This is a genomic window from Brevibacterium sp. H602, from assembly GCF_051172395.1.
Lineage (GTDB): Bacteria > Actinomycetota > Actinomycetes > Actinomycetales > Brevibacteriaceae > Brevibacterium.
In genome coordinates this window covers 1-115,343 of record NZ_JBPIZD010000005.1, presented here as the reverse complement: position 1 = coordinate 115,343, position 115,343 = coordinate 1, and the positions used below count along the sequence as shown (strand labels likewise).

The 115,343-nt window shown below is 65.2% G+C and carries 99 protein-coding genes and 4 tRNA genes (1 of these 103 running past the window's edge); 60 read left to right on the top strand and 43 right to left on the bottom strand.

Translation table 11 applies throughout. The features are described 5' to 3' along the window. Positions 1 to 567 carry the 3' portion of a GntR family transcriptional regulator gene (locus ACSBQT_RS05555; RefSeq protein WP_167197760.1) on the top strand. Its footprint begins 72 nt before the window's first position, so only the last 567 of its 639 coding nucleotides appear in the window; the start codon falls outside the window, past its left edge; the stop codon is at positions 565 to 567. Between the two features lie 410 nt (positions 568 to 977). Here ACSBQT_RS05555 and ACSBQT_RS05550 read toward each other — a convergent pair whose 3' ends face one another. The 8 genes from ACSBQT_RS05550 to ACSBQT_RS05515 all read right to left on the bottom strand — a co-directional run bounded on the left by ACSBQT_RS05550 (position 978) and on the right by ACSBQT_RS05515 (position 9,859). Continuing rightward, positions 978 to 2,171: an alcohol dehydrogenase catalytic domain-containing protein gene (locus ACSBQT_RS05550; RefSeq protein ID WP_435001091.1), complete on the bottom strand. Its 1,194-nt coding sequence runs from the start codon at positions 2,169 to 2,171 to the stop codon at positions 978 to 980. Between the two features lie 444 nt (positions 2,172 to 2,615). Further along, positions 2,616 to 4,469 carry a Na+/H+ antiporter NhaA gene (gene nhaA, locus ACSBQT_RS05545; protein WP_410711107.1) on the bottom strand — a complete coding sequence of 618 codons (1,854 nt, stop codon included), beginning with the start codon at positions 4,467 to 4,469 and terminating at the stop codon, positions 2,616 to 2,618. 289 nt (positions 4,470 to 4,758) lie between these two features. Then, positions 4,759 to 4,831, bottom strand: a tRNA-Lys gene (locus tag ACSBQT_RS05540). A 150-nt stretch (positions 4,832 to 4,981) separates the two neighbouring features. After that, positions 4,982 to 5,302, bottom strand: coding sequence for a GroES family chaperonin (locus ACSBQT_RS05535; protein WP_039209700.1), 321 nt, complete (start codon positions 5,300 to 5,302; stop codon positions 4,982 to 4,984). Then, complete coding sequence (locus ACSBQT_RS05530; RefSeq protein ID WP_062862037.1) at positions 5,295 to 5,579, bottom strand: DUF3618 domain-containing protein; 285 nt, start codon at positions 5,577 to 5,579, stop codon at positions 5,295 to 5,297. Before ACSBQT_RS05530 ends, ACSBQT_RS05535 begins: the two co-directional genes overlap by 8 nt. 96 nt (positions 5,580 to 5,675) lie before the next feature. Next, the gene (locus tag ACSBQT_RS05525) at positions 5,676 to 6,398 is read right to left on the bottom strand and encodes an ASCH domain-containing protein (RefSeq protein WP_410711108.1); all 723 of its coding nucleotides are present in this window, start codon (positions 6,396 to 6,398) and stop codon (positions 5,676 to 5,678) included. Positions 6,399 to 6,404: 6 nt separating this feature from the next. Continuing rightward, positions 6,405 to 8,057 carry a hypothetical protein gene (locus ACSBQT_RS05520; RefSeq protein WP_435001063.1) on the bottom strand — a complete coding sequence of 551 codons (1,653 nt, stop codon included), beginning with the start codon at positions 8,055 to 8,057 and terminating at the stop codon, positions 6,405 to 6,407. A 131-nt stretch (positions 8,058 to 8,188) separates the two neighbouring features. Then, entirely contained in the window at positions 8,189 to 9,859 is a 1,671-nt protein-coding gene (locus tag ACSBQT_RS05515; RefSeq protein ID WP_410711110.1) for a hypothetical protein, read from the bottom strand. Between the two features lie 227 nt (positions 9,860 to 10,086). On the opposite strand from ACSBQT_RS05515, the gene ACSBQT_RS05510 reads away from it, so the two are divergent. The 4 genes from ACSBQT_RS05510 (at position 10,087) to ACSBQT_RS05495 (ending at position 14,546) form a co-directional block, all read left to right on the top strand. Beyond that, positions 10,087 to 10,159, top strand: a tRNA-His gene (locus tag ACSBQT_RS05510). Between the two features lie 138 nt (positions 10,160 to 10,297). Next, positions 10,298 to 11,143, top strand: coding sequence for a PfkB family carbohydrate kinase (locus ACSBQT_RS05505; RefSeq protein ID WP_410711111.1), 846 nt, complete (start codon positions 10,298 to 10,300; stop codon positions 11,141 to 11,143). A 109-nt stretch (positions 11,144 to 11,252) separates the two neighbouring features. After that, entirely contained in the window at positions 11,253 to 12,170 is a 918-nt protein-coding gene (locus ACSBQT_RS05500; protein ID WP_410711112.1) for a dihydrodipicolinate synthase family protein, read from the top strand. A 177-nt stretch (positions 12,171 to 12,347) separates the two neighbouring features. Beyond that, positions 12,348 to 14,546 (top strand): choice-of-anchor I family protein, encoded by a 2,199-nt coding sequence (locus ACSBQT_RS05495; protein WP_410711113.1) that lies wholly within the window; start codon positions 12,348 to 12,350, stop codon positions 14,544 to 14,546. Positions 14,547 to 14,635: 89 nt separating this feature from the next. Here ACSBQT_RS05495 and ACSBQT_RS05490 read toward each other — a convergent pair whose 3' ends face one another. Both ACSBQT_RS05490 and ACSBQT_RS05485 read right to left on the bottom strand, forming a co-directional pair. Further along, positions 14,636 to 15,451 carry a siderophore-interacting protein gene (locus ACSBQT_RS05490; protein ID WP_410711114.1) on the bottom strand — a complete coding sequence of 272 codons (816 nt, stop codon included), beginning with the start codon at positions 15,449 to 15,451 and terminating at the stop codon, positions 14,636 to 14,638. Between the two features lie 126 nt (positions 15,452 to 15,577). Next, the gene (locus ACSBQT_RS05485; RefSeq protein WP_410711115.1) at positions 15,578 to 16,909 is read right to left on the bottom strand and encodes a glutaminase; all 1,332 of its coding nucleotides are present in this window, start codon (positions 16,907 to 16,909) and stop codon (positions 15,578 to 15,580) included. A gap of 236 nt (positions 16,910 to 17,145) precedes the next feature. Between ACSBQT_RS05485 and ACSBQT_RS05480 the strand changes: the two genes are divergently transcribed. After that, complete coding sequence (locus tag ACSBQT_RS05480; protein WP_435001062.1) at positions 17,146 to 18,024, top strand: hypothetical protein; 879 nt, start codon at positions 17,146 to 17,148, stop codon at positions 18,022 to 18,024. Between the two features lie 83 nt (positions 18,025 to 18,107). Next, entirely contained in the window at positions 18,108 to 18,758 is a 651-nt protein-coding gene (locus ACSBQT_RS05475; RefSeq protein WP_435001061.1) for a hypothetical protein, read from the top strand. A gap of 139 nt (positions 18,759 to 18,897) precedes the next feature. Here the strand turns inward: ACSBQT_RS05475 and ACSBQT_RS05470 are convergent, their stop codons facing one another. From ACSBQT_RS05470 to ACSBQT_RS05435, 8 genes are all read right to left on the bottom strand, one after another. After that, a complete protein-coding gene (locus ACSBQT_RS05470) occupies positions 18,898 to 19,248 on the bottom strand; it encodes an antitoxin (protein WP_435001060.1) in 351 nt (116 codons plus the stop codon). Between the two features lie 139 nt (positions 19,249 to 19,387). Then, entirely contained in the window at positions 19,388 to 20,728 is a 1,341-nt protein-coding gene (nhaA, locus tag ACSBQT_RS05465; RefSeq protein WP_410711119.1) for a Na+/H+ antiporter NhaA, read from the bottom strand. A gap of 142 nt (positions 20,729 to 20,870) precedes the next feature. After that, positions 20,871 to 21,023, bottom strand: coding sequence for a hypothetical protein (locus ACSBQT_RS05460; protein WP_410711120.1), 153 nt, complete (start codon positions 21,021 to 21,023; stop codon positions 20,871 to 20,873). Positions 21,024 to 21,075: 52 nt separating this feature from the next. Beyond that, the gene (locus tag ACSBQT_RS05455; RefSeq protein ID WP_435001090.1) at positions 21,076 to 22,584 is read right to left on the bottom strand and encodes a SulP family inorganic anion transporter; all 1,509 of its coding nucleotides are present in this window, start codon (positions 22,582 to 22,584) and stop codon (positions 21,076 to 21,078) included. A gap of 78 nt (positions 22,585 to 22,662) precedes the next feature. Then, positions 22,663 to 23,397 (bottom strand): LmeA family phospholipid-binding protein, encoded by a 735-nt coding sequence (locus tag ACSBQT_RS05450; RefSeq protein WP_410711122.1) that lies wholly within the window; start codon positions 23,395 to 23,397, stop codon positions 22,663 to 22,665. Between the two features lie 91 nt (positions 23,398 to 23,488). After that, positions 23,489 to 24,211 carry a LutC/YkgG family protein gene (locus ACSBQT_RS05445; protein ID WP_410711123.1) on the bottom strand — a complete coding sequence of 241 codons (723 nt, stop codon included), beginning with the start codon at positions 24,209 to 24,211 and terminating at the stop codon, positions 23,489 to 23,491. Next, entirely contained in the window at positions 24,208 to 25,731 is a 1,524-nt protein-coding gene (locus ACSBQT_RS05440) for a lactate utilization protein B (RefSeq protein WP_410711124.1), read from the bottom strand. Before ACSBQT_RS05440 ends, ACSBQT_RS05445 begins: the two co-directional genes overlap by 4 nt. Continuing rightward, entirely contained in the window at positions 25,728 to 26,723 is a 996-nt protein-coding gene (locus ACSBQT_RS05435; protein WP_410711125.1) for a (Fe-S)-binding protein, read from the bottom strand. Before ACSBQT_RS05435 ends, ACSBQT_RS05440 begins: the two co-directional genes overlap by 4 nt. A gap of 309 nt (positions 26,724 to 27,032) precedes the next feature. On the opposite strand from ACSBQT_RS05435, the gene ACSBQT_RS05430 reads away from it, so the two are divergent. Further along, positions 27,033 to 27,953 (top strand): SCO6745 family protein, encoded by a 921-nt coding sequence (locus tag ACSBQT_RS05430; RefSeq protein ID WP_410711126.1) that lies wholly within the window; start codon positions 27,033 to 27,035, stop codon positions 27,951 to 27,953. A gap of 5 nt (positions 27,954 to 27,958) precedes the next feature. On the opposite strand, the gene orn is transcribed toward ACSBQT_RS05430, so the two are convergent. After that, positions 27,959 to 28,558, bottom strand: coding sequence for an oligoribonuclease (gene orn, locus ACSBQT_RS05425; RefSeq protein WP_410711350.1), 600 nt, complete (start codon positions 28,556 to 28,558; stop codon positions 27,959 to 27,961). A gap of 227 nt (positions 28,559 to 28,785) precedes the next feature. Here orn and ACSBQT_RS05420 point away from each other — a divergent pair, with 227 nt between their 5' ends. From ACSBQT_RS05420 to ACSBQT_RS05410, 3 genes are all read left to right on the top strand, one after another. Beyond that, positions 28,786 to 30,405: a hypothetical protein gene (locus ACSBQT_RS05420; RefSeq protein ID WP_410711127.1), complete on the top strand. Its 1,620-nt coding sequence runs from the start codon at positions 28,786 to 28,788 to the stop codon at positions 30,403 to 30,405. Between the two features lie 157 nt (positions 30,406 to 30,562). After that, a complete protein-coding gene (locus ACSBQT_RS05415; RefSeq protein ID WP_410711351.1) occupies positions 30,563 to 31,522 on the top strand; it encodes a tetratricopeptide repeat protein in 960 nt (319 codons plus the stop codon). Between the two features lie 167 nt (positions 31,523 to 31,689). After that, on the top strand, positions 31,690 to 33,351 hold the full coding sequence (locus tag ACSBQT_RS05410; protein WP_435001059.1) for a hypothetical protein: 1,662 nt from the start codon (positions 31,690 to 31,692) through the stop codon (positions 33,349 to 33,351). 104 nt (positions 33,352 to 33,455) lie between these two features. Here the strand turns inward: ACSBQT_RS05410 and ACSBQT_RS05405 are convergent, their stop codons facing one another. Next, positions 33,456 to 33,848 carry a hypothetical protein gene (locus tag ACSBQT_RS05405; RefSeq protein WP_264801833.1) on the bottom strand — a complete coding sequence of 131 codons (393 nt, stop codon included), beginning with the start codon at positions 33,846 to 33,848 and terminating at the stop codon, positions 33,456 to 33,458. Positions 33,849 to 33,961: 113 nt separating this feature from the next. Beyond that, entirely contained in the window at positions 33,962 to 34,312 is a 351-nt protein-coding gene (locus tag ACSBQT_RS05400; RefSeq protein WP_025778593.1) for a hypothetical protein, read from the bottom strand. 114 nt (positions 34,313 to 34,426) lie between these two features. On the opposite strand from ACSBQT_RS05400, the gene ACSBQT_RS05395 reads away from it, so the two are divergent. From ACSBQT_RS05395 to ACSBQT_RS05350, 10 genes are all read left to right on the top strand, one after another. Further along, positions 34,427 to 35,638 (top strand): cysteine desulfurase family protein, encoded by a 1,212-nt coding sequence (locus ACSBQT_RS05395; RefSeq protein ID WP_410711129.1) that lies wholly within the window; start codon positions 34,427 to 34,429, stop codon positions 35,636 to 35,638. Next, complete coding sequence (mnmA, locus tag ACSBQT_RS05390; protein WP_410711130.1) at positions 35,635 to 36,849, top strand: tRNA 2-thiouridine(34) synthase MnmA; 1,215 nt, start codon at positions 35,635 to 35,637, stop codon at positions 36,847 to 36,849. The genes ACSBQT_RS05395 and mnmA overlap by 4 nt, the downstream gene beginning before the upstream one ends. Before the next feature lie 66 nt (positions 36,850 to 36,915). After that, positions 36,916 to 38,952, top strand: coding sequence for a prolyl oligopeptidase family serine peptidase (locus tag ACSBQT_RS05385; RefSeq protein WP_435001058.1), 2,037 nt, complete (start codon positions 36,916 to 36,918; stop codon positions 38,950 to 38,952). Then, positions 38,945 to 40,033 carry a hypothetical protein gene (locus ACSBQT_RS05380; RefSeq protein ID WP_410711132.1) on the top strand — a complete coding sequence of 363 codons (1,089 nt, stop codon included), beginning with the start codon at positions 38,945 to 38,947 and terminating at the stop codon, positions 40,031 to 40,033. The genes ACSBQT_RS05385 and ACSBQT_RS05380 overlap by 8 nt, the downstream gene beginning before the upstream one ends. Then, complete coding sequence (ligA, locus tag ACSBQT_RS05375) at positions 40,030 to 42,258, top strand: NAD-dependent DNA ligase LigA (RefSeq protein WP_410711133.1); 2,229 nt, start codon at positions 40,030 to 40,032, stop codon at positions 42,256 to 42,258. Before ACSBQT_RS05380 ends, ligA begins: the two co-directional genes overlap by 4 nt. Positions 42,259 to 42,427: 169 nt before the next feature. Next, positions 42,428 to 42,895 (top strand): hypothetical protein, encoded by a 468-nt coding sequence (locus ACSBQT_RS05370; RefSeq protein ID WP_410711134.1) that lies wholly within the window; start codon positions 42,428 to 42,430, stop codon positions 42,893 to 42,895. 81 nt (positions 42,896 to 42,976) lie between these two features. Then, positions 42,977 to 43,282 carry an Asp-tRNA(Asn)/Glu-tRNA(Gln) amidotransferase subunit GatC gene (gatC, locus tag ACSBQT_RS05365; RefSeq protein ID WP_410711135.1) on the top strand — a complete coding sequence of 102 codons (306 nt, stop codon included), beginning with the start codon at positions 42,977 to 42,979 and terminating at the stop codon, positions 43,280 to 43,282. Position 43,283: 1 nt separating this feature from the next. After that, positions 43,284 to 44,786, top strand: a complete 1,503-nt coding sequence (gatA, locus tag ACSBQT_RS05360) for an Asp-tRNA(Asn)/Glu-tRNA(Gln) amidotransferase subunit GatA (protein ID WP_410711136.1) — start codon at positions 43,284 to 43,286, stop codon at positions 44,784 to 44,786. Beyond that, positions 44,783 to 46,264 (top strand): Asp-tRNA(Asn)/Glu-tRNA(Gln) amidotransferase subunit GatB, encoded by a 1,482-nt coding sequence (gatB, locus tag ACSBQT_RS05355; RefSeq protein WP_410711137.1) that lies wholly within the window; start codon positions 44,783 to 44,785, stop codon positions 46,262 to 46,264. Before gatA ends, gatB begins: the two co-directional genes overlap by 4 nt. Before the next feature lie 212 nt (positions 46,265 to 46,476). Then, positions 46,477 to 47,511, top strand: a complete 1,035-nt coding sequence (locus ACSBQT_RS05350) for a hypothetical protein (RefSeq protein WP_367647470.1) — start codon at positions 46,477 to 46,479, stop codon at positions 47,509 to 47,511. Between the two features lie 13 nt (positions 47,512 to 47,524). On the opposite strand, the gene def is transcribed toward ACSBQT_RS05350, so the two are convergent. Further along, positions 47,525 to 48,097 carry a peptide deformylase gene (gene def, locus ACSBQT_RS05345; RefSeq protein ID WP_172171172.1) on the bottom strand — a complete coding sequence of 191 codons (573 nt, stop codon included), beginning with the start codon at positions 48,095 to 48,097 and terminating at the stop codon, positions 47,525 to 47,527. A gap of 382 nt (positions 48,098 to 48,479) precedes the next feature. Here def and cysK point away from each other — a divergent pair, with 382 nt between their 5' ends. The 8 genes from cysK (at position 48,480) to ACSBQT_RS05305 (ending at position 56,901) form a co-directional block, all read left to right on the top strand. After that, positions 48,480 to 49,406: a cysteine synthase A gene (gene cysK, locus ACSBQT_RS05340; RefSeq protein ID WP_410711138.1), complete on the top strand. Its 927-nt coding sequence runs from the start codon at positions 48,480 to 48,482 to the stop codon at positions 49,404 to 49,406. 147 nt (positions 49,407 to 49,553) lie between these two features. After that, positions 49,554 to 50,228 carry a serine O-acetyltransferase EpsC gene (gene epsC / locus ACSBQT_RS05335; RefSeq protein ID WP_410711139.1) on the top strand — a complete coding sequence of 225 codons (675 nt, stop codon included), beginning with the start codon at positions 49,554 to 49,556 and terminating at the stop codon, positions 50,226 to 50,228. Positions 50,229 to 50,520: 292 nt separating this feature from the next. Beyond that, positions 50,521 to 51,711 carry an LLM class flavin-dependent oxidoreductase gene (locus tag ACSBQT_RS05330; protein ID WP_435001056.1) on the top strand — a complete coding sequence of 397 codons (1,191 nt, stop codon included), beginning with the start codon at positions 50,521 to 50,523 and terminating at the stop codon, positions 51,709 to 51,711. After that, complete coding sequence (locus ACSBQT_RS05325; protein WP_410711141.1) at positions 51,708 to 52,421, top strand: NAD(P)H-dependent oxidoreductase; 714 nt, start codon at positions 51,708 to 51,710, stop codon at positions 52,419 to 52,421. Before ACSBQT_RS05330 ends, ACSBQT_RS05325 begins: the two co-directional genes overlap by 4 nt. A 1-nt stretch (position 52,422) precedes the next feature. After that, entirely contained in the window at positions 52,423 to 52,887 is a 465-nt protein-coding gene (locus tag ACSBQT_RS05320) for a MarR family winged helix-turn-helix transcriptional regulator (protein WP_410711142.1), read from the top strand. A 90-nt stretch (positions 52,888 to 52,977) separates the two neighbouring features. Further along, positions 52,978 to 53,922 carry a 2-hydroxyacid dehydrogenase gene (locus ACSBQT_RS05315; RefSeq protein WP_410711143.1) on the top strand — a complete coding sequence of 315 codons (945 nt, stop codon included), beginning with the start codon at positions 52,978 to 52,980 and terminating at the stop codon, positions 53,920 to 53,922. Positions 53,923 to 54,088: 166 nt separating this feature from the next. Then, the gene (ilvD, locus tag ACSBQT_RS05310; protein ID WP_410711144.1) at positions 54,089 to 55,801 is read left to right on the top strand and encodes a dihydroxy-acid dehydratase; all 1,713 of its coding nucleotides are present in this window, start codon (positions 54,089 to 54,091) and stop codon (positions 55,799 to 55,801) included. Between the two features lie 158 nt (positions 55,802 to 55,959). Further along, positions 55,960 to 56,901, top strand: coding sequence for a D-2-hydroxyacid dehydrogenase family protein (locus ACSBQT_RS05305; RefSeq protein ID WP_410711145.1), 942 nt, complete (start codon positions 55,960 to 55,962; stop codon positions 56,899 to 56,901). Positions 56,902 to 56,943: 42 nt separating this feature from the next. Here ACSBQT_RS05305 and ACSBQT_RS05300 read toward each other — a convergent pair whose 3' ends face one another. The 3 genes from ACSBQT_RS05300 to ACSBQT_RS05290 all read right to left on the bottom strand — a co-directional run bounded on the left by ACSBQT_RS05300 (position 56,944) and on the right by ACSBQT_RS05290 (position 60,346). Beyond that, positions 56,944 to 57,921 (bottom strand): lactate/malate family dehydrogenase, encoded by a 978-nt coding sequence (locus ACSBQT_RS05300; protein ID WP_410711146.1) that lies wholly within the window; start codon positions 57,919 to 57,921, stop codon positions 56,944 to 56,946. Between the two features lie 39 nt (positions 57,922 to 57,960). After that, complete coding sequence (locus tag ACSBQT_RS05295) at positions 57,961 to 59,289, bottom strand: MFS transporter (protein WP_410711147.1); 1,329 nt, start codon at positions 59,287 to 59,289, stop codon at positions 57,961 to 57,963. Positions 59,290 to 59,452: 163 nt separating this feature from the next. Beyond that, positions 59,453 to 60,346: a LysR family transcriptional regulator gene (locus tag ACSBQT_RS05290; protein ID WP_410711148.1), complete on the bottom strand. Its 894-nt coding sequence runs from the start codon at positions 60,344 to 60,346 to the stop codon at positions 59,453 to 59,455. 158 nt (positions 60,347 to 60,504) lie between these two features. On the opposite strand from ACSBQT_RS05290, the gene ACSBQT_RS05285 reads away from it, so the two are divergent. Further along, positions 60,505 to 62,016: an aldehyde dehydrogenase family protein gene (locus ACSBQT_RS05285; RefSeq protein ID WP_410711149.1), complete on the top strand. Its 1,512-nt coding sequence runs from the start codon at positions 60,505 to 60,507 to the stop codon at positions 62,014 to 62,016. An 87-nt stretch (positions 62,017 to 62,103) separates the two neighbouring features. Next, entirely contained in the window at positions 62,104 to 63,732 is a 1,629-nt protein-coding gene (mdlC, locus tag ACSBQT_RS05280; protein WP_410711150.1) for a benzoylformate decarboxylase, read from the top strand. Positions 63,733 to 63,901: 169 nt separating this feature from the next. On the opposite strand, the gene ACSBQT_RS05275 is transcribed toward mdlC, so the two are convergent. Continuing rightward, positions 63,902 to 64,723, bottom strand: coding sequence for an aldo/keto reductase (locus tag ACSBQT_RS05275; protein ID WP_410711151.1), 822 nt, complete (start codon positions 64,721 to 64,723; stop codon positions 63,902 to 63,904). Positions 64,724 to 64,869: 146 nt separating this feature from the next. After that, a complete protein-coding gene (locus ACSBQT_RS05270; RefSeq protein ID WP_172171185.1) occupies positions 64,870 to 66,240 on the bottom strand; it encodes a PTS transporter subunit EIIC in 1,371 nt (456 codons plus the stop codon). On the opposite strand from ACSBQT_RS05270, the gene ACSBQT_RS05265 reads away from it, so the two are divergent. Both ACSBQT_RS05265 and ACSBQT_RS05260 read left to right on the top strand, forming a co-directional pair. Beyond that, complete coding sequence (locus tag ACSBQT_RS05265) at positions 66,228 to 66,590, top strand: glucose PTS transporter subunit EIIB (protein WP_435001053.1); 363 nt, start codon at positions 66,228 to 66,230, stop codon at positions 66,588 to 66,590. The genes ACSBQT_RS05270 and ACSBQT_RS05265 overlap by 13 nt on opposite strands. Positions 66,591 to 66,713: 123 nt before the next feature. After that, positions 66,714 to 67,166, top strand: a complete 453-nt coding sequence (locus ACSBQT_RS05260) for a PTS sugar transporter subunit IIA (protein WP_410711153.1) — start codon at positions 66,714 to 66,716, stop codon at positions 67,164 to 67,166. Positions 67,167 to 67,191: 25 nt separating this feature from the next. On the opposite strand, the gene ACSBQT_RS05255 is transcribed toward ACSBQT_RS05260, so the two are convergent. Next, complete coding sequence (locus ACSBQT_RS05255) at positions 67,192 to 67,710, bottom strand: adenine phosphoribosyltransferase (RefSeq protein ID WP_410711154.1); 519 nt, start codon at positions 67,708 to 67,710, stop codon at positions 67,192 to 67,194. 90 nt (positions 67,711 to 67,800) lie between these two features. Here ACSBQT_RS05255 and ACSBQT_RS05250 point away from each other — a divergent pair, with 90 nt between their 5' ends. After that, positions 67,801 to 68,415, top strand: a complete 615-nt coding sequence (locus ACSBQT_RS05250) for a protein-L-isoaspartate O-methyltransferase family protein (RefSeq protein WP_410711155.1) — start codon at positions 67,801 to 67,803, stop codon at positions 68,413 to 68,415. 2 nt (positions 68,416 to 68,417) lie between these two features. On the opposite strand, the gene ACSBQT_RS05245 is transcribed toward ACSBQT_RS05250, so the two are convergent. Further along, complete coding sequence (locus ACSBQT_RS05245) at positions 68,418 to 70,238, bottom strand: ABC transporter ATP-binding protein (protein WP_435001050.1); 1,821 nt, start codon at positions 70,236 to 70,238, stop codon at positions 68,418 to 68,420. Further along, the gene (locus ACSBQT_RS05240; protein WP_435001048.1) at positions 70,235 to 72,025 is read right to left on the bottom strand and encodes an ABC transporter ATP-binding protein; all 1,791 of its coding nucleotides are present in this window, start codon (positions 72,023 to 72,025) and stop codon (positions 70,235 to 70,237) included. The genes ACSBQT_RS05245 and ACSBQT_RS05240 overlap by 4 nt, the downstream gene beginning before the upstream one ends. Positions 72,026 to 72,396: 371 nt before the next feature. Here ACSBQT_RS05240 and ACSBQT_RS05235 point away from each other — a divergent pair, with 371 nt between their 5' ends. The 5 genes from ACSBQT_RS05235 (at position 72,397) to serA (ending at position 79,203) form a co-directional block, all read left to right on the top strand. After that, positions 72,397 to 74,331, top strand: coding sequence for an acetolactate synthase large subunit (locus ACSBQT_RS05235; RefSeq protein ID WP_410711158.1), 1,935 nt, complete (start codon positions 72,397 to 72,399; stop codon positions 74,329 to 74,331). Next, positions 74,328 to 74,843, top strand: coding sequence for an acetolactate synthase small subunit (gene ilvN, locus ACSBQT_RS05230; RefSeq protein ID WP_025779412.1), 516 nt, complete (start codon positions 74,328 to 74,330; stop codon positions 74,841 to 74,843). The genes ACSBQT_RS05235 and ilvN overlap by 4 nt, the downstream gene beginning before the upstream one ends. A 106-nt stretch (positions 74,844 to 74,949) precedes the next feature. Then, on the top strand, positions 74,950 to 75,981 hold the full coding sequence (gene ilvC, locus ACSBQT_RS05225; RefSeq protein ID WP_264799193.1) for a ketol-acid reductoisomerase: 1,032 nt from the start codon (positions 74,950 to 74,952) through the stop codon (positions 75,979 to 75,981). 209 nt (positions 75,982 to 76,190) lie between these two features. Beyond that, complete coding sequence (locus tag ACSBQT_RS05220; RefSeq protein WP_435001045.1) at positions 76,191 to 77,483, top strand: GNAT family N-acetyltransferase; 1,293 nt, start codon at positions 76,191 to 76,193, stop codon at positions 77,481 to 77,483. Between the two features lie 127 nt (positions 77,484 to 77,610). Beyond that, positions 77,611 to 79,203: a phosphoglycerate dehydrogenase gene (gene serA, locus ACSBQT_RS05215; protein ID WP_435001043.1), complete on the top strand. Its 1,593-nt coding sequence runs from the start codon at positions 77,611 to 77,613 to the stop codon at positions 79,201 to 79,203. Positions 79,204 to 79,225: 22 nt separating this feature from the next. Here the strand turns inward: serA and ACSBQT_RS05210 are convergent, their stop codons facing one another. Both ACSBQT_RS05210 and ACSBQT_RS05205 read right to left on the bottom strand, forming a co-directional pair. Then, a complete protein-coding gene (locus ACSBQT_RS05210; protein ID WP_435001042.1) occupies positions 79,226 to 79,927 on the bottom strand; it encodes a phosphatase PAP2 family protein in 702 nt (233 codons plus the stop codon). Then, positions 79,924 to 80,775 (bottom strand): HpcH/HpaI aldolase/citrate lyase family protein, encoded by an 852-nt coding sequence (locus ACSBQT_RS05205; RefSeq protein WP_410711161.1) that lies wholly within the window; start codon positions 80,773 to 80,775, stop codon positions 79,924 to 79,926. Before ACSBQT_RS05205 ends, ACSBQT_RS05210 begins: the two co-directional genes overlap by 4 nt. A 275-nt stretch (positions 80,776 to 81,050) precedes the next feature. Between ACSBQT_RS05205 and ACSBQT_RS05200 the strand changes: the two genes are divergently transcribed. Together ACSBQT_RS05200 and ACSBQT_RS05195 are read left to right on the top strand one after the other, a co-directional pair. Then, positions 81,051 to 82,088, top strand: a complete 1,038-nt coding sequence (locus ACSBQT_RS05200) for a 3-isopropylmalate dehydrogenase (protein WP_410711162.1) — start codon at positions 81,051 to 81,053, stop codon at positions 82,086 to 82,088. 178 nt (positions 82,089 to 82,266) lie between these two features. After that, complete coding sequence (locus tag ACSBQT_RS05195; protein WP_410711163.1) at positions 82,267 to 83,358, top strand: branched-chain amino acid aminotransferase; 1,092 nt, start codon at positions 82,267 to 82,269, stop codon at positions 83,356 to 83,358. 158 nt (positions 83,359 to 83,516) lie between these two features. On the opposite strand, the gene ACSBQT_RS05190 is transcribed toward ACSBQT_RS05195, so the two are convergent. Continuing rightward, positions 83,517 to 84,233 carry a hypothetical protein gene (locus tag ACSBQT_RS05190; protein ID WP_410711164.1) on the bottom strand — a complete coding sequence of 239 codons (717 nt, stop codon included), beginning with the start codon at positions 84,231 to 84,233 and terminating at the stop codon, positions 83,517 to 83,519. Positions 84,234 to 84,363: 130 nt separating this feature from the next. On the opposite strand from ACSBQT_RS05190, the gene ACSBQT_RS05185 reads away from it, so the two are divergent. From ACSBQT_RS05185 to ACSBQT_RS05145, 9 genes are all read left to right on the top strand, one after another. Then, complete coding sequence (locus ACSBQT_RS05185; RefSeq protein WP_435001040.1) at positions 84,364 to 85,800, top strand: MFS transporter; 1,437 nt, start codon at positions 84,364 to 84,366, stop codon at positions 85,798 to 85,800. 174 nt (positions 85,801 to 85,974) lie between these two features. Then, positions 85,975 to 87,546: a DUF222 domain-containing protein gene (locus tag ACSBQT_RS05180; RefSeq protein ID WP_410711166.1), complete on the top strand. Its 1,572-nt coding sequence runs from the start codon at positions 85,975 to 85,977 to the stop codon at positions 87,544 to 87,546. Positions 87,547 to 87,624: 78 nt separating this feature from the next. Beyond that, positions 87,625 to 88,287 (top strand): GNAT family N-acetyltransferase, encoded by a 663-nt coding sequence (locus ACSBQT_RS05175; protein WP_435001038.1) that lies wholly within the window; start codon positions 87,625 to 87,627, stop codon positions 88,285 to 88,287. A 74-nt stretch (positions 88,288 to 88,361) separates the two neighbouring features. Then, a complete protein-coding gene (locus tag ACSBQT_RS05170; RefSeq protein WP_435001037.1) occupies positions 88,362 to 90,569 on the top strand; it encodes a prolyl oligopeptidase family serine peptidase in 2,208 nt (735 codons plus the stop codon). 10 nt (positions 90,570 to 90,579) lie between these two features. Continuing rightward, complete coding sequence (locus tag ACSBQT_RS05165; RefSeq protein ID WP_410711169.1) at positions 90,580 to 91,659, top strand: lipoate--protein ligase family protein; 1,080 nt, start codon at positions 90,580 to 90,582, stop codon at positions 91,657 to 91,659. Then, entirely contained in the window at positions 91,638 to 92,483 is an 846-nt protein-coding gene (locus ACSBQT_RS05160; RefSeq protein ID WP_410711170.1) for a Type 1 glutamine amidotransferase-like domain-containing protein, read from the top strand. The genes ACSBQT_RS05165 and ACSBQT_RS05160 overlap by 22 nt, the downstream gene beginning before the upstream one ends. Positions 92,484 to 92,576: 93 nt before the next feature. Next, positions 92,577 to 93,362 carry an FAD-dependent thymidylate synthase gene (thyX, locus tag ACSBQT_RS05155; protein WP_062243820.1) on the top strand — a complete coding sequence of 262 codons (786 nt, stop codon included), beginning with the start codon at positions 92,577 to 92,579 and terminating at the stop codon, positions 93,360 to 93,362. Positions 93,363 to 93,481: 119 nt separating this feature from the next. Beyond that, on the top strand, positions 93,482 to 94,060 hold the full coding sequence (locus ACSBQT_RS05150) for a maltokinase N-terminal cap-like domain-containing protein (RefSeq protein WP_410711171.1): 579 nt from the start codon (positions 93,482 to 93,484) through the stop codon (positions 94,058 to 94,060). 80 nt (positions 94,061 to 94,140) lie between these two features. Beyond that, complete coding sequence (locus ACSBQT_RS05145; RefSeq protein WP_410711172.1) at positions 94,141 to 94,575, top strand: HIT family protein; 435 nt, start codon at positions 94,141 to 94,143, stop codon at positions 94,573 to 94,575. Between the two features lie 80 nt (positions 94,576 to 94,655). Here the strand turns inward: ACSBQT_RS05145 and ACSBQT_RS05140 are convergent, their stop codons facing one another. The 4 genes from ACSBQT_RS05140 to hrpB all read right to left on the bottom strand — a co-directional run bounded on the left by ACSBQT_RS05140 (position 94,656) and on the right by hrpB (position 99,530). Further along, complete coding sequence (locus ACSBQT_RS05140) at positions 94,656 to 95,012, bottom strand: zinc-binding dehydrogenase (protein WP_435001034.1); 357 nt, start codon at positions 95,010 to 95,012, stop codon at positions 94,656 to 94,658. A 26-nt stretch (positions 95,013 to 95,038) separates the two neighbouring features. Next, on the bottom strand, positions 95,039 to 95,710 hold the full coding sequence (locus tag ACSBQT_RS05135) for an alcohol dehydrogenase catalytic domain-containing protein (protein ID WP_435001033.1): 672 nt from the start codon (positions 95,708 to 95,710) through the stop codon (positions 95,039 to 95,041). Positions 95,711 to 95,839: 129 nt separating this feature from the next. Beyond that, positions 95,840 to 96,808, bottom strand: a complete 969-nt coding sequence (locus tag ACSBQT_RS05130) for a 3-methyladenine DNA glycosylase (RefSeq protein ID WP_410711174.1) — start codon at positions 96,806 to 96,808, stop codon at positions 95,840 to 95,842. 37 nt (positions 96,809 to 96,845) lie between these two features. Then, positions 96,846 to 99,530, bottom strand: a complete 2,685-nt coding sequence (gene hrpB / locus ACSBQT_RS05125; RefSeq protein ID WP_435001031.1) for an ATP-dependent helicase HrpB — start codon at positions 99,528 to 99,530, stop codon at positions 96,846 to 96,848. A 128-nt stretch (positions 99,531 to 99,658) separates the two neighbouring features. Here hrpB and ACSBQT_RS05120 point away from each other — a divergent pair, with 128 nt between their 5' ends. The 5 genes from ACSBQT_RS05120 to ACSBQT_RS05100 all read left to right on the top strand — a co-directional run bounded on the left by ACSBQT_RS05120 (position 99,659) and on the right by ACSBQT_RS05100 (position 103,672). Further along, positions 99,659 to 100,465 (top strand): fumarylacetoacetate hydrolase family protein, encoded by an 807-nt coding sequence (locus tag ACSBQT_RS05120; protein ID WP_101544555.1) that lies wholly within the window; start codon positions 99,659 to 99,661, stop codon positions 100,463 to 100,465. A 111-nt stretch (positions 100,466 to 100,576) separates the two neighbouring features. Continuing rightward, positions 100,577 to 102,043: a glutamate--tRNA ligase gene (gene gltX, locus ACSBQT_RS05115; protein WP_435001030.1), complete on the top strand. Its 1,467-nt coding sequence runs from the start codon at positions 100,577 to 100,579 to the stop codon at positions 102,041 to 102,043. Beyond that, the gene (locus ACSBQT_RS05110; protein ID WP_410711177.1) at positions 102,040 to 103,365 is read left to right on the top strand and encodes an alpha/beta fold hydrolase; all 1,326 of its coding nucleotides are present in this window, start codon (positions 102,040 to 102,042) and stop codon (positions 103,363 to 103,365) included. Before gltX ends, ACSBQT_RS05110 begins: the two co-directional genes overlap by 4 nt. 125 nt (positions 103,366 to 103,490) lie before the next feature. Further along, positions 103,491 to 103,562: transfer RNA gene (locus ACSBQT_RS05105), tRNA-Gln, on the top strand. A 37-nt stretch (positions 103,563 to 103,599) separates the two neighbouring features. Further along, a tRNA-Glu gene (locus ACSBQT_RS05100) sits at positions 103,600 to 103,672 on the top strand. Positions 103,673 to 103,835: 163 nt separating this feature from the next. Here the strand turns inward: ACSBQT_RS05100 and ACSBQT_RS05095 are convergent. After that, positions 103,836 to 104,597 carry a DUF4282 domain-containing protein gene (locus ACSBQT_RS05095; RefSeq protein WP_410711178.1) on the bottom strand — a complete coding sequence of 254 codons (762 nt, stop codon included), beginning with the start codon at positions 104,595 to 104,597 and terminating at the stop codon, positions 103,836 to 103,838. Positions 104,598 to 104,703: 106 nt separating this feature from the next. Next, positions 104,704 to 105,705: an aldose 1-epimerase family protein gene (locus ACSBQT_RS05090; protein ID WP_410711179.1), complete on the bottom strand. Its 1,002-nt coding sequence runs from the start codon at positions 105,703 to 105,705 to the stop codon at positions 104,704 to 104,706. A 119-nt stretch (positions 105,706 to 105,824) separates the two neighbouring features. On the opposite strand from ACSBQT_RS05090, the gene galT reads away from it, so the two are divergent. The 3 genes from galT (at position 105,825) to ACSBQT_RS05075 (ending at position 109,310) form a co-directional block, all read left to right on the top strand. Further along, positions 105,825 to 107,045: a galactose-1-phosphate uridylyltransferase gene (gene galT, locus ACSBQT_RS05085; protein ID WP_410711180.1), complete on the top strand. Its 1,221-nt coding sequence runs from the start codon at positions 105,825 to 105,827 to the stop codon at positions 107,043 to 107,045. Next, on the top strand, positions 107,042 to 108,301 hold the full coding sequence (gene galK / locus ACSBQT_RS05080) for a galactokinase (protein WP_410711181.1): 1,260 nt from the start codon (positions 107,042 to 107,044) through the stop codon (positions 108,299 to 108,301). Before galT ends, galK begins: the two co-directional genes overlap by 4 nt. A 133-nt stretch (positions 108,302 to 108,434) precedes the next feature. Beyond that, positions 108,435 to 109,310 carry an alpha/beta fold hydrolase gene (locus tag ACSBQT_RS05075; RefSeq protein WP_435001028.1) on the top strand — a complete coding sequence of 292 codons (876 nt, stop codon included), beginning with the start codon at positions 108,435 to 108,437 and terminating at the stop codon, positions 109,308 to 109,310. 24 nt (positions 109,311 to 109,334) lie between these two features. Here the strand turns inward: ACSBQT_RS05075 and ACSBQT_RS05070 are convergent, their stop codons facing one another. The 4 genes from ACSBQT_RS05070 to ACSBQT_RS05055 form a co-directional block, all read right to left on the bottom strand. Next, positions 109,335 to 109,628, bottom strand: a complete 294-nt coding sequence (locus ACSBQT_RS05070) for a hypothetical protein (RefSeq protein WP_410711183.1) — start codon at positions 109,626 to 109,628, stop codon at positions 109,335 to 109,337. A 17-nt stretch (positions 109,629 to 109,645) separates the two neighbouring features. After that, on the bottom strand, positions 109,646 to 111,343 hold the full coding sequence (locus tag ACSBQT_RS05065) for a sodium:solute symporter family protein (protein WP_410711184.1): 1,698 nt from the start codon (positions 111,341 to 111,343) through the stop codon (positions 109,646 to 109,648). A 149-nt stretch (positions 111,344 to 111,492) separates the two neighbouring features. Continuing rightward, on the bottom strand, positions 111,493 to 112,251 hold the full coding sequence (locus tag ACSBQT_RS05060; RefSeq protein ID WP_410711185.1) for a DeoR/GlpR family DNA-binding transcription regulator: 759 nt from the start codon (positions 112,249 to 112,251) through the stop codon (positions 111,493 to 111,495). Between the two features lie 29 nt (positions 112,252 to 112,280). Continuing rightward, positions 112,281 to 112,997, bottom strand: a complete 717-nt coding sequence (locus ACSBQT_RS05055; protein WP_025777351.1) for an IclR family transcriptional regulator — start codon at positions 112,995 to 112,997, stop codon at positions 112,281 to 112,283. 176 nt (positions 112,998 to 113,173) lie between these two features. On the opposite strand from ACSBQT_RS05055, the gene leuC reads away from it, so the two are divergent. Both leuC and leuD read left to right on the top strand, forming a co-directional pair. Then, entirely contained in the window at positions 113,174 to 114,658 is a 1,485-nt protein-coding gene (gene leuC / locus ACSBQT_RS05050; protein WP_410711186.1) for a 3-isopropylmalate dehydratase large subunit, read from the top strand. A 16-nt stretch (positions 114,659 to 114,674) separates the two neighbouring features. Then, a complete protein-coding gene (gene leuD, locus ACSBQT_RS05045; RefSeq protein WP_410711187.1) occupies positions 114,675 to 115,274 on the top strand; it encodes a 3-isopropylmalate dehydratase small subunit in 600 nt (199 codons plus the stop codon). The last annotated feature ends 69 nt before the right edge of the window (positions 115,275 to 115,343 follow it).

Here is a 115,343-nt window from a genome sequence, read left to right as displayed (position 1 = left end):
CGGCTGTCCGAAACCGCGCTGGCGAAGGAATTCGATGTTTCGCGCAATACTCTGCGTGAGGCGTTCCGGGTCCTCGGGGAGCAGGGCCTGGTCACGCATATCCCGCACCGAGGCGTCTCAGTGGCGTCACCGAGCACCGCCGATGTCGTCGACATCTACCGGGTGCGCCATCATGTCGAGTGCTCGGTGCTCGAGCACGCCCCGCGCAATCACCCGAACGCGGTGAGGATGGAGGCGGCCGTCGAGGCTGCCGAGAAGTTCGCAGCCGAAGAGAACTGGCTGGAAGTCGGCACGGCGAACATGGGGTTCCACAATGCAGTCGTCTCGCTGTCGGACAGCAGGCGGTTGATGCGCTCGTTTGCCAATGTGCTCGCCGAGCTGCGCCTGGCCTTCCTCAAGGTTGAGGTCCTCGACTTCCTCCATGCGCCCTTCATTGAGCGCAACCGCGAGGTGGTCGAGATCTATCGCTCTGATGGGCCGGGGGCCGCCGCTGCTAGGCTTGCCGTCTACCTCGGGGATTCGGAGAGACAGGTTCTCGGTGCCTATGCCCGCGCCGGTCAGGACTGAATTGGGAAGCTGAGGCTCTTGAGTGCTATCGAACCGGATTCGATGACACCTCGAGCTGCGAACAGCGGTCGTTCTGAGGAGTCAGCTTGGACGTGCCTTTGAGCTTAGATGAGAAGGGGCCGTTGGAGACACCAAGGTAAGCCTGCTTACGAGTGTGCTGCCAGTAGTCTGGATCATCACTCCTTGAGCTCTTCGGAGTTGACCAGCTGGCCGATTGAAATCTGGCGGGTGGCAGAGTTGGCTCGCTAAGGTCACGACACCACCTAGCTTCGCGCGAAGACGTGTCAACCGATGTGAAGACAGACTGATCGGACAGTTAGTGCAGTTCGGGTGCCACCAAAGGTGGCACCCGAACCCGTTCTCAGATGTCGTTGAATGAAGCTTGCAACCCTCCTGGAGGGTGGATCAGGTCAGGCTGAGATGAGCCCGTGCGGATCGATGATGAACTTGTCCGAAACACCCTTATCAAAGCTTGCGTAGGCGTCTGGAGCATCGTCGAGACTGATGATCTTCGTGTTGAGCATGTCGCTGAGGTACGGCATGCGGTCCCAGAGAATGGCCATCATCAACTCGCGGTTGTAGTGCATGATCGGTGCCTGGCCGCCCGAGATTCGAGGTGACTTGATCCATGCTTTGCCGAAGTCGAGTGGGAAAGTTCCTTCCTGCTCTGCTTTCGACTCTGCAAGCGGATCGGGTCCGTACACTCCGATGATGCCAGTAGCCCCGCCAGGTCGGGTAGCGTCCATGACTTGATTGATCGCGTGCGCGGGATCCATATCTCCGGCCTCACGACCGATTCCATGTGCTTCCGAGCCGACGTAGTCCACCGCACAATCCACCATGGGCTCGCCTAGAATAGCTTCGATCTGATCGGTCAGAGGAACATCCTCGTTGAGGTCAATGGTCTCGCAGCCGTTCTGTTTCATCAGATCGAGGCGGTCCTTGTGGTAGTCGCCGACAATGATGCATGACGCTCCGAGGAGGCGAGCTGCCGCTGCCCCGCACCGGCCGACAGGTCCTGCACCGGCAATATAGACTGTCGAGCCTGGCTTGGCGCCGGCCTCCATGAGTCCGTGGAATGCAGTGGGAAGAATGTCTGATAACAGGGCCAAGTCGCGGATCTTCTCCATGGCCTGGTCCTTGTCTGGGAAGCGGAGCAGCTGAAAGTCGGCATAGGGCACAAACAGGTATTCCGCCTGTCCACCTTGCCAATTGCCGAGGTTGAACCCGTAGGCTGCGCAGGGGCCATCTGGATTCGTAGTCTCGCAGACTTCCGTCCTGCGCGCCCGGCAATTGCGACACCGGCCGCAAGCGACATTGAACGGCACCGAGACGAGATCGCCTTCCTTGAGGAAAGTGACGTCGGATCCGAGCTCAACTACCTGGCCTGTCATTTCGTGTCCCATGACCATGCCTTGGGGCGCTGGGAAGGAGCCACGGAAGATGTGGAGGTCGCTTCCGCATATATTCGTAGCGACGATTTTCAAGATGACCCCGTGCGGTGCTTTTGCTCCGTCGGGCATCTCCAGTTTTGGGAAATCGAGATTTTCGACCTGCATGTCTTGCGGATTTGCGAACACTACTGCGCGATTGCCATCAGCCATTATTCTCGCATCCTTCCATAATTTTCCCATCCAGCTTTCTGCTGGAACTTGCATGCGAAAGCGTTTATTTTTCGCCTGCTGGTTCAGCCTAGTTGAATCGCCCCAGGGACAACAGAGGCAGGGAGATGGGAGGAAGGGGATTCTCTGTTGCCAGTGAAATACACCGACGAGTTCAAGGATCGTGCCGTCGAGCGCGTCGTCCGTGCCGAGGCCGATCTGGACGTCGCAAACGGGGCAAACACGCAATACGTGGTCGTGGCCTGGTGCAACAAGACCCGACTGCACCCAGCGACAGGGTGCCGCCCGCCACTCGAGGTCCATTCGGAGTGGATCAACCAGTCCGCGACAGAACCCGCGGCTGCCAAGGAGACCAGAATAGGAGCCTCTGTGAAACCCGCGGGTTGACAGGCCTCGGTAGTAGTCGCCGACCCCCTCACCATCCTTTCAGCTGGATACCTCCTGGGTACGTGTGCCGCGCCTCCTCGCTTCGAGCGCCGCAGTCAACGTCCGGGCGTCATAGTCGCCCAACAGGCGCCGACCTTCGACAAAGAACGTTGGGGTGGCATGAGCACCGCTGGCCTCGGCACTCACGAGGTCGCGGTTGACTCGTTGCGCGACATCCTCGCTGTCCATGTCTTGGATGAAGCGATCGACGTTCAGCCCGAGCTCTTCCGCATAGGCAAGGAGATGCTCCCGCTCGAGCGCGTCCTGGTGTGTGAATACGAAATCGAGCCATCGCCAGAACTCGCCTTGGTTTGCAGCTGCTTCAGACGCTTTTGCAGCCAATGGCCCGTGTGGGTGGTGGGGAAGATGTCGCACTACGTAACGAAGATCGTCGCCGAATTGCGCGCGCAGGTCCTCCCAGGAGCCAGTGGCGTGTGCACAGTACTCGCACTCGAAGTCGATATATTCGACCAGTGTCAGCTTGGCGTCCTGCGGGCCGCGAATGTGATCGACTTCGGGATCGACCGTAGGATCGAGCACCATCGGCAGATCTGCAGTCTCCTCACCCCAGCGCTTGGCAGCGATCTTGAAAATCAACCAGCCCAGGGCAACGGCGAGCACCATGGAGACCAGGACACCCACAGTCGCCTGTCTCCCAAGATCAGTTGTCGAGCCGAAGGCAAGTCCGATGACGAGCAGAGAGACGGTGAACCCGATGCCTGAAAGCGCTGCACCGCCGAAGACGCTGCCCATTCCCACCCCTTCTGGCGGTCGGCCAAGGCCCATCCGGACAGCCAGCAGAGTGGCAAAGCCAATTCCAAGAAGCTTACCGAGTACGAGGCCGGCAATGACTCCCCAGGTTACGGAAGAGCCGAGGGAATCAGCGAGCAATCCACCTCTGAGGTCGACGCCGGCATTGGCGAGTGCGAAGATCGGCACGACAAGCAGCGCAGTGGGCCAGCGAAGGACTTCGTGCATTCTCTCGTTCACCGAGATCCCCCGTGCGAGGCCGCGGTTGACACCGCGCGCCGAGGCGGCGCTGGGCGACTGCCAGAAGTCACGGAAAAGCTGGCGGGCAGCAACTACCTCGTGGCGCTGGGTAGGGTAGGCGGGGATGAGCAGCCCGGCTATCATGCCCGCGAGTGAAGCATGAACCCCGGAAGAGACAGTGGCGAACCACAGAACAATCACAATGATCACATAAGGCCCCGTAATCCACTGTCGTGAACGGCCAAGCGCCCACAAGCCGATGAGGCAGGCTAGAGCGATCAACAATGGGACAAACTTGATCTCATCGCTGTAGACAATGCCAATGATCGATACTGCCAGGAAGTCATCGACCACTGTCAGGGTGAGGAGGAAGACACGCAACTGACCTGACAGTCGTGGACCCACTATTGCCAAAGCGCCGAGCATGAACGCTGTATCCGTTCCGACGACAGCTCCCCATCCGCCAAGTCCGCTGCCGCCGGACAAGCTGACGACAACCGCATACACGAGAGCCGGGAGAGCGACGCCTGCGACGCCAGCTATCAAAGCGAGTTGAGCACGACTTCGATCGCGCAAAGATCCGTGCGCGAACTCTTGCCGCACCTCTAGTCCGACAACAAAGAAGAAGATCACCATGAGTCCGTCGTTGATCCAGTGGTGCAGAGTCATATGCATGCCCACGGGACCGACATCGAAGCCGACCTCCTGATGCCAGAGCGCGACATAGCTTTCAGATAACGGCGAGTTCGCCCACGCAAGCGCCAATACTGTGACCAGCGCCAGAAACATCGCCGATCCGGACTCTGTTCGTAGACTGCGTACGATTTGACCGAGACCTGGCTTACGGTCAGCGAAGTTCTGCATGGAGGGAGTCTATCTGAACTTGCTGTTGTATCTTCATACCGAGGCACCCGAGGACCAGTGGTTGTTCGGTAGTCCCTGGGCCTGGCTATCATGGAGTGGGGCCCCGAAGGTGGCGAAACTCAAGATGGGCTGCGAGGAGACGATCGGCTTCTCAGGGACCGAAAGCAGTGTCGAGGCTGACACGTCCAGTCCAGACCCACATCTTGGCCTACAGCCCACGATCTCTTCGCGGGAAAGAGAACAGAAAACCGCCATCCGGATGATCCGAATGGCGGTTCTCAGTTCTCTGTGCACCCCCCGGGACTTGAACCCGGAACCCACTGATTAAGAGTCAGTTGCTCTGCCAATTGAGCTAGAGGTGCGTGCCGCGCATGCCGCGCAACGAGAATTAATATTACTCAGGTGTCGGCCGATCATGCAAACCGAGATCGGCCCATATTCAATTTTGTGATGAAGGTCGCAAGCCCCAGGTCAGAGTCCCTTTCCGTGGGGCTGCGAACCCCAAAGGATCCCTACAGGTACATCCCGGAACTCGACTGTTCGGCCGGTTCGGAGATCGCGTGGACGTCGCGTTCGCGCAACAGCACATACGCGCGTCCCTCGAGCTCCACCTCGGCGAGTTCCTCGGGATCGTAGAGGACGGTGTCGCCGAGGTTGGCCTGCCTCACATGCGGGCCCGCTGCCACGACCTTGCCCCACACGAGGCGTCTGCCCATGCTGGCGGTGGCGGGAATGACGATGCCCGCCGAGGATTTGCGTTCCCCGGCTTCCGCGCTGGGTTCGAGCAGGATCCGGTCATGGAGCATCCGGATCGGTAGTGCGGCATCAGCCACGCTTGCGACCGGAGAGTCCGACGATGAGGGCGGCCACACCGAGGACGGCACCGGCACCGAGTGCGATGATCTCGGGCTTGGGGGAGCCGTCTTCCTCGACGACCTCGGACTTCGCCTTGTTGACTGCCCGCGTCGCCAGCACCTTCGGGTGGATGCGGCCGACGAGCTCGTCGATGTTCTCGGCGATGCGCTCCTCGCGCAGTCGGATCGACTCCGCGAGCTGCGCGGTTGTCGCCTGGTCGACGGTCACATCTGAGGTGTAGACGTTGTCAGTCATCGGGTCGAGTCCTCCCGGTCGAGAATGCTTTGCTGCGTCTGTGACCTTGTGCCACAGTGCTTCGCTGTCCAGCTTAGCGGCTGGGCACTGTGAGTGTCAGATATCGGCCGCGGTTCGACGGAATCTTACGATCTCGACGCTCGCGTCCGCAGGCATGGTCGGGTAGTGCCCGCGGAGATTGGCGAAATACCGCTCCAATCCACTCGGGCGGGTGAGGTCGAGATCCTCAGGTCGCAGTTCGTCGAGTCGCTTCACCATCACCGAGGCGACTTCCACGGGGAGCGTGCCATGCGCGGTGTTCTCGAAGTACGCCAGAGCCGGACCCGTGCGGTGGCCTTCGTTCCACCGCACCGTCAGTGTCTTCGTCCCGTCCGCGACGGCCTCGAAGTATCTAGCGTGGAACCTCAGCAGCCGTTTGGGATCAGAATCCGGATGTCGGTAGGAGTGGGGGAGCAGGGCGGGGATCGGGGCGATCGACGTCTGGCCAGTGGTGTTGTCGGGTACGACGACGAGCGCGTCGGGATGGAGGTCGAGGATGACCTGACGGCAGCGTCCGCACGGGGCCAGCACACCGCGGTTCCGGTCGCCGACCGTAGCGATCGTGACCAGTGGTCCGGCGTTCGCTGCCGCGGCGGCACCGATCACGACGAGTTCCGCGCAGGGTCCGCCGGTGAAGTGAAAGACGTTGACGCCGGTGTAGATGCGACCGGAGGTGTCCATCGCGGCAGCGGCAACGCTGTGGTTGTCATCGCTGCCGAGTCCGCTAACGAGCTGCTCGGCAGCGGCGATGACTCGCAGTTCGGAGTCGAATAGGTCCACGCGGCCTCATTCCTGTTTTCCGCGTCGTCCCATGAGGTAGATGATGAACCCGACCGCGGCCATACCGGAGGCGGCGAGGACGAAGATGGGCCAGGAGCTGACGATCGTGGAGATAATGGATTCGCCGAACGAGGTCGCCGGATTCTGATTGGCTCGCGGAGACGGCTGATCGCCACCTGTGATGAGGTCAGTATCGTCTTTGGGCGTCTGCTCATCGGGGTTGCGAGGCACGGGATCCGAATAGTCGGGGCGTTCTGCGCCCTCGTCATCTCCGGGCAGAAATTCGTCACCTGCGTTGCCGGGAATGGTTTCGCGTTCGTCGTCGGGGGATCCGTTGCCGGTCGCCGGGTCGGGGGTTGTGCCGTCGGCGTCGGAGGTGCCGACCGATGAGCCGGAACCGTTGTCGTCCGAATCCTTCTCGTCGTCCTTGCCGGAACCCGAGTCCGATCCCGAGCCGTCGGAGTCGCTGCTGCGAGAGCCGTCGGAACCTGAACCGGTGTCGGCGTCAGAATCACGGCCGTCGGAGTCCTTGTTGCCAGACATATTCGCACGGTCCTTCGACCCCGAATCCGAAGAGTTGCCGCCATCGGTCGAGGTAGAACTGTCGTCAGAGGCGTCGCTGTCCGAAGACGACCCGTCCTTGTCGGCTTCACTGCCGCTCGCTGAGCCGTCGTCGGAGGTGACCCCGCCCTTGCTGGCTGCCTTGCCGCCGCTCGCGTCGCTGTCGGCGGTGGCGCTGTCGGAAGAGGTTGCGCCATCGTCAGAAGCGGAGGAATCGTTGTCGGTCGTCCCGTTATCAGCACCGGAATTCGAGTCGTCCGAAGTGGAACCGTCCGGGTCGGTGGATGCGTCTGCCCCGCCTCCGGCATCATCAGGGTACGGTTGCCCATCGGTGACGACTATCTGGTTCTCGCCGTCGACCTTTTTGATTCCAAATTTCCACTTGGGCTGCGGCCCTTTGACGTCATCGAAGTTTTCGAAGCTTACTGGCTCTTTCTCTTTATCGTCGGGGTCGACGATCTCGCCGTTTTCATTGAACATCAGGGTATTCGGGACAGAAGCTTGTGCGGTCGCTTCGGCGACGGACTGTCCGCTGTCGTCAGTGTCCGAGCCGTTCGCGGTCGAATCCGCGGAATCGGTGTCGGACGACTGTGCCGGAATGCGCTTCATTGCCTGTTTGGGGGCTTTGAAAGGCTTTCCGACCCAGCTTTTCGGCAGGGTTCCGGGCTTATTGTCGTTCGGCTTGACCGAAAGCTCGTGGCCGATCATCTTCCAATCGGCGGTGAGTGCACCGTCGATCGCGCACGGTTTGGCCGAGGTCCACTTTGGATCCGCGCAGGCCTTGTCACCTTCTTCATCAGGACCGGGATCCGGATCAGAGTTGTCGTCGGCGTCGACCTCGATGATTCCGTTATCGGCACCGCTCGAATCCGCGTCGGCACCGTCTGTGCCGTCTGCCGTCGACCCTCCATCATCGCCGGCAGATGAATCGGCTCCGGCGGAAGCGCCGGCCTCGGCGCTCGCACTGGCTTCGGCCGTGGGACTGGGACTCGGTTGGGCGAATGCAGGAGTGAATGTCGCCGAGATCGGTAGTGCTGCCAGGGCAAGCGCGGAGCCGATTGCGGCGGCTCTGCGGCTGAACCTGTGTGAGACTGGCACTACGTTCCTTCGCGGTGGGGATTCCGACTTCATTGGGTCAAGGGGACATGACGTTCAGACACATCGGGCACCATCTTAATGTCTCGGCCAGATGTGTTAAAGCCGTAGGCGTGTTTCGCCGTGGCGCGTAATCAGCGATCCTGTGTTTCGGACTTCTTCGGATAGGCCCGAACGGTCGAATCATCGCCGAGCACCAGGGCGCTGTTGCCCTTGTCGACGACCGCAAGCAGATCGGTATCCGTCTTGAACGCCTGTTTGCCGGCGAGCAGGCACGAGGTGTTCGTGTCCATCGTGCAGGGGACGATGGTTCCGCGCGGTTCGGAGAGATGGATGTCACGACTGGAGACATCCATGAGCAGCAGGCCCGACTTCAGGTCGAAGAGGTACGGGCCGATATAGGCGCGTTCTCCGGCCTGTCCGCGCACCCAGGACTTCTCACCGACGATGTCGGTCGTTGTGGTCACGGTCGAGAGGATCGACCCGTCCTCAAGGGAGTGGACGACGAGCTGAATCCTGTGTCCCGAGTTCGTCGAGGCACCCTGTTCGCCCCACAGTGTGATCGCCTTGCCGTGGCCGGCCGAAATCCAGTCGATGATCTTCAGTTCGTCGCCAGGGCTTTCGAGATCGATGCTGCGTTCGTCGCCGGACTTGATGTTCTTCGCCGTGACCGGACCATTCCAGTCCGAACTGAAGAGCTCATCGTCGTCGATGGCCATCGGTGTCGAACCCGCCTGCGGGGTGGGGACGTTCTCCAGGCCATCGGCACTGAAGGTCGAGAGCTTGTTGCCCGATTTGATGAGCACGCTCTTGCCGGCCGAGGTGATGCGGGCCTTCTCCGGCAGCTGGTAGCTCTTCGGCTCCGACTCGCCGTCGAAGAGTGCCTCGGCGGTGTCGCCCGCCTGCCACAGCAGAGCCGGGCGCCCGTCGATGACGGTGTCGACGGCGAAGGTCGGGGACTGATCGATCTTCGTCTTGTACCGAGTCTTGCCGGTGTCGGCGTCGAGGACTTCGAGGCGGCCGTCGTTGACGAGGAGCACGCCGCGATCGGAGGCTGTCACCGAGGCGCGCTTGGGCACCTCGGCTTCCCACGTGGGGGAATTGTCGTAGCTGGGGACAATGTCCTGAGTCTTGTCGACGGAGAGCTCGGAGGCGGGGTTGACCTGCTGCTCCGAACCGATCGTCTGCGGGGTGTCGGGGGAGTCGACGGGGACGATATTGGGAACGACGAATGCGCCGATCATGAGGATCGCCAGACCGATGAGCACGAGCCCGGGAACGGTGATCTTCTTCAGCCGCTGCGGGCGGTTGCGAGCCGATCGTCTGCGCACCGGTGTCTTCTTCACCGTCGGCGCGGCCGGTGTGGCTGGTCCGGAGAACGGCGTACCCATCGGGTAGGCCTCGCCGTTCGAGCCTGATGAGTCGTCTTGGGCTGCGAAGCCGTTCTGTCCGCTGGCGGTCCGGCCGTTCGCGTTCTCGCTGTCTGTGCTCTGGTCGGCGTTCTCCGAATCTCCGGTCGGCTCAGCCGACCCATCCGGGGACGGAGCGTTCGACGATTCGTCCGCGACCTCCTCGGCGCCGGTGTCATATGTGGGAACCGCCCCGACTCGGCCATTCTCATCGATGCCGATCTCGGTCGTCTTCGTGCCGTCGTCGATCGTCACGGTCAGGGGAGTCGCGGTCTCCTTGGCATAGTCGCCGAGGTAGGAGATGGCCTGTCCGGTGTCCGAATAGCGACTCGTCGCCCCGTTGAGGGTGGTGTAGGTGAACCCGTCATCGGAGACGGAGATCAACGCACGAGGCATGTACAGGGTTCCTTGACAGCTATCGAGGGCAGGGCCGAGTCAATACTAATGAATGTCGAGGGTCGCTCCTACCAGTTTTCCGAAACCGTTATAGATCGCTACTGAATCGTTGCATGTAATGAGATCTGCGTCTCATCGGGAAACGTGGGCGGTTCTGGTTTGCCCGGGTCAAGCGGGTGCGGTTAAGATGTATCTTGCTGTCTGCGCCTGATGGTGCAGCGCATGTGGTGGGTATAGCTCAGCTGGTAGAGCGCCGCGTTGTGGTCGCGGATGTCGCGGGTTCAAGTCCCGTTACTCACCCCGATCGGGAAGCCCCGTGATCTGTGCAGATGGATCACGGGGCTTCTCTCATGTCCGCCGTGTGCCCATGTTTTGCCCACACCCGCCCGACCCCGATCGTCGACAGCCTGCTTTCTCTCGATCGTCGATAATGGGGCCATGACCATCGACTGCTCCCTGACGGTCGTCGGCAGCATCAACGCCGATATCACCGCCACCACTTCCCGACTTCCCGCCGCCGGCGAGACCGTGGGAGGAGGCAGACTGTCCCGTTCTCCCGGCGGTAAGGGGGCGAACCAGGCCGCCGCTGCCGCCCGCCTCGGTGCGCGGACCCGCATGATCGGTGCGGTCGGCACCGACTCCGACGGCCGTGCGATGCTCGACGCCCTTCGCTCTGCCGGCGTCCTAACCGATGACATCGCCGAGGCGACCGCCGAGACCGGGACCGCGCTCATCATGGTCGACGCCCACGGTGAGAATCAGATCGCCGTCTGCGAAGGAGCGAATGCCGAGGTCAGCCTCGACGGAATCGAATTCGGTGCCGACGAGGCCGTGCTCACCCAACTCGAGATCTCCCTCGACCTCATTGTCGAGCTCGCCGACCGCGTGCCCGGGTTCCTCGCCGTCAATGCGGCTCCCGCCCTTTCGCTGCCCGCCGAGGTGGTCGACCGTGCCGACCTCATCATCGTCAACGAATACGAGTACTCCCAGCTGCCGCAGCTGCAGACCGCGCAACTCGTGGCCGTCACCTACGGGGCGGAAGGGTCGGCGCTGCTGCGGAGAGGTGAGCAGATCGCCTTCGCCGAGGCGGTCCCCGCGAACCCCGTGAGCACAGTCGGTGCCGGAGACGCCTACTGCGCGGCGCTGACCATCGGCCTGACCAGCGGACTCGAACCGGAGCTCGCACTGAGGGCGGCCAACGCCGTGGGTGCGGCGGCCGTGGAAGTCGCCTCGGCGCAGCCGGAGTTCGACCCGTTCGAGACGTACCTGCCTACACTCGACTGACCTGGCAGACTGGCCCCAGGCCGCCCATATCTGCCGCAGCCACTTGAGGCTCGTCGTCGCCACCGGAGGTTCGCGCCATCGGTGGTCCACGTCCACCCGAGGAGGATCATTGACGAACACCCCCGACCCGTCCCTGTTCACCGGGCTGAGTGCCTTTCCGCTGACCCCGTTGAAAGATGATTCCCTCGACGAGGATGCCTTCGTCGGACTCATCGAACGCCTCGTCCTCGCCGGAGTCGACTCCATCACGGCGCTCGGATCGACCGGTTCGTACGCCTACCTCGACACCGACGAACGTGCCCGGGTGGCGCAGCTGAGCGTCGAATCCTCCCTCGACATCCCCGTCTTCATCGGAGTCGGGGCACTGCGGACGAGAGACGTTCTGGCCAATGTCGCCTCCGCCGAAGCCGCCGGAGCGCAGGGACTGCTGTTGGCACCGGTGAGCTATCAGCCGCTGACCGAGGACGAAGTGTTCGCACTCTTCCGCACGGTCACCGAGTCCACCGACCTGCCCGTCGTCGTCTACGACAACCCCGGTACCACGCACTTCACGTTCACCACAGAGCTCTACTCGCGTCTGGCCGCACTCGAGGGTGTGGCCTCGATCAAGATCCCCGGAGCACCTGCCTCGCCTGCCGGATGGGACGAACGCATCGGCGAGATCCGTGCCGCCATCGGCAGCGAGGTGACGATCGGCATCTCCGGCGATGCCCATGGTGCCGAGGGCCTCATCGCCCGCTGTGATGCCTGGTACACGGCGGTCGGCGGCACCATCCCTGAGCCGATGCTCGAGATCACGCGGGCCGCGGAACTCGGCAATGAGCAGCTCGCCCGCGAACTCTCGGCCGAGCTGCAGCCGCTGTGGGATCTGTTCACCGAGTTCGGCGGAAGCCTGCGCGTGACCGCTGCCATCGCCGAACATCTCGGGCTCGTGGGTGCAGACAGCCTGCCCCTGCCGGTCCGCGATCTCAATGCCGCGGCGAAGCGCAAGGTCGCCGAGGTGGCCGAGAGCCTCGACTTCGCCTGAGCTCACCCCTGCCTCCCACTCCGACACCCCGCCGTTCACTCCGAACTGCACCGGTTCGGGGTGAACGAGTTCACCATCCGTCCATCTGCGGTTCGGAAGCGGTCCATTCCGGGTGCCTATGAATAGGTGTTTGCGGGTTCAGTCGGCCCGCGACACCCAATCGATCCCGGAGAACCGATGACGATCCCACTGTCCGCGAAGACGCTCACGGCCTCGGCGGCCGCCCTCCTGTTGGCCACCGGTTTCACAGTCGGCGGCACGGCACCAGGCACGAGCACCGCTCACGCCGCAGAAGTGGACGATCCGATCAGCTCCTCGGCTTCGGACGCACAGATCGAGATGGGCTTCCTCGGATCCCACGAGACCGGACAGTTCGACGAATCCGCCGCCGAGATCACCGCCGTCCACGGCGATACCGTCTTCACCGTCAATGCGCAGGCGGCCACCGTCGACGTCATCGACGCCTCAGACCCGACGAACCCGCAGAAGGTCTCCGAGATCACCGGCACCGGGGTGGCGAATTCGATCTCCATCCGCGAAGACGGCCTCGGCGTCATCGCCCTCGAGGACGAGGACAAGACGCAGCCGGGCACCGTGATGTTCTTCGACGCGAACAACCCCGAGGCGGACATCCTCGGCGAGGTTCCCGTCGGGTCCCTGCCCGACATGGTCACCGTCACCCCGGACGGCGCCCACGCCCTGGTCGCGAACGAGGGCGAACCGGCCGATGATTTCTCGACCGATCCCGAAGGGTCGGTGTCCGTCATCGACCTCCCCACCGAGGTGGCCGCGCCGTCGGACTCGGACGTGCACACTGCGGACTTCCACGAGTTCGAGGATGGCGGAGCGAAGACCCTGCCCGAGGATGTGCGGATCTTCGGACCGACACCCGAAGAGGACCTGCCGATCTCGCGCAATCTCGAACCCGAGTACATCACCGTCGCCGGTGACAAGGCCTACGCGACCCTGCAGGAGGCCAACGCGATCGCGGTCGTCGACATCGCCTCGGCGTCTGTCGAGGAGATCCTCCCGTTGGGTCTCAAAGATCATGGCCAGGCCGGCAACGGACTCGATGCGTCGGACCGGGATCCCGAGGATGCTCCGACCGTGAACATCACGGAATACGAGGGACTCAAGGGCGCCTATATGCCCGATACGATCTCGACGTTCACCTCCGGCGGCACCGACTACCTCGTGACCGCGAACGAAGGCGACTCCCGCGAATGGGGTGACTTCGTCGATGCGGCCAGGGTCAAGGACCTCGGCGAGGACGGCCTCGCGCCGGTCTGCGAGACCTCGCCGCTGGCGGACAAGCTCGGCGACGAGGACCTCGGACGGCTGAACATCATCACCGATCTGGGTCTGAACGACGCCGGAGACTGCTATGAGGATCTCGTGGCCTTCGGCGCACGTTCGTTCTCCGTGTGGACGACCGACGGGAAGCTCGTCGCCGATTCCGGGGACGAGTTCGAGAAGCTGACCGCCGAGGCGGTGCCCGAGTTCTTCAACTCCAACCATTCTGAGTCGAATCTCGAAGGGCGCAGCGATGACAAGGGCCCCGAGCCCGAGGCGCTGACCATCGGTCAGGTGGGGGAGACGACCTACGCGTTCGTCGGCTTCGAACGCATCGGCGGAATCGCGGCCTTCGACCTCAGCGACCCGGGCGCCCCGAAGTTCGTGACCTACTCCAACAATCGGGACTTCTCGGTCTCCGTCGAAGACGAGATCGAGGACGCCGCTGATCCTTCTGCGCTGCTCTCGAGCGCTGGAGACCTGGGACCCGAGGGCATCACCTTCCTCGGTGCCGATGAGTCACCGACGGGTGAGGCTGCGCTCGTCGTCGGCAATGAGGTCTCGGGAACGACGAGCCTCTACTCCGTGGCCGATCTCGCGAACGGCGGAGACGACGGCGATGAAAACGCCGGTGCCGATGGTGCGGGTGGCGATGAGGATGCCGGCACTGATCAGGACGCCGGTGCCGACGACAACGCGGGTGCCGACGACAACGCGAACGAGGATGCTCAGGCCGACGCAGCCGGCAGCGAATCCGACTCCGAGGCCGGTGCGAACGACACTGCTGAGGCCGATGCGGGCAGCGAATCAGATTCGGGCAGCGATTCGGGAACCGGCGCCGGAAGCGACCCGGCAGCCAACTCGAACGCAGGCTCCAGCGCCGATCCTGATGCAGCTTCGGACTCAAGCGCCTCCGAGGCGGGCTCGAGCGCAGACGGCTCCGAAGCTTCCAGCGACGCCGACGGCGACCCGCTGCCGCGCACCGGTGCCGACCTCGGTCAGTACCTCATCCTCGGCGGCATCGCTGTCGGCCTCATCGCCATCGGCACTGCCGCCTTCTTCCTCACCCGCCGCCGCAGCTGACACCCAACCACACACGACTGTCGACCGCTCACCCTATGGCGTGAGCGGTCGATTGCAACTCGAGCGGTCGGTGTGACCAGGCAGGGAAATCAGTCGATCTGGCCGATGGGCTCGCGCTTCTCGGCCTGGAATTGGTCCTCGGCGCGGCCGCGTGCCCAATAGGCGGAGATCGACAGTGACTCCCGAGGCACTTCGCGGTCCTTGAGGATCTTGCGGATCGCCTTGATCGTCTCGCGCTCGCCGTGGGCGAAGACCTGCGGAGTACCCGCACGCCACTCGAGGCCCTCAACTGCGCCAATGAGCTCCTCGTCCGAGTCCACCCATCTCACCTCGACGCCTTCCGGTGCCTCGGGCAGAATGCGATCGGCGTCGTCGGCGACATTGGCCAGGACGACACCGGTGGCTCCGGTGGGCATCGCCTCGATGGCCGAACTCACCGCGGGGATCGCGGAATGGTCGGCGATGAGCAGGTGCCAGTCGGAGTCGGCGGGGGCGTACTTTCCACCCGCGCCGGACAGGACCAGTGTGTCACCCGGTTTCGCGTTCTTTGCCCAAGGGCCGGCGATGCCGTCATCGTCGTGGATGACGAAGTCGATGCTCAGCCACTTCTCGTCCAGGTTGATCTCCCGCACCGTGTAGGTGCGGCGACTCGGCAGCTTCTCGGGGGACTGCTCGCGCAGCTCAGTCAGATCGTAGGGTGGGACGAGCTCATGTGCCGGATCGGCGAAGAGGAGCTTGACGTACTTGTCGGTCGCATCGTTCGAATCGATGTTGTCGAAGGTGTCCCCGCCGAGGCGGATCCGCATCAGGTGCGGACTGAGTTCGGTCGTCTCGAGCACGGTGAGAACAGCCTGCTGGCGGACGGGTCGTGCGGTACGTTCGGGGGTGTTGGGTGCGGTCGTCACAGGCGGCCTTTCTCAAACGGGGTGCCCCTGGAAGCTCACGATCGGCTCCGGAGAGCGGAGCCGCCTCGGCGCAGGGGTTCAGTAAGGCTCACCTTATCAAACCATCACCGTAGGCCGACCGCCCCGTCAGTTGGAGCGGTCGGCCATCTCCCGGCGACGGTCGTCGCGGATGCGTTTGAGTCCCTTGACCGATTTGAGCGAATCGAGGATCTGCACGCCCGGAAGCGCGGAGTTCGGTCCCTTGCACTGCATCAAGTCGTCGGGGTCGAGCAGGACCACGCGGATCCCATCGTCCTTCATGCGTGATAGGGCCTCGGTGAGCATGCTCCGGGCGACGGAGTTGATCTCGTTGACGCGGCGCAGGTCGAGGACGAAGGTGTTCGTGGTGGAACCGGGTTCGTCCATCGTGCGCAGGACGTTCTCCGAACCGCTCCACTGGATGAGTCCCTGCAGGCTGCAGATGCGGACCATCTTGCCCTCCGAGTCGACGAAGCGACGGTCACGGCGGATGATCGAGCGGGCCGGTTCCGGAGCATCCATGATATGCAGGCTCAACCGATCTGAGAGCTCCTGGAAGATCTTCGCTCCGCGGACGCTCGTGCCGTGCCTGTCCAGTCGTGGAGAGAACGTGGCGATGCCGACCTGACCGGGCATGACGCCGAAGACACCGCCGGACACTCCGCTCTTGGCGGGGATCCCGATCTCTGTCATCCAGTCGCCGGCCGCGTCGTACATGCCGCAGGTCATCATGACTGCGAGCACCTGCCGGTTGACCCTGGGGGAGAGCACCTGTTCGCCGGTCAGCGGGTTGACGCCGCCGCCGGCCAGAGTCGAGGCCATGATGGCGAGATCTTTGACGGTGACGGTGATCGCGCACTGTTCGATATAGCCGCGGACCACGTCGTCGGGATCGTCGTAGAAGATGTCGTAGGACCGGAGCATGTTCGCGATGGCGACGTTGCGGTAGGCCTCTCGCCATTCGCCGTCGGCCACCGATTCGTCGATCGCCAACTCACGGCCGGCGAAGCGGGAGAGCCCGGCGCGCGCGATCTCCGTGCGTTCGGCCAAGCTTGCACCGGGATCGCCGAGGATGGAGTGGATGGTCATCGCCCCGGCGTTGATCATCGGGTTGAGCGGTCGGCCCGACTTCTTGTCCAGGGAGAGTTCGTTGAACTTCTCACCGCTGGGTTCGACGCCGACCATATCGAGGACTCCGGCCAGGCCCTCCTGCTCGAGGACGAGGCCGTAGATGAAGGGTTTCGACATCGACTGGATCGAGAACTCATAGTCGGCATCACCGGAGGTGTACTCGACGCCGTCGAGGGTGGAGATGCAGATCGCGAGCTTCTCCGGATCCGCTGAGGCAAGGCCCGGGATGTAGTCAGCATTCTCCCCGGACCGGTCCGGTCGGAATCGTTCGAGCGTCTCATCGAGGAAATCCGGGATAGGCGATCGCATGGCACCTCCTGCTGCAGTCGTGGTCGGTGGGCACAGCGTAGTTTGACGCAGACTGCCATTCTCACACACTCCTCCGCCGGTTGCCGTTCGTCGGCAGCAGAGCCACCGGTTCGGCCGATCCGGGCTCGGCGCGGCGCGGCCCCTGCACTGACCGCGGCGATTCCCAGACGAGGTTGTTCCAGGTCTGGCACCGAATGTGCGGCTCCTGTGACGGGCCCCGGCCATAGTGTGAAGTCATGACCCGCCCCAAGCTGCTCCTCGTCATCGGCATCGCGTCCACCGCGGTCGCCGTCGTCGTCATCGGCGTGATCGTGACGGCGCTGGTGCTGCGATATACGGCTCCACACCCTGAGACCACAAGCCTGCCCGAACACGCGCTGACTCCACTGGAGACCATCACCGAGGTGGACCCGCACAAGGACGGCGCTGTGCAGATCCGCCAAAGGCTGATCTTCGAGGCCCCACCCGAGGACGGAGCAACCGTGGGGCTGTGGATCAGCGATGCGGGCTTGGGTCGCAATCCGCAAACCGAGAACAGACTGGCGATGATGCCGAAGGTGTCTTCGCTGAGCGCAGTCGAACTGAGCACGGCAGCCGGTTCGACTCGAACCTCGCCGAAGACGCTCGGGCAGTTGGACATCGCCGTCGATGAAGAGAGTCGGCAGGGCTTCGACCGGCCGGCGGTGCACTTCACGCTCAGTCCGCAGAATTCTCAAGGCGCGGCCGTGGGGTGGAGCGAAGGTCGTCATGTCGTCGAGCTCGAATATTCCCTCGACGAAGTGTTCCTGACCGTGTCCGGCGAAGAATTCTTCGCAGTGCCCCTGCCGGCGATCGGCAATGGGCACCACACAGTGAAGACGCACACTCTGGAGACCGACACCGACGGGCCGGTGTACTGTCCGGCCGAGAACGTCGACTTCGATCTTGGTGACGGCTGTGACGCTGAAGCATTCTCGAGATTCGATGACAGCGGTGCGATCAGCAGCGGCGACGCTGCCGGAGACGGAACCCGCGTGGTCTGGCGGGAGTCCCTGACTGACAGCCATGAAATCATCGCCTTCAACCCGCCCGCAGGAATGACGGCATCCCCGATCCCCGCGCATGAGAGGCAGTGACGAGCGAGATGAAACAGAGATGTGGACGCCGCCGTGCGTCCTCCATCACGGCAGCGCTCGCCGTGACTGCGACGATGACGGCTGTGATTGCAACGCCAGGCGGAGTAGACGCAGCGCCGAACCCGCTGCGGGACAAGACGGCGGTGCACACAGTCAGCATCGCCGCCGACGGCAGCTACTCGGTGCGAATGGATACGAAACTCGACCTGGCGCTGGAGACGACATGGGGATTCGGCGGTGACATCCATGATGGTTTCCGCTTGCCCGTCACCGAGGCTCTGCTGCCGCCGTACCTGCGGGTGCACTATTCGAATCCGCAGGGAACCATCGATTCGGATCCCGCGGAGGCGACCATTGAGACAGAGGTGCATTCCGTCGATATCGGCTTCTCCACGGATAGACTCACTGCGGGATCTCACCGAGGAGTCCTTGACTACGAGGTTGCCGGGGCAGCGGTGCCGGCCTCAGACGTGAACGGCGACCAGGACGACGGCGTCGTCGTATACGTCCGTCCCCTGGACCGCGGAGACCTCGCCATCGAGTCCGCGGCACCGATCACCGCGGTCGACTGTGAGGTCTTCGCTCCGCACGGCAAGTCCTGTGGCGAGAAGAGGGGAGATGGGTGGGCAGTCTCGAGTGAGGAGCTGCTGCGCGACTCTGCCGTCATCGACGCAGTACGGATCACGATCGACGCCGATCCGAAAGGCATGCCGGCCCCGGGCATCGATTCCTGAGTCCGGATTGTCTGCACGGTCGCATATCTGATCCTGCCGGCCGCACCGCCGGCCACACAGCTGCGCATGCTGAACACGGCCGAACAGAGATCGAGCCCCTGCCGCAGTCGGCAGGGGCTCGATCGGGTGAAACAGCAGATCAGCGGTTTCCGGCAGGTCCGTTGCCGCTGTCGAAACCATTGTCGTCACGATTATCTCCGCGGACATCATTCTCACGAACTTCATCGCTGCGGCCTGCACCGCCGGACTGCTCGTCGCGGCGATCAGCACCACCGGTCTGACGGTCATTGCCGATGGCGTTGTCGGCGGCGTCCCGGGCCTTCTTGATCTTGTCCGAGTGCTTGCCTCCGGTCAGGGAGTCGGCGACACCGGCGGCCTTGTCGAGGACAGAGTCGGTGACCTTCTCTGCTTTGTCCGAGTTGAGCTTGTCCTTGACCTTGGGATCATTGGCGAGGTTCTTGGCCTTGTCGAGGAATTTGTCGAATGCCATGGCAGGGTCCTTCTCAGTTGGTCGAATGCTCTGTCGATGCTGATCGTGGGGATGAACAGGGACGCTTCGAATCCTAGTGCGGCAGTCTGTGACGGAACTGGCAAGCGCCTGGTGCGGATTCGCTGGTCACCGAGCTCGTTCACACCTGCGATCGGCGCGGGTGCCCCTCAGACCGGCGACGGTGCTGGGCATTGCGGACGGTGAGGATGAGCGCGGCGAGTACGGCCGAGAGCAGAGAAGCACTGAGTACGGCGACCTTCGCCACATCGTGTTCGACCGAACCGGCGGTGAAGCTGAGCTCGGCGACGAGGAGCGAGACGGTGAAGCCGATGCCGGCAAGCAGCCCGATGCCGGTGAGATCGGCCCATCGCAGATCCGGATTCAACCCACCGTTGAACCGGGTGACCAACCAGGTGGAGAGGAGGATGCCGACAGGCTTGCCCACGATCAGCGCCGTCACGATCCCGTAGGTCAGCGGGTGGGAAAACGCCGAGGCCAGACCGGGGGTTCCGCCGATATCGACGCCGGCGGCGAAGAACGCGAAGACCGGGACGGCGAAACCGGCCGACAGCGGTCGAAGTCGGTGTTCGAGCGCCTCGGCGAGGTCGCTTCCGGACCTGCCGTCGGCGGAAGGATCGATGTCTCTCGAAGTGCGGTAGTCGGCATCGGTTGTGCGTTTCGAGCCACGACCGACGACTGCAGGGATCGTGAAGCCCAGCAGCACTCCGGCGATGGTCGCGTGGACGCCGGAGGCGTGCATGAACGCCCAGGCGGTGAGTCCGAGGGGGAGGAGGATGACCCACGCGGCCCAGGCACGGTCGACGAAGAAGCGACGGAAACGGCTCGCGATGAGCCCGTAGACGATGACGATTCCGAGCGCCGCGGCGAGGGGGAGAACAGCGATGGATTCGGTATAGAAGATCGCGATGATGGCGATCGCCAGCAGGTCGTCGACCGCGGCCAGGGTCAGCAGGAAGAGGCGCAGCGCCTTCGGCAGGTGGGAGCCGACGATCGCGAGGACGGCGACGGCGAAGGCGATGTCGGTAGCCGTGGGGATGGCCCAGCCGCGCAGCAGCTCCGGGCGGGTGAGCAGAAACGCCGCGCAGATGAGGGCGGGGACGAGGACTCCGCCGGCGGCCGCGGTGATCGGGACGACGGCGGTGCGGAGCCGACGCAGATCACCGCGGGTGAATTCCGCCTTGAGCTCGATGCCCACGAGGAAGAAGAAGACTGCGAGCAGTCCGTCGGCGGCCCATTGCCCGATGCTCAGCCGCAGATGCCACGGTTCGTAACCGAACTCGATATCGCGGAGTGCGAAGTATCCGGCCGACGCCGGTGAGTTCGCCCAGATCAGAGCGGCAGCTGCGGCGATGAGGAGCAGCGCACCGCCGACGGTGTCGCTGCGGAGCGCCTGGCATAAGCGCTGTCCCAAAGGGGTCGGTGAGGCTGATGGCAAAGCGATTGCAGAAGTGGTGGTCACAGTGATCCTGTTCGTAGTCGGCAGAGAATATGGCTCGGCCCGAAGAGCGGATGTGCAGACAGAGCTCAGTTCGTCGACGCTGAGCGTACGTACGTGTTTCGAGCGGACGTCGTCGGCTCGGACGATGAGATCTGTCGGAGAATCACACCAGGGGTCGGAGCGGAAGATCTCCGCGCCCGAACGGCTGTGTGCCCGACTGCATCTCGCCCCACGAAGTGATGTAGCCGTTGGTGCCCGAGTGCGGAAGAACCCACACTTTCGGGCGGAAAGCGACATCCGGGGCTGACTGTGACATTGCGGACAGTCTACCTCAGCGGATCGCGCAGCTGCCTGACTTCACCGGGCAGCTACCCCAGCCCGCCGGAGAGCCGAGTATGCAGAGTCTCGGTGTACGCATTCATTCCGGTGATCTCCACGGTCGTGCCCAGCGCCTCGTACTTCGTCACGATCGCATCGAGGGCTGCCACAGTCGATGCATCCCAGACATGCGATTCCGTCATATCGATGACGATCCGATCGGGATCATGCGTGTATCGGAACTGAGTGGTGAGGTCATTCGAGGAGGCGAAGAAGAGCTCGCCGCGGACCACATAGCGGGCGACCGCCTCGGCGGAGGTCGTCTCGATCGTGCGTTCGACGGTGACGAAGTGGGCGACCCTCCGGACGAAGAGCACACTGGCCACGAACACTCCGACGACGACGCCGATGGCGAGGTTGCCGGTGGCGACGACGACGGCGACGGTGGCGATCATGACGAAGGTCTCGGACTTCGGCAGCATCTTAAGCGTCGAGGGACGGATGGAATGCCAGTCGAAGGTGTCGACGCAGACCATCATCATGATGGCAGCGAGGGCGACCATCGGGATCATGCCGACGATGTCGCCGAGCACGACGACGAGGAGGAGCAGGAACGCTCCGGCCATGAACGTCGAGATCCGAGTCCTCGCCCCCGAGGCGCGGACGTTGATCATCGTCTGCCCGATCATCGCGCAGCCGCCCATCCCGCCGAAGAGACCGGAGATCATGTTCGCAGCACCCTGACCCCACGACTCACGGGTCTTGTTCGAGTGGGTGTCGGTGATCTCGTCGACGAGCTTCGCCGTCATGAGTGACTCCATCAGCCCGACCAGTGCCATGGCCAGCGAGTAGGGTGCGATCGTCGTGAAGGTCTGCCAGGTCAGAGGCACGTGCGGGATGAAGAGTTCGGGCAGGCTGCGCGGCAGTTCGCCCTGGTCGCTGACGGTGGGGACATCGATGGCGAACACGACGACGATGCCGGTGATGATGACGATCGTGATCAGCGGTGCCGGCACGATCTTCGTCAGCTTCGGCATGAACACGAGCACGACGATGGCGATGGCCAGCAGCGGGTAGACCATCCACGGCACTCCGATGACGTGCGGGACCTGTGCTGCGAAGACGAGGATCGACAGGGCGTTGACGAACCCGACCATGACGCTGCGGGGGATGAACCGGATGAGCTTCGCGACTCCGGCCACAGCCAGCAGGATCTGGAACACACCGGCGAGCATGACGGTGGCGATGAACATGTCCATCCCGTGCTCGCGGGCGACGGGGGCGATGACGAGGGCGACGGCTCCTGTCGCCGCGGAGATCATGGCCGGGCGTCCGCCGAGGAACGCGATCGACGTGGCCATGATGAACGCGGAGAACAGCCCGACCTTCGGATCGACTCCGGCGATGATCGAGAACGCGATCGCCTCGGGGATGAGGGCGAGCCCCACGACGAGTCCGGCGAGGACCTCACGGGTGAGCAGCCTCGGTGAGGTCAGCGCGGTGAGGACGGTCGGTTCGGGGCGGTAGCGGCGGTTATCATCGGCGGTTTCGGCGGGAATGGGAGTCGTCACGACCGGAACATTACCTGATCGCCGAGGCAGCCCGACCCGACCATGGCCGGCTGCGTTCCCCGCCGGTCATTGCAGGCTGACTCCGGATCCGTGGAGGCGGACCTGCAGCCCCGAGTCGGTGGCGGTGAGGTCGGTGAGCTCGAGTCCGGCGGGCAGGAAGTCGAGATCGATGACGATATCGGAGATCTCCGAGGTGAGGAACGCCGGCAGGCGATCGAGGGAGAACTCCGCCGAACCCAGCTTGATCGTCGTCGCGTCGACGACGGCCCTCCTGCCGTCGGCCTTCGGGTCGATGCCCACAAGCAGATCCTGGTCGAGCATCGACCCCTTGAGGAAGAGTTCGCCGTCGACGGTGGTGAACGACATGCCCTCGGGCAGGTTCGCATGTTCGGCGGCGAGCTCGTCGAGGGTCGAGTGGGGGAGGACCGCAGTGCCGTCGACGGTGCCGATCGGCTTCGACCCGCCGGTGGGAACGTCATAGAGCTTCGCATCGACATCGGTGAAGTCGACGCCCTCATAGGTGGCCTCATCGGCCGTGACATGCACCGAGTTCAGTTCTCTGGAAGCCAGCTGCGTGAGGATGGGGAAGCCTTCGACAGAGACCTCGGCGTCACCGTAGTCGGCAAGCCCGTCGGCGATGCGCTGCTCCGTGGCGTAGTCGACGATGCGGTCGGCCGCGACACTGCCGATGATGAGTGTGAGGACGATGACGACCGCGGAGACGATGAACGTCGTCCGCCGGCTGCGACGTCGAGGCCGGTCATCCGGCCGCGGGTACTGAAGGGTCTGCGCCGTGGTCATGGGCTCCATTGTTCCGCACCCGCCGGTCCATTCGCATTCGCCGGTCCGAGTGCGCTCGCCGGCTCGGCAGAGTCGAAGGTCCCTGCTGCGCTCAACTGCTGAGAATGATGACGTCGAGGGTGCGCGGTCCGTGCACTCCTTCGACCCGGCTGAGCTCGATATCGCTCGTGGCCGAGGGCCCGGAGATGAACGTCAGAGGTGCGCGCGCGTCGAGCCGGGCGATTCCCTCGGGGACGATGTCGACGATGTCGTCCGTCCGGACGATGCACACATGATGGTCGGGCACGAGCGTGATTGCCCTCCGCCCGCACTCGTCCGATCCGTCGAGGACGATGGTGCCCGTCTGTGCGATCGCCACCGCCGAGGCGGTCACCACCGCCCCCTGAGCGTCGAGTTCGTCGACGCTGAGCTCCTCACCCGGAGCATCGACTCGCACCTCACCGGCGTAACCCGCCAGCCAAGACGAGTCGAGACCGTGGGGGACGACGACCGAGGAATGGCCGCCGATGAGTTCGGCGATCGTCGCGCTCGGGTCGCCGTCGGCGCGGTGGACGTTGGCTTTGTAATCGACGAGACGGTCGATGAGCAGCTCGACAAGGTCCTCACCCGAGTGCGTGCCTTCATGGTGGTATCCGGCGTCGGCGGCCGTGGCGGCAGTGTTCGCCGAGGCGGCCCCACCGGAGTTCGAACGCGCCGTGCCGCCGGTGACCGGTGCCGCTGTCCGCGGAGACGACGACACGTATTCCCCGCCGCCACGGCGACCGAGGGCCTCACTGATGCGGGCGAGGATCTCCTCGCGGGCAGTATCGGTCATCGCTGTCCCTCCTCGTCGCGGTTGTCTGCTTCCTCTTCGGCCCACAGCTGTCGGAAGCTCTTCTCCGGCAGGGCCGGGATGTCCCGGCTCGAGGTCCAGGCGCCGGCGATTCCCGGCAGCGCGTTGATCTGCTCACCGCCGGTGACCTTGTGTGCGAGAGGCAGTCCCTTCTCCGCCGCGGCCATCCGCTTCCCGTCGCCCATCATCCACGACGCGCCGGTGAGGGCGGTGTCGAGCTGGGAGGACACAGGGGAGTGGTTGGCTTTGACATCTTCGCCCCGCAGATGGACGAGGATCTCCGGGATGTTGATCTTCACGGGGCACACGTCGTAGCAGGCGCCGCACAGACTCGACGCGTACGGCAGCGAACCGTTGCCCTGCTCTTCGACTCCCGTGAGCAGCGGGGACAGGATCGCTCCGATCGGTCCCGGATAGGTCGAGCCGTAGGCGTGTCCGCCGGTACGTTCGTAGACAGGGCAGACGTTCATGCATGCCGAGCAGCGGATGCAGTTGAGCGCCGTGCGTCCGTGCTCATCGGCCAGAGCCCTGGTGCGTCCGTTGTCGAGGAGAACGAGATGGACGTTCTGCGGACCGTCTCCCTCGGACTTCCCCGTCCAGAACGAGGTGTACGGGTTCATCCGCTCACCGGTCGACGAGCGTGGCAGCAGCTGCAGGAAAACCTCGAGATCGGCGAACCTCGGCAGCAGCTTCTCGATGCCCATGACGGTGATGAGCGTCTCCGGCAGGGTCAGGCACATGCGCCCGTTGCCCTCGGACTCGACCACTCCGAGGGTGCCGGTCTCAGCGATGCCGAAGTTCGCTCCGGAGATCGCGACCTTCGTGGTGAGGAATTTGTGCCGCAGGTGTCGGCGAGCCGCCTCGGCGAGGACGGCCGGTTCGTTCGTCAGCTCCCCGGCGTCGGGCATTTTGTCCATGAAGATCTCACGGATCTCATCCCGGTTGCGGTGGATGGCGGGAACGAGGATGTGGCTGGGTTTGTCCTCGCCGAGCTGAACGATGAGCTCGGCCAGATCCGTCTCGAACGCATCGATGCCCTCATGCTCGAGGTGCTCGTTGAGCCCGATCTCCTGGGTGGCCATCGACTTGACCTTGATGACCTCGCGACGTCCGGTCTCGAGCACCGGCGCATTGTCCTCGATAAGTTCGGTGACGATGGCATTAGCCTCATCGGCGTCGCGGGCCCAGTGGATGATCCCGCCGGCGGCGGTGAATGCCTCTTCGAACTGTGCGAGGTATTCGGGCAGGTTCGCCATCACTTCGTTCTTCGTGGCCTCACCGGCGTCGCGCAGGGCTTCCCAGTCGACGAGCTCGGAGACGACCTCGGCGCGCTTGGACCGGATCGTCGAGGTGGCGTGGCCGATGTTGTTGCGCAGCTGCTGATTGCTCAGATGTTCGTGCGAGACCTCGGGAAAGGCTTCGGCTTCGATGATGTTGCCCTGCCCGCCGGGCAGATCGCTGCGTCGCTTCGACGGCAGCAACGGCATTCCCAGAAACGTCATCGCAGGCTCCCTCCGCTCACTTCTGCTCCTTCGCTCGGCACCCGCAGCGGGTCCTCCTTCGTCGAGGCGAGGATCCGGGCCAGATGGACCGCTGCCTGACCGACGCGGAACCCGGACTGGGTGCGGCTCGGCTCGGCCGGAGAGGTGCCCCGATGGCCCGGGGTGAGGTGGTCGTCATCGTCGGCACCGACGACCGTCGTCAGCGTCTCGGTCGTGTGCCCCTGCTCATCGGTCGAGCTCGTCTCCTTGACGTGCACGGCGGTGACGTCCGGGGCGCCGTCGAAGCTGCCGGTGCGTTCGAACCGCGACATTCCGCCGCCGATGTGCAGCAGACAGGAGGCATCGCCGCCGGTGCAGACATCGGCTTCGGTCGCCTGGATCGTGCGCACCTTGTCGGCGAGCATCGCCGAGGACACCTCCGGGTTCTTCACGGAGAAGGTGCCGCCGAACCCGCAGCAGGAATCGGCCAGAGGCAGTTCGACGAAGTCGATGCCCTCGACGGACCGGACGAGGGAGGACTGCCGATCGCCGAGACGCAGCAGTCGCATTCCGTGGCACGACGGGTGATACGTCACGCGGTGCGGGAAATAGGATCCGAGATCGGCCGCGGCATCCGTGACGCCTTGGACGTCGGTGAGGAACTGGGTGAGCTCGTAGGTGCGTTCAGCCACCTCGGCGGCCTCGGAAGCCAGGGCATCATTGCCCACCCGGGTGGCGACCATCGGCTGCTGGTGGCCGAGCGAGGCCACGCAGGAGGCGGACGGGGCGACGGCGACATCCCATTCGGTGCTCGTGAATGCGCGGACGTGATTGGCGATGACCGGTTCGGCCTGCGCGAACTTGCCGGAGTTGATGTGCATCTGCCCGCAGCACGACTGGCCTTCGGGGAAGATCACCTCATGGCCGAGTCGGCGCAGAATACTCACGGTTGCCTGCGCAACCTCGGGATACATCGCATCGACGATGCAGGTGGCGAACAGTGCGATCCTCATCTGACCTCCAAGCCGGACGCTGTGCTGATGCGGTTGGCGGGATCGGCTTCCGACCGGGACGATGCCGTGGTCGCAAACGGTCCGTGTCACTCCATGCTCAGACCGTAGCACCGGGTCCTGACCCGGCAAATGTGCGCGACCGGACGGGCGCGCCGGTACGAGGATCGACGCGGAAGTCCGGCCGCCTCGGGGGAGGGGCAGGCGATTTAGGTCCTATGAGACTGCGCTAATCTCCAGCGCCGACCAGAGCGGCGACGATGCATGCGCAGACCCATTTACCTGGGACGGGACCGCCCATAGGATGACGATATGGAATCCCAGCGCACACAGAACATCAGAACGGTCTCGGCCCGCATCAACTCCTTCCACTCGTCGATCTACTTCTCAGAGACGGTCGGCGCCGAGTACGCCAAGTACGGACTCGAACCCGGTGTCGAAGGCAATATGGCCGCCCGTTCGGCCCCGCTGGGACGGGTGAATCCCGGAGTCGTATCCGCCGCGTACTACAACTACTCCCCGAATTTCGTCGCCGGAATGCTCCCGCGCCTGTGGGAGACGGTGAGCCCGGAGCAGATGGTCCAGGCCCGCTTCGACGCAGTGAGCGCGTACATGGGCGAACTCTTCGGTGACCGTGACGACATCGCCCTGCTCACCGAGGCGGCCACCCAGATGACTCAGACGCTGGCACCCGTGCTCGCCGCCATGGACTTCTCCGGTCGCACCCTTGCCGCGGCCACCGCCGACGTCATCGGCGGCCATGAGGCGGCCACCGCATTCGAGAAGATGTGGGACGTGGCGACCGTGGCCCGCGAATTCCGCGGCGACGGCCATGTCGCCTCCCTCGTCACCGCCGGTGTGCCCGGGATCGACGCCCTCATGCTCGACGTCGCGACCGGTGCCGGATTCCGCCCGCGAGCGGCACAGAAGACCCGTGGGTACACGGATGAGGAATGGCAGACCGCGCAGGCCAGGCTCGCCGAGGCGGGGCTGATCACCGTGGACAAGGACGACCGCGGGCGCGACCTCCCCGCCATCACCGAGGCGGGACGTGACCTGAAGGAACAGGTCGAAGCCCTGACCGACGGCACCGTTGCAACCGCGTGGTCTGTCCTCGACGATCAGACGATCGAATCGCTGCTCTCGCCGAGCCGGGACCTGCTGCGCGTCATCGCGAAGTCAGGTGCCTTCCCGTCGAACATCTTCGCCCGCCCCGAGAAGAAGGCCGGCTGAAGCGCTCAGCTTTCGTCGAAGGTGCTCTCCTCGGTGAGGTTCGAGTAGTTCTCGGCCACCTCTGCGGCGATCGACTTCGCCTCGTCGGAGCTCGGTCCCTCGGCGGAGAACACGGCCTTCCGGTAGTACTGGAGCTCGATGATCGAGTCGATGATGTCGCCGAGTGCGCGGTGCCCGCCGTGCTTGGCCGGCGCTTGGAAGTAGGCGCGGGGGAACCACTGCTTGGACAGTTCCTTGATCGAGGAGACGTCGATGATCCGGTAGTGCAGGTGCTCGACGAGTTCGGGCATCTGCTTGGTGAGGAACACCTTGTCGGTGCCGACAGAGTTCCCGCCCAACGGTGCCTTGCCGGCCTCGGGGACATGCTTCTTCACGTATTCGAGGACCCGGGACTGCGCCTCGGCGACGGTGGTGCCCGCGTCGAGTTCGGTGATCAGGCCCGAGGTGGTGTGCATGTTCGTGACGAATTCATTCATGTTCGCCCGTGCATCCGCCGAGGGTTTGATGACGATGTCGATTCCGTCGTCGAGGGGGTTGAGCTCGAAGTCGGTGACGATCGCAGCCACCTCGATGAGTTCGTCCCGCACCTCGTCGAGGCCGGTCATTTCGCAGTCGATCCACACAATTCTGTTGTTGCTCACCCGCCCAGCTTAGGGCAGACAGCGGGGAACGGGACATTCCGGGGTGCGATCGGCGCCGTTGCGCGGCTTGGGCGTGTGAACGTCGACACACACTGAGCGTGCGCACAAAGTCGATGTCCGGTATGTGACTTAAACTTGAAGTGTCCCCGAACCAGGGGTGCCATTTTGCTCGGCTGAGGGAAGGTTCGCTCGTGCGTTACACATTCGCTGTGATTCTCATGGTGGTGGGTGTCGTCGTCGGTGGCCTCGGCATCCTGCAGAAGACCCTGTGGGCGCCGGAGGATACGATCACTGCCACCGCACAGATCGATGCCGACAAACCGGCAGTCATCGTCGACCCCGGAATGCTCAACCTCTACGAAACGCCTGCGACCCTGGAGGTCAAGGGCAGCGGCGACCTCACGATCGCCCAAGCCCCGATCGAGAACGTCGAAGCCTGGGCGGGACAGTCAGCCTATGACCGCGTCACCGGGATCGCCGAAGGCGGCAAGCTCACGACCAAGGCGACCGACGGTGAGGGCAAGGTTCCCAACCCCGCTGGGGCCGATCTGTGGCAGTCGGAGGTCACCGGCACCGATTCGGTGGAACTGGAGTGGAACGACGATGCAAACCGCACCGGATTCCTCGTCGCCGGTGACGGCGAAGCCGGAGCCGTCAAATCCGTGACCCTCACCTGGCCCAACCACGCCGAGACCCCCTGGGCGCTCCCGCTGATGATCATCGGCGGCGTCCTCTTCGTCATCGGCGTCGTCCTCCTCTTCCTCGGTGCGAACAATTCGAAGAAGGAAGCGAACCGCCGCAAGGCGCGCCAGGAGCGCCGCCGCAAACTCGCCGAATACGGCACCGCCTTCGCCGTCGTCCCAGTGCTCGCACTCAGTGCCTGCGGGCCCGAAGAGCTGCCGAAGCCCGAGCCCTCCGAGGCTCCGAGCTCCGCAGCCGCGGGTGTCACCGATGACCAGGCCAAGCGGATCCTCGACTCCGTGGCCGCCGACGTCAAGGCCGCGGACAAGAATACCGACAAGAAGGCGCTGGCCGAACGTGCCGCCGGTCCCGCGCTCAAGCAGCGTGAAGACCTGTACAAGGTGAAAGACGACGTCGAAGACCAGAAGATGGCGCCGGAGGTGGCCAGCGAAGAGATCGTCGCCAACTACACCTCGGCCACCGATGCCTGGCCGCGCGTGACTAGCCTGATCACCTCCGCCGGAGGGAATTCGCAGCTGCTCGTGCTGACCCAGGAGGATCCGCGCAGCAACTACAAACTGTGGTCGCAGACCCGGCTGACGGCCGGCACGAAGCTGCCCGAACTGCCCGACTCGCGTCAGGGCGCGAAGATGCTCGAACCCGGATCCAAGGACTTCGTCACCACTCCGCAGAAGGCCGTCGCCGACTACGCGAAGGCCCTCGGCAGCGGAGCGGACTCGAAGGAGGCGAAGAAGTTCGAGTCCGATGACTTCTCGAAGTCCATCTGGAAGAACCAGAAGGACCAGAAGGCCAGCGCAGAAGAAGGCAAGGCCGAAGTCGACTACAAGTACACTCCGGGCAAGGAACTCGTCGCCCAGGGCACCGCCGGGGACGCCGCCATCGTCACCGGAGTCATCGACGCCGAATCGACGATCAGCCCCGAATCGAAGGAAGGCCGCACCGGCACCCTGTCGCTGTCGTCGCCGCAGAAGGAACTCGTCGGCTCCGCGACGACCAAGGAGCCGGTGACGACGAAGACCACCCAGGTGCTCACCTTCCTCGTCCCCAAGGACGGTAAGGTCAAGCTCATCGGCGGTCTCGAGACTCTCGCCGGAGCCGAAGCAGGCTGAGGCGGAAGGGTCGGCACCGTGGTGTTCCTTCCCCGACGGCTGAGGAAATAGCCGTGGGCGCACCGGTGTTGATACGTTCTGTTGGGTAAACATGGACCAGGTGCGTCACGGTTTGCGCCGAGCCCACCGACCGCGTCACAAAGGAGACCACGTGTCAATGGATCCCTCGCAGGAGAGCACGCAGCCCAATCAGGGACTCGACCTGTCGGCGGTGCGCAGCAAGAACATGCCCGCCGAGCAGGGCGGTCAGACCGCCGGTCCGGGGGCCGGTGCTGCCGGTGGCCAGGCCGGTGGGGACCCGAATGCGGTCGCCGTTCCGGGGCTGGTCTTCGACGTCGATGAATCGACGTTCACGAGCCTAGTGGCGATCTCCGACCGCGTGCCCGTCGTCATCGACCTGTGGGCCGAATGGTGCGAACCGTGCAAGCAGCTCTCGCCGATCCTCGAACGCGTCGTCACCTCGTACGGGGGACGTCTGGTCCTGGCCAAGGTCGACGTCGATGCGAACCCGCGTCTGCAGCAGGCCTTCGGAGTCCAGTCGATCCCCACTGTCGTCGCCCTCATCAAGGGTCAGCCCGTGCCGCTGTTCCAGAGTGCTCTGCCCGAACCGCAGGTCCAGGCGTACTTCGACGAACTGCTCAAGCTCGCCGGTGAGAACGGTGTGACTGGGCATGCGGCCGTCGGGGGAGCCGAACCCGAACCGGCCGGCCCCGCCCACCCGGAGGCCGAAGAGGCACTCGCCAAGGGCGACTTCGACACCGCAGAGAACCTGTTCAAGGCCGCGCTGGCGAACTCTCCAGCCGACGAAGAGGCGAAGTTCGGTCTCGCCCGGGCAGGTTTGGGCCGCCGCCTCATCGACCAGGAACCGGCCGATCTCATCGCGGCCGCCGATGCGGACCCCAAGAACGTCGAGGCCGCTAAGGCCGCGGCCGACGCCGAAGTCGTCAGCGGCAATGCCGGCAGCGCTTTCAACCGACTCATCTCTCTCATCCGCACCACCACCGGTGATGAGAAGGAATCCCTGCGCCTGCGGGTCCTCGATCTGTTCGAGGTCCTCGGCGCTGACGACCCAGCCGTGACCAAGGCACGGACCGCACTCATGAGGGCACTGTTCTGATCCAGCGAATCCGACTCATCACCGCCATCCTCTTCGGCGTAGCAGCACTCACGCTCGCCGGACTGGTCATCTCTGCGCTCTCGGTCGTCGGCACCGACGAGATCACCGAGACGCCTGCCTTCAAGGTCAAGGACGGGGCCTACGCCGTCGTCCTCGACGAGGCGATCGTGCCCTATTCGGGTTCGAGCGTGACCGTGACGGCGAAGAACTCGAAGGGCACGGAGCTGTTCGTCGGCACCGCCAGCGGAGTTGACGCCGACAGCTACCTCGACGGGGTGGCGCAGGAGCAGATCAGTGATGTGTCGTTCCCGAATTCCGCGACCCACCGGTTCACTCCCGGTGATGAGAAGCCGGAGGCCGATATCGCCGATCGCGACTGGTGGATCAGCCAGGACACGGGAAAGACGGTCGCGAAGACCTTCGGTCTCGATGCCGAACCGCAGGTGCTCGTCATCGCTCCTGCGAACTCCGATGACAGTCTCGACGGAACGACGGTGAGTCTCCAGATGCGCGTCAAGGGCGTGTTCGCACTCAGCCTGCTCGGCATTGCCGGCACGATCATCCTCGCCGGATTCTCGGTGTTCTTCTTCATGCGCTGGTGGGCCTCGCGCATCCGCCCGCCGAAGAAGGACGCCGGACGCCCGAACGGCAGCGGACCCGAGGGCGGCGGACCGGACAGCAGCGACAGCGGACCCGGAGGCGGCAGCGGCTCCGGCCGAGGCGGCCGGGGACTGGCAGATGACCACACAGCCACGGGCGAGCCGGGACCGGCGACCCAGCCGATCTCGACAGTGCAGCCGGACACGGCCGGCCAAGCGCCGCCTCGGCGACGGGACCTGCGGAACCGGCGGTCCTTCCGCGCGGTGACGGCCTCCGTCTTGGGCACCGGACTCGTGCTCAGCGGCTGTGCGAACATGCCGATCGCCAAACCCAGCAGCCCGGACACCACCCCGTACGAACGCACGGCGGTGCGCCCCGGTGAGGCCGGCAAGTTCATGACGAACTACACGGAATCGCTGGACAAGACCCTCGGCGACAAGGGCTCCGACCTCGACAAAATCCAGGCGGCACCGCTCATCGACCACACCCGCGCGCAGATCCAGATCGCGGACAAGGCGAAGCAGAAGCTGCGCGCACCGAACTTCACCGAGGTCGTTGCCGGCAGCCCGAACTTCACCGAATATCCGATGTGGTTCTACGCTTTCGGAACCGCGGACAAGAATTCCACGGATGGGGACAAGCAACTGACCCAGGTGATGCTGGTGACCCGGGAATCGGCGTCGACCGATCCGCTCGTGCGTTCGGCGTCCTATATCCCCACCGACCAGATGCCCACCCTCATGGCCGATGACAGCGGCGCCGTGGAGAAGGGACCCGAGGAATTCTCCGAGGATCTGACGACCGCGTCCGGTGACGTCTCATCGTTCCTCGTCGACGGCAAGGCGAAGTCCGGGGGCCCCGAAGGACTCAAGGAAGGCGGATTCAAGGGATTCCGCGACTACCTGGGTGACCTGCGGGACAAGGACTCCGGCTTCGACAAGGTCGACGTCGACTGCAAGCCCTATGAGGACCTCAAGTTCGAGGACATGACCTTGAGCACCGAGAACGGTGCGATCGGAATGGGCGAGGTGCGGTGCACCCTGACGATCAAGGCACCGTCGGACTACGCCCTCGACCTCGGCGACACCGTCGAAGCCGTGAAGACGAACGACAAAGAGGGCGACACCATCAAGGTCGACACCGCGCACCCCTATGTGCTGATGAAGACCGGTGACGAACTCACTGCCGTCGCCACCGACTGGAACGTGCTGTCCTCCAAGGTGGAGTGAGGCGGGGCTGCTGTTCGCTCGTCGTGTCAGCACCCGCGGGTTCGAAGTTCATACGCGCTGATCACGATCACCGCATATGAGCTTTGAACCCGCTCATGCGCCGCTCAGTCGCGGTTTGCGCGGCGGCCGACGCGCAGCAGCCACCACAGGCCGATGAGCGGCAGGAGCAGTGGAATATAGCCGTATCCGCTGCCGAAGTTCGACCACACCGACGGCTTCGCGAAGTCCTCGGGGTGGGTGTGGCTGAGGATGCCGACGACGATGACGCCGACGAACTCGATCGCGCAGGCGGCGACGGCGATCCGGTGCGAGACGCGGTTGCCGATGACCAGGCAGACCGTGGCGAGGATGTAGATCACCGCAGCCAGCGCGGACAGCGAGTACGCGATCGGCGCGACATCGAATTCGCGGATGAGCTGGTAGCCGGCTCGGGCCGTGGCCGAGAGCGCGAAGACCCCGTACACCGCCGTGAGCGCCCGTCCGGGTCCGGTATGCATCGCCGAGAACGGCGACCGTCCCGTCTTTCCCCTCGCCGAGGCGGCCGTGGAGTCCGCGCTGCCTGCTGAGTTCGCATCGTCGGCGGAGTCTCCGCCGAACCGATTGCGCCTGGTCACTGCCAAATCTGGTCCAATCTCTCGATCATCACGATCACCGTCAGTCCTGCCGCGGCCAGCACACCCGGCCCCCAACGGCTCAGTTCCGCGAACGCCCAGAACCCGGCCAGCGCCATGACCATGATCGCCGTGATGATGTAGCCGAAGTAGAGCAGCGGGTCGACATCATGTGTGGAGCCGAAGGTCGCAATCGAGATGATCAGCTGCACGATGAGCAGCAGCAGAAGCAGTGCGGCACCGCCGAGCAGAGCCTTGCCGGCCGGGCGATTGCGGATGGTCTCGATGATCGACCACAGGGTCAGGATGCCGGTGGCGGCATAGAGGACGATGGTGAAAACGGTGAACACCCGACCCAGTTTAGTCGGCCATACCAGCGGACAACTCGTCCGGATGTGCGGCTGCGCAGGTGAGATGCCGCACGGATCCTGGCCGTAGCCCGACTCACGCCCTAAAATTGCAGGGTGCCCATCTATCTCGATCACGCAGCCACCTCGCCGATGCCCGCCGAGGTGCTTGAGGTGTACACGAAGGAGCTGGCCCGCCGGGCCAACCCCTCGGCCCTGCACGCGGTCGGACAGGCGGCACGGATGCGCATCGAAGAAGCACGCGAAGGAATCGCCCGCGCGGTCGGTGCGGCCACCTCGTCGGAGGTGATCTTCACATCCGGAGGCACCGAAGCGGACAATTTCGCTCTCAAGGGCCTCTACCTCGCCCGCAACAGCGGAACGTTCACGGAGCCTGCCCGCCCGCGGGTGCTGACGACGACGATCGAACATCCTGCGATCCTCGAGACCGTGGAGTGGCTGGAGAGCCTCGGCGCCGAAGCCGTCTACCTCGACGTCGACTCGGCAGGACGTCTCGATCTGGACGCGGCGACCGCCGAACTGCGTCGCGACCCCGAACGCACCGCGCTCATCAGCGTGATGGCCGCGAACAACGAGATCGGCACTCTGCAGCCGATCGCCGAGATCGGTGAGGTCGCCGCCGAACTCGGCGTTCCCTTCCACATCGACGCCGTGCAGGCGCTCGGACAGATCCCGCTCGACTTCGCCGCACTCAAGGCGACGGCGATGACGATCACCGCGCACAAGATCGGCGGCCCCGTCGGAATCGGCGCACTCCTGCTCGACCGCGCAGCGAGCCCGACGCCGATCCTCCACGGCGGGGGACAGGAACGCAGCGTGCGCTCGGGCACCCTCGACGTCGCCGGTGCCGTGGCCTTCGCCGCCGCCGTCGACCTCGTCACAGACGACCTCGCGGCCCGGTCGGCACGACTGTCGGGACTGCGGGACCGCCTCATCGCGGGAATCGAATCGAGCATCGACGGGGCACGGCTCTCCGGTCCGCGCGGAGCGGACCGCCTGCCGGCCAACGCCCACTTCACGTTCCCGGGCTGCGAGGGGGACTCGCTGCTGTTCGGTCTCGATGCCAGGGGATTGGCCACCTCGACGGGATCGGCCTGTTCTGCCGGTGTCTCCCGTCCCTCCCATGTGCTCTTGGCATGCGGGATGGATGAGGACACCGCCCGCACCACTCAACGCTTCACGCTCGGTCACGATACGACCGAAGCCGATGTCGATGCCCTGCTCGCGGCCCTTCCCGAGGTCGTCGACCAGGCACGCCGAGCCGGGATGGTTTCGGCAACACCCCGATGGATGCAAGGAGCATCATGAGAGTACTCGTCGCCATGTCCGGCGGAGTCGATTCCTCCGTCGCAGCCGCCCGTGCCGTCGACGCCGGACACGAAGTCGTCGGCGTTCACCTCGCCCTGTCCCGCATGCCCGGGACCCTGCGCACCGGATCGCGCGGCTGCTGCACGATCGAAGACTCCCGCGACGCCCACCGGGTGGCGGGAATGCTCGACATCCCCTTCTACGTCTGGGACTTCTCCGAGCGGTTCAAGGAAGACATCGTCGATGACTTCATCGCCGAATACGCCGCAGGACGCACCCCGAACCCGTGCATGCGCTGTAATGAGCGCATCAAGTTCGCCGCCCTCCTCGACCGGGCCCTGGCGCTCGGCTTCGACGCCATCGCCACCGGCCACTATGCCGAGGTGCTCCGTGACGATGAGGGCCGCCCCGAACTCCACCGCGGTGAGGACCTGGCCAAGGACCAGTCCTACGTCCTCGGCGTGCTCACCTCCGACCAGCTCGAGCACTGCTATTTCCCGATCGGTGCGACGGCGTCGAAGGCCGAAGTGCGCGCCGAGGCGGCCGAGCGCGGTTTCTCCGTGGCGAACAAGCCCGACTCCTACGACATCTGCTTCATCCCCGACGGAGACACGAAGGCCTGGCTGGCCGACAAGATCCCGATGCGTCCGGGACTCATCAAGGACTCCGAAGGCGAAGTGCTCGGCGAGCACGACGGAGCGATGACCTATACGATCGGCCAGCGCAAGGGTCTGGGCATCGAGAAGCCCGCTGCCGACGGCAAGCCGCGATTCGTCACCGGCCTCGACCCGGCGACGAACACCGTCACCGTCGGATCACGCGCCGATCTCGCGGTCTCGCATCTGACCGGCATCCGCACCTCCTGGGCCGGTGCAGCTCCGTCGGACATGGGGGACACCCCGGAGACCGGCATCGACTGCGAAGTGCAGATCCGCGCCCACGCCGATCCGGTGCCGGCCCGTGCCTGGCTCGGCGAATTCGTCGCCGAGGCGCCCGAGCACGAGGCGAATCCGATCATCGACGAGGTTGAGGTGCCCGCCGCACGCCCGGCCGGGCAGCTCATGCACGTCGACGTCGATGAGGAGCTCTCCGGAGTGGCCCCGGGCCAGACCATGGTGATCTACCGCGGCACCCGCGTCCTCGGTCAGGCCACCATCGACTCCACGGCCAAGGACCGCACCACCCCGGCCCCCGAATTCGCAGGCGCCTGAGCCGCTTCACCTCACTTAAACGACGGCTTCGGGGCCGATGTCGGCCACTGGCGATACTCTGGGGGCATGAAGGAAAGTCCCCAAGATGTCGTCACGGCACCTTATGGAACGTGGTCCTCACCTCTGGGCGCCGCCGAGGTGGCCGCCGGTGCCGCTCCGATCTTCGACGCCGCCTTCCGGGGAGACGAGATCTTCTATTCGACGAAGATCCCCGCTGAGAAAGCTCGCACCGGGCTCGTCCGCACGTCACTGTCGCGTCCGGGAGAGCGTGAGCAGGTCATTCCGACCGGCTTCAACATCCGCTCCGCCGTCCACGAATACGGGGGAGCCTCGTGGGCTCTCGACCAGAACAGCGAGGTCATCTACTTCGTCAACGCCGCAGATCAGCGCGTCTGGCAGATCATTCCCGGGCGAGCCCCACATGCCCTGACCCCGGACACCTCGGGGCGGATCCGCTACGGAGATCTGCACATGAGCCCGTGGGGACTGCTGTGCGTGCGCGAGGACTGCCGGTCCACCCGTCGTGAACGCGCCATCGTGCTGCTGACCAAGCACGGAACGACGAATGTGCTCTCGACCCATTCTCATTTCATGGCCTGGCCCAGGCTCTCACCCGACGGCAGCACCTTGGCATTCATCGGCTGGGAACACCCGAACATGCCCTGGGACGGAACCACCCTGTGGCTGGTCGATGTGCGCACCCCGGCCACCCCTGCGGTCGGAGTGCTCAGCGGCGACGGCGTCGAACGACCACGCAGATCCGATCCGGGACTGCCGAGCCCGACCGATCCGGGCATCTCCCTGCTCCAGCCGGAATTCACCTCGGATTCCTCTCTCCACGTCATCTCCGACCATCACGGTCACTGGTCGTTATACGGTCTCGACATCGACCCCGTCACCGCGCGACCCCTGGTCACCGACGACCGGCAGGCACCGGCGCCCGAAAAGATCGGATTCGACCGCCTGCGACCGGTCATCGACACCGGCGAGGAGATCGGCGGCGCCCTCTGGCAGCTGGGCACAAGGTGGCACCTCAATGACGGAGAAGAGGTGTGGGCCCACTCGCAGGCGGCCACCGCATCCCTCGTGCGCCGCCGGCTCAGCCCTTCCGACACGACCTGGGAGACCATCGATACGACCGGGGAGACCTTCGGCACGATCGAACTCCTCGACCTCGGGCGCACCCACCTGCTGTTGACGGCGAAGTCGACGAGGCGCCCCGGAGTCCTCTACGCAGTCGACCGGGTGACCGGCCTGTTCACCGAGATCGCCAGCGAACGCCTCGACACCCACCAGGGCTATTACTCCCGCCCGCAGGTCGGCGAGCTCGGGGGAGTGCCCGTCGTCATCCACCCGCCCCACAACCCGCGCTTCGCCGCTCCCGTCGACGAACTCCCGCCCTTCGTGGTCTCGATCCACGGCGGACCGACGGGACAGGCGACTCCGGAGATGACGGCCCGCACGAGCTTCTTCACCTCCCAGGGCATCGGCGTCCTCGAGGTCAACTACGGCGGGTCGACCGGATTCGGTCGCGCCTGGCGTGACCGGCTGCGCGGCGGGTGGGGAGTCGTCGACGTCGAGGACACCGTCGCCGCCGTCAACGTCAACGGACTCATCGCAGCCGAACTCGCCGATCCGAATCGCATCGCCATCTCCGGAGCCTCCTCGGGCGGGTGGACGGTGCTGTCCGCCCTGGCCTCGACGAACGTGTTCGCGTGCGGCACCTCGTATTTCGGGGTCACCGACCTCATGCGCTTCGTCGTCGACACCCACGACTTCGAGTCCCACTACATCGACGGTCTCGTCGGACCCTGGCCCGCCGCCCAGGACGAATACATCACCCGGTCGCCGATCCGTCGGACCAGCGATATCAAGGTGCCCGTGGCCGTCATGCAAGGCGACCGCGACCCGATTGTGCCACCCTCACAGGCCCAGGAATTCGTCGATACACTCGAACTGGCCGGAGTGGAGTACATTTACCGTCTGTACAAGGGCGAATCCCACGGCTTCGTCCGCGCCGAGACCATCATCGATTCCCTGGAAAGCGAGTTCGGATTCTATGTCGACGTCTTCGGAATCCCCCGCGCCCACCAGCATGGCTGACCGAGTTCTGCCCGCCGCCACGACCACGGGAATCTGGCTGCCCGGAGTCCGCGATCCGCGCCGCGGCTATATCGCGACAAGTCCGGTCCGGGAGGCTGCGGCCTCTGGCTTCGATCTCCTCGCCGACCAGCTTCCGCCGGTGCCCCTGACCGCGCATCAGTCCGAGGGCCGATGGGGTGCCGACGCCATCGGTCGCGCCGTCGGTCTGCTCACCGAACTCCACGTCGACCGCACCTCCTACGGATGGCGGCTGACCGCCTCGGCGGGCAAAGACGAACGACTCGAGGACTCGGCCCTCATCGAAGCCTTCGACGCGATCGCCGAATACGGGGCGTCCCGTCCCGGGCAGGTCCAGATCAGCCTGCCGGGACCGTGGACGCTCGTGACCGCGCTGAGCCTGAGCTCCGGCGCCCGCGTGCTCGGCGATTATGGGGCCCGCCGCGACGTCGTCCAGGCCTACGCCTTCGGCATCGCCGCCCTCACCGACCGCATCGCGGGCCTGGGCATGCAGCCGACCGTCCGCCTCGTCGAATCCCGCCTGAACCCGGTCCTCACCGGCACCTGGCCGACCGTGTCCGGGTGGGCGAGCCTGCCCGCCATCAGCGAAACCCAGGTGTGGGCGGCGCTCGAATCCACGCTGCGCCACCTCCCGCCCACCGTGCTGGCCCTGCCGGATCTCGATTCTCTGCACCTGCAGGGCAAAGAGATTCCCGCCGCCGAGGCGGTCCGCCGCACCGGCGCCCGATCCGTGTCAGTGCCGTTGGCTAGCCTGAAACCACACAGCTGGGAACAGCTGGCGATCCTCGCCGAGGCGGGGCTCGGCACCTGGATCCACCTGCCAGCGGCGGCCGGTGGGCGATCGGACGCGGTCAACCAGTGGTGCGAGCGGATCCGCACCCCGTGGTCGCGCATCGGCATGGGGGTCGCGAGCCTGCGCGAATTCGGGATCATCGCCGGCCCCGAACTGCCGATGACCTACCCGCCGCTGCTGGAGGACCAGCAGGGGATCGGACCCGAGCACAATCGGGGAACCATGACCATCGCCGCCGGTCTGCGGCGGGCTCTTGAGGAGATCGAATGACCACGACACCGGACAATGCCGACTCATCGACGCCCGAGCACCAGACCTCGGATTCGACCACACCCGACCTGCAGGGAGTCGACCTCACCGACGCGACCGCTCGCGCTCAGGCCCATGCCCAGCTGACCGAGAGGATCGAGGAGCTGCGGGCCGCCTACTATCAGGACTCCCTGCTCGTCTCCGACGCGGAGTACGACGAACTCGTCCACCGCCTCGAAGACCTCGAGGCGCAGTTCCCCGAACTCGTCACCGATTCCTCACCGACGCAGACCGTCGGCGGAGTCGTCGACACCTCGACCTTCGACCCGGTAGAACACATCGGTCCGATGTACAGCCTCGACAACGTCTTCGACTATGACGAACTGCGAGCCTGGTACGAACGGGTACGGTCGGCCACCTCGGTGAAGTCGAAGTTCCTGTGCGAACTCAAGATCGACGGCCTCGCCGTCAATCTGCTCTACCGGAACGGCGAACTCGTGCGGGCGGCGACCCGCGGCGACGGACGCATCGGTGAGGACATCACCGCGAACGTGCGGACCATCTCTGATATCCCGCACCGCCTCGACACCGAGCACCCGCCGGCCGAGGTCGAGATCCGCGGTGAGGTGTTCTTCCCCGTCGAGGACTTCGCCGAACTCAACGCCTCCCTCGTCGCCGAGGGCAAGGCTCCGTTCGCGAATCCGCGGAACTCCGCGGCCGGTTCGCTGCGGCAGAAGGACCCGGCCGTCACGGCACGTAGGCCCCTGCATATGCTCGTCCACGGAATCGCCGTGTGGACGCCGGCCGATGATTCGCATCCTGAACCGGCCCACCAGTCCGAGGTCTACGAGCAGTTCCGGTCCTGGGGTCTGCCGATCAGCGACTATTTCAAGGTCCTCGACACCGTCGACGAGATCGAGGACTTCATCTCCTACTACGGCGAACACCGTCACGATGTCACCCACGAGATCGACGGAATCGTCATCAAGATCGACGATATCGCCGTGCAGGAAACGTTGGGCTATACCTCTCGCGCACCGAGGTGGGCGACGGCCTTCAAATACCCGCCCGAGGAGGTCACGACGAAGCTCATCGACATCCAGGTGCAGGTGGGTCGGACCGGGCGAGTGACCCCATTCGCCGTGATGGAGCCGGTCACCGTGGCCGGATCGACCGTCGAGCGGGCGACCCTGCACAACGGGTACGAGGTCAAACGCAAGGGTGTGCTCATCGGCGACACCGTCACCTTGCGCAAGGCCGGTGACGTCATCCCCGAGGTGCTCGGCCCGGTTGCGGCGCTGCGGGACGGATCCGAACACGAATTCGTCATGCCCACCCACTGTCCGTCCTGCGGGACCGAGCTCGGTGAGCAGAAGGAGGGCGACAAGGATCTGCGGTGTCCGAATTCTCGGTCGTGCCCGGCGCAGCTGGCCAACCGCATCTTCTACCTCGCCTCTCGCGCGGCCTTCGACATCGAAGCTCTCGGCGAGGAGGCCGCGTTGGCGCTGACGGCGCCGGCCGAACCGGACACGCCCCCGCTGACCTCGGAGGCCTTCCTCTTCGACCTCACCCCGGAGGATCTGGCGGAGGTCAAGATCTGGCGGAACAAGAAGTCCAAGGGAGTGGAGACCGGTGAGCGTGAGCTTGTGCCGTACTTCTACACCCGGGGAACCGCGAAGAAGCCGAGCGCCCCGAGCGCGAACACGAAGAAGCTCTTCGACGAGCTGGAGAAGGCGAAGGATCAGGATCTGTGGCGGGTGCTCGTCGCCTTGTCGATCCGCCATGTCGGGCCGACCGCGGCACGGACCCTGGCCGCGAAGTTCCGCACCCTTGAGGCCATCCGTGAGGCAAGCCTCGAGGAGTTGTCGGCCGTCGAGAGCATCGGTCCGACGATCGCGCAGAGCATCCGCGATTGGTTCGAGATCGATTGGCACGTCGAGATCGTCGAGACCTGGTCGGCCGCAGGGGTGCGGATGGAAGACGACGAGGTCGAAGCCGCCGCGCAGACCCTCGAGGGACTGACGATTGTGGCAACCGGTTCGCTGAGCTCGTTCACCCGCGATGGCATCAAGGAGGCGATCCTCGGTGCCGGCGGCAAGGCAGCGGGATCGGTCTCGAAGAAGACCGACTATGTCGTCGCCGGTGAGAACGCCGGATCGAAGCTGGAGAAGGCGGAGTCGCTGGGCGTGCCCGTCCTCGACGAGGACCAGTTCAGGGTTCTGCTGGAGACCGGCAGCCTCGACTGAGGTGTGCCCGGGCCCCGTGCCCGGTTCCTAGCGGTTCGCTGCCGGAGGGAATACATTCCGGTTCGGGGAGGTTCCATGGTGCGGCTGTGATTCGTTCGTGACCGAACTCGAAGTCGGGGTTCAGACTCAGCCAAGCTCAGAGACAGCTTCGAGTGGAAGAGTGTGGGACATGAGATGGATCCCCAAAGTCCTCGCCGGTACATGCGTGGTCGTTGCCGCGGCCCTGACCGCAGTGCCGGTGACGGCCGGCCTGGCTGACCTGGTTCTCAACCCGGGACCGAACAGTACGAAACGCAATGCCCAGCCGGCACTGACCTCGATGCGCACTCCGGCTGCTCCGGTCACCGCGCGAACCGAAGAGTCGGCGACCGCGTTCGTTGGCGACTCGACGAACGACCACGAGGCCATCGAAGGCACCATCGTCGACGATCCTGCAGTCGGCGCCTCGTTCACCGGCACCGAACTCGTCGCGGCCACCGCGGCCGACGCCCGGACCCGCATCGCCGATCTCGCCGCCGACCTTCAGGCCGGAGTCTCAGCCGGCGAGTTCACCCAGGCCGACGCCGACCGCGTCGTGGCCGACATGGCCGGATACATCCACGGCACCCGCACCTGGCCCGAACGCCCCTCCGCCTAGTAATTGCTACCTGACGGCGGGGGCGGGTCCGCTGAAGAGACTAGACTGGTGGCGAGTGAAAACGACGATGAAAGGCAGGGAATGACGGAGTCTTCCGCAATCACCCCCGAACAGGTGGAGCATCTGGCTTCACTGTCTCGGATCGCCATGAGCGACGATGAGCTGAAATCGCTCGCCGGTGATCTGAGCACAATTCTGGGAAACGTCGCCAGGGTCAACGAAGTGGCCGACGACGATGTGCCCGCAACCAGCCATCCCATCCCGCTGACGAACGTCATGCGCCCCGACGTCGTGGGCGAGACGCTCTCCAGCGAACAGGCGCTGGCCTCGGCCCCGGCCGCCGAGGACGACAAGTTCCTCGTTCCGCAGATCCTCGGGGAGGAGTGAGATGACCGAACTGACGAACAAGTCCGCCCTCGAACTCGCCGCAGGACTGAAGTCCGGCGAGTTCTCCTCCGTCGACGTCACGCAGGCGCACCTCGACCGCATCTCTGCCACCGAGGATGACTTCAACTCCTTCATCACCGTCACCGACGAACTTGCCCTGGAGACCGCGAAAGCCGTCGACGCCAAGCGCTCCGCCGGTGAGGACCTCCACACGCTGGCCGGTGTGCCCGTGGCCCTGAAGGACCTCGTCGTCACCGAAGGCACGCGTACGACCGCCGGGTCGAAGATGCTCGAGAACTGGGTTCCGCCCTACGAATCGACCGTGCACAACAAAGTCAAGGCCGCCGGACTGCCGGTGCTCGGCAAGACCAACCTCGACGAATTCGCCATGGGTTCGACGACCGAGCACTCGGCCTTCGGCAACACCCGCAATCCCTGGAACCTCGACCACGTGCCCGGAGGATCGTCGGGAGGCGCGGCCGCAGCGCTGGCCGGATTCCAGGCCCCGCTGTCCGTGGGCACCGACACCGGCGGATCCGTCCGCCAGCCCGCCGCGTTCACCGGCACCGTCGGCGTCAAGCCGACCTACGGGTCGATCTCGCGCTTCGGCATCATCGCCATGGCCTCGAGCCTCGACCAGGTCGGACCGATGGGCCGAAACGTCGCCGACGCCGCAGCCCTGCACGAGCTGCTGGCCGGACACGATCCGCTCGACTCGACCTCGCTGCCCGATGAGGTCGGCGGATTCCTGAGCGCCGCCCAGACCAGCGAGCTCAAGGGCAAGAAGCTCGGTGTCATCAAGCAGCTGGCCGGTGAGGGATACCAGGACGGAGTCCGCACCGCGTTCACGGCAGCGCTGGAAACCGCTGCCGCTGCCGGAGCCGAGATCGTCGAGGTCGACTGCCCGTCGATCTCCTACGCCCTCGACGCCTACTACCTCATCATGCCCTCCGAGGTGTCTTCGAACCTCGCCCGCTATGACGGCATGCGCTACGGCCTGCGCGTCGAACCGGAATCCGGTCCCGTCACCGCCGAGACCGTCATGTCGGCCACTCGTGCCGCAGGCTTCGGATCGGAGGTCAAGCGCCGCATCATCCTCGGCACCTACGCTCTGTCGGCCGGCTACTACGATGCCTACTACGGTTCGGCGCAGAAGATCCGCACCCTGGTCCAGAACGACTTCGCGAAGGCGTTCGCCGCCTGCGACGTCCTCGTGTCCCCGACGACCCCGACGACCGCACTGAAATTCGGTGCGGAGAAGGCCGCCGACCCGATGGCCCTCTACCTCGGTGACGTGGCGACGATCCCGGCGAACCTCGCCGGCATTCCCGGACTGTCCCTGCCTGCGGGCCTGGCCGATGGTCTGCCCGTCGGCTTCCAGATCTTGGCTCCGGCCCGTGAGGACATCAAACTCTACGAGGTGGCCGGACCCTTGGAGGCCGCACTCGAATCCGCCGGCGGACGCGTGCTCGACACTCTCGCGGAAGGACTGAACGCCAAGTGAAATACGAAGACGCGATCAAGAAATACGATCCGGTCATCGGCATCGAGGTCCACGTCGAACTCGGCACCGCGACCAAGATGTTCGACGCCGCCCCCAACACCTTCGGCGGGGGACCGAACACGAACGTGACCCCCACTTCCCTCGGCCTGCCCGGGTCCCTGCCCGTGGTCAACGAGAAGGGGGTGGAGTACGCGATCAAGATCGGTCTGGCCCTCGGCTGCGAGATCGCCGAGACCTGCCGGTTCGCCCGCAAGAACTACTTCTACCCGGACGTGCCCAAGGATTTCCAGACCAGCCAGTCCGATGAGCCGATCGCGGCCGAAGGACAGGTCGAGGTCGAGCTCGAAGACGGCACCATCGTGACCGTCCCCGTCGAGCGCGCCCATATGGAGGAAGACGCCGGCAAGAACACCCACGTGGGAGGCGCCACCGGCCGCATCCAGGGTGCCGACCATTCCCTCGTCGACTACAACCGAGCCGGTGTGCCGCTCGTGGAGATCGTCACCCACCCGATCACCGGGACAGGGGAACGGGCCGCCGAGGTGGCCGCCGCCTATGTGCGGACCCTGAGGGACATCTTCCGCGCCCTTGACGTCTCCGAGGCCCGCATGGAACAGGGCAACGTCCGCGCCGACGTCAACGTGTCCCTGCGGGAGAGCCCCGAGGCACCGCTGGGCACCCGCACGGAGACGAAGAACGTCAACTCCTTCCGCTCGATCGAACGCGCAGTGCGCTTCGAGATCGCCCGCCAGGCGACTCTCCTCGAAGCGGGGGAGAAGGTCGTCCAGGAGACCCGTCACTTCCACGAGGAGACCGGGGAGACCTCCTCGGGGCGTCCGAAGTCCGACGCCGACGACTACCGCTACTTCCCCGAGCCGGACCTCGTCCCGCTGCAGCCGTCCCGCGAATGGGTCGATCAGCTGCGGGCGAGTCTGCCCGAGCTGCCGGCGCAGAAGCGCCGCCGCCTCCTCGGGGAATGGAAGTTCTCCGACCTGGAGATGCGCGACATCGTCAACGCCGGACTGCTCGAAGCCATCGAGGACACCGTCACCGCCGGTGCGAAGCCGGCCGCGGCACGCAAGTGGTGGACCGGTGAGGTCGCCCGCCTGGCCAACCAGGAGGACAAGCACCCCACCGAGATCGTCACACCTGCCCAGGTGGCAGGACTCGTCGAGCTCATCAACGAGGGCAAGCTCAACGACAAGCTGGCCAAGGATGTGCTCACCGGAGTCTCAGCCGGCGAAGGCGAGCCCGCCGAGGTGATGAAGGCCCGCGACCTCGAAATCGTCGAGGACACCGGTGCACTCGAAGCCGCCGTCGAGGAGGCCATCGCGGCCAACCCCGACGTGGTCGAGAAGATCAAGGGCGGAAAGATGCAGGCCATCGGCGCGCTCATGGGTCCGATCATGAAGGCCACCCGCGGACAGGCCGATGCCGGAAAGGCCAAGGACCTCATCCTCGCGAAGATCAACGGCTGAGTACAGGTCCGCACTGATCCTGGTCGATGCCGGCGCCTGATGGTGCCGAGCAGGACTCAGGATTGATCCAGCCACACCCTCTAGACTGTGCGTCCAAGGGAACCGACCGGTTTCCCGAGCACAGCGGAGGGTGTGGCTGTTCGCATTCCCCGCAACCGATGGCCCGCAGGGACAGGGCCGAGTGCGTGACCCACACGCGTGGAGGTGAAGCGGTGTCTGAGTGGAAATCGCTGTGGAAGAGCGAATGCGGGAAGTCCGCACCGATCTATCGGGTGCTCGTGCCCGACAGCGTCAACGAGGCGGTGCTGCGTGCCTGGAGCGCCCGCGGATACCGCTACACGGCCGGGGCTCCGAGCGCGATCATGCTCACCGGTGGGATGAGCCGGAACTTCTTCCGCTCCAGCGTCCTGTTCAAGGGCGGCACTGCCGCCGGTACCGCCGTGACCGCGGGATTCGCGGCGCCCGGGGGACTGGCTCTGGTCTCGGGTTTCGCCGATGCCGCACTGACCTTCGGCGGAATGGGTGCGGCCACGGCATTGGGCACCGGAATCTTCGCCGCGGTCACGGGCCCCAAATACCTGCGTGATCCGAAGCGTCTGAGCCGCAAGAATCGGCGCAAGGTCTCAGGCGCCCAGTGGGTGACTCCGGCCAGTCTCGGCTATCTGCCAGGGCGCAAGGAAGGCCGGGACACCGACGAGCAGCGTCTGTTCCATCTCGCTGTCACAATCGCCCGCAAGATCGTGCGCACCCGTGCCTGGACACATCCGATACTCAAAGACCACGTCTCCCGCGTCGACCTGGACCATGCTGTGGCCTCCATCGGAGTGCGATTGCAGGAACTCGTCAGCCTGCGCGAGGAGATCGAAGGCATCCGCGATGCGGGAACCGCGAAGTCGGTGGAGACCTATCTGTCGAAGCTGGCCGTCGCCTTCTCGTCGATGGCGCGCCGCGTGGAGTCGATGCACGAATACTATGAGCGGCTGCTCGAACTCGATCAGCAGCTGATGCTGCTGCACAACTCCGAACGCTCCCGCGAGCTCGGCGATCGGGTGCTCGATGTGCTGTCTCGCACCGCGGCCGATGATTCCGCCGATTGGCAGTTCAGGGAGCTGCGCATCGATGCGGATTCGCAGTCGTCGATCATCTCCGGGCTCGTCGCCGAACTCGACCAGACCGCCGATGACTTCGACGACTTCGACTCCCGCCTGGCTGCGGCTCAGAAGTCCGTGGACGAACTCGAAGCCTGAGCTCGGCCCTGGCTCAGTGACCGAAGGGGTCGGGGTCGACTCCCGGCATCCATGACAGGCCCGGCTGATCAAAGCCGTGAGCCTGCTGGGCCTTCTTCCACTTCTTCGACCACCGCTTGTCGAGACGGTCGACGTAGAGGGTTCCCTGCAGGTGGTCGTATTCGTGCTGCATGATGCGGGCGAACCAGCCGTCAGCGCTCAGGGTCACCGGTTCGCCTTTCTCATCGAAGCCGTTGACGGTGACTCGGTCGGCACGTTTGAGGGGGAAATCGAGACTCGGAACCGACAGGCATCCCTCGGTCTCATCGTCAGGATCGGGACGGGTGTCGGGAACCTTCGAGGCGATGAGCACGGGATTGACGAAGGTTCCGCGACGACGCACCCCATAGTCATCGTCGGCGTTGAACACGAAGATGGACTTGCCGACACCGATCTGCGGTGCGGCCAGTCCGACACCGTTGCTGGCGTCGAGCGTCTCGTGCATGTCTGCGACGAGTTCGGCAAGGTCCTCGTCGAACTCGGTGATCTTCTCGGCACGACGATGCAGAACGGGCTCGCCATAGACGACGATGGGATGAATAGCCATGAGGACAATCGTATCGGTCACCTGAGACCGTCTCAGACTCCGCCCGATCGCAGCGCTCGGGCGCGATCTCGGGGGAGGGCCGCCTCGGTGATCGTGTCCACCGATTGCTCAGCGGTTGATCGCATCCCGCGCTCAAGCGGGTGGATGGATATGCGGCTATCTCGCGTATGTGATAGGTGTCGCCATAAAGTTTCGCCCCCAGCGAACACAGATTGTTGAGCAACATATCTGGGAACACGTTCAGGGTCGGCGTGGTTATGATGAGGGCAAGCCGTCTCGGACCACGAGATGCAAGCTGTCGCTCCACCCGTTCAGGTGCACGTCCGCCGAACGGCGAGTGGCCGCCGACGGCGGTGCACAAAGAATCGTGAAAGGACTTACTTTGACCATCTTCAACAATGTCTCCGAACTCGTCGGCCGCACGCCGCTGGTCCGCATCAACAAGGCCAGTGACCGGTCGGGCGCCGAGATCGTGGCGAAGCTCGAATCCTCGAACCCCGGCAACTCCGTCAAGGACCGCATCGGCGTGGCGATGATCGACGCAGCCGAGAAATCCGGCGAACTCAAGCCCGGCGGAACCATCGTCGAGGCGACTTCGGGCAATACCGGCATCGCGCTGGCCATGGTCGGCACCTCCCGCGGCTACAAGGTCAAGCTGACGATGCCCGAGTCGATGTCGAAGGAACGTCGCGCTCTGCTGCGCGCATTCGGAGCCGAACTGGTCCTCACCGACAAGGCCGAAGGTATGAAGGGGGCAGTGGCTAAGGCTGAAGAGCTTGCTTCCGACGGCGCCGTCCTCGTGCGCCAGTTCGAGAACCAGGCCAACGCCGAGATCCACAAGGCCACCACCGGTCCAGAGATCCTCGCCGACACCGACGGCAAGGTCGACATCTTCGTCTCCGGCATCGGCACGGGCGGAACCATCACCGGCGCGGGAGCCGCGCTGCGTGAGGCCAACCCGGATGTGAAGATCATCGCCGTCGAGCCCGCCGCTTCGCCGCTGCTGACCGAAGGCACGGCCGGACCGCACGCGATCCAGGGCCTCGGCGCGAACTTCGTGCCCAAGTTGCTCAACACCGATATCTACGACGAAGTCGTCGATGTCGACAACGACGACGCCTTCGAGCGGGCTCGCGCCGTCGCTCTCGAAGAGGGCCTGCTCGTCGGCATCTCCTCCGGCGCCGCACTCTTCGCTGCCGAGAAGGTCGCGTCTCGACCGGAGAACACCGGCAAGCGCGTCGTCGTCATCATCCCCAGCTACGGCGAGCGGTATCTGTCGACTCCGCTGTTTGCCGAGTACATGGACTGACTCCATGGCAGCGGCACGAGGGCGTCAGACTTCGGTTTGGCGCCCTCGCTGTCTGCAGAGTCCGATTTCGGACCGCTGCGGGAATTCTTCCGACCGGATCCGACTTGCACTAGACAGACCAGGACGAATGAGCAGGGGGAGTCAACGATGAAGGCACTGTGGGCAGCGGCCGCAGCGGCTGCGGGTGCGGCCGCCTATGGGCTGAGCCGACCCGGTGTGCGCGAGACGCTGAGAGAAGACCTCGAGACGGTGAAGCGACGCGATCCGGCGGCGCGCAATGATTTCGTCTCCCTGGTCTCCTACCCCGGGATGCATGCCATCTGGGCGCACCGCGGACTCCACCGGCTGTGGCAGCATGACGTCGGAAAGGTTCCGGCGCGACTGATGTCCCAGCTCGTGCGGACGCTGACCGGAGTGGAGATCCACCCGGGGGCTCGGATCGGGCGGCGCTTCTTCATCGACCATGCCAACGGAGTCGTCATCGGCGAGACGTCGGAAGTCGGCGACGATGTCATGCTCTATCACCAGGTCACCCTCGGCGGTACCTCGATGGCGCAGACGAAGCGTCACCCGACGATCGGCAATCACGTGCTCGTCGGAGCCGGCGCGAAGATCCTCGGCCCGGTCGTCGTCGGCGACAATTCTGCGGTCGGAGCCAACGCCGTCGTCGTCAAGGACGTCCCGGCCGACTCGAGTGCCGTGGGCATCCCCGCAACTGTGCGCTCGAAGAAGAAGGACGGCGCCGCCTCGGCGAAGGCAGGAGCTGAACCGTCGACGAAGCATCCGGACTTCGTCCTCGAGGACCCCGCCCTCTGGATCTGATCCGGCTCCTGCTGCCGGACTGAAAGCGGCTCCTGCCTACGGGCGGGAGCCGCTTTTCGTGCATTGTTGGGTCGATCCACGGTGAAAGTCGGGCGGGAATCACCGTGGATCGACCCAGCAATCGGCTGCTTGCGGCGATAGCGTGCTCGGGCCGTCCAGACGCCCGCTCAGGGGCCGGGAATACTTTCGCGAGCACGTCTGTTAAGATTTCAACTAGTTACTTCAAAATTGAAGTTAGTCCGATCAGCAGGGCGGCCGCGAGAACCGCAGAAGCCCAGATGCAGGAGGCGTCATGGAATTCGGAATCTTCACCATCGGCGATGTCACCACCGACCCCACCGACGGCACCACCGTCAGCGAGAACCAGCGGATCAAGAACACCGTCGAGATCGCCAAAAAGGCTGAGGAGGTCGGACTCGACGTCTTCGCCACCGGGCAGCACCACAACCCGCCCTTCGTGGCTCCGGCGAACCCGCCGGTCCTGCTGGCCAACATCGCCGCACAGACGGAGAAGCTCGAACTCTCCACGGCGACCACGCTCATCACCACAACTGATCCCGTGCGCATCGCCGAGGACTACTCGTACGCGCAGCACCTCTCCGATGGTCGCATCAGCCTGATCATGGGCCGCGGCAACACCGGCCCCGTCTACCCGTGGTTCGGCAAGGACATCCGTGCCGGCATCCCGCTGGCCGTGGAGAACTACAACCTGCTCTACCGTCTGTGGCGTGAGAAGAACCTCGACTGGGAAGGCAAGTTCCGTACGCCGCTCAACGGCTTCACCGTCACCCCGACCCCACTGGACGAAGTGCCGCCGTTCGTCTGGCACGGATCGATCCGCAGCCCCGAGATCGCCGAACAGGCCGCCTACTACGGCGACGGGTTCTTCCACAACAACATCTTCTGGCCGACCTCGCACACCGCGCGGATGGTTCAGCTCTACCGCCAGCGCTACGAATACTACGGCCATGGCAAGGCCAGTCAGGCGATCGTCGGCCTCGGCGGTCAGGTGTTCATGCGCAAGAACTCCCAGGACGCCGTCCGCGAGTTCCGTCCCTACTTCGACAACGCCCCGGTCTACGGCCACGGGCCCAGCCTCGAGGACTTCTCGACGCAGACTCCGCTGACCGTCGGCTCGCCGCAGCAGGTCATCGAGCGCACCCTGAGCTTCCGCGACTGGGCCGGGGACTACCAGCGCCAGCTCTTCCTCATCGACCATGCGGGACTGCCGCAGAAGACGGTGCTCGAACAGCTCGACCTCCTCGGCGAAGAGGTCATCCCCGTCCTCCGCGAGGAGTTCGCGAAGGGCCGCCCGGCCGATGTCCCCGACGCCCCGACCCACGAATCCCTCGTCATCCGGCATCGTGAAGGCCGTGACCCGATCCCCGGCGGCGGAGAAGGATCGCGGGCCTACGAAGACCGCCAGGCCCGCGCCGCCGAAGCCGCCCAGAATGCGACACCGGAAGGAGCCGACCGCTCATGAGCACGAACACGATGACCATCGTGGCCGTGACCACCTCGCTGAGCGAGGACTCGACCACGCTCAAGCTCACGAACCGGGTCCTCGGCCAGGCCGCCTCGGCGGGGGAATCGGTGGGCATCGACGTGACCACGGACGTCATCAACGTCCGCGACCTCGCCACTGCGCTCACGGATATGACCCTGACCGGGTTCCGCTCCGAAGCGCTGGAGTCGGCCTTCGCGACCATCGCCGCCGCCGATGCGATCGTCACTGTCGCACCGGTGTACAAGGCCGCCCCCGTCGGACTGCACACCCTGTTCTGGCAGCTTATCGACGACAAGACGCTGAGCCGCAAACCCGTGCTCATCGCCTCCACCGGCGGCACCGCCCGCCATTCGCTGGCCGGGGACGCGGTGCTGCGGCCGATGCTGTCCTACCTCAAGGGCGTCGTCGTGCCCACCACGGTGTTCGCCGCGACCGACGACTGGGGGACCGTCGAAGGCGGCCGCGCGCTGACCGCCCGCATCCGCCAGGCGGGGGAGGAGCTCGTGTCCCTGACCGCAACCATCATCGGGGCCGGAAATGACGACCTCGCCGAGGTGGCCGATCCCGATCTGCGCGGACGTGCAGGAGCGGGTGCGACCCGGGGCGCCTCCTCGGCGAATCGCGGAATCGTCGACGAATTCGACCCCGCGAACGTCACCCCGTTCGCACAGCTGCTCGAGGGCTGAAATGACGGAGATCAGATTCGGGCTCGGAAGGGAGACGCTGGCGCAGAATGCGTGGCGGACCTATTTCGAGACTTCGCAGCGCCTCCGTCAGGCCCTCGAAGTCCAGCTCAAGGACGACGCGGGGCTCGACGTCAGCGACTACAACACTCTGCTCCTGCTGTGGGAAGCCCCAGAGCGGACGCTGACGATGAGCGCCCTGGCGAAGAAGCTCGTCTTCTCGCCGTCGCGGCTGAACTATCGGATCAAGGTCCTCGTCGACGCGGGGCTGGTGACGAAGACCCAGTGTCGCGATGACGGGCGTGCCCACAATGTGGCGCTGACCGAGGCGGGGGCGCGGGCATTCCTGTCCGCCGGGTCCCAGCACAAGAGCTACGTCGACGAGATCTTCTTCGACCATGTCAGCGATGCCGAACTCGAGGTGCTCGAGGCCGTGTTCACGCGGATCGGGAAAGCACTGCCCGAGTGATGTGGCGAGCGCTGCCTGAGTGGCGAGGCCCGTCATCTCAGAGTGACGAAGCCCTCGGCACCGGGCAGGGGCGCGTGCCACAATGAGGGCATGTCCATCACCACAATCGCCTTCCCGAACTCCGAGCTCCGCAACCGAGTGATCGCTCGGATCCCCGCTCACCAGCGTGCGAACGTCGACCTCGTCGTCTTCTCCGATGCCGAACGGTCGGCCAAGCTCAGCCGGGACGATGTCGACGTCGTCGTCCTGCCGTACATGGATTCCGGGCCGACGATCGAGCTGCTCGACGAGCTGCCGAACCTGCGCCTCGTCATCACGCAGACGACCGGATTCGACCCCGTCGCCCACCTGCCCGAACGCGGAATCCAGGTGGCGACCGCCTCCGGCGTGCACACCGGAGGCACCGCCGAGCTCGCCCTGGCGCTGACCCTGGCCAGTCTGCGCGGAATCGACGACGCCGTGCGCTCGCAGGTCTCGCGGGTATGGGAGCACCAGCGCCACCGCTCGCTGCAGGACCGGCGGGTGATGATCATCGGCGTCGGCGAGATCGGCTCGGCCATCGCCGATCGCTTCGACCCCTTCGAAGTCCAGCTCACCCGAGTCGCCTCGACCGCACGTGAGGACGAGCGCGGGAAGATCCACGGCGTCGATGAGCTGCCGGAGCTTCTGCCCCACACCGAGGTGGTCGTGCTCATCACCCCGCTCAACGAGGGCACGAACCGCCTCGTCGATGAGAAGTTCCTCAGCCTGCTTCCCGACAATGCGCTCATCGTCAATGTCGCGCGCGGCAAGGTCGTCGACACGGACGCGCTTGTGGCGGAGCTCGCCACGGGTCGGCTCCATGCCGCTCTCGACGTCACTGACCCGGAGCCGCTGCCGCGCAACCACGCGCTGTGGGGCACCCCGAACACTTTCATCACACCCCATGTCGGAGGCGACACCTCGGCGTTCGAACCACGGGTCGTGAAGATCCTCGCCGAGCAGGTCAGGCGGATCAACGACGGCGAGCAGCCGGTCAATCTCATCAAGGCCTGAGACGCCGTGAGCGGGGGCCCTAGGCGCTGGCAATAGGTCACGCAAATCTGATCTAAGCAGGGCCGGACCACCGCCTCGCAGGCGGACTCTCGCATGGTTCCCAGAAGAGGTTCCACCATGCGAGAGTCCGGCGTGCGGATGCTGAAATCGGGCGTAGCATGCCTGCATGAGCATCGATACAGACAACACCACTCCCGACATCAAACCCCGTTCTCGCGATGTCACGGACGGCCTCGAGGCCACCGCCGCACGCGGCATGCTGCGCGCCGTCGGCATGGGCGACGATGACTGGGTGAAGCCGCAGGTCGCGATCGCGACCTCGTGGAATGAGATCACCCCCTGCAACATGTCGCTGCAGCGTCTCGGTTCGGCCGCCAAGGAAGGCGTCCACGAGGCCGGTGGCTTCCCCCTGGAATTCGGCACCATCTCCGTCTCGGACGGGATCTCGATGGGCCACGAGGGAATGCACTACTCGCTGGTCTCCCGTGAGGTCATCACCGACTCCGTGGAGACCGTGATGAGCGCCGAGCGACTCGACGGCTCCGTGCTCATGGCCGGCTGCGACAAGTCGATCCCCGGAATGCTCATGGCCTCCGCCCGCCTCGGGCTCTCGAGCGTCTTCCTCTACAACGGTTCGATCATGCCCGGAACCGCGAAGATGGAGGACGGCTCGGAGAGGGAAGTCACCCTCATCGACGCCTTCGAAGCCGTCGGTGCCTGCCGTGCGGGCACCATGTCCCAGAAGGACGTCGACGCCATCGAGCGCGCCGTCTGCCCCGGTGAGGGTGCCTGCGGCGGAATGTACACCGCGAACACGATGGCTTCGGCCGCCGAGGCCATGGGTATGTCGCTGCCGGGTTCGGCCGCACCGCCGGCCATCCACCGCAACCGCACGATGTTCGCCCGCAAGTCGGGTGAGGCAGTCGTTAACATGCTGCGCCAGGGCATCACCACGAAGGACATCATCACCCGCGAATCGCTGCACAACGCGATCGCTGTGGTCATGGCCTTCGGCGGTTCGACGAACGCGGTCCTCCACCTGCTGGCCATCGCCCACGAGGCCGGAGTGGAGCTCGATCTCGATGACTTCAACCGCATCGGCGACAAGGTTCCGCACCTGGGCAACGTCAAGCCCTTCGGCCAGTACGTGATGAACGACGTCTTCAAGATCGGCGGCGTACCCGTGATCATGAAGGCCCTCCTCGACGCCGGTCTGCTCAACGGCGACTGCCTGACCGTGACCGGCAAGACCGTGGCCGAGAACCTCGAGTCGATCAACCCGCCGGACCCGGACGGGAAGATCCTGCGCGCGCTCAACAACCCGATCCACGCCACCGGCGGTCTCACCGTGCTGCAGGGATCGCTGGCTCCCGAAGGCGCGGTCGTGAAGTCTGCGGGCTTCGACGCCGATGTCTTCGAAGGCACCGCTCGCGTCTTCGACCAGGAGCAGCCGGCCATGGACGCCGTGCTCAACGGAGAACTGAAGAAGGGCGACGTCGTCGTCATCCGCTACGAAGGACCCAAGGGCGGACCCGGAATGCGCGAGATGCTCGCGATCACCGGCGCCATCAAGGGCGCGGGCATCGGCAAGGACGTCCTGCTGCTCACCGACGGTCGCTTCTCCGGCGGTTCGACCGGTCTGTGCATCGGCCACATCGCCCCCGAGGCAGTCGACGGCGGTCCGATCGCGCTCGTCGAGGACGGGGATAAGATCACCGTCGACATCGCGGCTCGTTCGATCGAACTCCACGTCGACGAAGAGGTGCTGGCCGAGCGTCGCAAGTCCTGGACGCTGCCCGAGAACCACCGTCTCACCGGTGTGCTCGGCAAGTACGCAAAGCTCGTGCAGTCGGCGTCGAAGGGCGCGGTCTGCTTCTGATCCACCTCAAGGTCCGTTGCTGATTCCGCTCACCCTCGGGTGACACTCAGCGATACGGGCCGGTTCCACCATCGCCGAGGCGGTGCAGACATCACGTCAGCACCGCCTCGGCGATCGGCTCTAGGATGTAGGTCACACGACTTCAGGAGAGGAACACAATGCGCATCGTCGTTCTTGATGACTATCAGCAGGTGGCAGGCAAGTTCGCGGACTGGAGCGGTCTCGATGCCGAGGTCGAGTTCATCGATCGTCCCATCGTCGACGACGATGACCTGGTGCAGGTCCTCTCCGGCGCCGAGGTGGTTGTGGCGATACGGGAGCGAACCGCCTTCACCGCCGGTCGGCTGGAACGGCTGCCGGACTTGCGTCTGCTCGTGACCACGGGACGGGTCAACGCCTCCATCGACGTGGAGGCGGCGCGTGCGAAGGGGATCGTGGTCTGCGGAACCGAGTCGACCACCTCGGCGACACCCGAGCTGACCTGGGGACTCATCCTCTCCGTCCTGCGCAGCATCCCGGCCGAGGACGCCGCTGTCCGAGGCGGGGGCTGGCAGTCGACCGTCGGGGGAGACCTCGATGGGCACCGCCTCGGCGTGGTCGGTCTGGGACGACTGGGAACGAAGGTCGCACGGGTCGGTGCGGCGTTCGGCATGGAGGTCGTGGCGTGGAGCCAGAACCTCGACGCCGAGCGCGCACAGGGCCTGGGCGCGCGCGCCGTGAGCAAGGACGAACTGTTCTCCACCGCCGACGTGGTGACGATCCACTACAAGCTGAGCGAACGCAGCCGAGGACTCGTCGGAGCTACGGAACTCGAGGCGATGAAGCCAGGCAGCATCCTCGTCAACACCTCCCGCGCGGGACTCGTCGACACCGATGCACTCATCACGGTGCTGGAAGCCGGCGGGATCCGCGGCGCGGGACTCGACGTCCACGACGAAGAACCGCTGCCGGTCGAACATCGACTGCGCAGCACACCGCGCACCGTGCTCACACCGCATCTGGGCTACGTCACCGAAGATACCTACCGAATCTTCTTCACGCAGGCTGTCGAGGACATCGCCGCCTGGATTTCGGGAGAGCCGATCCGCGTGATCGGCTGAGTCGTGGGCAGGCGAACCCGAAGGATCCCTGGTTCGCGATGCTCACGCAGTCGGGAGATCAGCCAGAGCATCCGCTGCCGCGACGGCGACCGACTCGGCTGCCTTCTCCAGCCCCTGGCGGACCTCGCTCGAGACGGCAAGGGCATCATCGGCGGGTCTGATCCGACCGTGCTCCATCACCGTCGGCAGGGTGATGAAGCTGTCGGCGACCGATTCGATCCCTCCGGTCCAGACGCACGCAGGGTGGGGCGTCCCCGCCGACATGCTGCCGATATCGGCGACGACTCCGCGTGGCGTCGTCCACCCGCTGCTGCGCCCCGGCTTGAGCGCCGACCAGCGAGCGAACCAGCCGAGGATGTCCTCCTGAACCAGGCGACGCTGCTCGGCATCGAGTTCGTACGGGGCGCCGTCGACCGTGATGTTGTCCCACAGGGGCACCTGACCATCACCGTGCTCCCCGAGGACTAGCCCTCCGACGCGCGCCCCCGACACGCCCAAGACCCTTCCGATGGCGGCCCGGAGCCGGATGCTGTCGTTGACGCTGTACCCGACGATCCGGTCAGGCGTCACCGAGGAGGTCCGCCGCAATGCCTCGCAGAGGATGTCGACGGGGTTCGACAGGAGCATGACGATGCCCTCCGCGCCCGCCAGCCGTTCAATGCTCGGGGTGATCTTGCGCAGCAGCTGGAGATTGTCACGGAGGAAGTCTCTCCGGTCCCCGTCGGGGGTCTCTGGGGCAGAGGCCGCCACGATGACGAGATCGACCTCGTCGGGCGCGGTCTCCTCTCCGACCGCCAGCCGGGCTCGGTCGGTGCCCGCGAGGATCTGCGCCTCGGAGATATCAATGGCGTGTGCCTGCAGGACATTCTCACGGAGATCGGTGAGGCAGATGGTGTCCGCGGCGTCGGAGAGCGCCAGCCCTTCGACTACGCCGGCACCGATGAGGCCGGCGGCTCCGATGACGGTGACCGTCCTCGGCCACGTCGAGGTCTCTGCGTCGGCGGTTGCGTGTGTGGTCATCACTTTTCCTTTCATAACCGGTTGAGGTGGTGGGCCGTTTCAGGCGCCTGCCTTGTCGAGGTCGATGCCGCGAGGCTCCCTGACGGTGGAGACGACGATGAGCGAAATCAGACACAGCGCCGTGATGTAGGCGCCAATGGCGACGGAGCTGCCGGTTTCGGCCACGAGCATCTCGGCGATCATCGGAGCGAAGGCGCCGCCGACGACCGCACCGATCGCGTATCCGAGAGAGACTCCCGAGTAGCGGATGCTCGTGGGGAACATCTCCGCGAAGAGCGCTGCCTGCGGGCCGAACGACAGGCCGAGAGCGAGGCTGAGCAAAATCAGCGCCACAGCGAACCACAGCAGGCTGCGGGTCTCGATGAGCAGGCACATCGGCACCGACCAGAGAAGGAGCACGGCGTAGCCGATCTGGTAGGTGCGGACACGACCGATGCGGTCGGAAACGATGCCGCCGGTCATCGTGAAGGCCAGCCAGAAGACTGCGGCGACGGTGCTGATGAGCAGGAGCGGTGCTTGTTCCATGCCCAGATGCTTCGTGCCGTAGGAGACGAAGAAGGCGATGAGAAGGTAGCCGGCGGCGTTGTTCGCGACGAAGATCAGGGATGCTCGAATGACCTGCCACAGATGATGGCGCAGGAGCACTGTCATCGGAGCATGAGAATCGTTCTTCCTCTCCTGCATTCTGCGGAACATCGGGCTTTCCTCGACCGAACGGCGGATGAAGAAGCCGACTGCGACGAGTACGACCGACAGGAGGAAGGGAATGCGCCACCCCCATGCCAGGAACGCCTCGGGGCTGAGAACTGTGGTGGTGACGAACATGACTGCGGTTGCGAGAACCATGCCCAGGGGAGTGCCGATCTGGGGGTAGGCGCCGAAGAATCCGCGACGTTGAGCCGGGGCGTGTTCGACGGCCATGAGCGCTGCTCCGCCCCATTCGCCTCCAGCGGAGAACCCCTGGAGCACGCGGAGGAAGACGAGTAGCAAAGGAGCCCAGACGCCCCACGTCGCATAGGTCGGCAGCAGTCCGATGAGAGCGGTGGCCCCGCCCATGAGGATGAGCGACAGCACCAGCATCGTCTTACGGCCGAGGCGATCGCCGAGGTGTCCGGCGACTGCGGCGCCGAGGGGGCGGAAGAGGAAGCTGATTCCCAAAGACGCCCATGAGACGATCTGGGCCAGCGCCGAACTCTCGGCGCCCAGCGGTTTGAAGTACAGATCCGCGAAGATCAGTCCGGCGGCTTGGGCGTAGATGAAGAAGTCGTACCACTCGATGGTGGTGCCGATGAGCGTGCCGGCGGCGACCTTGCGCTGCTGGCTCTTCGTCGACGCCTCGGTTGTGAGTGGTGCATGGGTGGTGGACATAGGGGCTCCTCATTGATCCGGCAGACCGACCATTGACCAGGTGCTGCGTTTGCAGGACAGTGCACTGGTCGTGACAACCGACTCTAGAAGCCATGACCACATAGGGCCACTAGATTCTCTTGCTAATGGATATAGAAGGCATCAATGGTGCGGGTGGGACCGGTCATGCCGCTCCGGTCGCCGCCGTCTCGGCGACGAGGTCCATGAACCATTGGGTCGCCGGCAGCAGCAGGTCCGCGGGCTGTGAGTACAGAGAGACGTCGAACGACGGGACGGAGACAGGCAGTTCCCGAATATCGAAATCCCAGTCCGCGGCGAAGGTCTGTGCCACATGCATCGGAATGATGGCGACGAGGTTGCCCAGCGGAAGAACTTGGGGAAGCACGGAGAAATGGGGAACCCTCAGGACGACCCGGCGGTCGATGCCATGCGCGGAGATGGCCGCTTCGACTTGGTCGTGTCCGGCGGCCTGGTCGACGACGACGTGTCGTGCGTTCGTGAACTCCTCCAGGCTCATTTCTTCACCCGTTCCTCCGGCGCCGCCGGGCATCGCGCAGACATACCGGTCGCCGGCGATCAGCTCTCGCTTCTCCAGGCCGGGCAGATCGATGCTGGCGACTGCGGCATCCACCTGACCACGGCGCATCCATTCGCGGACGTCGTTGATGTGCATCGGCACGATCTCCAGCGCGGCGTGCGGGGCCTCGGACGCCATGCGTGCGCTGATGGCGGGGAGGAAGGTGAGCTCGCCGAGGTCGGAGAGGCAGAGCCGGAATGCCTTTTCTGTCGTTGATGGATCGAAATCGTCATCGACGGCTGCGTCGATCTCGGACACCGCTCGGGCAAAGACCATATAGAGCTCCTCGGCGCGCACCGTGGGTTCGACGCCGCTGGCAGTGCGCACGAACAGTCGATCGCCCAGCTGCTTCCTCAGCCGAGAGAGGGCGTAGCTCACCGATGGCTGGGTGACGCAGAGCTCGTGGGCCGCTCTCGTGAGATTCCGTGTCTCGAAGATCGCGTTGAACGTCCGCAGAAGTGTCAGATCTATACTGGCCATGCAGGATTATAAACACAGTCTATACGCGGATGTGGACATTCTATTGGCCGAATTCCGGAGGGCGGCATAGTCTCGAAGCATCCGCTGCATCACGTCTGCCTCGGAGGCCAGCCCGCCACGGACTGGTCGTCTTCGACACCTGCTTCAGAGAGTTCGCCATGTCCATAGATACCACAACGTCCGTACCCGACACCTCAGCATCGGCCGCCGAGGTCATCGAACGCCTTCAGGGCGGAACCTTCATCGGCGGTCGCTGGCGCGACGGATCCTCCGACCGCCCGGTCCGAGTGACTGCGGCCTTCGACGGACAGGAGCTGCGCAGCTTCAACGGTGCCGACGCCGCCGACCTCGACGAAGCGTATGAGGCGGCCGCGGAGGCTCAGGTCGAGTGGGAAGCCCTTCCGGCCTCCGAACGCGCTGCCGTGATCTCCCGCGCCGCCGACGTCCTCGAACGGCGCCGAGACGAGATCGCCGCTCTGCTGCGCATCGAAGCCGGAGCCTCGGCGCTCAAGGCCGACATCGAGATCTCCTCGGCCATCGGCATCACCCGCGAAGCCGCGACGTTCCCAACGCGGGCTCACGGCACCCTCCACCCCTCGTCGTTCCCCGGCAAGGAGAACCGCGTCTACCGCCAGGCGCGCGGAGTCATCGGGGTGATTTCGCCGTGGAACTTCCCGCTGCATCTGTCCATCCGCACAGTCTCCCCGGCTCTGGCACTCGGCAACGCAGTCGTCGTAAAACCGGCCTCCGACACCCCGATCTCGGGTGGGCTCATCCTGGCCGAGGTGTTCGAAGAGGCCGGGCTGCCCGCCGGACTGCTGTCAGTCGTCCCCGGCTCGGGCGCCATCATCGGCGATCACTTCGTCGAACACCCGGTTCCCTCGATGATCTCCTTCACCGGGTCGACCCCGGTCGGTCAGCGCGTCGGAGCACTCGCGGCTCAGGGGCATCTCAAACACGTGGCGCTCGAACTCGGCGGCAACGCTCCGTTCGTCGTCCTCGATGACGCAGACATCGACGGTGCCGTCGACGGCGCCCTCATGGGCAAGTTCCTCAACCAGGGCCAGATCTGCATGGCGGTCAACCGCATCGTCGTCGACGCGTCGATCTACGATGACTTCGTCGAGCGCTTCGCCGCGCGGGCGGCACACCTCAACGCCGGCAACACCACCGATGAGAGTATCCTCGTCGGCCCGATCATCAACGATTCCCAGGCCGAAGAGGTCACCAACCTCATTCAGTCGGCCAAGGACCAAGGTGCACGGGAGGTCGTCGGCGGCCAGATCGACGGACGACTCATCGGCCCGCACGTGTTCGCCGATGTGACCATGGACATGGACATCGCCCGCAATGAAATCTTCGGTCCCGCCGTCGGAATCATCAAGGCCGACGACGAGGCACACGCTCTGCGCATCGCCAATGACACTGAATTCGGGCTGTCGTCCGCCGTCTTCACTCGCGACGTCGAGCGCGGTGTGCGCTTCGCCCGCGGTGTGCGGGCGGGAATGACGCACGTGAACGACTCGACGGTCAACGACGAGCCGCATGTCATGTTCGGCGGTGAGAAGAACTCGGGCATCGGCCGCTTCAACGGCGAGCAGGCGATCGAGGACTTCACCACGCTGCATTGGATCGGCGTCCGCTCGTCGATGGGCCCCGTGCCCTTCTGACCACATGCACTGGGAGGCGTCGGTGCGAGACCGCACCGACGCCTCCCCGAACTGAGCACACCCGACACGAACGAAAGCAGCAGTGACATGGCAGACGGAGAGAAGACAGTCCTCGACGCGAGTCTGGAGGTCTTCCGTGCCCACGGGATGACGACGATCTTCGGAAATCCGGGCTCGAACGAACTGCCGTTCCTCGCTGGACTGGGCGACGATTTCCGGTTCGTCCTCGGTCTGCATGAGCAGGTCGTCGTCGGCATGGCCGAAGGATACGCACGGGCCACGGGAGGGCCGGCGCTGGTGAATCTGCACGCCGCCTCGGGGTCGGGCAACGGCATGGGTGCCTTGACGAACGCCCACTACGGCCACGTTCCGCTAGTTGTCCTCGCAGGTCAGCAGGTGCGCCGCACCGTCGGTCAGGAGACGATGCTGGCCAGCGTCGAGGCCTCGACGCTGCCCGCTCCGCTGGTGAAATACTCGCACGAGCCGCTGGCGGCCACCGACGTGCCGCGCACGCTGTCGCAGGCGGCACTCGAGGCAACTACCCAGCCGAGTGGTCCCGTCTATGTGTCCGTTCCGCTCGATGACTGGGACGAACCGGCACTACCCGACGACGCACTGTTGGCGAAGCGTTCGGTGACGACGGCAGGAACCATGCCGGAGTCGCTGCGCCGCGAACTCACGGACGTCCTCGACGGGGCACAGAACCCTGCCCTCGTCCTCGGCCCGCAGGTCGATGCCGCCGCAGTGGCTGATCCGACGGTCTATGAGGACGCAATGGTGCTGGCCGAACGCCTGAACGCCTCCGTCTACGTCGCACCCTCACCAACGCGGTGCCCGTTCCCGACCACCCATCCGAACTTCGAAGGCGTCCTGGTTCCGGGCATCCGATCGGTGCGCGACCGGCTCTCCGGCCACGACGTCGTGCTCGTCATGGGAGCCGCCACGTTCCGGTACCACCGCTGGGAGCCGGCGAACTATCTGGAGCCGGGCACCGAGGTCATCCAGATCACCCAGGACCCGCGTGAGGCGACACGGGCACCGTTCGGCCGCGCCGTCGTCGCGGACGTCGCGACCGCGCTCGCCGACCTCGCTGCAGCGACGACGGATCGAGGAACTCGCCGAGGCGACCGTGGGTCTCGAATCGTCACCTCCCCGCCGCGGTCAGAGCAGGGAATGACCGGCACCGAGGTGCTCGCCGTGCTCAACGATCATGTCGACGACAGCGTCGTGTACGTCAATGAGACGACCACCCTCGACCTCGACTACCTCGAGCGGATCGTCATCGACAGGCCGGGCACGTACCACTTCCCGGCCTCGGGAGGGCTCGGCTTCGGGCTGCCGGTCGCGCTGGGTTTGGCGATCGGTGACCCGGAGAAGACCATTGTCGCCACCGTCGGTGACGGTTCCGCGAACTACGGGCTCACGGCTCTGTACACGGCTGCCCAGTTGGGCACGAAGACGATCTTCATCATCGTCAACAACTCCGGCTACGGTGCGCTCTCCGGATTCGCCGAACGGATGGGTGTCCCTGACACCCCGGGGCTGACCCTGGGCGCGATCAACTTCGGGTCGTTGGCGCAGGGCTACGGAGTCCCGGCCAGCCGGACCACGACCCGAGAGGAATTCGAGACCGCCTACCGCGAGGCCCTGCAGGCCGACGGACCGGTGCTCATCGACGCCGTCGTCCTCGGTGTCGACGGTCAACCGGCGGAGTGAGCGCCACGGTGCGGGCCGCTGCCTGAGAACGACGAAGCCGCCGGAGAGTTCCGACTCTCCGGCGGCTTCGTCATTGTTCGACCTGACTGCTCAACCGGCCACCTCGGTCACGACCGTTGGTCGGGGCGAGTCGCCTCGGCGGCTTTCGCATTGCCCGAACCTGACCGGGTCAGTTCACCTCGGCGGGATCGGCCGAGACGCGGCCGCCGTTTTCGAGCGCGTCGATGGCTGCCACCTCGGCGTCGGTGAGCTCGAAGTCGAAGACGTCGAAGTTCTGTTCCATGCGGTCGCGGTTGTTCGACTTCGGGAAGACGACGTGGCCCTTCTGCAGGTGCCAGCGGATGATTGCCTGAGCCCAGGACTTCTCATGGGCGGCGGCGATCTCACCGATGACGGTGTTCGCGTAGTCGACCTTGCCCTGGCCCAGCGGACCCCAGGCTTCGATCTTGATGTCGTGCTCGGCCAGCAGCGGACGGGTCTCGACCTGCTGGAACTGCGGGTGGACCTCGATCTGGTCGACGGCCGGGATGATGCCCGTGTCGAGGATCTCCGGCAGGAAGCGGTGGTCGAAGTTCGAGACGCCGATCGAGGTGGTCAGGCCCTGATCGCGGTAGCTGGGGAAGGCCTCCCAGGTCTCGACGGCGTTCTTGTTCGCCGGGGTCGGCCAATGGATGAGGTAGAGGTCGACGTGGTCGAGCCCGAGCTTCTCCAGGGATTCTCCGAGGGCCCGCTTGGATTCTTCCGCACCGTGGCGGTCGTTCCACAGCTTGGTCGTCACGAAGAGTTCGTCGCGGGCGATCCCGGACTTCGCGATGGCCCGGCCCACGCCTTCCTCATTGCCGTAGACGGCAGCGGTGTCGATGTGGCGGTAGCCGACTTCGAGGGCGTCGGTGACGATGCGTTCGGTCTCGTCGGGGTCGACCTTGAAGACGCCGAATCCCAGCTGCGGGATCGTCTTGCCGTCGTTGAGAGTGAGTGTGGGAACCGTCATGGTGCCGCCTTTCGTCACGTATGCACTGGTCAGGACGGATCCGAGGCTGATCGGGTCCGCCGGTTCGGCACCCGGTGAGGGCACCGAACCGAGCGTATAACGTCACCGGGCCCCGGAGCATTCCATGGACGGTCAGCTTTGGTCGGTCAGCTTCTGCCCTCGTCCTGTGCGCGCTTCTTGCCCGTGGACTCTTCGGCGGCGATCTGGGCTTCGTCGAAGACCGAAGGAGCACCGGTGCCGGTGTCGGTCTCGTCCTCGCGGCCGGGGGTGTGCAGATTGAACTTGATGATCGCCCACCGGAAGAGGAAGTAGTAGATGACGGCATAGGCCAGGCCGATGACCAGCAGAAGCAGGACCGGCCCGATGCCGCCGGACAGTTCCGACGCTCGTCCGAGGTTGAGCAGATAGTCCAGCGCCCCGGCCGAGAAGCCGAATCCGGATTTGATGCCGAGCGCATTCACCAACGCCAATGATGTGCCGGTGAGTACGGCGTGGACCGCGTAGAGCGGGAATGCGACATAGGCGAAGGCGTATTCGAGCGGTTCCGTGATTCCGGTGATGAACGCGGTCAGCGCCACCGAGAGCATGATGCCGCCGACGACCTTGCGACGCTTCGGATGGGCGGTGCGGTAGATCGCCAGGGCTGCGGCCGGCAGCGCGAACATCATGATCGGGAAGAAGCCGGTCATGAACGACCCTGTCCAGTCGGCCGTGCCGTCCACACCGGAGAAGAAGCAGGTGATGTCGCCGTGCGCGGTGTCCCCCGAGGAGGTTGTGCACGAACCCAGCTGGAACCAGGGCAGGTTGTTCAGCAGATGGTGCAGTCCGAAGGGGATGAGGAGTCGGTTGATCGTGCCGAAGACGAACCCTGTGCCCGGGTTGGCTCCGTGCTCCATGAGGAAGCCGCCCACGCCCTTGTTGATGAGGGCGTCGAAGACGGGGTAGATGAGCGCCATGATCACGGCGATGACCATCGACGCAACCGCAGTGACGATCGGAACGAAACGGCGACCGCCGAAGAAGCCCAGGTAGGTGGGCAGCTTGATCCGGTGATAGCGCTGATAGAGCAGGGCGGTGATGATGCCGACGACGATTCCGCCGAGCACTCCGAAGTTGATGACGTTCTCGCCCTCGCCGTTGTCCGAGCCGAAGCCCGGAGCCATGGCGGTGAAGACTCCGGTGAGGACCATATAGCCGACGACGGCGGCCAATGCCGTGGAGCCGTCGGCCTTCTTCGCGAAGCCGATGGCCACACCGACGGCGAAGATCAGCGGCAGGTTGTCGAACAGAGCCGAACCGGCGGCCGCGAAGACCGTCGCCACCGGCAACAGCCAGTCCGCGAATTGGCCGAGCCCATCGGCACCGAGCATGTCAGGCTGGCCGAAGCGCATCAGCAGGGCCGCGGCCGGCAGCACGGCGATCGGGAGCATGAGCGAGCGGCCGACGCGTTGGAGCTGGGCGAATCCCGGTATCGCCTTCCTGCGTTTCTTCGGTGCCTCAGCGGATGCGGTGGTCATCGGGTTCCTCCTCGGAAATGGGGCAGTTGGGCACGAATCGCCGTAGACTTGTGACGCAGATCGCAGAACGTGAAATCGACGCCGGCGCGTGGACGCCGGAGATGAAGGTGACAGACATGGACAAAGCAGCGCAGATCCTCGCCGGACTGGGCGGTGCCGACAACATCGACGACATCGAAGCGTGCATCACTCGCCTGCGCGTCGAGGTCGACGATGACTCTCTCGTCAACGAACAGGCGCTCACGGCAGCCGGTGCCTTCGGCGTGGTGGTGCAGGGGAGCGCGGTCCAGGTCGTCGTCGGTCCGGAGGCCGACAACCTCGTCGATGACATCGAAGACCTAATGGGCTGAGTCACGTCTTCGTCTCCTCTGCTCGCCGGTGAGCATCTGCTGGTCGACAGTGATCCTTGTCTGTAGTCTGAGGTCAGTCTAGGCGAAGTACAACTGATTTTGGAGAAAGGCGGCCTGCTGACTATGGCAGTCACGATCGCTGCACCCATCACCGGCACGGTGATCCCATTGACGGAGGTTCCCGACCCCGTCTTCGCAAAAGCGCTCGTCGGCCCCGGCGCGGCCATCGACCCCGGCGAGGCCACGACCCTGACGGTCACGGCTCCTGTCTCGGGAAAGCTGGCGAGCCTCAAGCCCCACGCCTTCGTCATCTCCCACCGGCCCGATCAGGGCGTGCTCGTCCACCTGGGCATCGACACCGTTCACCTGAAGGGAGAGGGTTTCACGCTCCGTGCCGAGGCCGGGCAGCAGATCGAGGCCGGCGAAGAGATCGTCGTCTGGGACTTGGCAGCCGCACGGGAGGCGGAGAAGTCCGTGGTCGTTCCGGTCGTCGTCCTCGAAGCCGACGCGGAGAACCTGACCCTCGCCGAGGCGGGACCGATCTCTGCCGGCGACGCCCTCATTCGAATCAGCTGAGGGTGTCCGAATCGGCTGAGGCGCCTCACTCCGCGAAGAGGGTATGAACCTCGCCCGTGTGCTCGCGTCCGCCGAGCGCGGTGAGCTCAAGGACGACGGCTGAGCCGATGACTTCGGCGCCGAGATCGGTGACCAGGGACTGGGCCGCTGTGAGTGTCCCGCCGGTGGCGAGGATGTCATCGATGAGGAGGACGCGCTCGCCCTTCTTCAGGACATCGGGACCTTCGATCGTGGCGGTGCCGTATTCGAGCGTGTACGACACGGCAGCCGCCGGGCGGGGGAGCTTTCCGGCCTTGCGGATCGGCAGGATTCCGACTCCCGTCATCGCTGAGATGGCACCGGCGAAGAGGAAGCCACGGGCCTCGAGCCCGCCGACGATATCGAACTGACCTGCGAAAGGTTCGATGAGCGCCTCGGTGACGGCCCGCATCGCCGGACCATCGGCGAGCAGCGGGGAGATGTCGCGGAAGACCACTCCCGGTTCGGGATAGTCGGGAATCGAGGTGATGAGGCTCTGGGCGCGGCTGAGATCAGATTGAGTCACGGCACAACGATACTCGGTGGCGCCATTGTGCCCTCGGCGCGGATCGGCACAATGGGAACGTACCGAAGACCGTCGTGGATCGGAGGAGCAATGACATCGGATGCGACGCGCGATCGAATCGCCGAGGCGTTCGCCCGGGTTCCGCGCGAACCGTTCCTGCCGGTGGCGGAACGTCAGAATTCCTCTGACAACGTTCCGTTGCCGATCGGGCACGGACAGACGAATTCGCAGCCGAGCACCGTCGCGGACATGCTTCGCCTGCTTGATCCGCAGCCGGGCGACACAGTCCTCGACCTCGGATCAGGGTCCGGGTGGACCTCGATGCTGCTCGCCGTCCTCATCGGGCCGACCGGGCGGGTGCTCGGTGTCGAACGGCATCCCGAGCTCGTCGAATCCTCGCGGTCGGCCATCGGGGCCGTCATCGCCGATTCCGCAGACCGGGAGACCTTCGCCGAGGTGGCCATCCACGAAGCCGTTCCGGGTGCCCTCGGTCTCCCGGCTGAGGCACCGTTCGACCGGATCCTCGTCTCCGCAGGGGCAGAATCACTACCCGACCAGCTCGTCGATCAGCTGGCCGTCGGTGCCACGATGGTCATTCCCGTAGCGGGGGAGATGCTCCGCGTCGTCCGTGACGGCCCTGGCTCCGACGGGCTGACGATCACTCATCACGGCCGATACCGGTTCGTGCCGCTGATCAGCGAGTGACCTCACACGAGGGAGTCGCGCCAGGCCTGGTGCAGCTGCGCGAACTTCCCGGTGCCGGAGATGAGTTCGTCGGGTGTGCCGTCCTCGATGATCCGACCGGATTCCATGACGAGCACGCGGTCGGCGATCTCGACGGTGGACAGGCGGTGAGCGATGATGATCGCTGTCCTGCCCTCGAGCACCGTGGCCAGAGCGTTCTGCACCAGTCGCTCGGAGGGGATGTCGAGGTGCGCGGTCGCCTCGTCGAGAACGACGACGTCCGGATCGGCGAGGAACACTCGGGCAAAGGACACGAGCTGACGCTGGCCAGAACTCAGCCGGCCGCCGCGCTTCTTCACATCCGTGGCATAGCCGTCGGGCAACCGGCGGATGTACGCATCCAGGCCGACGGCGCTCGCAGCCGCCACGACATCGTCATCGCTGGCATCAGGATTGCCGATGCGGATGTTGTCGGCAATAGTGCCGGCGAAGAGGAACGACTCCTGAGTGACCATGACCACCGACGATCGCAGCTGCGCATCATCGAGATCACGCAGATCCACCTCGTCGAGGGTGATCCGACCAACGCTCGGATCATAGAAGCGGGTGACGAGCTTGACCAGGGTCGACTTGCCCGCGCCCGTGGCGCCGACGAGCGCGACGATCTGCCCCGCGGGGATGTGGAGATCGAAGCGGGGGAGGACATCGGGACCGTCGGCGTAGGCGAAGCGGACCTCGTCGAGATCGAGTGCACGACCGTTGGCAGACGCATTGCCGTTCGCGTGCGCAGGCAGTGCCTGCGGCTGGGTCGGCTCGACCACCTCGGGGTCGGTGTCGAGCACCGCCGCGATCTTCTCCAACGCCGCTGAGGCGGACTGGTAGAGATTGAACGCCTGCACGAGTTCATCAAGCGGACCGTAGAAACGACGCAGGTAGAGGATGAAGGCGGCGAGCACGCCGATCTGCGTCCACCCCTCGATGACGAGCCACGCACCGATGACGATGATCACCGTCTGCGTGACGTTGCCGATCAACCGCGTCCACCCGGCGAACCAGGCCACCCCGCGCAGGGCGTCCGTGTTCGCATCCCGATACCGGGCATCCTGATCGCTCAGCGTCCCGCGCCGCTCGGGCTGACGCCGGTACGCCTGCACGGCACGGATGCCGCCCATCGTCTCGACGAAGTGGACGATGACCTTCGCGATCGACGTCCGCGTGCGCCGGTAGGCGCTGCGCTGAGTCGAATGCGCGGCCTTCGTAATGAAGAACAGCGGCACGAAACCGGCGAAGACGACGATCGCCAGCGGCACATCGAGGACGACGAGGGTGACGGCGATGAAAAGCATCTGCAGCACCGCCAGCGCCGTGTCGAAGAGCGAATACGACAGGAACTGCTGCACCGATTCCATGTCCGAAGTCTGCCGGGACACGAGCCGACCCGAGGTCGACTTCTCGTGATAGCCCAGGTCAAGACGCTGCACATGGGTGAAGACCCGCTCGCGCAGGGTGAAGAGGATCTTCTGCGCAGTGATCCCGACGAGTCTCGTCGAGGTGAAAGCCAGGATCGCCGAGGCGACCGCGGAGACCACGAAGAACGTGACCGCCCGAATCAGCGGCCCCGTATCCCCGTCGATGGCTGCGGGCACACCCTGATCGAGGGCATCGGCGATGAACACCGGGCCGATGACCATCAGCGCCGCCGTGAGCACGACGATGACGGCGAGGAAGATGATCATCCCCAGATGCGGTCTGACCAGAGACATCAGCAGGGCTCGCGCCTTCTTCGCAATATCCGGCGGCAGCTGCTCGACTTCGTCGTCGCTGTCGAGTCGTGGCATGCTCATGAGCGTCCTCCTTCCCGCGCCGAGGCGGCCGATCCCGGATACGAATGCGCATCGGCTTTCGCGCTCGCCCCCATGAGTTCGCGGTAGAGCTTCGAGGACTCGAGCAGCTCCTCATGAGTGCCGAGTGCCGCGATCCGACCCTCGTCGAGCACCGCCACCACATCGGCCAAAGCCGCTGTGGAGGGACGGTGGGCGATGATGAGCGTCGTCGAATCCGGCAGGATCTCCCGCAGCGCCCGCTGCACCCGGTCTTCGGTGTCGACGTCGACGGCCGAGAGCGGATCGTCGAGCACGAGGATGCGCGGACGCCCGATGACCGCACGAGCCAGAGCGAGGCGCTGACGCTGACCGCCGGACAGGGACAGTCCCTGTTCGCCGACCTGCGTGTCCAGACCATCGGGCAGTCGGGAGACGAAATCCTTCGCCGCCGCGATCTCGAGGGCCTCCCAGATCTCATCCTCGCTCGCGCCCGGGGCACCCATCTCGACGTTCTCGGCCACCGAGGTCGAGAATAGGATCGGGTCTTCGAAGGACACGGACACGAGGTGGCGCAGCTCGTTGACGGGCATGTCCCGGATGTCGATGCCGTCGATACTCACGGTGCCGGCAGAAACGTCCTGAAGCCTGGGCACCAGAGACGCCAGCGTCGTCTTCCCCGAGCCGGTCGCCCCGACGAGAGCGAGAGTCTGGCCGGGGGCGATCGTGAGATCGAGGTCCTGCAGGGTCAGCCGGTCGGTATCAGCGAAATGGAAGTCGACATCGTCGAAGCGCAGCTTCCCTCGGTAGCGGCCGAGTTCGGGGGCATCGTCGACACCGCCGTCGGTATCGGTGATGTCATGGCGGATGTCGATGACCTCCCAGTACCGTCCTGCGGCGGTCAGCGCCATGAGCGCATCGGCGAGCAGGAAGCCGAGCATCTCGATGGGCATCCGCAGCACCATCGAGATCGTCACGGCCGCCACGACCGTGCCGATCGTCGTCCAGCCCTCGATGACACCCCAGGTGCCGACGGCGACGATCGCGGCCTGAGCAAGGGTCGGCAGCAGCAGGAGCACGCTCCACAGCCAAGAGTCGAGCTTCGCTTTGCGGATCTCCAAGGATTTCAGCCGGGTCGAGATCTCGGAGAAGCGCTCGGCCGCCCAGGGGGAGCGGCCGAAGGACTTGAGGATGCGGATGCCCTGGATCGACTCCTCGACGTCGGTGGTCAGTTCGCCCATGGTGTCCTGCGACCGACGGGAGGTCTCCCGATAGTGCTTCTCGAAGACGGCGACCGCGATGATCGCCGGCACCGCCATGATGATCATGATCAGACCGAACACCGGCTGCATGATCACGAGCATCACCGTGCCGACGGCGAGCACGATCGGTGTGGAGAGGAGGAACGGCAGCCCGAACGCGAAGAAGCGACGCAGCTGGGACAGATCATTCACCGCGCGCGAGAGAAGCTGGCCGGACTCCCAGGAGTCATGGATCGCCACCGAGGTGTACTGCAGACGATCGAACAGACGCGAACGCCACGTCACCTCCCAATGGGAGACGACGGGAGCGACGACCATGCGCCTGGCCCACATCCCGACAGCCTCGGCGATGCCGATGAGCAGCACCCCGAGGACCGGCAGCCACAGAGCGGACAGATCTCGGTGGGCGATGGGCCCGTCGACGATGTAACCAGTGATCACCGGGACGATCAGCTGGATTCCGTTGGCCAGGAGGGTGAGGACGAGTACGAGGACGTACACGCCGATGCGGGAGCGGAGATCAGGCCAGAAACGGAGGAGGGGGCGCACGAGTATTCAGCTTAGTCGCAGACTGTGACCTATTCCACGAATCCGGCAAACGGACTTCCCGTTTCTCTGTGCGCTGAATATCGAGGTCGTGCGGAACGGCGGTGGGGGAAGGGGGCACCGAGCCGCCTCGGCGAGTCTCGCCTGGCAGCCATGGTCGATCTCGAATGTCGGGACGAACGATTGCGAGGTTTGACACCCCCAAGTGCTGCGGGGAACTATTGAGGCATGACTCACCTTCTTGTCGTCGTTATTACCCAGCGTGCGGATCTTCCGTAGCCTGTCGAGACGACACGTTCCGCGCGCCCCTACCGAATCCGGAGGGGCTTTTTTAATGCGGAGATGAGAAGGAAACCTAGGAAGGATAGGAATCGATGGCAGCCAAGCCCTCGACCGCGAAGGACACGGGCACTCAACCCGCGTCCGCACCGGTCACAGCCACACCGTCCAGCATTCGCCGCAACACCGGCCCTGAGGTCCTCACCGGCGCACAGGCGATCGTCCGCAGCCTCGAGAAGCTCGAGGTCGACACGGTATTCGGGCTTCCCGGCGGCACCATCCTTCCCACCTACGACCCGCTGTTCGAGACGGAGAAGATCCGTCACATCCTCGTCCGCCATGAGCAGGGCGCCGGCCACGCGGCCGAAGGCTATGCGGCCGCATCGGGCAAGCTCGGCGTGTGCATCGCCACCTCGGGCCCGGGTGCGACGAACCTCATCACGGCCCTGGCCGATGCGCACATGGACTCCGTGCCGATGCTCGCGATCACCGGTCAGCAGGCCTCGTCGCTGCTCGGCACCGACGCCTTCCAGGAAGCCGATATCGTCGGCATGACGATGCCGGTGACCAAGCACAGCTTCCTCGTCACCCGTGCCGAGGACATTCCGGCGGCACTCGTCAACGCTCACCACATCGCGACCACCGGCCGTCCCGGCCCCGTGCTCGTCGACATCACCAAGGATGCGCAGACCGGTACGGCGCCATTCGTCTGGCCGGAAGAGCCGGTGCTTCCCGGCTACCGCCCGATCCTCAAGCCGCACGCCAAGCAGATCCGCGAGGCAGCACGCCTGATGTCCGAGGCTCAGCGCCCGGTGTTCTACATCGGCGGCGGAGTCATCCGCTCGGAGGCCGAGAAGGAGCTGCTGCGTCTGGCAGAGGCCACGAACATCCCCGTGGTCACCACGCTGATGGCGCGCGGAGCCTTCCCCGACTCACATCAGCTGCACCTGGGCATGCCCGGAATGCACGGCAGCGTACCTGCCGTCACCGCCTTCCAGAAGGCCGATCTGCTCATCGCCATCGGTGCTCGCTTCGACGACCGCGTGACCGGAAAGCTGGACTCGTTCGCTCCGAACGCCCAGGTCATCCACGCCGATATCGACCCGGCCGAGATCGGCAAGAACCGAGAGGTCGATGTCGCCATCGTCGGGGATGCCCGCGAAGTGCTCGCCGAGATGCTCGCAGAGATGCGCAGCAAGTTCCCCAAGGCTCTGGAGCGCCAGCGCGAACCGTGGTGGCGCTTCCTCAACCGTCTCAAGCAGACCTACCCGCTCGGCTATGAGACGCACGGCGAACTGTGCGATCCGCAGTACGTCATCTCGCGGATCTCCGCGCTCACCGGCCCCGAGGCGGTCTATGCGGCAGGAGTGGGACAGCACCAGATGTGGGCGGCTCAGTTCATCGAATTCGAACGCCCCAAGTCCTGGCTGAACTCCGGCGGACTCGGCACCATGGGCTACTCCGTGCCCGCGGCCATGGGTGCGAAGGTCAGCCAGCCCGACCGTGTGGTGTGGGCGATCGACGGTGACGGCTGCTTCCAGATGACGAATCAGGAACTGGCCACCTGCGCGCTCAACAACATTCCGATCAAGGTCGCGATCATCAACAACTCGTCGCTGGGCATGGTCCGTCAGTGGCAGACCCTGTTCTACGACGGCCGCTACTCGAACACCGACCTCAACACCGGTCACGAGACGATCCGCATCCCCGACTTCGCCAAACTGGCCGAAGCCTACGGCTGTGAGGCGATCCGCGTGGACCGCAACGAGGATGTCGACGCCGCAATCGAGAAGGCGCTGTCGATCAATGACCGACCGGTCGTCCTCGATTTCACGGTCCCACCGGATGCGATGGTGTGGCCGATGGTCGCGGCAGGCGTGTCGAACGATGAGATCGAGTACGCCCGCGGCATCCGTCCCGAGTTCGACGGAGAGGGCGAAGAGGAGGCCGAGGCCGCCATCGCCGAGGCCGGAGCGAACGAAGACGGCACGGTGCGTTCCGTGGCTCAGATCGAAGGAGGCCTGGAATGAACAACAGCCGACACACTCTTTCTGTCCTGGTCGAGAACAAACCCGGCGTGCTCACCCGGTTCACCGGACTCATCGCCCGCCGCGGCTTCAACATCCACAGCCTTGCCGTCGGTGTGACCGAGCATGAGGAGCTCTCGCGGATCACCGTCGTCGTCGACGTCAACGACGTTCCGCTGGAGCAGGTGACGAAGCAGCTGAACAAGCTCGTCAACGTCATCAAGATCGTCGAACTCGAACCCGAGTCCTCGGTGCGCCGTGCGCACATCATCTACAAGGTCAAGGCGAATGCGGCCACGCGCCCCCAGGTCGCCTCGGCGGTGGAGATGTTCCGGGCGAAGATCGTCGACGTCGGACCCGACTCCGTGAGCATCGAGGCCACCGGTGAACTCGGCAAGGTCGAAGCCCTGCGCGAGGTCCTCGAACCCTTCGGGATCAAGGAGATCGTGCAGTCGGGAACCGTGGCCATCGGCCGCGGGGCGAAGTCGATCACCGACCGTGCACTGCGCAGCTGATTTTGCGTTCCAACTTGTGGAACCCCGCTCATCTCAATACGTGAACAGCAGTACCGAACTGTGAAACAATGGGGACATCACCCCGTAATCCGAAGGAGCTAGAACTATGGCAGCAGAACGCTATTACGACGACAATGCAGACCTGTCGATCATCCAGGGCAAGAAGGTCGCCGTCATCGGCTACGGCAGCCAGGGCCACGCCCACTCGCTGAGCCTGCGCGACTCCGGCGCAGAAGTCCGCATCGGCCTCAAGGAAGGCTCGGCCAGCCGCGACAAGGCCGCCTCTGAGGGCCTCGAGGTCGGCACCCCCGCCGAGGTGGCCGCATGGGCCGATGTCATCACGATCGCCGCACCCGACCAGGTTCAGGCCGAGATCTTCAACAACGAGATCAAGGATCAGCTGGCTCCCGGCAAGACCCTCGTGTTCATCCACGGCTTCAACATCCGCTACGACTACATCAAGGCTCCCGAGGGCGTCGACGTCATCATGGTCGCCCCGAAGGGGCCCGGCCACGTGGTTCGTCGTGAGTTCGTCGACGGCCGCGGTGTGCCCGTGCTCGTCGCTGTCGAGGTCGACGCTTCCGGCAAGGCCTGGGACACCGTGCTGTCCTACGCCAAGGGAATCGGCGGCCTGCGTGCCGGCGGCATCAAGACCACCTTCACCGAGGAGACCGAGACCGACCTGTTCGGTGAGCAGACCGTGCTCTGCGGCGGCGTCTCGCACCTCGTCCAGTACGGCTTCGAGACCCTGACCGAGGCTGGTTACCAGCCCGAGATCGCCTACTTCGAGGTCCTCCACGAGCTCAAGCTCATCGTCGACCTCATGGTCGAGGGCGGCATCGCCAAGCAGCGTTGGTCCTGCTCCGACACCGCTGAGTACGGCGACTACGTCTCCGGCCCGCGGGTCATCACCCCCGAGGTGAAGGAGAACATGAAGGGCGTCCTCGACGACATCCAGAACGGAAAGTTCGCCGAGCGCTTCATGAACGACCAGAAGAACGGTGCACCGGAGTTCAAGGAGCTGCGCGCCAAGGAAGAGACTCACCCGATCGAGTCCACCGGTCGCGAGCTGCGCAAGATGTTCGCATGGCTGAAGGATTCCGACGACGACTACACCGAGGGCACTGCCGCTCGCTGAGTCTGAATCTCAACCTCGCCGAGGCGGCCCCTCCGTTGCGACGCTGAGTCCGCCCCAGCGCGGCCGACTGAGGCAAGGAGCCCCGGACAGATGTCCGGGGCTCCTTCGCATTCACCTCGGCGATCCCAGTGCCTCGGCGATCCCAGGGCGGCAGACATCGATCGGGAGAATCTCCCGACGGCGGCCCCGATCTGCACTACTGTGGATGTGTGACGAATTACAGATTCGAAGACTTCGAGCCCACCATCGACGAAGCCACCGGCGAGCCGGATGAGCGCACCAAGGCGTACTTCGCCTCGACGAGCGTCGGCTTCCACGACCCCCGCTCCACTGATGCGGCCCTGTTGGGCAGGGTGAAGCGGGCGATCGCCGATGGGCGCAAGCTCACGGCCGTCTATGCCGACCAGGAGTTCGGCCACGGACTGGAGTCGTCGATCCCGGTCGCGACCTTCGCCTGGTTCGAGAAGCTCGTCAACGTCGGCGGCGGACGGCTGGTCCCCGGGCACCTCATCACCTGGATCACGGTGCGGCCGACCCATCGTCGGCGCGGACTGCTGCGGTCGCTGATGACCACGGACCTCGCCGAGGCGAAAGCGGCCGGCTATCCGTTCGCCGCACTGACCGCGACCGAAGGCGGAATCTACTCGCGCTTCGGCTTCGGCGTGGCCACCTGGCTGCGTTCGATCGAGGTCGACACCTCACCCGGGTTCAAGATGGTCCGCGAACCCGATCGCCGGGTCGAGATGTGCCTGCCCAGCGAGCTGCGCGAACTCGCTCCGAGGATCTACGACCGATTCATGCGCACCTCGCCCGGAGCGATGGAGCGCCAGCAGACCTACATCGAACGTGCCACCGGGGCGCTGAACACCGAGACCGGCGAAGAAGATCGCGGCGTCCGCGCGGCCCTGCACTTCGACGAACATGGCGAGCCCGACGGCTATGTGTCCTACAAATTCGCCGGCTGGTCGAAGACCCCGCCGACCGTCGACATCATCGACTTCGTGGCCGCCACCGATGCGGCCTACGCTTCCCTGTGGTCGTTCCTCGCCGCCATCGACCTGTCGACCCGCGTGACCTTCGGCGAGTCCGCCGAGTACTCCCCGCTGCCGTGGCTGCTCACCGATTCCCGGCGCGTGAAGACTGTCGCGAGCGAGGACAACATCTGGATCCGCATCCTCGACGTCAAGGCCGCGCTCGAAGCCCGGCCCTGGTACGTGCCCGGAACGCTGACGATCGACATCGACGATTCCCTCGACCTCGCCGGTGGACGCTTCACGATCACCTCGGATGGTGAGAGCGCCGAGGTGACCCCCGCCTCCGATTCGACGCCGGCAGACCTGGGGCTCGGCATCGCCGAGCTCGGGTCGCTGTACCTCGGCGGAGCTGATCCCGTCATCCTCGCCCGGGCCGGACGCATCGATGAGCAGACACCGGGATCCGCCGTGCTCGCCAGCGCGATGTTCAGCCTGGGGCGCGCGCCGTACTCGCCGAACGGGTTCTGAGCACTCCGCGGATTCTTCGCGACCCAGACGGTCTGTTGAGCGATTCTTCCCAGAATCTGAGACCTTGTGAAGGAATCCTGAAAGTCTCATAAGGTGGACGCGTCCCGGACGCAACAGGAGGAAATCAGTGCCCAAGCCCGTCGTGCTCATCGCCGAAGAACTGTCACCGGCCACCATCGAAGCTCTCGGAGGAGACTTCGAGATCCGTCACACCGAGGGCGCCGACCGATCCCAGCTCCTGCCCGCCATCGCCGACGCCGATGCGATCCTCGTCCGGTCTGCCACGCAGGTCGACGCCGAAGCCATCAACGCGGCGAAGAACCTCAAGGTCATTGCCCGCGCCGGAGTCGGACTCGACAATGTCGATGTCCCCGCGGCCACCTCGGCGGGTGTCATGGTCGTCAACGCACCCACCTCGAACATCATCTCCGCAGCCGAGCTGACGATGGCCCACATCCTCGGTTCGGCTCGCTACTTCGGTGCCGGAAACACCTCGCTGAAGGCGGGGGAGTGGAACCGGAAGAAGTACACCGGCGTCGAACTCTACGAGAAGACCCTGGGCATCGTCGGCCTCGGCCGCATCGGCGGACTCGTCGCCGAACGCGCGAAGGCCTTCGGCATGCGACTCGTCGGCTACGATCCCTACATCACTCAGGCACGCGCGGCTCAGATGGGCGTCGAGGTCCTCGACCTGCCCGGCCTGCTCGCCGTGTCCGACTTCGTCACCGTGCACATGCCCAAGACGCCTGAGACGGTCGGCATGATCAGCACCGAGGAGCTCAAGGCGGCCAAGCCGGGAGCGCGGTTCATCAACGTCGCCCGCGGCGGCATCATCGACGAAGCGGCCCTGGCCGAGGCCGTGGCCAACGGTGAGGTCGGCGGCGCCGGAATCGACGTCTGGAACGTCGAACCGCCGGAACACTCGGCGCTCATGGACCTCGACGCCGTCAACGTCACCCCGCACCTCGGCGCCTCGACTTATGAAGCTCAGGAGAAGGCCGGCGTCGCCGTGGCGAAGTCCGTGCGCAAGGCCCTGGCCGGGGAACTCGTCCCCGACGCGGTCAACGTCGCAGGCGGCGCCATCCACGAGGATGTGCGTCCGGGAATTCCCCTGGCCGAGCGCCTCGGCCGGGTCGTCAACGCGCTGGCCGATTCCTCGGTCACCCACTTCAAGGTCGAGGTCAACGGCGAGATCGCCGACAAGGACGTCTCCGTCCTCAAGCTCTCCGCGCTCAAGGGCCTGTTCAAGGACGTCGTGTCCGATCAGGTCTCCTACGTCAACGCTCCGCTGCTGGCCGAAGAGCGCGGAATCGGCGTCGAGCTCGTCACCGATCCGTACTGCGAATCGTTCCGCAATATCACCCGACTGACCGCGACGACGAGCACCGGTCAGCGCATCTCCGTGTCCGGCACGGTCACCGGTCCGAAGCTCGTGCAGAAGCTCACCGAGGTCGACGGCTACTCGCTCGAGATCGAACTGACCGACAACCTGCTGATCTTCCGCTACGAGGACCGTCCGGGAATCATCGGTCAGCTGGGTCTGGCGCTCGGTGCGAACAACGTCAACATCGCCGGAATGCAGGTCTCGCCCGCGTCGACGAGCAATGAGGCGCTGTCTGTCCTGGCAGTGGATTCGGTCGTCTCGGACGAGGTCGTCAAGGCCGTGGCCGGTGCCGTGAACGCCTCGGCCTTCACCGGCGTCTCGCTCCAGGAGGACTGAGCCCCTCAGCAGAAGGACCCGTTCACCCCGCAAGCCACAGTGCGAAGCGGGGTGAGCGGGTCCTCTGCGCTGTCAGGGTCCAGAGTTCGTCGACGAGAACGGCGACGGCGATGCCGATGAAGGCACCGGCGATCGTGTCGGTGAGCCAATGGACCTGGAGCGCGGTCCGCGACCACATCATGCCGAGGATCCAGATCCCGGCGAGGATGAACGACCAATGGAAGCCCATCCTCGGTGGCTGAGCTTCTGCTGCCTGGGCTGCCGATCCGCGCAGCTGATGACGGCGGCAGGCGATGATGGCCAGACTCATGGCCAGCGCGGCGGCGCCCATCGAATGTCCTGAAGGATAGGAGAATCCCAAGGATTCGTAGAGCTGATCGCCGGGGCGCAGCCGGGTGACGACGGCCTTGAGGATCTCCGAGGCGGCGATGCCCGCGAGCATCGTGGTGACGAGGACGATCGTCGAACGCAGGCGTCTGCGCAGCACGAAGACGCCTGCGAGCAGCGCGGTGCAGATGACGACACCCGTGCCGCCGCCGACTTCGGCGAGGACGACGGCGGTCCAGTACGGCACCGAACCTCTGTCGAGGCCGGCGAATTCCAGCCACGACTGATCGATCGCAGTGGGCCCGATGCGTTCGAGATGCAGCCACAGCCCGAAGGCGATGACGAGCAGAACGGCGGGCAGTGTCGCCCACAGCAGCCAGGGCGGCTGTCGGCTCAAGCGTTCCAGAGACCGTAGGCGTCGGCCATGGACGCGATCTTCTTCGCACGGGTCAGGCGCGGCAGGTAGGAGCCGTCGGTGATCTCGGATCCGCCTTCGGCAGCTTCGAGCATCTGGCGGGCCCAATCGCGTTCGTCCTCGCTCGGGCTCATGGCCTCGTTGAGGGTGTTGACCTGGTCGACAGTGAGGACGAGCTTTCCGGTCATACCCATCATGTGTGTGACTTCGGCATCGGCCCAGACCGTCTCATCATCGGCGTCGGCGGCCGAAGGACCGTCGATGGGTCCGGGCAGGCCGCCCATGCGGGAGGCGATCGTCAGACGTGAGCGGGCATAGGCCAGAGCCATCGGATCGCCGGAGAAGCCGGTGTCCTTGCGGAAGTCGTTGGTGCCGAAGGCCAGGCGGAAGGTGCCGGGCGCCTCGGCGATGCGGGTGGCGTTCTCCACTCCGCGGGCCGATTCCAGCAGGGCGAGCACGGGCAGTCCGGCCTTCGCGCGCATCGCGGTGTAGGACACCTGCTCGGGGCGTTCGGTCTCGGGCAGCATGACTCCGCGCAGTCCCGGAAGCATGGCGACGGCGGCGAGGTCGTCGGCCCAGAACTCGGATTCCATCTTGTTGATGCGCACCCAGGCGGACATTCCCGAATCGAGGGCGCGCACGACATTGTCGCGAGCTGCGATCTTCTTGTCATCGGCGACAGAAGCCTCGAGGTCGAAGATGACGGAATCCGCTTCCGAGGTCTGCGCGGGAGTGAACAGCTCCTCCCTCGCAGCATTGACGAGCAGCCAGGACCGGGAGAGTTTGGCGGGCAGAGCTGCGGCGCGGGCGTTGCGGATGATTTCGGTCAATGATCGACTTTCTCTCGGGGCTGGTTGCGTGCGGCCCCACGGGGTTTGGGGTGCTGTCTCCATTTTCGTCCCTGCGGCGTCGGATGTGTAGCCGAGAACAGTGATTGAGACGTGAATTTGTTCATGTCGGCACACGAACTGTGGGGCAGCGGCGCACGGAGCGCGGGGCAGCGGCGGAGGTCGGCGCACCTCCGCACCTCTGCGACGGCGCAGATGACGGTTCACATCGTAAGACGCTGCAGTTGTATCGTGAGATTGAGTCTTATTCTGTGAGCATGAAGTTCTCAATCGCAGTCATGCCCGGAGATGGAATCGGCAACGAGGTCGTCCCCGAAGGCCTCAAAGTCCTCAATCGCGCCATCGAGGTGTCCGGCGAGCCCGTCGAGCTCGAGCTCACCGATTACAAGGTCGGTGCTCAGCGCTATCACGAGACCGGTGAGACGCTCACCGACGAAGAGCTCGAATCGCTGCGTGAACATGATGCCATCTTCTTCGGCGCCTGCGGAGATCCGTCCGTGCCCTCCGGCGTGCTCGAGCGCGGAGTCATCCTCAAGATGCGCTTCGGGCTGGGGCACGCGGTGAATCTGCGTCCCTCGAAGCTGTTCGCCGGAGTCACCAGCCCGCTGGCCGACCCCGGGAAGATCGACTTCGTCGTCGTCCGCGAGGGCACCGAAGGCTCGTACACCGGATCCGGAGGTTCCGTGCGCACGGACACCCCGCAGGAAGTCGCGACCGAGGTCTCGGTCAACACCTGGTACGGCGTCGAGCGTGCGGTCCGCGATGCGTTCGCCCGCGCTCAGGCACGGAACAAGAAACTCACCTACGTGCACAAGCACAATGTCATGGTCCACGCCGGTCACCTGTGGCGTCGTGTGGTCGAGAAGGTCGGCAAGGAGTTCCCCGAGGTGGCTGTCAACTACGAGCACACCGATGCGTGCACGATCTACATGGTCACGAATCCCGAGCGCTACGACGTCATCGTCACCGACAATCTCTTCGGCGACATCCTCACCGACCTCGCAGCCGCGGTCACCGGTGGAATCGGTCTGGCCGCCTCGGGGAACCTCAATGTCGAAGGAACGGCGCCGAGCCTGTTCGAGCCGATCCACGGATCCGCTCCGGACATCGCCGGGCAGCAGATCGCCGACCCGACCGCCTCGATCCTGTCGGGGGCGCTCATGGCCTCCCATCTGGGGCTCGAGACCGTGGCCAAGGCGATTGAGACGGCCGTCGAGGCCGACCTCGCCGAGCGTGACGGAACGAAGCGGTCCACCGCCGAGGTGGGCGACGCGATCGCGGCACGCCTCGGCTGACCGGATCGACCGCCTCGGCGAGGGGGCGGGTGGGTGACGACGGGGTCATCTCTGCGAGGATGAACCCAACCGAGCGACACCCGATTTCAGGATTGACGACATCACCCCGGTGCGACGAGCGCCGGGGTGATGGACTACCCTGAAAGTGTCACTCATCACAAGTGAGAAAAGAGTTTTCATGACAGATTTCACCGTTCTTAAGAACCTCCAGCCGCAACCCGAGCTGGTGCGCGAGAACATCAAGAAGGATCCCGGCTTCGGCCAGTACTTCACCGACCATATGGCGCACATCCGCTACACGGTCGATGACGGTTGGCAGGGTCACGAGGTCCGTCCGTATGGTCCGCTGCTGCTCGACCCGGCAGCCGCCGTGCTTCACTATGCCCAGGAGATCTTCGAGGGGCTCAAGGCCTACCGTCATGCCGACGGTTCGGTGTGGACGTTCCGACCTGAGCGCAATGCCGCGCGCATCAACAAGTCCGCCGAGCGTCTCGCGCTGCCGCAGCTGCCTGAAGAGGACTTCATCGACTCGCTCAAGCACCTGGTCAGCCTCGATCAGGCATGGGTCCCGACGCCGGAGTCGGACGCCGATGAGTCGAGCCTGTACCTGCGGCCGTTCATGATCGCCACGGAGCGGTTCCTCGGCGTGCGGGCCAGCCACGAAGTCGACTACTACGCCATCGCGTCGCCGGCCGGACCCTACTTCTCCGGGGGCATCAAGCCGGTGTCGATCTGGCTCTCGCCGAAGCTCAAGCGCGCCGGCGCGGGCGGCACGGGATTCGCCAAGTGCGGCGGCAACTATGCATCGTCGCTGGTGGCGACTAACGAGGCGGCCGCCAAGGGGTGCCAGCAGGTGCTGTTCACCGACTCGGTGGAGAACAAGTACATCGATGAGCTCGGCGGCATGAACCTCATGCTCGTGACGAAGAGCGGCAAGCTGCTCACCCCGGCGCTGAGCGATTCGATCCTTGACGGCGTCACCCGCCGTTCGCTGCTCGAACTGGCTCCTCAGCTCGGACTCGAGGCGGAAGAGCGTCAGATCTCCATCGAGGAGTGGCGCGAGGGTGCGGCCAGCGGCGAGATCATCGAGGCGTTCGCCTGCGGCACCGCTGCGGTCATCACGCCGATCAGCAAGCTCGTCAGCGAAGACTTCACCATCGACCATGGTGAAGAGGCCGGCGAGACGACCATGGAGCTGCGCAAGACGCTGCTCGGCATCCAGTACGGACGCGTCGAGGACAAGAACAACTGGCTCGTGCGTCTGGCCTGATTTTGGATCAGGCCCGGTGCCGTCTTCCGGGACCGTGCTGAGAGGGGCCGGGAACCGCGAACTGATCGCGGTTCCCGGCCCCTTTTGCTGTGCTCTGGGACAACGGGTTCCGCTGGTGAACGCGCGGATGCTTGGTCAGGGAGTAGGCGAATGCCTGGTCAGGGAGGGGGCAGATGACGGATTCGGGCCAGAGCTGACGACACCCGGTCGATGTTCTCCATGTCGGAGTCGGTGATGTTGCTGACGAGCTTATCGGCTGGAATCCCCGTGGTGAGTTCGTCAAAGCCGCCGTGCTTCAGGAGATAGGCGGCGGCCAGCGGGGCGGCGACATTGCTCTCCAGTGGAGTGTCTTCGGGGTGGATCCGCAGTCCGGCGCGGATCATGAAGAATCCGGCTCCGGAGCCGATCCACAGCATCGGCAAGGCCAGAACTGCGGTTGAACCATTCACACCGAGACCGGTCAGGGGCACAAGCACCGCGATGAGCAGATAGATGACAACGATGGCGAGACCGAGGAGAAATTCGTTCCGCAGGTAGGCCTGGCTGCCTAGCTTCCTCGATAGGCGCCGGATCCCCGGGGCTCCGAGAACCGCGCGCACCCGAAGATGTTCATCAGCGACGAACGCCATCATGGACAGCGCTCCCCACCGCGCAAATGCGATGGTGATTCCGATGCCGAGGGCGAGTGAGACGGGGATGACCCAGATTGCCGCCGCGGGCTCGATGACGAAGCCGATGGCGACAGCGGCGCCAGCGAAGACGGCGACAAAGAACAGACCGCTGCCGCCGAGCAGGAAGCGGAGTTGGGTGGCGGTTCTGTCAAAGGTCAATGAGGAGACCACTGCTGCGGCGCTGACCTCACCGTGGTCGTTCACGCGGTCCACCTGCTCTGTCGGGCACCATGTCTCTGGCTCGAGAATTCGTGTCAGTGTAGATCGATTCGGTCGGCGAGACCAGGGTTCGTTATTTTACTCAGTCGTGAGCTAATTGAGGTACCGTGGAGTCGTGCACACGACCACCTCGGCGTCGGTTCCGACAGCCTCCGAAGTCATCGCTCACCTGCCATGGAAGTGGCGCACTCAAGGTGCCATCTTCATCATCGGCGGGCTCGGTTTCATGTTCGACGCATGGGACGTCGCCCTCAACGGATTCCTCATTCCGCTGCTCAGCGACTATTGGAGCCTCAGCGTCGGCCAGGCCGCGTGGATCGCGACCGCCAACCTCATCGGCATGGCGCTGGGTGCCTTCATCTGGGGCGGCATCGCCGACGTCATCGGGCGGAAGAAGGCATTCACTCTCACCCTGCTCGTGTTCTCGATCTTCACCGTCGCCGGAGCCTTCGCACCCGCGTATGGGTGGTTCATCCTCTTCCGCTTCCTGGCGGGATTCGGGCTCGGCGGATGCATCCCCGTCGACTACGCCCTCGTCGGGGAGTTCACTCCCAGCCGTCACCGCGGACGCGTGCTCACGGCGATGGACGGCTGGTGGCCGATCGGCGCCTCGCTGTGCGCGTTCGTTTCGGCCTATCTGCTCGGTTTCGGGGACTGGCGCCTGATCATGCTCGTCATGATCGTGCCGGCTCTGCTGACGGTGGCGGTGCGTTTCGGGATTCCGGAATCACCTCTCTATCTGGCCTCGGTCGGACGCTACGCAGAGGCCGATGCGATCATCAGGCGACTGGTCGAGCGCACCGGTGCCGACGTCACCGAATGGACCCATGAAACGGCAGAGGGTTCTACCGCGTCGCCGACGACAGGCCCTGCCTTGTCGCAGACCGAGCCGATTTCGGGCTCCGGGCCGAAGGTCAGCAGGCAGCTGCGCGCGGCCAGCGGCCAGCTGGTGCAGCTGTGGCAGCACTCCGCGAAGACGACGCTCGTCGCCTGGTCGCTCTTCGTCTCTGTCCTCCTTGTCTACTACGCGGCACTGACATGGCTGCCGGGGATCCTCAAGAAGCAGGGGCTGGCCGATCAGGCGGCATTCCTCGTCACCGGGTCGATGACCGCGGTGGGCATCCTCGGCGTGATCGTCTCCGCGCTCATCGTCGAACGATTCGGTCGCAAATGGGTGCTCGGGGTCTCATCGATCGTGGCCGCCGTCCTCCTCGTCGGATCTGCCGTATTCATCGAAGCCTCCGGCGCCGATCTCACCTGGACAGCGAAGGCTGCGATCATCGGGTTCGGCTTCGTCATCCAGATCGCCATCCCGACGCTCTACACCTACGTCTCCGAGCTCTATCCCACCCGACTGCGCGGATCCGGTTTCGGCTGGGCATCGGCAGCGTCCCGACTGGCGACAGGTATCGCTCCGATCGTCTTCGGTGCGTTCATGTGGCCCGTGCTCGGCTTGACCCTGACGTTCGTCCTCACAGGAGCGCTCGTGGTCGTCGCCGTGCTGCTCATGGGCTTCCTCGCCCGAGAGACCACCGGTGAAGAACTGAGCTGATCCGGCCACGGGAGTCGGGCTGATCGGGCCACAGGAGCAACGTAGCCTTCAGTCGAAAAGGGCCACTGTCCGCGCCTCATTGAGGTCAGCGCCCGATCTGCCTCCACGGACGTCTGACCTGGACAGATGCCCAGGTGGACTCTTGTGTCAGTGCCGGACTGTAATGTTCTGGGCATGGAGGCAAAGCAGGTTCCAGTCGTACTCACCGAGATACTTCGGTGGCGTGACAGCCTGTCCGATTTGCCTCCGGCCGCGACCGAGGAAGAAGCGATCGATCGCATCTCGGCACTCGAGGAGCTGACCTCCGCCTGCGCCGCCGCGCAGGCCCGCGAATCCCTGACGTTCGATATGCACCGTAAGAATCGGGAAGCCGAAGACGGAGTTCCGAGCAAGAAACAGGGACTCGGAGTCGGTGCGGAGATCGGCTTGGCCAGAAAGGTCTCCCGGCACCGTGGCAACGCGCTGCTCAAATTCTCGCGCACCCTGCTCTTGGACCTGCCCAATGTCTACACGGCGATGAAGGGCGGCGACATCTCTGAGGAGAAGGCCCGGACGGTCGCAAAGGAATCCGACTGGCTTCCGCGGGAGAAGAAGCACGAGCTCGACGAGCGGATGGCCGATCGACTGGCCGAAGTGGGCGTCAGGAGACTGGGCAATGAAGTGAGGGCCTTGGCGCAGAAACTCGACCAAAAGGCTGCGGTCGACCACCTCGAGCGCTGTACCGAAGAACGCGCGGTCAGCGTGCGTCCGGCACCCGGAAACATGGCCTATCTGACCGCTCTGCTGCCGATGCCGCAGGCTGTCGCCGCATTCGCCAACCTCAAGAAGTCGGCGCAGACTGTCATCGCCACCGGCAGTGCCGACGGCCGAGGTCAGAATCAGATCGCTGCCGACCTCTTCGTCGAGCGACTGACCGGGCAGGCTGCTGCTGCGGCAGTGCCCACCGAAATCCACCTCATCATGCAGGACAGCAGTCTGTTCGGGCCAAGAGAAGAATCGGCATGGTTCCCCGGAGTCGGCCCGATCCCGGCACAGGCCGCCAGGGCTGTCGTTGCCGAAAACGAGGCCGCCACTTTCATCCGCAGGCTCTACACGCGGCCCGAAGACGGGCAGCTCGTGAGGATGGACTCGCGCCGCAGGGAATTCTCCGGGCTGCTTCGACGTATGGTCGTCTTCCGCGACGACGTCTGCCGCTCGCCCTGGTGCGAGGCACCCATCCAGCACGCCGATCATGCCGACGCTGCCGCCGCCGGCGGCGAAACCGAATGGGACAACGCCTCTGGACTATGCGCCGCCTGCAACTACCTCAAGGAACTCAGCGGGTGGCGCCACAAGGCAACTGCCGACGCCCTCGAAGTCGTTACGCCGACCGGCCACCACTACAAGACCCGCACCAAACCACTCAGCGACCCCGATCCCGGATGCGCCTCTGGTCAGGACGGAGGTCCGGGTGCGCGTCACGGTCCAGGCAAGCAGGATCCTCCTGATCAGCAGCACGATCGGGAACGGCAGCAACTTCCCGGTCGACAACATGACCCCGAGCCGGGACGAGGCGACCGGGAAACTGACCACGCGTTTTCGGTGCTGATCCCATGGCGGTACGTTCGCCGGACCTCGCAGCCGGCAACCGTCGATGTCGGCGGAACCACCATCGGAATCGATATCTTCGATGCCGACGAACGCCCGATGAGTCCCACCGAAGAACTCCTCTGCGCCGCAATCATCGAACACCGAGGCAGGCTGTGAACCGAGTCTGCCGAAGCGATGACAAGTGGTCACCGAAAGTTCAACTGCCCGCTCTGTCGCGGGACTATGGTGATAGTCATGAACGACCTCAACGGGCAGCCGTCGCCCGCTGACCACATCGCGCGCTCCGACCAAGCAGACGTTCCTGCGGTCGAAATCGTGTGGGGGATGCCGGCGGGTCTGGGCCCGTCGTGGCAGGGCGTGCCCTCGGGGCCGGGAGTCGCCGGCGTCCTCCCGCCCCGCAGCGAGGTCGAAGCAGTCTATGGGGCCGCTGCCGCCGAGCCGCCGCTGAACGAGGACCCGCGGTTCGCGTCATTGTTCGCCGATGTCTACGAAGTCTCCGTCCGCAACGGACAGGTCCTCATGACCCTGACCCGGACGCAGCCCGACGGACGGCTGAGCTCATTCGCCTACGGACACCATTGGAAGTGGGAAGAACAGAAATATCCGTGGGCATTCGAACTGCAGAGCCGCCTCGGCGGGGCTTCGACCGAACTCGAATCGACCTTCGCTCTCAACCTGCTCGCTCGTGATCCTAACCGGCGCGATCGGGGCCTGGGACGACGCACTCTCGAAACGTGGATCGGCGAGGTCGGACGCTTCGGCTGCTGGCTGCAGACCGACGATATCGACAGCCCGGCACGACGCCTCTACGAGACACTCGGCTTCACCGAACTCGGCCACGGGCCCGAAGCCCCCAACGGGCGCCCCGGCCTGGTCATGTACCGCAGTCCGCGGTGAGACATCCACGGCAGAACAGTTCCTCGTCAGCGGCACCAAGCGGCTGAGTCAGCGGCGGTCACTAGGATGAGAGAATGCGTGAAGAAGACTCTCCCTCTACGGACCCGACGACGAGCGCCGATCTGCCCGACGATGAACACCTCTGGCTCGAAGACATCTACGGCGAGGAGCAGATCGCCTGGGTGAAGGACCAGAACGCGAAGACCCTCGACCGTTTTCACGACGGCCTCTTCGACGATATCTCCGATGATCTGCGCACCGCACTGGACTCCGACGACCGCATCCCGATGGTCACCAAACGCGGCGAGCACTTCTATAACTTCTGGAGGGACAAGACCAACCCGAAGGGCCTGTGGCGACGCACCTCCTGGGACAGCTACCGCACTGCCGCACCCGACTGGGAGGTGCTGCTCGACCTCGACGAACTGGCCGCAGAAGAAGACACCGCCTGGGTCTGGTCAGGTGCGATGGTGCGCCGCAGCGACAATCGGCGTGCACTCGTCCTCCTTTCCCCGGACGGAGGCGACTCGCACCGAGTCCGCGAATTCGACCTCGATGACCGCGCCTTTGTCGACGGCGGCTTCGACATCCCCGCCGCCAAAACACGGCTGGCTTGGCTCGACGATGACACCGTGCTCGTCGCCACCGAAACCGACGCCGACTCACTGACGACCTCGTCCTATCCGCGCCAAGCCCGAGCGCTCCGCCGCGGTCAGAGCCTCGACGACGCCCCGATCGTCGCCGAAGTGCCCCGCGACCACGTGGCGATCTTCGTCGGCAGCGACATCCGCCCGGATACCGAGGCCACCGATCGCGCCGTCATCATCGACGCCATCGACTTCTTCAACTCGACCATGAGCTTCCTCGATCTCACCGACATCACGAGCGCAGACGGTTCGCTGTCGGTCGAGCCGACGGCATGGGCCGACGCTCTCAACCGGGTCGACGTCCCCACCGACGTCGAGGTCGGCTTCGAACGCGACCTCGTACTCTTCCGCCCCCAGTCGACATGGAAGTCCGCCACCACCGAGGTGGCCGCCGGCGGCCTCGCCATCGCCGATATCGATGCGGTCAAGACAGGCGAGATCGCTCCGCGCGTGATCTTCACCCCCGACGCCCACACCTCGCTGCAGTCCTTTACCTTCACTCGGGACTACCTCGTGCTCGAGCTGCTCGCCGACGTGCAGTCGAAGCTCACGGTCCTCGACCTGGGCAACGACTTCGCCGAGTCCGCCCTGCCCGGAGTCCCGGCCAACCATATGGTCGGCCTCGGCGCAGTCGACAAGCACGACCCGGCGACTGCCAACGACTTCTGGATGGTCAGCACCGGCTTCCTCACACCTTCGACATTGTCGTACGGCACGCTGGGTCCCTCGGACGAAGCTGCGGGAACGAACTCTGACGAGCCAACCGCTGAGGTGGTCAAATCGGCTCCGGCGATGTTTGATGCCGAAGGGCTGAGCGTCGAGCAGCACTTCGCCACCAGCGCCGACGGAACGAAGATCCCGTACTTCCAGATCGGAGCCGACGACCTCGCGCTCGACGGAGAGAATCCCACCCTGCTCGACGGCTACGGCGGTTTCGAAGTCAGCCGCACCCCCGGATACTCGCCCGTCGTCGGCATCGGCTGGCTCAGCCGCAGCACCACCGGAAGTACCCTCCCAGCAGGTCGCCGAGGCGCCTATGTCCTCGCGAACATCCGCGGCGGAGGCGAATACGGACCCGAGTGGCACACATCCGCGATGCGAGAGAACCGCATGCGCTGCTATGAAGACCACTCGGCCGTGGCCCGTGACCTCATCGCCCGCGGAGTGACGAGCCCGCAGACGCTCGCCTGCGCCGGCGGATCCAACGGAGGCCTGCTGGTCGGCAATATGCTCACACAATATCCCGAGCTCTTCGGCGCTGTGTCCTGCGGAGTTCCGCTGCTGGACATGGCCCGATACACGAAGCTCAGCGCCGGCTATTCGTGGAAGGCCGAGTACGGAGACCCGGATGTGGCCGAGGACTGGGCGTTCATCAGGGATTTCTCTCCCTACCACCTCCTCGAGGACGGACAGGACTATCCGCCGGTGCTGTTCTGGACGGCCACGTCGGATGATCGGGTGGGGCCGGTGCAGGCACGGAAGATGGCCGCCCGGATGCAGGCGCACGGAATCGAGAACGTGTGGTTCTTCGAAGACACCGAAGGCGGACATTCCGCCGCCTCGGACAACGAGCAGACCGCGTTCACCCGGGCGCTGAGCTACCGGTTCATGTGGAACGCACTGACAGGGGAGTAGGTTGGGAGACATGACGAACGAGACGCAGCACTTCCACGGCGAATACAAGGTCATCGGCGGCAAACTCGTCGTCGCCGATGTCACCACCGACGGTAGGACCATCACCGAGGTGAAGATCTCCGGGGACTTCTTCCTCGAACCCGAGGAAGCCTATTTCGACCTTGCACCGGCCCTCGTCGGCGCCAGCGTCAATGCCGATAATGCGGCGCTGCGCGGCCGCCTCGACGAGGCTCTGGCCGGCTACGGTTCGGAACTGGCGATGCACGGCTTCTCCACCGCCGATATCGCCGCCGTCGTGCGCCGGGCGTTGGGTTCGGCGGCGAACTTCACCGACTTCGACTGGCAGGTCATCCGCGGCGAAGTGCTGCCGACCCAGCTCAATGTGGCGCTCGATCAGGTTCTGCTCGAAGAAGTTGCAGCAGGTCGCAGGCAGCCGACCCTGCGGTTCTGGGAATGGGAGGACACGGCCACCGTCATCGGGGCCTTCCAGTCCTACGTCAACGAGCTGCGGCCCGAAGGTGTGGAGAAGTACGACGTCCAGGTCGTGCGTCGCATCTCAGGCGGAGGTGCGATGTTCATGGAGGGCGGCAACTGCATCACCTATTCGATGTTCGTCCCGCCTGCCCTCGTCGCCGGTCTCGACTATGAGGAGTCGTATGTGTTCCTCGACCAGTGGGTTCTCGCGGCGCTCAAGACCCTCGGTGTGGAGGCGTTCTACAAGCCGATCAATGACATCTCCTCGACCGGAGGCAAGATCGGCGGTGCCGCACAGAAGCGCAATCGCGACGGCACACTGCTCCACCACGCGACCATGAGCTACGACATCGACGCGGACAAGATGGTCGAAGTTCTGCGCATCGGCGAAGCGAAGATCTCCGACAAGGGAGTGGCGAGCGCGAAGAAACGCGTCGACCCGCTGCGGAGTCAGACCGGTGAGGCACGCAAGGACATCATCGATGTCATGGCGGACACCTTCGCCACCCGCTATGGGGCCACTTACGGCACCTACACCGAGGACGAGCTGAAGCGGGCGCAGGAACTGGTCGACGAGAAGTTCGGGACCGAGAAATGGACGCACCGCGTGCCGTGAGTGCTGACGCACAGTGTGCCGTGGGCAACGCTGAACCCACTGCTTTCCGTGGCACGATCGTGGCCCTCGGCGGCGGTGGGTTCTCGACGTCCGAGACCGGGGCCTCGGCCATTGATGACGAGCTGGTGCGCATGGCCGCCAGACGGATCCGCGCCGGCACTGAGGACGAGGCCGGTGCTCAGAGCGGTTTCGGCGCCTCTGTTGGACTCCCACACGTCTGCTTCGTCCCGACGGCATCCGGCGACAGCCGCGACTATATCGAGCGGTTCGAAGCGGCATTCGAGGCGAGTGCGCGAACCTATGTCCTCTCCCTGTTCGGGCAGAGTCCGTGGGACTACCAGGATCCGGCGATGCTGCTCGACATGGACCTCATCTACGTCGGCGGCGGCTCCACGGCGAACCTGCTCAGCCTCTGGCGCAGGCATGGCGTCGACCAGCGGATGAGAGAAGCTGCTGCCGGAGGGACCATCCTCGCCGGCATTAGCGCCGGTGCGAACTGCTGGTTCGAGGCCTCCTCGACGGATTCGTTCGGTCCGTTGGCTCCGCTGCATGATGGGCTCGGATTCCTGCGGGGGAGTGTCTGCCCGCACTTCCACGGCGAACCCGGGCGGAAGGAATCCTTCCGGGAATGGATCGCGCGTGGCCGACTTCCCGGCCCCGGAACCGCCATCGATGATCATGCCGCGGTCGTGTACGTCGACGGTGCGGCCGCCTCGGTGATGGCGGAATCCGCGGGGGCACGAGCCTACATCGTCGATACGGGCGGAAGCCTGCGCAACTTCGACGATAAGGGACCCGCCGCACCTGTCAGCCAAGACGGCTGAGGCGAGGAGGATTTCGGTGCGGACCGGTCACCGAAACCAGCCGGGCTGTCTGTAGGATTGGGAATCAATCACGTCCCCTGCACTAGGAGAGCCATGCGCCAGGTCGAACCGTCCGTTGAACTGCTCGCCAAGCCCAATATCGATTGGGAAGCGATGAGGACTTACCTCGACGAGGTGGGCGGATCCTCTTGGGCGGACCGGGTCGAAGATGCGGAATCTCCCGACGCCGAGGATCTCCTCGAGTTCTCCGGACGCATGTGCTACCGATCGTGGGAGCCGGGACTCAACCCGAACGTCTCGCGCGTGCGCACCGATTCCGCGCAGTACCTCGGAAATGTGGTGAAGTCCCAGCACGGGTCCGTCCTCGAACACGCGAACTTCACCTTCGTCCTCCACAACGTCTCGCGTGTGCTCACCCACGAACTCATCCGCCACCGCGCGGGATCCGCGTTCTCGCAGGAATCGCTGCGATACGTTCGCCTCACCGACATTCCGTTCTGGTTCCCCGAGTGGGCACGCGAAGATCCCGAACTCATGGAACGCAGCCTCAAGGTCCTCGACACCCTCGAGGAGCATCAGCAGTGGATGGCCGAGCATTTCGAACTCGACGAGGAGGGCACGAAGTTCTCCCACAAGAAGCACATGACCTCGTTCATGCGTCGCTTCGCCCCCGAGGGCCTGGCCACCGGAATCGTCTACACCGCGAACCTGCGTTCGCTGCGTCACGTCATCGAAATGCGCACTGCAAAGGGCGCTGAAGAGGAGATCCGCCTCATCTTCAACAAGATCGGCGAGGTCATGCGCGAAGAGGCCCCGGCGGTATTCGCCGACTACGAAGTCGTCGACGGAGAATGGGTCCCCGGCACCCGCAAGGCCTGAGACCACGCAAGACATGATGCGAAGCGTCCGAAGACCGCCGAGCGCCTCACACCTACAGACACCTGTTGCGCCCAGCCACACCTGACGCCGACGTCAGACAGATTTCAGGAGGAACCGTCATGGCAGATATCTACGCAGCTCAGCTCAATCCCGGCAAGCTCGACGTCGTCACCGACTGGGTGGCCAAGCAGGACTGGGCCACCGAGCTCTACCTCGCGGCAAACCCGCTCGAGGCAGTCACCGCGTACCGCTTCGACGACCCCGCTGGCGAAGTGGGCATCGAGATCCACATCGTGAGGAGCGGCGACCAGCTGCTGCAGGTGCCGCTGACTTATCGCGGCGCACCGCTCGAGGGCGCCGACGAAGCATTCGTGGCGAACATGGATCACTCGGTGCTCGGCAAGCGGTGGGTCTACGCCGGCATGGGCGACCCGCTGTTCCGGCAGCGCCTCGACCACACCATCGCCACCGCGTCGACCGCGGCGAAGCAGTACCGCGTCGACGAAGAGGGCAATCGGGGAGAAGAGATCACCGAGGTGGCCCACGCCTTCGGGACGGGACCTCTGCCGGGCGCCGGCGACGTCGAGATCCTCTACCGTCTCTCGCCCGAATCACCAGCCGAGAAGTCCGACGCAGGTCTGCTGCTGGGCCGCTGGGAAGGCCAGGACACGAATGTCGTCCTCGCCATCATGGTCTGAAGGCTTACCAGTACGATCTGAGGGCCCGGGCCAAACGCCGTACGGCACAGCCAACTCATTGCGGGGAGGAACTGGAACTGATGAGCAGCGACTGCATTTTCTGTGCGATCGTCGCAGGTGACGCACCGAGTGCGCCGATCGCCGAGACCGAGTCGACGTTCGCGTTCATGGACATCCAGCCCGGGTCGGATGGGCATCTGCTTGTCGTTCCGAAACGTCACAGCACGGACCTGCGGGATATCCCGGCCGAGGATCTGTCCACAGTGGTGCTCGAGTCCCAGCGCATCGCCAAACACGCCTTCGACGCCTGGGGAGCCGATGGCGTCAACCTCCTCAACTGCTGTGGTGCCGAGGCTTGGCAGTCGGTCTTCCACTTCCATATGCACGTCATTCCGCGCTACCGGGACAAGGACAAAGACCGCCTGAGTCTGCCGTTCGCACCCGGCGTCCGCGGAGATCAGGAGCTCATCGGCTCTCTGGCCGCGAGTATGCGGGAGTCACTCGGCGAGGGATGAGGAGCCGCCGCCGCAGGTGCGGACTCTATCGTCGCGGCCGACCTCGCCGAGGCGGTGCACAGTGCCGGGGTAGCCGACCGTCACCGTGCCAGGTCGATGATCGTCATCCCCGCCGAGGCAGCAGGGGAGCCCATCGCCTCCATCGCCGCGGGCGCTTCGTCGAGGCCGATGACATTCGTGACGAGGTCCTGCGGTCGCAAGCGCCCCTGAACGACGAGGTCGACGAGCTCCGGGTACTCAGCCGCAGCCATGCCATGTGAGCCGAGCACACTGAGTTCGAGCGCGATCACCCGCGGCAGGTCGACGACCGGCTCCGCGGGCAGCAGCCCGATCTGCACATGCCGGCCCAAGGGTGCCAGGGCACCGATCGCCGCCCGAATCGTGTCCTCCCGACCCAGAGCATCAACGGTCACCGCCACCCCATCCGGATCGGTCATGGCAAACTGCGCGACCACCTCGGCGCTCAGCCCTCGGGACTGAGACCCCGTGCGTTGACGCATCGTTCGGCACCGAACTCACTGGCGGATTCCAGGGCCGCATCGCTGACGTCGATGGCGACCACCTTCGCGCCGAGGGCCCGGGCGATCATGATCGCCGACAGTCCCACCCCGCCGCAGCCGAAGACGGCGACCGTCTCGTCCGCGGCAAGCCGAGCCCGCACCCGCAGACCATGGAAGGCAGTGGCGAATCGACATCCGAGCCCGACGACGGCCGCGGCCGGCAGATCGTCGGGCACGGCCACGAGGTTCGCATCGGCATTGTGGATGACGACCTGATCCGCCCACGACCCGAAATGCGTGAATCCCGGCTGCGTCTGATCGGGGCACACCTGCGCATTGCCGGAAACGCACCACCGGCACGTCCCGCACCCGCACACAAATGGAACGGTCACCCGCTGGCCGACACGGAAGTCCTGTACGCCCACACCCGCCGAGGCGACCCGACCGACCAGCTCATGCCCGGGCACGTGGGGGAGAGCGATCGTCGCATCGTGGCCGGCCCACGCGTGATGATCGCTGCGGCACACCCCGGTGGCTTCGACATCGATGACGACGCCGGCATCGGGGGCCGTGGGAGCGGAAATCTCCTCGAGTCGGGGACGGACGGAGAACTGATCGAAGACAATGGCACGCATACCGTCGATCGTAGGCGCGCCGGTGCCGCGACCGCGAAGACGTCCACGAAGCGGCGCGGCCGCAGCGACTGGTCAGCACGGCGGGCCCGGCGCAGTCGCAGCGGCTAGCCAGCGCAGCCCCCAGGCGACTCAGCGCGGATAGACTTCGGCGACTGCCAAGGCATCGAGCAGTCGAGCCCGCAGCGTCTGCGCCCTTCCAGAGAACTCCTTCTGCCGCTCCATGTACTCGGCCTTGCCCGCAGCGGTCTCGATGGCGACGACTCCGTAGCCCCATCCGCGCAGGTCATAGGGGGAGGCCTCCATATCCAAGGTGCGAATGTCGAGCGCCAGGTCGAAGCAGTCGACGACGAGATCCGAATCAGCGATCGGCGAGATCTTCATCGCCCATTTGTACAGATCCATCCCCGCGTGCAGACATCCGGGCTGCTCGTTGGCGACCATGCCCTCGCGGCTCGGCTGCAAGGTGTTGAGAGGCCGGGCCGGTTCGGTGAAGAAACGGAACGCATCATGATGCGAACACTGGATGCGGTGGCCTTCGACCACGGCATCGGTCTCGGCTGGGCTCAGCCGCAGCGGCACCTGCTGATGACGGCGCTGCTCGTCGGTGAGACGGTAGACCATCGCCCATTCGTGGATGCCGAAGCATCCGAAGTTCGCTTTCCGGTTGAGCGTCGACGACAGCAGCGAGGCGATGAACTTCGCCCCGTCTCCACGGTCGGTGCGCCAGGACTCGAGGTCCACCTCGGCGAAATTCTGCGCATCGTCGATGCGATACCACCGACGATCGAAATACCGACGATGATCGGCCGTCTCAAGTGCAACGCGCACACCAGGACCTGGATGCCACTTCTTCAGCTGCCCGACCTTGAACGGGTAGTAGGTGAAGAGGAAGTCTTCGACCGGGTGGGTCTCCTGTCGCATCCGCCGCTCGATATGCGCATCGGTGCGCTCGGCGATCCGTTGTTCGTGCTCGTCACGCAGCTCGCGCCAGATCTCGGCAGGAACGACACCGTCACCGAGGCGGCCCGACGATGCGTCGGTACGCTCGGTCGCCGCCCTGTACGGGGCGGGAGCCGTGGTCGAGAGTGCGGAAGTCACCGCACCATTGTCCCAGACGGTCGAAGCGGGCTCCAGCTCAGCGACCGGAGCGCTTCGTGCCCTTCGCCGCAGGTGCGGTGAGTGGGTCCTCCGGCCACGGATGCTTCGGGTAGCGGCCCCGGTTCTCGGCCCGGACATGGGCGTAAGCATTCGCCCAGAAAGAGGCGAGATCGCTGGTCACTGCCAGGGGCCGCCTGGCAGGGGAGAGCAGGTGCAAGGTGACCGGAACCCGTCCGTCGCAGATGCGCGGCACATCCGTCCAGCCGAAGCACTCCTGGAGTTTGACCGCGAGGACCGGGCTCGTCTCGACGAGATCGGGATTCGGATACTCGAGCCGGACGTGTGACCCGCTGGGCACTGTGACGTGGGTCGGCACAAGCTCGTCGAGGCGGGCCGCCTCGGGCCAGGGCAGCAGACCGCGCAGCGCGGAGACGAGGTCCACGCGGGCAGGATCGGAGCCCTTCGCGATCTGGTCGAGCGCATCAGGACACCACTGATCGAGCGTGTCAGAGAGGTGCTCCCACGTCACCTCCGGCCACGGGTCCCCGTAGATCGCGCGGAGCAGTCCCAGCCGGGCGCGCAGCGATTCGAAAGCCTCCGACGGACGCAGAACCTCGCGGGCTCCCCGTTCGCGCACCGATTCGGCGATGGCACGGCGGGCGAGATCGGGGCCGGCCTGGATCGGGGTAGAGGTCAGTTCGATTCCGCCGAGGCGGAAGCGCCGTACCCCACGGACCTTCCCGGACTCGAACGTCGCCGTTTCTTCTATGTGCAGCAGTCCGGCGCCGGCGAGTTCCGCTGTGTCGCCGTCGATCGGCACAGCAGACCGGATGATCGCCCGCGATCCGGCCAGGCCTACTTCGGCGATGGCCAACCATGGGCTGCCCTGGAGCGAGGAGTCACGCGGCAGGCTCGCCGCCGTGCCTGAAGCCAGCAGGTATTCGGAGTCTGAGGCACTGCGCAGACGCGCGATCTGCAGGGGATAGGACAGCGCCGTGACGAGTCCGAGATCTTCGGGGGTCAGCGACGCGCCGGAATCGCCGGTGACCATGCCACGGTCGCCGATTCCGCCGTTCCCGGTGCCGTCTCCCGCGTCTCCGCCATCTCCGCCATCGCCGCTCGAGGCGAACTCGCGTGCGATCGACGCGAACCGTTTGCGGTCCTGAGCGAATCGAGCATCCTTGCTGCGCCGCAGCTGCCGCAGCAGAGCGGAGAGATCGGCGCCTGGAGCCCTCTGCTCGGATTCGATGACGGCGACCGCTTCTGCCGCACGAGCGGGAGAGAGCAGCGCAGCCCCGTCCAGGAGGCCACGTGCCGACCACACCGAGGCGGGAACCGCCGCGATCGCCCGCCCCGTCTCGGTGACGTGCAGAGCCGAGTCCTCCACAGCTCCCAACGCGACCAGGTTGTCGACCGCCTGCCGCCTCGGTCCGTCCGGCAGCGGATCGGGCAGCAGGGTCTCGTCGCCGCCCCACACGGCGAGCGCGAGCACTGCGGAGGTGAGATCGGAGGTCGCGACCTCGGGTGGAGTGTGCTCGGGCAGGCTCGCCCAATCAGCCTCTGACATGCACCGATACGCAACACCCGGTCCCTGCCGGGCGGCACGACCGGAACGCTGTGTTCCCGAAGCCTTCGACTCCCGCATCGTGACCAGCCCGGACATGCGACGCCGCGTATCCAGCCGTGGTCCCCGCGAGAGTCCCGAGTCGACGACGATACGGACCCCGTCGATCGTCAGCGCCGACTCCGCCACCGAAGTCGAGACGATGACGCGACGGTTCCGTCCCTGGTCGGTACGTGGGCGCAGGATCGCGTCCTGCTCTTTCGCAGGGGTCCGACCAGTCAAAGTGTGCACCTCGACCGCGTCACCGGTACCCGAACCACCAGAGCCGATCGGTCCGCCACCACCCGAACCGCCATCTGATTCCACACGGCGCCGCACGCGGGAAGCCACCTCGTCGACTTCGCGTGCACCGGGAGCGAAGACGAGGACATCGCCCTCGTCGGTCCCAGTCAGCGCACGCACCGTCGTCGCCGCCAGATGATCAAGGAAGTCCCAGGTCACACCCCGTGCATCGAGCGGCCGCTCCTTCGCCGGTGCCCATCGGACCTCCAAAGGATAAGCATCTGCCGCCACCGACAGCAGAGCCGCCGGCGCCTGCGGCCCGTCCCCGAGACGCGCGGCCCACAGCTGCGCATCCAAGGTCGCCGACATGACAACGACGGACAGATCCTCACGCAGATCCGCCAATTCCCGGCACATCGCGAACGCAAGATCCGTATCCAACTGCCGCTCATGCACCTCGTCGAGGATGACTCCGGCGACTCCGGTCAGCTCCGGATCACGCAGCAGCCGGGACAGAAGCACACCCGTGGTGACGAACTCGATCCGCGTCGCCCTTGAGGTCCGCGACTCTCCGCGGACGGTGAAACCGACAACCTCGCCGAGGCGGGTCCCCGTCAACGACGCCAGCCGCCTGGCCGCGGCGCGGGCCGCCATCCGCCGGGGCTGTGTGACGATGATGCGGCCCGGACCAGCCAGGTGCTCAGCGATCATCGGCGGCACCACGGTGGTCTTGCCGGTCCCGGGAGGAGCCTCCACGACCAATCTCGGGGCGGGGGCCGCCTCGGCGAGGCCCAGCTCATCGATGAGCGCGGCGGCGGGCAAGCCGGCCCCGATGCGGGCGAGATCGAAGGTGTGCGGGATGTGCGGATCGGGCATGTCACCAGTCTCTCAGCAGGGCGGCCCGCCCGCACATGGGCCGCCGCCTGAGGATCTGCGGGGACCCGATCGCGGATCGACGTGCACCGACGCGCGGAAGGCACCAGGCACTGACTAGACTGTGACACATGCGTATCGCCAGATTTGTACATCAGGACGAACCCAAATACGGAGTAGTCGAGGGTGAAGTGCCGCCGATCACCGACGGAAGCTGGGACACGTCGGGACTCGAACTCGCGGTTCTCGACTCGGACCCCTTCTTCTCTCCGGCCCAATCGACAGGCGAGAGGCTGAAGATCGACGACGTGCGTCTGGTCAGCCCCATCCTGCCGCGTTCGAAGGTCATCGGCGTGGGCCGCAACTTCGCCGCACACGCAGCAGAACTCGGCAACGAGGTTCCCGTGACTCCGGTGACCTTCTTCAAGCCGAACACCGCGGTCATCGGCCCCGGCGACCCCATCCGCCTGCCCGCCATCAGCGAATACGTCTCCTATGAGGCCGAACTCGCCGTCGTCATCGGCCGTGTGGCAAAGGGTGTGAAGGCGGAGAATGCCAACGACTGCGTCCTCGGCTACACCGCGAGCAACGATGTCACCCTGCGCGACCTCCAGAAGTCCGACAAGCAGTGGACTCGGGCGAAGGGCTTCGACACCTCGGCCCCGCTGGGCCCCTGGATCGAAACCGAACTCGACGTCGACGACCTCGGCATCCGGTCCTGGGTCGACGGGGATCTCAAGCAGGACGGCACCACCGCCGACTTCATCTTCGACATCCCGACCATCATCGAGCACCTGTCGGAGACGATCACCCTGCTGCCCGGCGATGTCATCCTCACCGGAACTCCGGAAGGGGTCGGGCAGATCGTGTCCGGCAACCGCGTCGACATCGCCATCGAAGGACTCGGCGTTCTGTCGAACCCGGTCATGGACGCCTGAGCCGACCGCCGCCTCGGCGATCGCATCCACGGAACACCAACGCCACCACACCACCAGCGCCACCGCGCACACCACTGACTCACACCCGAGAAGATCACGCAAAGGACAATCGTGAGCGTCAAAGTTCGTTTCTGCCCATCACCCACCGGCACCCCGCACGTCGGCATGGTCCGCACAGCCCTGTTCAACTGGGCCTACGCCAAGCACACCGGCGGCAAGTTCGTCTTCCGCATCGAAGACACCGACGCGGCACGTGACTCCGAGGAGAGCTTCGGCCAGGTCGTCGAGGCCCTCAAATGGCTGGGCCTGGACTGGGACGAAGGCATCGAGGTCGGCGGCGACAACGGCCCCTACCGTCAGTCGCAGCGCGGCGAGATCTACGCCGACGTCATCGAGAAGCTCAAGGCCGGCGGCCACATCTACGAGTCCTACTCGACCAACGAGGAAGTCGAAGCCCGGCACAAGGCCGCAGGCCGTGACCCGAAGCTCGGCTACGACGGATACGACCGCGACCTCACCGACGAGCAGAAAGCCGCCTTCCGCGCCGAGGGCCGCGAACCCGTCTGGCGCGTGCGCATGCCCGATGAGGACATCACCTTCACCGACCTCGTCCGCGGCGACATCACCTTCAAGGCCGGCACCGTGCCCGACTTCGTCGTCGTCCGTGCCAACGGCCAGCCCCTGTACACCCTGGTCAACCCCGTCGACGACGCGCTCATGGGCATCACCCACGTGCTCCGCGGCGAGGACATCCTGTCCTCGACCCCGCGCCAGATCGCTCTCTACGAACACCTCAAGGCCATCGGCATCGCCGAGGCGACCCCCGAGTTCGGCCACCTGCCCTACGTGATGGGCGAAGGCAACAAGAAGCTGTCGAAGCGCGACCCCGAATCGAACCTGTTCCTCCACCGCGAGAACGGCTTCATCCCCGAGGGACTCATCAACTACCTCGCCCTGCTCGGCTGGTCCATCGGACCCGACCGCGACGTGTTCAGCGTCAAGGAATTCAGCGAGGCATTCGACATCCACGATGTCCTGCCCAACCCGGCCCGCTTCGACGTGAAGAAGGCCACCGCCATCAACGCCGACCACATCCGCCTCCTCGAGCCGGATGACTTCCGTGACCGTCTGGTGCCGTATCTCCAGGCCGCCGAGGTGCTCCCGGAGTCCCCGACGGATGCTCAGCTGGCGATCCTCAACGAGGCGGCTCCGCTCGTGCAGACCCGCATGAAGCTGCTCGGAGAAGCTCCTGACCTGCTCGCGTTCCTCTTCACCTCCGATGACGACCTCGTCATGGCCGAAGACGGATTGAAGACGCTCAAGGACTCCGCCCCCGAGGTGCTCGCCGCCTCCATCGAGGTCCTCGAAGGGCTCGACGACTGGACCACGGCGAAGCTCGAAGAGGTGCTGTCGGCGAAACTCGTCGACGAGATGGAGATCAAACCGCGCCTGGCCTACGGACCCCTGCGTGTGGCCGTGTCCGGTCGCAAGGTCTCCCCGCCGCTGTTCGAGTCGATGGAGATCCTCGGCAAGGACTCCTCCATGACACGCCTCAAGGCACTCGCGGCGCAGCTGTGAATCAGACGGCCTGGACCCGCGGGGGACTGCACTTCCGTGACGTGACGGTCACCGTGCCGTTCGATCATTTCGGATGGGCGGGGGATGCCGCCTCGGCGGGGGAGAGCTCTGGGTCAGCCGCCTCGGGGAAGGTGAATCTGCCGGACACGGTGGACGTGTTCGCGCGGATCATCGCCACCGAGGCGGACAGTCAGAAGCCCTACCTCGTGTACCTGCAGGGCGGGCCCGGCGTGGAAGCCCCGCGGCCGGGCATCGTCGGAGGCCCAGGCGGCTGGGTGAAACGTGCCCTCGAGGAATTCCAGGTCGTCATGCTCGACCAGCGCGGAACCGGGAAATCGAACCCGATCGGCTCTGTCGACGGGGCCATCACCGGCCTTGAGACGGTGGGGGAGGACCCGGCCGCGATCGCCGAGGCGCTGTCGTACTTCCGCGCCGATTCGATCGTCGAGGACGCGGAGATCCTGCGCGGCCACCTCGGCGCGGAGACGTGGTCCCTGCTGGGGCAGTCCTTCGGCGGCTTCACGACTCTGCGCTACATCTCCGCGCATTCGAGTGCCCTCCACGAGGTGTACTTCACAGGCGGTCTGCCGGCGATCGGCCTCGACCCCGCGACCGTCTACGGACGTACGTGGGAGGGCATGATCCGCAAGTCCGAGCAGTATTACGCAGCGTTCCCCGGCGACCGTGAGAAGATGCGGCGCCTCGTCGAGCTCGCGTCTGTCGGTGACGGTCTCGCCCTGCCTGGGGGCGCGCGGGCGACGCCGGAGCGGATCCGTCTGCTCGGGCACTTCCTCGGTGCCTCGGACGGTCCGGAGAAGCTGCATTATCTGCTCGACCTCGACTTCTCGTCGGGGGCGTTCCGGCATGACCTTGCCGCGTCTCTGCCCTTCTCGGGGCGCAATCCGCTCTATGCCGTCATCCACGAATCCTGCTGGGCCGACGGCACTGTGACGAACTGGGCGGCCAGGCGGGCGATGCCCGCTGCTGTGGCCGAGGATCCGACGCTGCTTGCCGGCGAACATGCCGGGCCGGAATCGGTGCATGAGGATCCCGAGCTCGCCCCCTTCGCCGAGGTGGCCGAGCTCGTCGCCGCACGTCAGTGGCCCGGTCTCTACGATGTCGAGGCTCTGCGGGCCGCCTCGGTGCGTGGTGCTGCGGCAGTGTACTTCGAGGACGCGTACGTGCCGGTGGAGTATTCGCTGGCCACGGCCGAGCATCTCTCCGGGGTGCAGCCGTGGGTGACGAATGAGTACGAACATAACGGTCTGCGCGCCGACGGGTACCGGGTCCTCGACAGGCTCATCGGCCTCGCCCGCGGGTGAGGCTTGGGTGTTAAGAAGGTCACACTGAAAAGGAGCCTCTCGGATTTGTCGGGAGGCGGGGTGCTTGTGTAGAGTTATATCTCGTTGCTCAGGGAAATCTCCTCGGGGATGACCTTGAAAAACATTGGGCTATGGTGTAATTGGCAGCACGAGTGATTCTGGTTCATTTAGTCTAGGTTCAAGTCCTGGTAGCCCAGCGGACACAGTCTGGATCAGTCCAGGAGTGTTGTTCTAGCCCCCGTCGTCTAGTGGCCTAGGACGCCGCCCTCTCAAGGCGGTAACGGCAGTTCGAATCTGCTCGGGGGTACGGTTGAGCCCCGCATCGAATCTCGGTGCGGGGCTCACTCTAATTCACGGGCGTTCCTGCACCGTGTCAGCATCTGCGGGTTCAAGATTCATATGCACTGATTGAGATCACCACTTCTGCACATTGAAGCCGCTCCTGCGCCAGAAATATAGGGCGCAGTGAGTCAGCGGCTGACTGAATCGGCGATGCGCTTCGTATGTTCGGCCGTCTTTATGTTGGAGACGATGAGTTCGAGCACGAGGCGGACGCCGATGACCCACAGGGCCGGGATGATCCAGCCGAAGATGATCGAGAGGATCAGCGGCAGCACACTGAAGCTCGGTCCGTCGTTGAAGTAGCCTGCGGTCGCACCTGCGGCGATTCCCGTGGTGATGCCGGCGACGATGGTGCCGAGGTAGGACAGGACCGCGACGACGATCGCGATGATGTAGATGAAGCCCGCCCACTTCACCGCGATGAAGTTGTCGAAGCGGATGTCGAACAGCGACTTGAAGAACCCGGACTGCTGGGGATTCGACTGCGGAGGCTGACCATACGCAGGCTGACCGTAGGCGGGCTGACCATAAGCCTGCTGCTGGGCTGCACCCTGCGAGTATGCGCCCTGCTGATAGGGATCCTGCTGATAAGCGCCGGGCTGCGAGTATCCGCCCTGCTGGTACTGCTGGCCCTGTGCCTGATTGGCATTGGGATCATAGGTGCCCTGCTGATAGGTGGGCTGATCGGGCTGGAACTGCGCATCCTGGCTGGGCTGCGATACCGGTGCATCCTGGTTGGGCTGGAACTGAGTGTCCTGAGGATTCTGCCCCGACTGGTCGGAGGCTGACTGGGCACTCTCCGGCTGGTCGCTCGCACCAGGGTTCTGGCCGTCGAGGTTCTGCTCAGCCGAGCTGCTGTTCGGGTCGTTCGGGTTCTGCGGTGTCGACATGGTGTCCCCTTCGAGAATGGAACGTACCCAGGGCAGGGCACGCTCGCCTGATATCTGCCTGTAGTCGCAACCTATCAGGATACGCCGACTCGCGGCAGGGCGACTGTCATTTCGGAAGGAAGCACGAAGTATCGTCTGCCCCGGTCAAAGCAACGCTCCACTCGACGACAAGCTCGCCACCCGGGGCGACGACGTCGAAGTCCTCGCCGGCTTCGCCCGCGGCGAATGCATTCGGGGGACAGGTCATCGGCTCGATCGCAATCGCCCGACGTGCCAGATCCTCATCGAGGCCGTCGCCCGTACACGCCTGCCAGGTGCGGAACCCTGGCCCCATCCCGACGACGACCTCGCGCAGATCTGCACCCTTCAGCCGTGCCCGTGACCATCCGTCGTCACCGCGCCGAGGTGAGCCGTACGCATCATCGAGGATCGTGCCGCCGATGAGGCGCAGCGCCCGGAAGTCCTTGCACACCATGCATGCGGAATCATCGGAGGCATGATCGGCCGGGACGGCAGTGCCGTCATCGAAGGGGCGAACAGCCGTGGGGATGAGCCGCTCGTCGGTCTCGTGCCAGTGCGCAGCGGGAATGACGAGCTGAGCCTCGTCGACAAGGGCGCCGTCAATGGGGTCGGTTGTACCCGATGGGGCCGTGCCCGGGGAGAGCCACGGATGAAATCCAAAACCGAACGGTGCGGGAGCCGACCCCGTGTTGAGGGCACGTGCGCGCATGCGCAGCTCCGCCTCGGCGAGTTCGAAGTCCACCTGCAGATCGAACGCGAACGGATACCCCTCCGTCGCCTCCAGCGTGTATTCGAGACTGACCGTCGACTCGGTGCGCTCGACCACCGACCATTGCGTATCGGCGACGAGGCCATGCAGCGCGGTGTTGCGTTCGGGCTCGGTGATCGGCAGCCGGTGGCTGTCTCCGGCGAAGTCGTACCGACCTTCATCGATCCGATTCGGCCAGGGCGCGAGTACCGCTCCGTCGAAGGCGTTCATCGGCACCACGACGGGACGATCGCCGACGCTGAAGCGAACCAAGCTCGCGCCGATGGTGGAGATGACCGCCGCTGACTCGTCACAGGCGAGTTCGATGGTGGCGGTCATAGGTCTCCAGGGTGCTCGAGCGCGGGAAGAACAGTTGCAGATATTCTACGCCGTCCGCACGCATCCGGGCCGCCAGATGTTAGCATTATGATCGGAAATGATAACTTTTGGGAGGTCTGATGCCAGCGTCGCATCGCCGGGCGAACCTGTCCGATGGTCGTGAGATCCTGTTCTTCCAGGACCCCGACTCACCTGCACCGACGATCGCCGCCGACCCCCGGCCACACGATTCGCGCCCCGACAGCGGCACCCTGCGCTTCGACGTCCTCACCGGCGAATGGGTCGCCGTGGCCACCCACCGACAGACCCGCACCCACCTGCCCGCCGCCGCCGAATGCCCGCTGTGCCCGTCGACGCCGGACCGTCCCACCGAGATTCCGGCCGCGGACTTCGACGTCGCCGTCTTCGAGAATCGCTTCCCCTCCCTCGGCCCCGGCCTCGGTGAAGTCCCGTCCGCTCAGAGGGTGGACACCACCTTCGCCGAGGCGGCCGCGGACTCCGCCGAAACCGTGACCTTCGCGCTGTCGGGACCGGGATACGGCCGCTGCGAAGTCGTCGTCTTCTCCTCGGAACACACGGGCTCCTTCGGCGGACTCGGCACCGCACGCGCCCGCACGGTCATCGACGCCTGGGCCAACCGGACGGCCGAACTCTCTGCCCTGCCGGGCATCGAACAGGTCTTCATGTTCGAGAACCGCGGGGAGGAGATCGGCGTGACGATGAACCACCCGCACGGACAGATCTATGCTTACCCGTATGTCACCCCGCACACCGCGATCACCTCGGCCCGGGCGCATGAACATCTGCGCCGAACCGGTCGGCCGCTGCTCGGGGATGTCCTCGCCTTCGAACGCGAGGCACGAGAGCGAATGATTCTCGAGACCGATCACTTCTCCGCCTTCGTGCCCTTCGCGGCCCGCTGGCCGATCGAAGTCCACCTTGTTCCGCACCGCCAGGTGGGAAGCTTCGACGAACTCGACGACACCGAACGCGACGACCTGGCCCGCGTCTATCCGGAGGTGCTGCGGCGCATCGACAGCCTCTACCCGAGTCCCACACCGTATATCGCGGCCTGGCACCAGGCGCCGGTCAACAGTGCCGACCGTCGCGCCGACTGGCTCCACCTCGAGATCACGAGCCCCCGCAGAGCGGAGAACAAACTGAAGTTCCTCGCCGGTTCGGAGGCCGCCATGGGCGCCTTCGTCGGCGACGTCTCCGCCGAGGAGACAGCAGCCAGACTGCGTGCGGTGACCCTGGAACCCCTCGCCGAGGCGGCCGTACCCGTGAGCGCGAATGCGAGCACGGCTTCGGCGTTGAACCTGGAAGGCGATCGTTCATGACCACAGAGACCCCCGGGGCCGTGACAGCACCGACCCCCGAACACCTCGCCGAGGAGTTCGAGGCCCTGTTCGGATACCGTCCGATCGGTTCGTTCCGTGCACCAGGCAGGGTGAACTTCATCGGCGAACACACCGACTACAACCTCGGGTTCGTCCTGCCCATCGCCATCGACCGGGCCGTGTACGTCGCCATCGGTCGGCGACCGGAGAGTGCAGAGAACACGGGAACTGTGCAGCCTCCTCGGCGGGGAGAGAGCATTCGCATCGTCTCCGACCATCGCGATGACACCGGTCAACGTCTGTCCGGTCAGTTCGCGGCCGCGGAGCTCGTGCCCGGAACTCTGCCCGGATGGCTGAGCCATCCTGCGGGAGTCGTCGACGAGATCGCGAAGACCACCGGCACGGTGGTCGGCGGAGTCGACCTCTATATCGAATCCACCGTGCCCGTCGGCGCCGGACTGTCCTCATCGCACGCACTCGAAGTCGCGGTGCTCATCGCCCTCGACGAGGTGTTCGACCTCGGCCTCGACGACCGCGAGAAGGTCCTGCTGACACAGCGAGCAGAGAACGACTTCGTCGGTGCGCCGACGGGCATCGTCGACCAGGCGGCGTCGATCATGACCGAGGCCGGGCATGCGCTCTTCCTCGACTGCCGCGACCTCAGCGCGCGCCAGATTCCCTTCGACCTCGACGCCGAGGGGCTCAGACTCCTCGTCATCGACTCGAAGGTCTCTCACTCGCACAGCGAAAGCGGGTACGGCGCCAGGCGGAGGACCTGTGAGGAATCCGCTGCGATCTTCGGAGTCGACAGTCTGCGGGAACTCGCCGACGACGTCGACCTGAGCGAACTGAGCGAGGAACAGCGCAAGCGGGTGCGCCACGTCATCGCCGAAAACGCTCGGGTCCGCGCCACCGTCGAACTGCTCGAAGACAATGAACGATCAACCGGCGACGAACATGACGCGCGCATCCGTGCCATCGGAGACCTGTTGGTGGCCTCCCACGAATCGCTGCAGCACGACTACGAGGTCTCCTGTGTCGAACTCGATGTGGCGGTGGCTGCTGCGATGGGAGCCGGGGCGCTCGGCGCGCGGATGATCGGCGGCGGCTTCGGCGGCTCGGGGATCGCGCTCATCCGGGCAGACCGGGTCGAACAGGTCGGCGACGCCGTGACGGCGGCATTCGCCGAGCACGGCTTCGGGGAGCCGGACATCTTCGCGGTCAGAGCGGGTCGGGGGGCTGCCCGTTTCGACTGAGTTCCTGATTCGGCCGAACCCATTTCGGCTGAGCCGCTGATTCGGCTGACCAGGCAGGCGTTGACCTCTCGATCCTTCGCAGTTCATGCTGGAACCTCAGATGAGGATGAAATCGAGCAGGAGGGGGAGCGGCATGGGTATCTGCGACGTCAATGGAGTGAGCCTCGGTGTCGACGAGTTCGGTGAGGCGGAAGCGCCGCTCGTTCTCTGCCTCGGCGCCCCGACGCTGCTGTCCTGGCCCGATGCTCTGTGCGAACAGCTGGCAGGGCAGGGACGTCACGTTGTGCGCTGCGACCTCCGCGATGCCGGGGCCTCGAGCCATGGTGATCTCGAATCACCGGACTACACCCTGCGAGACCTCGCTGCTGATGCCGTCGAACTCGCACGGACCTTCGACGGTCGACCCGCTCATCTCGCAGGAATCAGTATCAGCGGGATGGTCGCGCAGGTCGCGGCGCTCGACCACCCGGAGGCGTTTTCGTCGCTCACTCTCATCGGCACCCGATCGGTCGCTCCCGGACCCGTCGACGATGACCTGCCGGATCATGATCAGGCGACGATGCGTCCGCTCTTCTCCCGATCGCAGCCGGACTGGGCGGATGTCGACTCGGTGGCCGACTATATGGCCGAAGGTGCACGGATCCTCGGCGACGATCCTGATGAGGCCCGCGAGGTCGCTGCCCGGATCTGGGAGCGGACCCAGAGCTCCGATTCAGGACAGGGCTCGGATCCGACACAGAACTCAGATCCGGAAGCTCATCTGGCCGATCAGCTGGGAATGGTGTTCTCCCGCCTCGACTGCCAGCCACGCTGGCGAGAACGCCTGCCGCAGCTGCGCGTGCCGACGCTGGTCGTGCACGGCAGCCGCGATCCGTTCTTCCCCGTCGGCAATGGAGAGGCGCTCACCCGAGAGATTCCCGGTGCCCGGCTGATCATCCTCGAGGAAGCCTCGCGGACAGTGCCGGCTGAGGACTACCCCGAGGTTGCGGCAGCGATGGCCGCGCTCTGAGGAGGTGCCGCGCGGACTGCGGTGTCAGTCGGTGCCGGGGGCCGTCTCGGTGTCGGCGTCCGCACCATTTTCGGGAGTTTCGACGATGCGGATCGGACGCAGCTTCGCCCAGATGAGGAAGACGGCTGCGGCGATGATGAGGCCGATCCCGGTCCACAGATTCGCATCGACCCCGCCGGTGCGCTCGGCTTCGTCGGGGGTGAAGCCGACGATTCCGGCGATCGTGAGGATGACGCCGAAGATCGCCAGCAGCGCACCGATGAAGTTGCGGACGTCGAAGGCGCCTGCGGTCTTGGTCAGTTCGTTGGATTTGCTCATGGGTCTCACTGGCTCCTTCAGCCGAATGTCACGTTGAGGATGATGACGAGCACCAGAGCGACACCCGCGACGGGCACGGGGCGCTTCCAGAACGGCGCCTTCGGTTCGCTGAGGTCCTCGAAATCGGACTTCGGGGTCTCCGAGTAGACGAGTCCGCGCAGCTCCGCGGCGGGCTTCGGCGTGGTGAACAGGGTGACGATCACCGACAGAACGATGTCGACGACGAACGCCGTGCTGGCCGCGAGGAATGCGGCACCCTGACCGGGCAGATCGAGGACTCCGGTCTCGGCGAGGATGAACACGAACACGGCCGAGAGCGTGCCGCCGACGAGGCCGACCCAACCGGCGGTCGCCGACATCCGCTTCCAGAACATACCGAGGATGAACGTGGCGAACAGCGGGGCGTTGAAGAAGCCGAACAGCGTCTGCAGGTAGTCCATGAGGTTGGAGAAGTTGCCCGCGATGAGCGCTGTGAAGATCGCGACGACACAGGCACCGATCGTCGCCCAGCGGCCGATCTTCAGGTAGTAGTCGTCCTCGCGGTCCTTGACCACGTACTGCTGCCACAGGTCATAGCTGAAGACCGTGTTGAACGCGGAGATGTTCGCGGCCATACCGGCCATGAACGCGGCGAGGAGGCCGGCGATCGCCACACCGAGGAGACCGTTGGGCAGGACCTCGCGCATGAGCAGCAGGAGCGCGTCGTTGTATGTCACGCCCGTCTGTTCGAGCGCGGTCGCCTCGTCGATGTTGGCCGAGATCTCCTTGAACTGCGTCATCTGCGGCACGAGCACCGCGGCGATCATGCCGGGGATGACGACGATGAAGGGGATGAGCATCTTCGGGAAGGCGCCGATGATCGGGGTCAGGCGGGCGGCGTTGATCGACTTCGACGCCATGGCGCGCTGGACCTCGACGAAGTTCGTCGTCCAGTAGCCGAAGGAGAGGACGAAGCCGAGGCCGAAGACGATGCCGACGACGGAGAGGACGGGGTTGGAGAACCCGGAGAGCTGTTCGCCGGGCCAGCTGCTCAGCTGCTCGGCGCCGAGCATTCCGTCATTGCTCACCCGGTCGACCAGTCCGTCCCAGCCGCCGACGCGGTTGAGGCCGATGAGGGTCAGCGGCAGGAGGGCTGCGACGATGACGAAGAACTGCAGGACTTCGTTGTAGATGGCCGCGCTCAGTCCGCCGAGGGTGATGTAGGACAGGACGATGGCGGCGGCGACGATGAGCGTGATCCACAGCGGCCAGCCGAGCAGACGGTTGACGATCGTGCCCAGCAGGAACAGGTTGACACCGGCGATGAGCAGCTGTGCGACGGCGAAGGACAGCGCGTTGACGAGGTGGGCGCCCGTGCCGAACCGTCTGCGCATGAACTCCGGAACCGACCGGACCTTCGAACCGTAGTAGAAGGGCATCATTACGACACCGAGGAACAGCATCGCCGGGACCGCGCCGATCCAGAAGTAGTGCATCGTCGGCATGCCGTACTGGGCGCCCGTGGCGGACATGCCCATGATCTCGACAGCGCCGAGGTTGGCCGAGACGAAAGCGAGACCCGTGACCCAAGCAGGCAGGCTCCGTCCGGAGAGGAGGAACTCGATGCTCGAGGAGATCCCGCGTTTGGCGAACCACCCGATGCCGAGGACGAAGATGAAGTAGATTGCTATCAGCAGATAGTCGATCCACTGTGCGTCCAAGCGGATTGCTTCCAAGGTTCCTCCATATGCGTCAGTGCATGGCTTCAAAATGCGTCAATGCATGGATGCTTGTGGTGTGCGACACCCGAGTGGACACTTTAGAGGATTGTGAGCCTGATCGCTAGTGATCGAACCTGAACAGTTTTGATCGTTTGGTCGGCAGGTCAGGCGACCTCGACCTCGACGCCTGCCTCACGCAGGGCCGTGAGCGCGGATTCTTCGCTCTTCGAGTCGGTGATGAGCTGGTGGATCTGCTCGGTCGGGACGGTGAGCACCGACGAGCGGAGCCCGACCTTCGTGTGATCGACGAGGGCGGTGACGCGTCCGGCTCCGGCAGCCATCGCCCGATCCGTATCGGCGACGGGGAACGCCGGTGTCGACAGGCCGAAGTCCGCGGCCAGGCCGTTGCCGGAGAGGAAGACGGTATCGGCGCGCAGGCCGAGCAGCTGAGACACCGTCCCGCCTCCGACGAAGGCCCGGATCGAATGGCGCAGCAGTCCGCCGACGACGATGACCTCGTTGTCGGGGGAGGAGACCATGGCCTCGGCGACGAGCAGTGAATTCGTCACCACGCGCAGACCCGAACGCGTCACGAGCTCCTTGGCCAACAGTTCGGTCGTCGTTCCCGGCCCCAGCGCCACGACATCGCCGTTGCGCACCTGGGTCGCCGCAGCGCGGGCGATCGCCGTCTTCTCGGCCAGAGCCTGCTCGAGCTTCTCCGCATAACTCGACTCCCGCGCACTCGACGCGAGAACGGCACCGCCGTGGGTGCGGATGAGCCTGCCCTCCTCGGCGAGCTGATCGAGGTCACGGCGGATGGTCACGGCCGAGGTAACGAGCTTCTCCGACAGGGAGGTGATGGAGACGGCGCCGTCTCTCTCGATCGTATCGACGATGATGTTGCGTCTCTGAGCGGCGATCATGGAGCCATAGTACAGACCCGGAGGCCGTCTCAGCCGCGCACGAGTGCTTCGGTCAGCGCACGCGCGGCGTCGATGACCGACTTCGCGTGCAGGCGACCGGGCTGACGGGTGAGCCGGTCGACCGGTCCGGAGATCGAGACGGCGGCGACCACTCGATTGCTCGGTCCGCGCACGGGGGCCGACACCGAGGCGACGCCCCGTTCGCGTTCGGCGATCGACTGGGCCCAGCCTCGGCGACGGACCCCGGAGAGCATGGTCGCGGAGAACCGGGCACCACGCAGACCCGTGTGCAGACGGTCCGGCTCCTCCCAGGCCAACAGCACCTGAGCCGCAGAACCGGCGCGCATCGACAGGGTCGCACCGATCGGCACGGAGTCGCGCAGGCCCACGGGGCGCTCGGCCGCGGCCACGCACAGACGCAGATCGCCCTGACGGCGGAAGAGCTGAGCGGACTCGCCGGTCTGATCCCGCAGCTGACCGAGCACCGGCCCGGCCGCGGCCAACAGGCGGTCCTCGCCGGCGGCCGACGACAGCTCGGCCAGGCGCGGCCCGAGGACGAAGCGTCCCTGCAGGTCGCGACCGACGATGCGGTGGAATTCGAGGGCAACAGCCAGGCGGTGGGCAGTGGGGCGTGCCAGTCCGGTCAGCGTCACCAATTCGGCGAGAGAGGCGGGTCCGGCCTCAAGTGCGGAGAGAACCATTGCGGCCTTGTCGATGACCCCGACGCCGCTACCATTGCTTGTCATAGGCACCATTGTGCGCGTCTCAGTGGGCGAGATGCAAGTTCGCATTGCGATACGGCCGAGTAGATTTCGAATACGCACTCACCCCAGTGCGCACATCGCAGTTCATCGACGCGGTCGTACCTCGGCCCGTCAGGTCTACATCGGGTGCAGAGATCCCTGCACCGGCGGGAGGAACCATGCCACGCACATTGGCCGAGAAGGTCTGGGCCGATCACGTCGTCTCACGAGGTGTTGACGGTGCGCCGGACCTTATCTACATCGATCTCCACCTCGTCCACGAGGTGACCAGCCCGCAGGCCTTCGACGGACTCCGACTCGCCGGGCGCCCCGTGCGCCGCCCCGACCTCACCATCGCCACCGAGGACCACAACACCCCGACGTGGGACATCGACAAGCCGATCGCCGAACCCACCTCGGCCACGCAGATCAACACCCTGCGCAAGAACGCCGAGGAATTCGGCATCCGGCTGCACAGCCTCGGCGACACCGACCAGGGCATCGTCCACGTTGTGGGACCGCAGCTGGGCCTGACCCAGCCGGGCACCACCGTCGTCTGCGGCGACTCGCACACCTCCACCCACGGCGCCTTCGGAGCGCTCGCCTTCGGCATCGGCACCTCCGAGGTCGAACACGTGCTCGCCACGCAGACGCTCAGCCTCAAACCCTTCAAGACGATGTCGATCACCGTCGACGGCGACCTGCCCGAAGGCTCGAGCGCCAAGGACATCATCCTCGCCATCATCGCGAAGATCGGCACCGGCGGGGGACAGGGCTACGTGCTCGAATACCGCGGCTCGGCCATCCGCCAGCTGTCCATGGAAGCCCGGATGACGATCTGCAATATGTCGATCGAAGCCGGTGCCCGGGCGGGAATGGTCGCCCCCGACGAGACGACCTTCGAGTACGTCAAGGGCCGCCCCCACGCCCCCGAAGGCGAAGACTGGGACGCCGCCGTCGAGTACTGGAAGACCCTCTACACCGACGAAGGCGCGGAATTCGACGCCGAGGTGGTCCTCAAAGCCGAAGACATCGAACCCTTCGTCACCTGGGGAACGAACCCCGGCCAGGGCCTGCCGCTGTCGGCGAGCGTGCCCAGCCCCGACGACTTCACCGACGAGAACGACAAGGCCGCAGCCGCCAATGCGCTGGCCTATATGGGCCTGACCCCGGGCACGCCGCTGCGCGAGATCGAAGTCGACACCGTCTTCCTCGGCTCGTGCACGAACTCCCGGATCGAAGATCTCCGGGCCGCCGCCGAGGTGGTCCGCGGCCGCAAGAAGGCCGACAACGTCCGCTTCATGGTCGTCCCCGGCTCCGCAAAGGTCCGCCTCCAAGCGGAAGAAGAAGGCCTCGACGTCATCTTCAAGGACTTCGGCGGCGAATGGCGCTTCGCCGGCTGCTCGATGTGCTTAGGGATGAACCCGGACCAGCTGGCCGAAGGCGAAAGGTGCGCCTCGACCTCGAACCGCAACTTCGAAGGCCGCCAGGGCAAGGGCGGACGCACTCACCTGGTCTCCCCGCTCGTGGCCGCTGCCACCGCGGTGCGCGGCACCCTGTCCTCACCGGGCGACGTCGCCGACCTGCCGCGGGATGCCGAACCCGTGGAATGGGCCGACAACCGCCTGTCCCTCAACCTGACACCCGTCTCGGCGAACGACTGACAAAGGAGGACGAGCCATGGAAGCTTTCACCACCCACACCGGCATCGGCGTTCCTCTGCGCCGATCCAATATCGACACCGACCAGATCATCCCCGCGAAGTTCCTCAAGCGGGTCACCCGCACCGGCTTCGAGGACGCCCTGTTCTACCGCTGGCGGACCAACGACGACTTCGTCCTCAACGACCCCGATTTCGCATCCGGCTCCGTCCTCGTCGCCGGCCCCGACTTCGGCACCGGCTCCTCCCGCGAACACGCCGTCTGGGCGCTCAAGGACTACGGCTTCCGCGTCGTCCTGTCCTCCCGCTTCGGCGATATCTTCCGCGGCAACTCCGGCAAAGAGGGTCTGCTGGCCGCCCAGCTCGAACAGGCCGATATCGAACTGATCTGGAAGATACTCGAGAACCATCCCGGCACGTCGATCACCGTCGACCTGAACGAGAAGACCGTGACGTGCGACACCGTCACCGTGTCCTTCCAGATCGACGACTACACGCGCTGGCGCCTGCTCGAAGGCCACGACGACATCAGTCTCACCCTGGCCAAGGAAGACGAGATCGTCGGCTACGAATCTTCCCGCTTCGCCTTCAAGCCGACGACCCTGCCCGCCAAGGTCTGACCCTCACCCAAGCCGGCCCGTCCGTATCGATCCACCCCCACCGAGGCGGCCCGCCGTCACGTTCGAACG

What these genes read in the sequence shown, in the direction of transcription:
- ACSBQT_RS05550 (WP_435001091.1), bottom strand. Translation starts at nt 2,171, where the DNA reads ATGGCTGATGGCAATCGCGCAGTAGTGTTCGCAAATCCGCAAGACATG.
- nhaA (WP_410711107.1), bottom strand. Translation starts at nt 4,469, where the DNA reads ATGCAGAACTTCGCTGACCGTAAGCCAGGTCTCGGTCAAATCGTACGC.
- ACSBQT_RS05530 (WP_062862037.1), bottom strand. Translation starts at nt 5,579, where the DNA reads ATGACTGACAACGTCTACACCTCAGATGTGACCGTCGACCAGGCGACA.
- ACSBQT_RS05515 (WP_410711110.1), bottom strand. Translation starts at nt 9,859, where the DNA reads ATGCCTCGTGCGTTGATCTCCGTCTCCGATGACGGGTTCACCTACACC.
- ACSBQT_RS05505 (WP_410711111.1), top strand. Translation starts at nt 10,298, where the DNA reads ATGACCATCGACTGCTCCCTGACGGTCGTCGGCAGCATCAACGCCGAT.
- ACSBQT_RS05495 (WP_410711113.1), top strand. Translation starts at nt 12,348, where the DNA reads ATGACGATCCCACTGTCCGCGAAGACGCTCACGGCCTCGGCGGCCGCC.
- ACSBQT_RS05485 (WP_410711115.1), bottom strand. Translation starts at nt 16,909, where the DNA reads ATGCGATCGCCTATCCCGGATTTCCTCGATGAGACGCTCGAACGATTC.
- ACSBQT_RS05480 (WP_435001062.1), top strand. Translation starts at nt 17,146, where the DNA reads ATGACCCGCCCCAAGCTGCTCCTCGTCATCGGCATCGCGTCCACCGCG.
- ACSBQT_RS05470 (WP_435001060.1), bottom strand. Translation starts at nt 19,248, where the DNA reads ATGGCATTCGACAAATTCCTCGACAAGGCCAAGAACCTCGCCAATGAT.
- ACSBQT_RS05460 (WP_410711120.1), bottom strand. Translation starts at nt 21,023, where the DNA reads ATGTCACAGTCAGCCCCGGATGTCGCTTTCCGCCCGAAAGTGTGGGTT.
- ACSBQT_RS05450 (WP_410711122.1), bottom strand. Translation starts at nt 23,397, where the DNA reads ATGACCACGGCGCAGACCCTTCAGTACCCGCGGCCGGATGACCGGCCT.
- ACSBQT_RS05445 (WP_410711123.1), bottom strand. Translation starts at nt 24,211, where the DNA reads ATGACCGATACTGCCCGCGAGGAGATCCTCGCCCGCATCAGTGAGGCC.
- ACSBQT_RS05440 (WP_410711124.1), bottom strand. Translation starts at nt 25,731, where the DNA reads ATGACGTTTCTGGGAATGCCGTTGCTGCCGTCGAAGCGACGCAGCGAT.
- ACSBQT_RS05435 (WP_410711125.1), bottom strand. Translation starts at nt 26,723, where the DNA reads ATGAGGATCGCACTGTTCGCCACCTGCATCGTCGATGCGATGTATCCC.
- ACSBQT_RS05430 (WP_410711126.1), top strand. Translation starts at nt 27,033, where the DNA reads ATGGAATCCCAGCGCACACAGAACATCAGAACGGTCTCGGCCCGCATC.
- orn (WP_410711350.1), bottom strand. Translation starts at nt 28,558, where the DNA reads ATGACCGGCCTCGACGAGGTGCGGGACGAACTCATCGAGGTGGCTGCG.
- ACSBQT_RS05415 (WP_410711351.1), top strand. Translation starts at nt 30,563, where the DNA reads ATGGATCCCTCGCAGGAGAGCACGCAGCCCAATCAGGGACTCGACCTG.
- ACSBQT_RS05405 (WP_264801833.1), bottom strand. Translation starts at nt 33,848, where the DNA reads ATGCATACCGGACCCGGACGGGCGCTCACGGCGGTGTACGGGGTCTTC.
- mnmA (WP_410711130.1), top strand. Translation starts at nt 35,635, where the DNA reads ATGAGAGTACTCGTCGCCATGTCCGGCGGAGTCGATTCCTCCGTCGCA.
- ACSBQT_RS05385 (WP_435001058.1), top strand. Translation starts at nt 36,916, where the DNA reads ATGAAGGAAAGTCCCCAAGATGTCGTCACGGCACCTTATGGAACGTGG.
- ACSBQT_RS05380 (WP_410711132.1), top strand. Translation starts at nt 38,945, where the DNA reads ATGGCTGACCGAGTTCTGCCCGCCGCCACGACCACGGGAATCTGGCTG.
- ligA (WP_410711133.1), top strand. Translation starts at nt 40,030, where the DNA reads ATGACCACGACACCGGACAATGCCGACTCATCGACGCCCGAGCACCAG.
- ACSBQT_RS05370 (WP_410711134.1), top strand. Translation starts at nt 42,428, where the DNA reads ATGAGATGGATCCCCAAAGTCCTCGCCGGTACATGCGTGGTCGTTGCC.
- gatC (WP_410711135.1), top strand. Translation starts at nt 42,977, where the DNA reads ATGACGGAGTCTTCCGCAATCACCCCCGAACAGGTGGAGCATCTGGCT.
- gatA (WP_410711136.1), top strand. Translation starts at nt 43,284, where the DNA reads ATGACCGAACTGACGAACAAGTCCGCCCTCGAACTCGCCGCAGGACTG.
- def (WP_172171172.1), bottom strand. Translation starts at nt 48,097, where the DNA reads ATGGCTATTCATCCCATCGTCGTCTATGGCGAGCCCGTTCTGCATCGT.
- epsC (WP_410711139.1), top strand. Translation starts at nt 49,554, where the DNA reads ATGAAGGCACTGTGGGCAGCGGCCGCAGCGGCTGCGGGTGCGGCCGCC.
- ACSBQT_RS05330 (WP_435001056.1), top strand. Translation starts at nt 50,521, where the DNA reads ATGGAATTCGGAATCTTCACCATCGGCGATGTCACCACCGACCCCACC.
- ACSBQT_RS05325 (WP_410711141.1), top strand. Translation starts at nt 51,708, where the DNA reads ATGAGCACGAACACGATGACCATCGTGGCCGTGACCACCTCGCTGAGC.
- ACSBQT_RS05320 (WP_410711142.1), top strand. Translation starts at nt 52,423, where the DNA reads ATGACGGAGATCAGATTCGGGCTCGGAAGGGAGACGCTGGCGCAGAAT.
- ACSBQT_RS05315 (WP_410711143.1), top strand. Translation starts at nt 52,978, where the DNA reads ATGTCCATCACCACAATCGCCTTCCCGAACTCCGAGCTCCGCAACCGA.
- ilvD (WP_410711144.1), top strand. Translation starts at nt 54,089, where the DNA reads ATGAGCATCGATACAGACAACACCACTCCCGACATCAAACCCCGTTCT.
- ACSBQT_RS05305 (WP_410711145.1), top strand. Translation starts at nt 55,960, where the DNA reads ATGCGCATCGTCGTTCTTGATGACTATCAGCAGGTGGCAGGCAAGTTC.
- ACSBQT_RS05300 (WP_410711146.1), bottom strand. Translation starts at nt 57,921, where the DNA reads ATGACCACACACGCAACCGCCGACGCAGAGACCTCGACGTGGCCGAGG.
- ACSBQT_RS05295 (WP_410711147.1), bottom strand. Translation starts at nt 59,289, where the DNA reads ATGTCCACCACCCATGCACCACTCACAACCGAGGCGTCGACGAAGAGC.
- ACSBQT_RS05290 (WP_410711148.1), bottom strand. Translation starts at nt 60,346, where the DNA reads ATGGCCAGTATAGATCTGACACTTCTGCGGACGTTCAACGCGATCTTC.
- ACSBQT_RS05285 (WP_410711149.1), top strand. Translation starts at nt 60,505, where the DNA reads ATGTCCATAGATACCACAACGTCCGTACCCGACACCTCAGCATCGGCC.
- mdlC (WP_410711150.1), top strand. Translation starts at nt 62,104, where the DNA reads ATGGCAGACGGAGAGAAGACAGTCCTCGACGCGAGTCTGGAGGTCTTC.
- ACSBQT_RS05275 (WP_410711151.1), bottom strand. Translation starts at nt 64,723, where the DNA reads ATGACGGTTCCCACACTCACTCTCAACGACGGCAAGACGATCCCGCAG.
- ACSBQT_RS05265 (WP_435001053.1), top strand. Translation starts at nt 66,228, where the DNA reads ATGCGGTGGTCATCGGGTTCCTCCTCGGAAATGGGGCAGTTGGGCACG.
- ACSBQT_RS05270 (WP_172171185.1), bottom strand. Translation starts at nt 66,240, where the DNA reads ATGACCACCGCATCCGCTGAGGCACCGAAGAAACGCAGGAAGGCGATA.
- ACSBQT_RS05260 (WP_410711153.1), top strand. Translation starts at nt 66,714, where the DNA reads ATGGCAGTCACGATCGCTGCACCCATCACCGGCACGGTGATCCCATTG.
- ACSBQT_RS05250 (WP_410711155.1), top strand. Translation starts at nt 67,801, where the DNA reads ATGACATCGGATGCGACGCGCGATCGAATCGCCGAGGCGTTCGCCCGG.
- ACSBQT_RS05245 (WP_435001050.1), bottom strand. Translation starts at nt 70,238, where the DNA reads ATGAGCATGCCACGACTCGACAGCGACGACGAAGTCGAGCAGCTGCCG.
- ACSBQT_RS05235 (WP_410711158.1), top strand. Translation starts at nt 72,397, where the DNA reads ATGGCAGCCAAGCCCTCGACCGCGAAGGACACGGGCACTCAACCCGCG.
- ilvN (WP_025779412.1), top strand. Translation starts at nt 74,328, where the DNA reads ATGAACAACAGCCGACACACTCTTTCTGTCCTGGTCGAGAACAAACCC.
- ilvC (WP_264799193.1), top strand. Translation starts at nt 74,950, where the DNA reads ATGGCAGCAGAACGCTATTACGACGACAATGCAGACCTGTCGATCATC.
- ACSBQT_RS05200 (WP_410711162.1), top strand. Translation starts at nt 81,051, where the DNA reads ATGAAGTTCTCAATCGCAGTCATGCCCGGAGATGGAATCGGCAACGAG.
- ACSBQT_RS05195 (WP_410711163.1), top strand. Translation starts at nt 82,267, where the DNA reads ATGACAGATTTCACCGTTCTTAAGAACCTCCAGCCGCAACCCGAGCTG.
- ACSBQT_RS05180 (WP_410711166.1), top strand. Translation starts at nt 85,975, where the DNA reads ATGGAGGCAAAGCAGGTTCCAGTCGTACTCACCGAGATACTTCGGTGG.
- ACSBQT_RS05175 (WP_435001038.1), top strand. Translation starts at nt 87,625, where the DNA reads ATGAACGACCTCAACGGGCAGCCGTCGCCCGCTGACCACATCGCGCGC.
- ACSBQT_RS05170 (WP_435001037.1), top strand. Translation starts at nt 88,362, where the DNA reads ATGCGTGAAGAAGACTCTCCCTCTACGGACCCGACGACGAGCGCCGAT.
- ACSBQT_RS05165 (WP_410711169.1), top strand. Translation starts at nt 90,580, where the DNA reads ATGACGAACGAGACGCAGCACTTCCACGGCGAATACAAGGTCATCGGC.
- ACSBQT_RS05160 (WP_410711170.1), top strand. Translation starts at nt 91,638, where the DNA reads ATGGACGCACCGCGTGCCGTGAGTGCTGACGCACAGTGTGCCGTGGGC.
- thyX (WP_062243820.1), top strand. Translation starts at nt 92,577, where the DNA reads ATGCGCCAGGTCGAACCGTCCGTTGAACTGCTCGCCAAGCCCAATATC.
- ACSBQT_RS05150 (WP_410711171.1), top strand. Translation starts at nt 93,482, where the DNA reads ATGGCAGATATCTACGCAGCTCAGCTCAATCCCGGCAAGCTCGACGTC.
- ACSBQT_RS05145 (WP_410711172.1), top strand. Translation starts at nt 94,141, where the DNA reads ATGAGCAGCGACTGCATTTTCTGTGCGATCGTCGCAGGTGACGCACCG.
- ACSBQT_RS05140 (WP_435001034.1), bottom strand. Translation starts at nt 95,012, where the DNA reads ATGACCGATCCGGATGGGGTGGCGGTGACCGTTGATGCTCTGGGTCGG.
- ACSBQT_RS05135 (WP_435001033.1), bottom strand. Translation starts at nt 95,710, where the DNA reads ATGCGTGCCATTGTCTTCGATCAGTTCTCCGTCCGTCCCCGACTCGAG.
- hrpB (WP_435001031.1), bottom strand. Translation starts at nt 99,530, where the DNA reads ATGCCCGATCCGCACATCCCGCACACCTTCGATCTCGCCCGCATCGGG.
- ACSBQT_RS05120 (WP_101544555.1), top strand. Translation starts at nt 99,659, where the DNA reads ATGCGTATCGCCAGATTTGTACATCAGGACGAACCCAAATACGGAGTA.
- ACSBQT_RS05095 (WP_410711178.1), bottom strand. Translation starts at nt 104,597, where the DNA reads ATGTCGACACCGCAGAACCCGAACGACCCGAACAGCAGCTCGGCTGAG.
- ACSBQT_RS05090 (WP_410711179.1), bottom strand. Translation starts at nt 105,705, where the DNA reads ATGACCGCCACCATCGAACTCGCCTGTGACGAGTCAGCGGCGGTCATC.
- galT (WP_410711180.1), top strand. Translation starts at nt 105,825, where the DNA reads ATGCCAGCGTCGCATCGCCGGGCGAACCTGTCCGATGGTCGTGAGATC.
- galK (WP_410711181.1), top strand. Translation starts at nt 107,042, where the DNA reads ATGACCACAGAGACCCCCGGGGCCGTGACAGCACCGACCCCCGAACAC.
- ACSBQT_RS05075 (WP_435001028.1), top strand. Translation starts at nt 108,435, where the DNA reads ATGGGTATCTGCGACGTCAATGGAGTGAGCCTCGGTGTCGACGAGTTC.
- ACSBQT_RS05070 (WP_410711183.1), bottom strand. Translation starts at nt 109,628, where the DNA reads ATGAGCAAATCCAACGAACTGACCAAGACCGCAGGCGCCTTCGACGTC.
- ACSBQT_RS05060 (WP_410711185.1), bottom strand. Translation starts at nt 112,251, where the DNA reads ATGATCGCCGCTCAGAGACGCAACATCATCGTCGATACGATCGAGAGA.
- ACSBQT_RS05055 (WP_025777351.1), bottom strand. Translation starts at nt 112,997, where the DNA reads ATGACAAGCAATGGTAGCGGCGTCGGGGTCATCGACAAGGCCGCAATG.
- leuC (WP_410711186.1), top strand. Translation starts at nt 113,174, where the DNA reads ATGCCACGCACATTGGCCGAGAAGGTCTGGGCCGATCACGTCGTCTCA.
- leuD (WP_410711187.1), top strand. Translation starts at nt 114,675, where the DNA reads ATGGAAGCTTTCACCACCCACACCGGCATCGGCGTTCCTCTGCGCCGA.